We start from the raw sequence: 113,005 nt of genomic DNA on the forward strand, positions 1-113,005 counted from the left end.
AAAAACCGCAGGACTGAGCCCCCCTTGCCGGACTTCCCCCTAGCAGGAGCGCCTGCAATCTCCTAGGTTTCAAGAGGTTGGGGAACGTTTTTGGGGGCGAAAGAGGTGCAAACCGTCGCATATGTCGCGCTGTTGATCCTGATGCTTGGCATCGGGACCGGCTGGATTGTCGGGGTCTGACGCATGGCTCAGCGGTTTGGCGGCAAATACAGCCCCTCTGGTCAAGATGGCGCACGCCCCGACGGACGCCCGACCAGCTCTTCTCGTATGACGGCGACCGCGCGGGTGAACCCTGTGGGGCTCCGGGCCAATCTGATGTTTGTGCCTGCGGCCGTGATGATGCTCTTCTCGCTGGCCTCGGGCGCCGCCGGTCTGGTGCTGGGCTTGGTCAGTGCAGGGCTCTGGGCGGCAAGCGCCGTGATGCTGCGCGAGGGGCTGAAGGCCGAAGCCGCCTATGACGACCGCAAAGTGGCGCGCCGCCCTGCCCTGCCGCGCAAGATCCTTGCCGCCAGTCTCTGCGGTTTGGGCGGCGCGGTCGGCGCGTGGTCCAGCGAGCCGGGCGTGGTCACTGCCGCACTTTATGGGGTCGCCTGCGTTGGGCTGCATCTTGCGGCCTTTGGCCTTGATCCCCTCAGCGACAAAGGCGTCGAAGGCATTGATGACTTCCAAAGCGCCCGCGTCGCGCGCGTGGTCGATGAGGCCGAAACCCATCTGGCCGCCATGAAAGACGCCGTACTGCGCGCCAAAGACCGCTCGGTCGAGCTGCGCGTGGACCAGTTTCAGGCGGTCGCACGCGATCTGTGCCGCACTGTCGAAGAAGACCCCCGCGACCTGACCGCTGCGCGCAAGTACCTCACCGTCTACTTGCTCGGAGCGCGGGATGCGACGATCAAATTTGCCGATATCTTTGCCCGCAGCGGCAGCACCGAGGCGCGCGCCGACTACCTCGCGCTGCTCGACGATCTGGAACAGAATTTCGCCGCCCGGAATGAAAAACTCCTGCTGGAGGACCGGGGCGATCTGAATATTGAAATTGATGTGTTGCGCGCCCGGCTGGAGCGCGAAGGCGTCCAGTTGGACCGCCCCTCTTAACCTGACAGGAAAGGCCTGGCCGATGTCTGAAACGATTCAACAAAAAGCAGTAGAAGCCGAAACGCTGGTGAAGGAAGTAACCGAAGTGTCCCTGCCCGCCCCCAAGGGCGAGCTGGCCACGCTCGAGGCCGCCGACCCGGAAACCACCACAGCGATCCGCCGCCGCATCGACGAGATCGACATGGGCGATACCAATTCGATCATCTCCTTTGGCTCTGCCGCGCAGGGTGAATTGCAACAGATCTCGCAGGCGATGCTGACGGATGTGCGCAACAAGGACGTGGGGCCTGCAGGTGACTCCCTGCGCGAGATCGTCACCACCATCCGCGGCTTTTCCGTCTCTGAACTCGACGTGCGCCGCAAACCAACCTTCTGGGAACGTCTTCTTGGGCGCGCAGCCCCCTTTGCCAAGTTCACCGCCCGTTATGAAAGCGTGCAGGGGCAAATCGACAAGATCACCGATAGCCTTCTGGCGCATGAGCATACGCTCCTGAAGGACATCAAGTCCCTCGACGTTCTCTATGAAAAGACACTGAATTTCTACGACGAACTGGCGCTCTATATTGCAGCGGGCGAGGCAAAGCTGGCCGAGCTGGACACGACAGAGATCCCCGCGCTTGAGGCGGCCGTGGAGGCTGCACCAGAGAACGATCAGGTCATCAAGGCGCAGGAGCTGCGCGACCTGCGCGCGGCCCGCGACGATCTGGAACGCCGCGTGCACGACCTGAAACTCACCCGTCAGGTAACCATGCAGTCGCTGCCCTCGATCCGACTGGTGCAGGAAAACGACAAGTCTCTGGTCACCAAGATCAACTCCACACTCGTCAATACCGTGCCTCTCTGGGAGACCCAGTTGGCGCAGGCTGTCACGATCCAGCGGTCTGCCGAGGCCGCAAATGCGGTGCGCGATGCCAACAACCTCACCAATGAACTGCTGACCGCCAATGCCGCGAACCTGCGCGAGAGCAACAAGGTCATCCGCGAGGAAATGGAGCGTGGCGTCTTTGACATCGAAGCGGTCAAACAGGCCAATGCCGACCTGATCGGCACCATCGAGGAAAGCCTGCAGATCGCCGATGAAGGCAAGCGCAAGCGGGCCGAGGCCGAGGCCGATCTGAAGAAAATGGAAGCAGAGCTGCGCGACACGCTGGCCGCTGCCAAAGCGCGCAAGGATGGGGTAGGCGACACGGCGGCCACCTCGGTTCCAAAGTGAGCCTGCCCGCGTGAAGCCCGACACCAATACCGTATTGATGCCGCGCCCCCTGGGCGCGGTTCTCGCCATGGGGGCTGCGCTCTTGCTTGGCGGGTGTCTGGCGCTGGCGCCCGGCCCCAAGGACACGCCGCGCCCCACCCCACGCCCTGTTGCGCCGGTTTATACGCCGTCGGTGGAATCGCAGACCTTGGCGAAATACTATGCCGATCTCGAGCAGGATCTTTTGACACGTGGGCTCTTGCGCACGGATGGCGGCGGGCCAGAGACGCCCTATGACGCCGAAGATCTCGCAGAACGCTTTGAAACCCTTGCGTTTTATGACGAATACGCGAGCGCCTCTGATGGCGGTGCTGGGGGTATGGGACGCTGGGAACGGCCCGTGCAGCTGGTCCCTGTCTTTGGCCCGTCGGTGACGCCGGCGCAGGAAGCGCGTGACCGAGCCTCCCTGACCGCCTATGCCGCCCGGCTGGCACGGATCACCGGGCATCCGATCACCGTCGGCACGAGCGGCAACTTTACCGTGCTCTTTGCCGGTATTGATGACGCGGATTTTGTCGAAACCAAAGTGCGCCGCCTGCTGCCAAACCTGTCGGATCGGGATGTGGCACTCTTTGCGACACCGCCGCGTAAATTCTATTGTCTGGTGTTTGCAGGCGGCCCCCAGAGCGATCCGCTGAACTACACCCGCGGTGTTGCCCTGATCCGCGCGGAGCAGCCCAATTTGATGCGGGAGAGCTGTATCCACGAGGAAATCGCCCAAGGGCTTGGGCTGCGCAATGACAGTCCCAAGGCACGGCCATCGATTTTCAACGACGACGACGAGTTTGCCCGCCTTACCAGCCATGATGAGAAACTCTTGCAGATGCTTTACGACCGGCGTCTTCGGGTCGGAATGAGCGCAGAAGAGGCCCGCCCGGCCATCGAACGCATGGCCCGGGAGGTCATGGGAGAGCTCTCAAACTAGAGAACGTCAGACCAACGGGGCCTCAACCCTCCGGGATCTCATTGACATGATCGGGCACATGATATCCGCACTGCACGGCCGGACGGGCCGCAATGGCCTGGTACCATCTGCGCACATTGGGGAAATCGCGTAGATCGATGTCCTGCCATTCATAGCGCGACACCCATGGCCAACAGGCCATATCGGCAATCGAATAGTCGTTGACGATATAGTCACGCCCCTCAAGACGGCGATCCAGAACGCCGTAGAGACGCCGCGCCTCGGCACCATAGCGCTCCTCTGCATAGTCGGAGGCGCCACGGTTGTACTTTAGGAAATGGTGCGCCTGCCCCAGCATCGGCCCAAAACCAGCCATCTGCCACATCAGCCATTCATAGATCTCGATCCGCTGCTCAGGCGGCAAGAATTGACCATGTTTTTCAGCAAGATAAATCAGGATCGCGCCTGACTCCATCAAGGTGACACCGGTCTCTTGATCGCGGATGGCCGGGATCTTGTTATTCGGGCTGATCGCAAGAAACGCGGGCGCCATTTGCGCGCCCGTCGCAATGTCGATCGCATGTGCGGTATAAGGTACGTTCAACTCTTCGAGCAGGATGGAGACCTTGCGCCCGTTGGGGGTGTTCCAGGTGTATAGGTCGATCATGAGGGTCTCCGCGAGTCGTTTCTGCAGCGCAGAGTGACGCGACCCGAGGGGCCGCGTCAATCAAGTCACCGTCACGAATGGTTTGGCGCGCCCCGAAGCGGTGCGTGCCTCAGGCGTTAGCCTTGCCCTGTCCTTCGGCGCGTACAGCCGAAAGCGACTGGTTTGGCGTCAAGGCTTCGGGGTCAACCACAATCTCGATCATGTAGCCGCCCTTGGTTGTGCGGGCGCGCTCCAACGCCGCCGGGAAATCCTCGGTGCGGAGCACCCGTTCCCCCGCGATCCCAAAGGACGCGGCATAGGCGACAAAATCAGGGTTCACCAGCTTTGTGGCCATGACCTTGCCGGGATGATGACGTTCCTGATGCATGCGGATGGTGCCGTACATGCCATTGTTTACAACAACATAGATGACATCAGCACCATGCTGCGCCGCGGTGGCCAGCTCTTGTGAGGTCATCATGAAACACCCATCCCCTGCCATCGCAACCACGGTGCGATCGGGATGCGCAAGCTTGGCCGCAACCGCCGCCGGTACACCGTAGCCCATGGAGCCGCTGGTGGGCGCGAGTTGCGTGCGATATGCGCGGTGCTGATGGAACCGGTGCAGCCAAACCGTATAGTTCCCGGCCCCGTTGGTGTAGATCGTGTCCTCGGGCAGCGTTTCACTCATGTGGCGCACCACATGGCCCATGTTCACATCCCCCGGCACCTCGGTCGGGGTCTGAAAGGCGAGATAATCCGCTCGCTGCTGCTGCACCCATTCCGCCCAGCCTTCGGGCTGGCTCGGCAGAGTAATCGCCTCGGCAGCGTCAAAGAACAGCTCAGGGTCGGACTGGATCGCAAGATCGGGCTGATAGACTTGTCCCAACTCCTCAGCACCCGGATGCACATGCACAAAGGTCATCTGCGGATGCGGAATATCGATGAGCTCGTAGCCTTGGGTCGTCATCTCGCCAAGGCGCGGGCCAACCGTTATCAGAAGATCAACCTCTTCACGCAACCGTTTACGAAGATTGGGAATTGGGGCGATGCCAACCGGGCCGACATAATTGTCGTGACCGTTGTTTACATAGTCCTGACTGCGAAAGGATGTCGTGACCGGCAGGCCCAAACGCTCTGCAAAGGCCAGCGCTTTATCTGCACAGGCCTCGCTCCAGCTTGGCCCGCCTACCATCAGCATAGGCTTTTTGGCGCGGGCGATCATGGCCGAGAGCGTCTCGATATCATGCGCGGCAGGGGCCGGACGCGCGGGCGGCGTCACCCGCAGATCTGCAACCGTTACCTCATCGGTCAGCATGTCCTCTGGCAGCGCCAAAACCACCGGCCCGGGACGACCAGAAAGCGCGGTTTTCCAAGCGCGCGCCATATATTCGGGGATGCGGGCTGCATCATCGATCTGCGCTACCCATTTGGCCATTTGGCCAAACATGCGCCGGTAATCAATCTCTTGGAACGCTTCACGATCCACCATCTCGCGCCCCACCTGCCCGATCAGCAGGATCATAGGCGTTGAGTCCTGAAACGCGGTGTGGACCCCATTAGAGGCATTGGTCGCCCCCGGCCCGCGTGTCACAGCACAGACGCCGGGCTTTCCGGTCAGCTTACCATAGGCATCGGCCATGTTTGAGGCACCGGATTCGTGGCGACAAGTCACCACGTTGATGCTCTTCTGGTGGGCGTGAAGCCCGTCCAGCAACTCCAGATAACTCTCACCGGGGACGCAATAAATCGTGTCTGCCCCTAGAATCTGCAACTGATCTGCAAGAACTCTGCCACCGCTACGACGCGGGGTGGATGCGGGCTGTGCTGTGTCGCTGGACATCTGTTCGTCTTCCTCTCCTGAACGGCGCGATCATATCCATTGGCGGGCTCAATCCTAGCCCCGCCGAAGGTGGTTTCGCCAAATTTACGGAAAGTTCGTCAAAGTGACGAATACACACCCCATGTGTCGTCATGGCCTTGGGAATGACTGTGGATAAGGTCCGCAACTCTGTGGATACCTTAAGGATTTTAACTAAATTACAACCACTTGAGGGGCGTTCTCAAAGTGGAAAAATCCATACTGTCCTTCGAGACAAAAACCGAAGCTGATTTTGCCCTCATTTGACCGTCTCAGAAGCGCGCGAACTGTCCGATCTTGACCCAAATAACCGCAATTTTCCGCGTTCCGCAACTGAAACCCCAAATCCTCGAAATTGTATAAATTTGTAAACTTATTTCGACTTTGAGCGGAATTACTCCAAAAATTGTATGATTAGGAGAACACCTAGTCGTGCCAAAAGGCATCGTTTGGCCGCGAAATACCCGCCTCTTCGAGGCAAAGGTACAACCACATTTTCCTTAAGAAGACATAACCGCCGTCCACAGGCCGGGGCAGGATGGCGGCCAATGGATCAAAGTTCGCGGAGGTACTGCATGACCGCCGGTCGCACCGTTTGATCACCACGATGACGCGCATCAGAGATGATCTTGCGCAGTTCCCCAAGATCCACGCGCATCAGCAGAGATTTGACCGGGCCGATCGAGGCCGGACGCATCGAAAGGGTGCGGATCCCCATGGCTGCAAGACACACGGCTTCGATCGGGCGGCCGGCATCCTCACCACAAAAGCTCAGCGGCGTGCCGGAAATGTCGCAGCGTTCCACGATCCGCTCGATAAAGCTCAGGAAGCTCACGTTGAGCGTGTCATAGCGCCGTCGCACCCGTTCGTTTTCACGATCCGCCGCAAAGAAGAACTGCTTGAGATCATTGCCGCCAATCGACAGAAAATCGACTTCCTCAAAGAACTTGAGCGGTGCAAACCCAAGCGATGGGGTCTCCAGCATGGCGCCGATCTCGAGCGTGGAGGGCAGGACATGCCCCAACCGGCGCTCGCGTTCGATGGTCTTGTTCACCTCTTCGCGCGCGAGGCGGTATTCCTCGAATTGTGCCACAAATGGGAACATCACCGTAAGAGGCCCGCCGTTGGCCGCGCGGATCAGCGCCTGTAGCTGCATCCGCATCACACCGGGTTTGTCCAATCCAACCCGAATTGCGCGCCATCCCAAGGCTGGGTTCGGCTCGTCGGTGGGCTTCATATAGGGCAGAACCTTGTCGGACCCGATGTCGAGGGTGCGAAACACCACGCGTTTGCCACCTGCAGCCTCCAGCACACGCTGGTAGAGCCCCTTGAGCTCGGAGCGTTTGGGCATCTGATTGCGCACCAGGAACTGCAGCTCAGTGCGAAACAGACCAACCCCCTCTGCGCCAGAATTCTCGAGCGAAGGCAGATCAGCCATCAACCCTGCGTTCATCATCAGGTTAATTCTTTTTCCATCGACCGTTATCGCAGGTTTCTCACGTATCGACGAATACCGTTCCTGGGCCTTCGCTTGCATCGCAATCTTATCGCGAAAGGCGCTGACGACAGGATCATCGGGGCGCAGGTGCACAACAGCGTTGTCCCCGTCCACCAAAACATGATCCCCGTTAAGCCCTTCGGTGGTGATCCGGGCCACACGCACCACCAATGGGATCGCCAATGCCCGCGCTACAATTGCCGCATGCGAACCTACAGAGCCCTCTTCAAGGATAATTCCCTTCAAAGACCTACCATATTCCAACAATTCGGCCGGACCGATATTGCGCGCGACCAGGATGGGATTTTCCGGCAGTTCTGCGCCGGTATCCTTGCCCTGACCGGTCAAAATACGCAGCAGGCGGTTCGACAGATCGTCCAGATCGCTCAGGCGCTCACGCAAATACGCGTCCTGAACCTGCGCCATGCGGCCTCTTGCAAGGGATTGTTCTTTTTCAACTGCAGCTTCGGCGCTCAGGCCACGGGCAATGTCCTCTTCCATGCGCCGCATCCAGCCTTTGGAGTTGGCAAACATGCGATAAGTTTCAAGGACCTGTGCCTGTTCCTTGTCACCGCTCGAGGAGACCTGCAGCATCTTGTCGACACCCACCCGCAGCTCCTCAACGGCCTCCTGCAGGCGCTCCAGCTCCCGATGCGGATCGTCCGCAATCGGGTTCGTCACCACAACGCGGGGCTCATGCAGCCAGATATTGCCCTCGGCGGCCCCCTCCTGCGCGGCGATACCCTTCAAGAGCACAGATTGCTGGTGCAGGGGCGACATGGCAGAGCCCTCGCCCACAAAGGCCCCAAGTTCGGTCATCTCGGCGATAACCATTGCAACAACTTCAAGGGCATAGACCGCGTCCGCGGAATATTCGCGGCTTTCCTTGGATTGCACCACAAGAACGCCCATCATCTCGCCAAGGCGCTGGATGGGGATACCCAGGAATGAGGAGAAGCGCTCCTCGCCGGTTTCCGGCATATAGCGAAAGCCCCGCGCGCTTGGCGCATCGGGGGTGTTGATCACCTTGCCCGTGCGCGCCACACGCCCCACAAGCCCCTCGCCCACGCGCATGCGAGTCTGGTGCACGGACTCGCGGTTGAGCCCTTCGGTGGCGCAGAGTTCGAGCGTATCTTCGTCGCGAAACAGATAGATAGAGCACACTTCGGTGCCCATACTGTCGGCTATCAGCTGCGTAATCTTGTCGAGGCGCGCTTGTCCGGCGTCATCCCCTGCCATGGCCTCGCGCAGACGACCCAGAAGCTTGCGGCTTTCGGATTCCGTGTTCTCAACCATGTGGGCCCTTTCCCGGGTTTCTTCTTCGACACTGCGGATGCCCTGTTTCTCACCCGCTCGCGGTCCGGCGTTCTGAATAGCAGATGACGCTTATGCGCATCAACTGCGAACACTGCACCGCAAGGTCAAAGGCAATGTGTCGGCAGACCGGGGCGCTTGCAAGAGGTTTTCCTGCTTCCGCGGCGTTGCCAAAGAAGTTTGCCCAAGAGTTCGGCGCGGTCGTTTCAACCTCACATCCTTAGCTGCACCGCAGCAAAGAGAGTGAGTAAACTCAATGAATTAGCCAAAAACAAAAACGCCGAAGGTCTCCCTCCGGCGTTTCTGTCTTGGCATAAAAGTCACGATCAGCTGGCTTTGTCGAGCTCAAAGGCGTCATGCAGGGCCTGCACGGCGAGCTCCATGTATTTGCGGTCCACCAGCACCGAAATCTTGATCTCGGAGGTGGTGATCACCTTGATGTTGATGCCCTCATCCGAGAGGACCTTGAACATCTTGGCGGCCACACCGGACTGCGATCGCATGCCGATGCCCACCACCGAAATCTTCGCAACACCGGTGTCCGCCACAAGTTCAGCAAAGTTAAGCTCGCCCTTTTCTTTGTAGGCGTTCAGGGCCAATTCCGCGCGCTGTACCTGATCCGTGGGGCAAGAGAACGTCATATCCGTGCGCCCATCTTCAGAGATGTTCTGCACGATCATATCGACGTTGACGCCGGCATCCGAGAGGCAGCCAAAAATTGTCGCCGCGATGCCCGGACGGTCCGCGACCGAAAGACAGGTCAGTTTGGCCTCATCCCGCGAGTAGGCAACGCCGTTAACAACATTGGATTCCATGATTTCCTCCTCGTCGCAGACCAGGGTTCCGGCCTCGTCGGACTGTTCTTCAAAGCTCGAGAGCACGCGCAGCTTCACCTTGTAGCGCATCGCCAGCTCGACAGAGCGGGTTTGCAGCACCTTGGCGCCCAAGGATGCCAGCTCCAGCATTTCCTCAAAGGCGATCTTGTCGAGCTTGCGTGCCTTTTCGCAGATGCGCGGGTCGGTGGTATAGACGCCGTCCACATCGGTGTAGATATCGCAGCGCTCCGCCCCGAAGGCCGCCGCAAAAGCCACCGCTGTGGTGTCAGAGCCGCCGCGCCCGAGGGTGGTGATGCGACCTTCGGGAGAAATCCCCTGAAAACCCGCAACAACGGCCACTTTCATGCCTTCGCCGAACTTCTGGTTGATGTTCTCTGTGCCGATCTCTTCGATCCGGGCCTGGCTGTGGGCCGAGTTGGTCTTGAGCGGCACTTGCCAGCCCTGCCAGCTGCGCGCGGGCACGTCCATCTCTTGCAGCGTCAACGCCATGAGGCCCGCGGTCACATTCTCACCAGAGGATACAACCGCATCATATTCACGCGCATCATAAAGCGGCGAGGTCTCCCCCACCCAGCCGACCAGCTCGTTGGTCTTGCCGGACATGGCGGAGACAATGACGATCACGTCATAGCCCTTGGCCACTTCGACACCAACGCGTTTGGCAGCGCGGCGAATGCGGTCCAGATTGGCGACGGATGTGCCGCCGAATTTCATCACAAGTAGGGGCATGAGGTGTGATTTCCCTCCGCTTGCGGGGTTAAGGTTCGCGCGTTCTTAGGCGAGCACCCGCGCAAGAGCAAGATGGCCCAGCCCTTTATTTCAAGGCGCAGGGCGTTTTGAGCAACCTTCAGCCCCGGATTGGCCTAGCTGCGCCAGAAACGAACCGTCAGGATCGCATAAACCGCCATCAGCTCCAGTCGCCCGATCAGCATGGCAATGGCCAAAATCCACTTGGCGGTGTCATTGAGCGGGGCAAAGTTCCCCGCAGGCCCGATGATATCACCGAGGCCGGGACCGATATTGGCAACCGCTGTTGCGGCCCCCGAGATGGCGGTGATGAAGTCGAGCCCCGTCAGCGCCAGCGCCCAGGCCACGATGCCCAGCGTGATGACGAAGAACATGAAAAACGAGATCACCGAGCTCAGAACATCGGGTGTGACCGGTCGCCCCTCATAGCGCGGCACAAAGACGCCGTTGGGCGAGCGGATGCGCTGCACCTGCACCCGGATCGAGGCAAAGAGAAGCTGGTAGCGGAAGATCTTCACCGAACAGGCGGTCGAGCCCGCGCAGCCCCCAATGAGCCCGATAAAAAAGAAGATCATGATCAGGAACGGCCCCCAGGCCATGTAGTCGACACTGGCATAGCCGGTTCCGGACATGATGGAGATGATGTTGAACAGGGCTTCGCGCACGGCCTGCTCGGGATGATGCGGGAAGATGGTCACAAGCACCCCGGCGGTGATGCCCACAAGCACAAGGATCGTCGCCATGAAGGCCCGCACCTGCGAGTCCTGAAACAGCGGCAGGGTCTTGCCGTTGACCATCTGCACATAGCGCACAAACGGGAGAGCCGCGACCACCATAAAGATGGCGGCGGCATACTCCGCCGGACCGGAAAACGTGCCAAAAGACGCGTCGTAATTGGAGAACCCGCCCGTCGACATGGTGGTCATCGCATGCACCACCGCATCAAAAAGCCCCATGCCCAGGACCGTGTAAACCAGCGCACAGACCAATGTGAGCACGAGGTAGATCACCGAGATCTGCTTGGCGATTTCCTGTGCACGCGGGAGGATTTTCCCCATCGTGTCAAAGGCTTCGGATTTAAAGATCTGCATGCCCCCGACCCGGAGCTCCGGCAGGAACACCATGGCGACCACAATGATGCCGATGCCCCCCAGCCATTGCAGGATGCCCCGCCACAGTAACAGACCGCGCGGCAGATCATCAAGCCCCGAGATCACCGTTGACCCGGTGGTCGTCAGCCCCGACATCGCCTCAAAAAAGGCATCAGTGAAACTCAGTTCGGTTGCTCCCAGCATCAAGGGCAACGCGCCAAAAATCGGCAGCACCACCCAGACCAATGTGGTGAGCAAAAAGGTCTGGCGGATCGACAATCCCCGCCCTACCCCATTGGCGCAGGTCAAGGCCAAAACCCCTCCGACCAGAAAACAGAAGAGGGCGCTTTCGAGAAACACAGGCCACTCCCCCTTGCCATCGTAAAGATCAAGGAGGAGTGGGAAAACCATGGTGCCGCCCAAAATGACGACGAGCAGGCCAATGACATATCCGACGGGGCGCAGATCCAACATGACGGGCAGCGTTGGCAACCCCCGCTCGAACTGTCAAGCCAAAGCGATCACGACTCGCTCTTTGTGTCCTCTGTGTTGTGCGCCGCTGTCGCAGGCATCGCTGGCGGTGCCGACGGGGCGCGCGGACGTTTGCGCGCGGGCGCCTGCGTTGTGCCGGAGGCTGCAGCCGCGCCCTCGGGCCGGGACACGTCTTTCACCTCTGGCGCGGTTTTTTGTTCGGCTGCAGCGGGCGTATCCGCCTTGGCCTTTGTCGCGGGCGGGGTCTTGCGCGCAGAGCCTTCAGCAGGTGACGCTGGCGCGGCCACTGCGGTGGGTTGCCCCGACGCTGAGGCGGGCTGAGCTTTCGCTGCCGCAGCCTTTCGCGCCGTTGTCTTTCGAGCAGGTGCCTTTTGGGCGGGTGTTTTGGGGCCGGGTGTTTTGGGGGCGGGCGTTTGCGGCGCCGCAGTCTTTGCAGAGCTGGCCTTGGTCGACGTGGCCTTACTCGCAGTCGTATTTCTCGACGTGGTCTTTGTGGACGCCGTACGTGTGTTCACTTTACGGGCTGCGGGCTTGCGGGCCGCAGGTTTACGCGGCTCAGGCGGTTTCCGGGCGGGCGCAACTGCGTCCTCTCCAGCTGCCGCCGTCGCATTTGGCAAGCCGCTGATCCATTCCTGTTGCGCTTTCAATAGCGCCTGCGTCATCTCAAGCTGACGCTGCGGCGCGTCTGCCGCCAGTGTTGCCAGCGCTCGCATCATTCTCAACTGCCGCCCCAGCGCATAGCCAGCCCATGCCTGCGGGGTGGTCGGGATGTCCTTAAAACCTTCAAACCGGATCATGAGATCTCCTCAGGGTCGATCATTGTCGCACATAAACAGGCCAGGCGCCCGCTCATCCGACGCAAGCGCCCCCTTGCGACTCACGTTAACACGAGATCCCTTCGCAGCGGCAGAAAAATGCCGCACCGCGGCAAAAACAAGCCCATCCTCCCGGGAGGGCCTATGCTTTCATCTTTTTGAAAATACCTCGGGGAGCGCGAGGGGCAGCGCCCCTCGCATCCGACCCTAACCGCGATGGATCAAAGTCGAGAATAGCTGCGGGTCGAGGCTCGGCGCCGCAAACATCGTGCCCTGCGTCAGCACAGAGACCGCGTCATGGCTGTGCAGGCTTTCCTGATGGCTCGCCACAACCCGAAAATCCCCCACCCGCGCATCGCTCTGAAGCGCTTCACAAAAGAGGCGCGCCGCATCTTCGACAAAGATCGGGTTGGCCGCGTTCAACTCCGCAAATGCCTGTTCGTCTTCGCGTTTCACCATCACCTGCGTCTCGGTCGGCACCGCGCGACGGCAATGATCGATCAGATCCTCGAACCACAAACAGCCGCCATCCTGTTCCATCTGCACGGAAATCCGCGCAACAGAGCGCTGCGAGTGCGGGGTCGCCAGCTGTCCACGCGCCTGACGGGCATGTTCTGAAAGCTCAAGCGAGCACGGGCAGGTCGAAGAATAGACATAGTCCAGATGCACGATGCGATGGCGTTGCCCAGCCATCTGCACCAGTTCCAGCGCCACGTCGTAATACTGATAGCCCGAAAGACCCGAGCGCAGGCTCTCCACCTTCACAGGGAAGGAAAACCGCATCTGCAGCCGCGCGTCGCCACTCTCAAGATCGCTCAGATAATCCTCAAGAGCGGCTTCCATCACGTCGAAAGAAAAGACCTTCTCAGCATGTTTGTAAAAGCTGCGCATGATGCGCGACATGTTGATGCCTTTTTTCTCCGCATCCAAGCTGACGGTGCCGGTTACGCTGGTCTCGAGCGTCAGATCACCGTTGTCCCGCGTATGGAACCGGATCGGCAGGCGGAAATTGGAGATACCGACATGCTGGATCTGCTCCTTGGCGCCGCGGATCAGGCTGGAAGGGCCGTTCTGAAGATCCGGGAGCGTGGCGCGGTAGGACTCGTTTGCATCAAAGTCGTCCGGATACTGGCGCTTGAGGTCGGGGTAATTCTGCAATTCCTGCCCAGGCAGCAGGCGCGCAATCGCAGGGTCGAGCTGCGCCACTTCGGTCTCGCTTGCTTCGCCCGCCCAGCGCCGCAGCACCGCAAGCGCTTGTTCCGCGTCCGAGCGATCTGGCGTTTCGTTTACATCACGAGAATGAATATTCATAACCCGTACTCCTGTCCCAGCAGCAAATGCCTGTTCACAATCATCTAGGGTAGTACGTCAATAAACACAAAGTAGATCACCAAAAAACGCCCCAAAAGGTCACTGATCTGACCTTTTGCACCAAAGTGGGTCCGGACATTTTATGTCAAACTCCAAATGTGGCGGCGCCCCGCGGGGCGCGAGCCACACGAAGCTCCAGGGTCACGCCAGCGTTTGCAGCGCCTGTGACAGATCCGCGATCAGATCATCCGCATCCTCAAGCCCGACCGAAAACCGCACCAGACCATCGGTGATCCCGAGTTCTGCGCGCTGCGCCTCGGAAAGACGTTGGTGCGTGGTGGTAGCCGGATGGGTGGCAATGGATTTGGCATCGCCCAGATTATTGGAGATCACCGGAATGGAGAGCGCATTGAGAAAGGCGAAGGCCGCCTCCTTGCCGCCCTTGAGGTCGAGCGACAGCACCGTCCCACCCTTGCCTCCAAGCTGGCGCTGCACCAGCGCATTCTGCGCGTGGGTTTTCAGGCCCGGATAGATGGTGCGTGCCAAGGCCGGATGGCTCTCAAAGGCCTCGGCGATCTTGAGCGCGCTGGCAGCCTGAGCATTGACGCGCAGATCAATGGTCTCAAGCCCCTTGACGAACATCCAGGCATGAAACGGGCTCAGCGAGCCGCCGGTATGTTTCATGTAGGGTTCGAGCGTGCCGCGAATGTAATCCTTGGTGCCAAGCACCACGCCGCCAAGCGCACGCCCCTGCCCGTCGATATGTTTGGTGGCCGAATAGACCACCACATCCGCGCCTTGCGCGATGGCATTGGAAAACACCGGAGTAGAGAACACATTATCCACCACAACGGTTGCGCCGACCGCATGGGCGATCTCGGCAACGCCTTCAATGTCAATGACTTCCAGCGTTGGGTTTGACATGCTCTCAAAGAACACGGCCTTGGTGTCCGGGCGCACGGCAGCGCGCCACTGGTCCAGATCGGTGCCGTCGACGAATGTCACCTCGACCCCATACCGGGTCAGGATGTTTTCGAGAATATAGAGACAGGACCCAAAGAGCGCCTTGGCAGAGACCACATGGTCGCCAGCCTTCAGGATCGACGTGAGCGCGCCATTCACCGCCGCCATGCCGGATGCGGTTGCAAAGGCATCCTCGGCCCCTTCTAAAAGGGCGATGCGCTCTTCAAACATTGCCACGGTCGGATTGCCATAGCGGGCGTAGATGAATTCATCCGCACCGGTCTCGATGAACCGGGCCTCCGCCTGCTCTGCACTGTCGTACACAAACCCCTGGGTCAGAAAGATCGCTTCGCTGACCTCGTTGTACTGGCTGCGTCGGGTACCGCCATGGACCAGTTTGGTGCGTTTATTCCAGCTCTCTGTCATCGTCTTGCCTCCGCCGGTCAGCGCCCCTCGGGGCCGTGCCGCGCATAAAAAAACTCCCGTTCGGCCAAGCGAAAGGGAGTCCCGTCGTCCTGACCTCTTTAGCGGCTTGTTTTACGTGGCCCGCAATCCGGTAAACAAATCGCCACGGGGTCTTGATGGGCCAATGGAGGCCCCTTTGTGCCGCGCTCATACTCCCCCCTGCGCCAAGCGTCAAGAGGGCGGAGGTCGCCCGCCTCATGCGCTGCGCGGCATCGCTGGAGCCTGCAGCGCAAAAGAACCTGCAATCTCGCTGCGTGACACTGAAGCGCTCGACGCCTCTCTCTCGCGCCTTCGCCGGGCGCCGTAGGAAAGATCCGGTATCTGTCGCAGCATCTGCGAAGACGTCACCGCACCGTTACCAAGCCGTCACCCTGTCGTCACCACGCCCAGCTAGAGCAAAGCCAAAGTCATGTTCTGGGGGCAGTTATGGCAGTGATCCGTATCAACGCAGTCGGCGACACGCCGGTGGTGCACGCGCGCCCCGGCCCCCTCGAGGAGGAGATCGCACGCCTTGGACCGCTCGAGGGTCCGGTGATCGTCATGATCCACGGCTACAGCTACAAGCCGGGCCTGCCCGCGCATTGCCCACATCGCCACATCTTGTCTCTAGATCCCCACCACATGCCCTGGCTTGCGCCCTCCTGGCCGCGCCAGCTTGGTTTTGGCATGGGGCGCGGTGACGAAGGGCTTGCGGTGGCCTTTGGCTGGAACTCACGTGGGAGCCTCGCCGCCGCGCAAGCCCGCGCCATCGACGCAGGGCGCGCATTGGCAAGGCTTGTCGAGGTGCTGCATCGCCAAGCGCCGGCATGCCCAATCCACCTGATCGGGCATTCCCTCGGCTCAGAGGTGGTGCTCAGGGCGCTCAAGGATCTGCCGGTTGGTGCCGTACAGAGGGTGATCTCTCTGAGCGGGGCCAGTTATCAGAGCTTGGCCACGTCAGCGTTGACGACGCCCGCTGGACGCGCTGTCGAGTTTTTCAACATCACCAGCCGCGAAAACGATACTTTTGATTTCTTGTTCGAAACCCTGACACGCAGGCCCAATCGCAATGATCGCGCCATCAGCAAAGGCATCTCTGCCCCCAATGCGGTTACGCTGCAGATCGACTGCCTCGAGACGCTGGAACAGCTCTCGCGGATGGGCCACCCCCTCGGCCTGCCAGAGCGACGGGTGTGCCATCGGTCCACATATCTGCGCCCGGGGGCCTTGCGCCTCTATCGCCAGTTGATGCGGCATCCGGAACAGATGCCTCTCGCCCGCATCCAAAGCTCTGTACCCACAGCGCCCGAACCGCGCTGGTCCCGTCTCTTGCGCTTGCGCCCGCAGCCCGGTGCGGTGCCGATTTGGCAGCGGATCGAGCTGGGCTGAGCCTACTGCGCCCTTGATGCGAGCTTTGGGCGCGTCGGGAGCGCGCCCGCCCCGTTTTGTCAGGGGAGAGCCAGGCTGGCAAAGGATCATGAGGCCGGGGAACCAGCGGCCCGGTCAAGATGCGCATCGGTCCCCCCCAGAGGGGATCAATTCTCTGGCAGAGTCTTAGGCGACGCGCGCTCAGATGATGTGGCCTACTCGGCCTCGCCCTGTTCCTCAAGCCCGTAGGTCTGGAACAGCCGAGCCTGTGTCATGAAGAACAGGAACATCGCAGCCGTCAGACCGAAGGTCTTGAAATAGACCCAGGTTTCCGTGCTCATCATGCGCCAGATCACCTCATTGGCGACCGCCAGCCCAAAGAAGAACGCACAGAGGCGACGTGTGAGGATCATCCACCCCTCGTCCTGAAGCGGCATCATCTCTTCCATCACCACACGCAGGTAACTCTGACCGCGCAAAAGCCCCACGCCCAACATGCCGCCAAAGAGCAGGTAGATCATCGTCGGCTTCATCTTGAAAAAGCGCTCGTCGTTGAACCAGACCGAGAGCCCGCCAAAGACCACAATCAGCACCAGCGTCATCACCTGCATGCGCGAGAGTTTGCCCGTAAGCCGCCACAGGATCAGCGTCGAGAGGATCATCAGCGGCACAAAGCCTGCGGTCACAATGATGAACCCCTCATAAGAGGTGCCGCCGATCTCAAACACCTGATCCTTGAGCCTCAGATACGCCACGAAGAACAGAACAACCGGGCCGAACTCCAATAGGTTCTTGACCAGGGGGCTGATCTTGCGCGCCGCCGGGGTTGGATCACTTGTCTGTTCGCTCATTGCTGGCCTCTCCTGTCCCAAATCTTCCCTCTCAGATGGCACCCTCAGCCCCCCATTTCAACAATCACCGCACCTGCAGCGATCAACGCCATCAACGCAATGCGGCGCGGACCTACGGTTTCTTTGAGAACCAGCCAGCCGATGAGGGCGGCAAAGACCGTCGATGTTTCGCGCAGCACCGCCGCCTCGCCCACCTTGTCGAGCCGGGTGGCCAGCATGATCGACCCAAAAGAGGCAAAGGCCACCAGCCCGCCGAAGAACCCGCGCAGCATCAACGGCCCAACAGTCGGACGATCTGTGCCCATGCGCCGCCAGCGCCAGTAGGCGTAGATCGGCATGGTCATGCCGTCGATCATGAAAAACCACGCCAAAAAGGTGAAGGGATCCGCCGTCGCGCGAATACCATAGGCGTCATAGGTCGTGTAAAGCGCCACAAACAGGCCAGTTGCCAGCGCCAGCAGAAGCGCAATCCCCAAGGTCTCGCGCGCGGTGACGAGAAAAATATAGTTGTAAACTGCAAGACCAAAGATCCCGGCCAGAAGCACCCCGACCCCAAGCCATTGCACCAGCGTGAAGGTCTCCCCAAAGAGGAGATAAGCGCCAATGACCGCAAACAGCGGCCCCGTGCCGCGCACCACCGGATAGACGACCGTATAGGCCCCCTTGGTATAGGCCATGGCCTGCAGGATCTTGTAGACCACATGGATCGCCCAGACCCCGAGGAAAATCAGCCACATATGCGGCTCGGGCCAGGGCACCACAAAAAGCGCAAAGGGTGCGGCCATCAGCCCGTAAGACGCGTCGATTGCGCCCCGCGACAGCCAGGGATCATGGCGCCCTTTCTGAAGCGCGCCAAAGACTGCGTGCAAAAACGCGGCAGACACGGCAAGGATCAGCGCAACCTGATGCCCGGCTTCGGTTCCCTCAAGAGAGATCAACCACTCGCTCAGCATGCAGCGCCCCTAGCCATCAGGCGCGGCGCCCTTGCGCAGGCGCGGGATCGCGGTTCCCTCACGCGCCCTCTTCCAGACCGGTAAGCGCGGCCGCGAATTCTTCGGGGTCAAACGGCGAGAGGTCATCGATCTGCTCACCCACGCCGATCGCATGAATCGGCAGACCGAATTTGTCGGCGAGCGCCACAAGAACGCCCCCTTTGGCGGTGCCGTCGAGCTTGGTCATCACAAGCCCGGAAACATCCGCAAGCTGGCGGAAGGTTTCGACTTGCGACAGCGCATTCTGCCCGGTGGTCGCATCCAGAACCAACAGCGTGTTATGCGGCGCATTGGGATCTTTCTTGCGAATGACCCGCACGATTTTTGCCAGCTCTTCCATGAGGTCCGCGCGGTTCTGCAACCGCCCGGCGGTGTCGATCATCAAGAGATCCGCCCCGTCGGCCTCGGCTTTGGTCATGGCATCAAAGGCAAGGCTGGCGGGATCCGATCCTTCGGGCGCGGTCAATACCGGCACCCCGGCGCGGTCGCCCCAGACCTGCAGCTGTTCCACCGCGGCGGCGCGGAACGTGTCACCCGCGGCAATCACCACGGATTTTCCAGCCGCACGGAACTGGCTTGCCAGCTTGCCGATGGTGGTGGTCTTGCCAGAGCCGTTGACGCCCACGACCAGCACCACCTGCGGCTTGGAGGGATAGAGCGGCATCGGACGGGCCACTGGCTCCATCACGCGGGCAATTTCGGCCGCCAGAAGCTCTCGGATTTCGCGGCCCGAGACCCGACGCCCCATACGCCCTTCTGCGATATTTGCCGTAACGCGCAACGCGGTGTCGACGCCCATATCAGAGGCGATGAGCATCTCCTCAAGGCTCTCCAGCATATCGTCATCCAGCACCCGGCGCGGCTCGGAGGGCTTGGTGCGCCCCATGAGCCGCCCCAACAGGCCGGGTCTGGATGCCTCCGGCGTCTGTGCAGGGGCGGATGGAACAATCGGAGCTGGCGCGGACGTGGACGCCCCTGCCACCGGAGCCTCAATAGGCTCAGGACCCGGCGCGCGCTCTGCGGGCTGCGCTGCAGGCGCCGCCGGAGACGCCGTTTCCGGGGCAGGATCTGGCGCCTGTTCAGGGGCGACCGCCCCCTCTTCAACAATCGCATCCACCTCTTTTCCGAGGCGGGACGAGGATTTCAGCAGCCGCTCCTTGAGCTTTGAGAAAAGCGCCATCTGGGTCTCCGCAGGGTCGTTTGACCTTCACCTAATGTGCTTTGACACAGGATGCAAAGCGCAATGAGGTCTTTCACAAGATAAGCACTGCAAAAAACAAAGCCTGCGCGCCCCAGTAAAGGAGCCAGATCACGGGGGCTGTCAGACGGCGCGCAGGATGCGCCGAAGGCAGAACAAAGGTCTCAACCGCGAGCACCATATCCGAGATCATGAACATGACCGCCGCGCACCAGATGAGCGGCGTCGGCAGGGTCAATGCTGCCAGCCCCATGGCGACAATCACGGGCACGTAGGCCATGACCTGAACGCGCATCTCGCCCGCGAAACGCGCCAAGAGAGACATCATGGCCAAGGCAACACCCGCGAGCGCAATCACCGCCCAGCCCGCTGGCGCAGTCAAGAGCCGCGTCACATCCGCATCAGGCAGCGAGAGGAACAGCCACACATAGGCCAGATGACCCCCTGCAAAACTGCCAACCCCCGCGAGGAAGGCACGTTCCCCCGGTCGCGACAAGGCCAGATCGCCCAAGGCACAAAGCCCCAGTGCCACCGCAAGCAGAGGCGTCGAAAGGCCCGCCACAAGAGCAAGGCTCAGTACCGATGCCGTCTTGAGCCCCGAGCGCAGCCAGCTTTCGTCGGCGCGAACCTGCCACAGATAGCCAAGCGCAAAACCGCCAGCCAGCAGCAGCGTGACGGTTTCAAGCATCATGGCGGGTTCGTGTATCATCGCGGGGTCCCCAAAAGCATGTCGCGAGGGTGCGCCGACGGGGACACAAAGGTCAAAGCTGACCTTGCGCCACCCCCGGGCTGCCGAAGCTGAAAAGCGGTCTTGGCTGGGCGCGATACATGCGCCATGGTGGGCCCATGTTCAGCTATTCCCTTTCTCGCACCGCCCTAGTCTTGGGCCTCGCTCTTCTGAGTGCCGTGCCGCTCAGCGCCAATGATGCCGAAGAGTTCAACTCTTACACGCAGGGCCGCACCATCCATTTCAGTTGGGAAGGTCAGGCCTATGGCGCAGAGCGCTACCTGCCCGGCCAGCGCGTGATCTGGTCGTTTCTGGATGGCCGCTGCGTCACTGGCAAATGGTATATGCAGTCTGGTGACATCTGCTTTGTCTATGAGGATCGCCCAGAGCCGCAATGCTGGCGCTTTGACATCGGCGACAGCGGGCTGAGCGTCTCCATCGCGCGCGACGACGGCTCGGTGCTGACGTTGAGAGAGCGCCTCTCCGTGCGTGACGAGATGGTTTGTCTCGGCCCCGAAGTCGGCGTCTGAGGCCCGCGCAGATGCGAGGCGCTGCCTCGCGCTCCGGGATATTTTTTGTTAGAAGAAAGCCCTGCCTGTCAGAATAGAGAGCCCTGCTCTCCGGGCGTTTTGGGCGCCTTGGGGGCCGCCGGTTTGGGCGCGGATTTCTTTGTGGTGCTGGGGGCGCTGGCGACATCAAACGTGCCGTCAGCAAATTCGATAGAGAGTTCAGCGGCCTTCCGGGCGCCTTCGGTGGATGTGACCAGGGCCGCACCATCGCGCACCACCGCATACCCGCGACGCAACGTGGCCTTGTAGCTCAGAATATCAAGCTGTCGCGCCGTGGCTGACAGACGATCAATCTGGCGGTCGATGCGGCTGCTTTGGGCAGTGTTCAGGCGCTTGGTGATGCGGTCCAGCGCGTCTCGTTTGCGCCCCAGATCCTGAGTGATCGGGCGTAGGGTGAGACGCGAAGAAAGGTTTTTGAGCTTGTCCTGACGGCTGGAAACAAGACCGCGCAGGGTGGCGGGTCTGAGGGAGGCTGCGCGCTCGCTGAGCGTGAGTTTGCGCCGTTGCACGCCCGAAATCAGCGCGTTGGGCAATCGGTCCGAGACCCTGTCGAGCCGCTGGCGCGGGGTTTCCAAGAGCGTATCCGGGCGCGGCAGAGCGCGCGCCATATCGCCGAGCCGCTGGCGGCGCAGCTGCACCGCGCGGCTGGCGGCATTGGCCATGCGCGCGCCCTGATTTTCGACCCAGCCCAACAACTCGAGCCGCACGGGCACCGCGTGTTCTGCCGCCGCCGTGGGCGTGGGGGCACGCAGATCCGAAACGTAGTCGATCAGCGTGGTATCCGTCTCATGGCCCACCGCCGAAATCAGCGGGATGTCACTTGCAGCGGTGGCGCGGGCGACGATCTCCTCGTTAAAACCCCAGAGGTCCTCGATGGACCCGCCGCCGCGGGCGACAATGATCAGGTCCGGCCGGGGCAAGGCGCCGCCGGGCGTCAGGGCGTTGAACCCATCGATGGCGCGCGCCACCTCGGGGGCTGAGTTGCTGCCCTGCACGGCCACGGGCCAGACCAGCACCTTGCGCGGGAAGCGATCCCGAAGCCGATGCAGGATGTCACGGATCACAGCGCCTGAAGGCGACGTAATGACGCCGATGATCCCCGGCAGATAGGGCAGCGGTTTCTTGCGCTCGGGTGCAAACAGGCCCTCAGCGGCCAGTTGCGCCTTGCGCTTTTCCAAGAGCGCCATCAGCGCGCCCTGGCCTGCAACCGCGACCTCATCGACATTCATATTGTATTTGGACTGTCCGCCAAAGGCCGTGAGGCGCCCGGTCACCACCACCTCAAGCCCCTCTTCGGGCACCACGGACAGTCCCGAAATCTGGCCCTTCCAGGTCGTGCAGGCCAGAACCGAGCGATCATCCTTGATGTCGTAATAAAGATGACCGGAGCGCGCCTTGAACACACGCCCGACCTCGCCCCGCACGCGGATGCGGCCGAAGGTGCCCTCAAGCGTGCGTTTGACCTCGCCGGAAATCTCGGAGACGGAAAACTCCGGTGCGTTCTGGCCCGGGGTTGGATCATCAAGGAGGTCGGACATCGAAAAGAAGGCTCCGGTTTGATCAAAGGAGTGGGGTGTCGGCTCCGACACCTGCCACCAGAGGGCGCCCCCGGCAAGGGTGTTCTTGTTTATGGGACGCACTCAGCATAGAACGCCCATCAACCAAGGCCAAGCAGATCGGAGAATGGCTCATGAATATCCTCATCCTCGGCAGCGGCGGGCGGGAACATGCACTTGCCTGGGCGGTGATGCAGAACCCCAAATGCGACCGGCTCATTGTGGCGCCGGGCAATGCGGGTATCGCCCAGATCGCCGACTGCGCCAGCCTCAACGCCGAGGATGGCGGCGCGGTTGTGACATTCGCCGAGGAAAACGCCATTGATTTTGTGATCGTCGGCCCCGAGGCGCCTTTGGCCGCCGGTGTGGCAGACCGGTTGCGCGATGCGGGCATTCTGGTCTTTGGCCCCTCTGAGGCCGCCGCCCGGCTGGAGGCTTCCAAGAGCTTCACCAAAGAGATCTGCGACGCGGCCAATGCGCCCACTGCGGGCTATGGCCATTTCACTGATGCCGAGGCGGCCAAGGCCCATGTCCGTGCAAATGGCGCGCCGATTGTGGTCAAGGCCGATGGTCTGGCCGCAGGCAAGGGCGTGATCGTGGCGATGGACGAGCAGACCGCGCTGGATGCCATCGACGATATGTTCGGCGGCGCCTTTGGCGGGGCGGGCGCAGAAGTCGTCATCGAGGAATTCATGGAAGGCGAGGAAGCGTCGCTCTTTGTACTCTGTGATGGTGAGGAAATCCTGTCCATCGGTACCGCACAGGACCACAAGCGCGTCGGCGAAGGCGACACTGGCCTCAATACCGGCGGCATGGGGGCTTATTCTCCTGCACCGGTTCTGAGCGCCGAGGTTGAAGCCAAGGCCATGGAAGAGATCGTGAAACCCACCATGCGGGTGATGGCCGAGCGTGGCATGCCCTACCAAGGCGTGCTCTATGCAGGCCTGATGATCAAGGACGGCCAGCCGCGTCTGGTGGAGTACAACGTCCGCTTTGGCGATCCCGAATGTCAGGTGCTGATGATGCGCCTTGGCGCGCAGGCCCTGGACCTGATGCAAGCCGCCGCCGAAGGTCGCCTTGCGGACGCCCGCGTCAACTGGGCTGATGACCATGCGATCACGGTGGTGATGGCTGCGACTGGCTATCCGGGAAGCTATGAAAAAGGCAGCGAGATCAAGGGCCTTGATGCTCTGCCCGAAGACAGCATGAATATGGTCTTTCACGCAGGGACCAAGGCCGATGGCGACAAGATCCTCGCCAATGGTGGCCGGGTGCTGAATGTGACTGCACGGGGCGAGAGCCTCTCTGAGGCGCGCGATCGCGCCTACGCCATGGTCGATCAGATCGACTGGCCCGACGGCTTCGTGCGCCGCGACATCGGCTGGCGCGCGCTTTGACCCCGCGATGAATCGCACACCGGTTCAGATTTCCCCGGACAGCCCGCAGTTGCGGGAGGTTCTGGACCTGATCCGGCAGTGCTTTGCCTATATGGACGGGCGGGTTGATCCGCCCTCCTCCATGCACCACCTCACGCTCGAGGCGCTCTCCAAACAGGCGGTGGCGGGCGAAGTCTGGGCCATTGGCGCGCCTGTTGTGGCCTCGGTAGTGCTGACACCGCGCCTCGAAGTGCTCTATCTGGGCAAACTTGCGGTCGTGGAAGATCTGCGCGGTCGTGGGCTGGCCCGCACCCTTGTGGAACTCGCCCTCGCGCGGGCGCGCTCCATGGGGCTGAATGCGGTAGAATTGCAGACGCGGATCGAGCTGGTGCAGAACCATGAATCCTTCGCGCGTCTTGGTTTTGAGCGGTGCGGCACCACCACGCACAGCGGCTATGACCGACCGACCTCAATCACGATGCGCCGCAGCATCCATTAATTGGCCGCGCAGGCGAGCGTGGCGCGAAGCCCTTTTTCCGCATCAAACGGCCCCAGATCGCGCGAGATCACGGCCCCGCCTTCAAGGCGCGAAGTGATGATGCGCGACCAATCCGCACTGACGGTGATGAGCTCCGGCCCCGCACCACAGTCGCGCAGGCCGGAGGTGATGAAATCCTGCCCGATCTTGTGATTGGTCAGCCCCGGGGCTGAGGCGACCTCCACCAGTTTATTGCCCTCATAGCGCCAGATCCGCAAGGTCTTGGCCAGATGTGGGCGGTCGATATAGGCAATCTCGATGTGGCCGTCCCCATTCAGATCCGCCGCCCCGATCGGGGCCAGCCAGCGATTGCGCTGGCCAATATGAGGGGTGGCGGCGCGCTTCTTGCCCTCGGCATCGTAGACTGCCAACTGCGCACCCCGGCTCATATCTGTCTCGATGACGACAACTTCGGGCAGACCATCTCCGGTGACATCCCAAAGGCGCGGCTCCAGATCCTCAAAGACATGGGTCAGCGGCAGCTTGATCTCCAGTGTCTGAGTGGCGGTGCTGCCGGTTTCGACGCGGCGGATCAGCAGGCTGCCGTATTCCACGTCATCGCCAAGAACAGCATGCCCATAGCGGGTGGTCGGCTCGGAAAACTCGGCGCCCAGAACGCGCCAGTGTTCACGCGCGGCGCCGGGTGCCGCCTGCGCCAGCACCGCCAGCGACACACACAGCACCTGCGCCGCGCGGCGTCGAATTGGGGGCAACACGCGCGCCCGAAGCCGCCGCGCTTTGCCCCCAGATCCCATCAGATCTGCTTTTCAGGCATTTGAACCACCAGACCATCCAGCGCATCGGTCACCTTGATCTGGCAGGTCAGGCGCGACCGCGCAGCATCGGGCTCAAAGGCAAAGTCCAGCATGTCCTCTTCCATGTCGTCCTTTGCGGGCAGTTTTTCCACCCAGTCCGGAGCGATATAGACGTGACAGGTAGAACAGGCACAAGCGCCGCCGCAATCGGCTTCGATCCCCGGAATGTTATTGTCACGCGCACCTTCCATCACGGTCAGCCCGTTGGCGACGTCGACCACATGTTCGGTCCCGTTGTGCTCGATGTAGGTGATTTTTGCCATGATCCGTCTTCCCTTTTTCGGTACTCGATAACGTGTGTAGCGTTGACGCCTGCACCGTGCCAGCCCCATTTCACAGATCCCGCGCGTCGCTGGCGATTTCGATCTGCTTTTTCTGGATCACCTTCGAGCCAGAGCTCTGGTCAAAGCCGCGTTGACACGCTTTGCCTGCGCTGCGAATTGGTCTAGCGTGGGCGCAAACCGGGACAAGGCCTGCGCTGCGCCAAATCTCGCCCCCAAAGACCAAGGACTCGCCAGAGCACATGCCTGCATCGCCGTCTCAGCACCCTGCTGCCTCCGGGCTGCGGTCTGCGTCCCGCTCGGCCTTCTCCCCCATCGGCTCGCCGCTGCCTTCTGCGCTGCGACGACAGGCATTGCTGTGGGTTGCTGCGGCACTGCTTGCGGGTTGCATGACCCCAGCCCCGTTTGAACGGGTGGGCCGACCCGCGCCCCCCGGCGCGCCGCCCGGCACCTGCTGGGAGCCGGTGATCATTCCCGCCCGCATCGAGACGATCACCGAACAGGTGATGGTTTCCCCGGCAGAAGCGGGCACCGATGGCAGCGCCGGCAAACCGGCGGTCTTTGCCACCGAAACCCGCCAGGTCATCACCCGCCCGCGCGAAGAAACCTATTTTCAAACCCCCTGCCCCGAGGAATTGACGCCGGAATATATCTCCTCGCTGCAGCGGGCGCTGGCGGCGCGCGGGCTCTATGTGGGAGACATCACCGGCAGGCTCGACGTCGATACCCGCGCGGCCGTGCGCGCGTATCAGCAGTCACTGGACATCCAGAGCGACACGCTTTCGCTGCAGGCCGCGCGCAGCCTGGGGCTGAGCGCCGTCGCATTGGATGATTAAAACGCACGCAGGCCCACCGCCACAGTCAGCGCAAACATTCAAGATCCCACCTGCCAGCTTGCGCGGGCGCGATTAGCCCCTTACAACCCCGGGGCCAGTATCACTCATCTGCCCCTCGGAGATTTCTCATGGCTGCCGCTCCTCTCCCTGCCTCCAGCTTTCTGTCCGGGGCCTCGGAGCGCCTGCGGGCCATGCTCGACAGCCAAGCCACAGATGTTCATCTCGAAACGGGCGATGTGCTCTTTGAGCGCGGCGACGAGGGCGACGCGCTTTATGCGATCATCTCTGGCGCTCTTGAGATCTCCACCCTTTCCGCAGCGGGGCGCAAGCTCTCGCTTGATATGATGCGCCCGGGGGCGATCTTTGGTGAGATCGCAATGTTCGATCCCGGCGAGCGCACCGCCACCGCCACCGCAGCTGAGCCAAGCCACCTGCGCCGCCTGCGTCACAGGGACGTGCTGGCGCAGTTGACCAAGCATCCCGAACTTGCGGGTGATATGCTGAAGCTCGCGGGGCAGCGCATGCGCTGGATGAATACACAACTTAATGAGCAAGTGTTCCTCCCCATGCCGGTGCGTCTGGCGCGCAAGCTCCTCTATCTCACGCCCGCGGATGGCAACGGCCAGCTGAGCCTCTCGCAATCGGAACTGGCCGAATTCGTCGGCGCCACCCGCGAAGCGGTCTCAAAGACCCTGTCGAACTGGCGCAAGGCGGGCCTCATCGAGATCAGCCGCGGAGGACTGCACCTCAAAGATCGCGGCGGGCTGGCGGTTCTGGCCGACCCCGAAGGCATCTAAGCCCCAACCGCACACCCTGAGCGGCATCACGCGCCCTTTTGGGGCAGTTTTGCGGTCGGTCTTTAGAAGTCTCCAGGCGCCCAAAAGGCTCTCTTCAAGCGCGGCAAGCGCGCAGACGGCACATTGGTCTCATCAACACGGAGACCAGACATGACCGACACATCCCACATCCGCCTGCGCAAAGATGGTTCCATCGACACCGCCTATTAGCGCAGCCAGGCCGCCCATAACGCCGCTCGCAACGTGACCAAAGGCTCGTGCCGTGCGGTGTCACGCCTAGCGATCTTCGTGGCGATGCTGCCCCTTCTGGGCCGCTGGATCTGACGCGCGATCTGCAAATGCCCCCTGCCGCCAGCGGCGCGGCGGCGCGGCGGCGAAACACACAACACAAACGAAACATATCTTTGAAACGCAAGGTCTTCTGCCACACTGGAGGATTGAGGATTGCGTTCGAGGACTATGAAATCGACACTGCGCGCTTTGAAGCCGGAGTGCTGAAACCGACGCCTCCGATGCACAGCCCCAAAACCCGCCGACGCCCACGCCCGAACGCGCCTTCACGCAGCCGGTGGTTGCGGTTTTGCCCTTTCGCGTCCTTCACTTTGCCGAGCCCGAAGAGGCGGTCTTTGCCGAGGGCATCTCGGAGGACATCACAACCGAGCTATCGCGGTTTCATGCCATTCGGGTCACATCCCGGATGTCGTCCTTTCAGTTTAATGCCTCAGAGCGACCAGCTCAGGAGATCGCAACAACGCTCGGGGCGGACTTCATTCTGTCAGGAACGGTGCGCCGCGCATTGAACCGTATCCGAGTCGTGGTCGAACTCTATGAGGCGCTGGAAGATCGGCAAATCTGGTCCGAGCGCTTCGACCGTGCCGACGCCGACATATTCGCGGTCCTCGACGAGATTTCCGGCCTTGTCGCTGCCTGCATGACAGGCGAGGTTCAACTGGCCGAGACCCGGCGGACAAAGGCCAAAGCCGGCCAAGACCTAACCGCCTATGAGGCGCTTCTTGTCGGGCTGGACCTGCACAAAAGCGGTGATATCAGCCCACGCGTGGCCACACGTGCGGTCGCAGCCTTTTCAGAGGCGATCGACGCGGCGCCCGACTTTGCACGCGCCTACGCCTGGCGGGCCTGTTCCTTCTCACGCACGTGGGATTTCCCGGTGCGGCAAGATCAGTTCGATCAGGTTTCACAGGATGTCTTCAAGGCGCTGGAGCTCGACCCGGCAGAGGCGGAGGCTCATCGTATCGCAGGCGCCGTCTGTCGTGCGCTGCATGAGTTTGACCGCGCTACATTGCATATCGAAAAGGCGCTCGAGCTTAATCCCAGTGATGCCCATATCGCCGCGAAATCGGCCGAGCATTTTGCGTTTAGCGGACAGCCCCAGCGCGCGCATGACCTCATCAACAAGGCGATGGCGCTCAACACCATGTTCCCGGGCTGGTACTAGGAAATTATTGCCCTCGCCGACTATGTGGCGAGCCAATCTGAGGAGGCGCTTGCCGCAATCGCGCGCGCTGCGAGCCCGACATTCGCCGGGTTTGCCTATCAGGGTAGGCTCCCTCTTGGCGTTGGGCCGTACCGAGGAGGCCAAAGAAGCGGTTGCGCTTTTGAAAGCGCAATATCCAGACGTGACGCTTGCCGTTTATCAGCGCGACGGGCGCCGCTTTGCCTTTGCAGACGGCCAACCACAAAAGCTTTGAACAGGCCCTCATGCGCTCCGGCCTGACCTGAGGCTTTTGTTCTTTGCTTGGTCTGAGCCTTCCGTGTCGCGTCCCGCTTTCAAGGCCCAATTACTGAGCCCCCGAATTGGATCACAAAAAAACACGGACTGCTCAAAAAAATGCAATGAATGTAACCTGTTTCACAGTCCTCGCCCACGACCTCTGACATAACGCGGGCAAGGCGGTCATTCTCCTATCCATCCCAATGATCGTCCGTCCCATCGAGAGCCATGTGTCCGCCCGACGCATGGCTCTTTTGGTATTGCGAGCAGTCTCGTCTGTGCTGTCTTTCAAGAAAACGGCCGACCCCTTGGGGCCGGCCGGTCTTGTTTCTTAGATGCCCCGACTTGAGGCAAATGCCGTTGGCACGCGGGATCAGTCCTCAAGATTGAGCGCGACAAAGCGCGGCTCACCAGCACGGCGCACCATCAGGAAGATCGATTTGCGGCCGCCTTCTTCGGCAGCGGCGATCTGCGCTTCGAGATCGGCAATCGAAGAGAGCTTGTTCTGGCCTGCCTCAGTGATCACGTCGCCTGCACGCAGACCTTTTTCCCACGCGCCAGAGGTCTCATCCACGGAGAGGATCACCAGACCAGTGGTGCCCGCATCGAGGTTAAGATCCTCGCGCATGTCGTCGCGCACAACGCCCACGGTCAGCCCGAGGAGCTCTTTTTCTCCTTCATCCGGAACGGCTTCAGCGCCGCCACCTTCGGTGCCGTTGCCCACCGCATCTTCGCGACGTCCCAGCGTGACGCGGATCGTCTCGGTCTTGCCATCGCGGAACACCACGACACGCACGGTCTTGCCGACTTCGGTGTCGCCCACGCGACGCACGAGATCGCGGGTGTCTTTCACCTCAAACCCGTCAAAGCTGGTGATGACGTCGCGCGCCAGGAGACCAGCCTCTTTGGCGGGACCTTCGGGGACATCGGTGATCAGCACACCTTCGTCGCTCGCCAGCCCGATCGCTTCGGCCAGATCATCGGTGACGTCCTGAATGCGCACGCCAAGCCAACCCCGGCGGGTTTCCCCGAACTCCTTGAGCTGGCTCACCACTTTGGTCACTACATTTGACGCCATGGAGAAGCCGATCCCGATGGAGCCGCCATTTGGCGACAGGATTGCGGTGTTCACGCCAACGACTTCGCCATCCATGTTAAAGAGTGGACCGCCCGAGTTGCCACGGTTGATGGCCGCATCGGTCTGAATGTAGTCGTCATAAGAGCCCGAAAGCGCCCGGTTGCGTGCAGATACGATCCCTGCCGAGAGCGAAAATCCCTGCCCCAGCGGGTTACCCATGGCGACAACCCAGTCGCCCACGCGCGCCTTGTCGCTGTCGCCGAACTTCACAAAGCTCAGCGGCATCGGCGCGTCCACTTTCAACAGCGCAATATCGGTGTTGGGATCGGTGCCAACAACAGTGGCCGGCAGCAGGTCAGCAGGCTGGCCTTCACCGGGGAAGAACTCGATTTCGATCTCGTCAGCCCCCTCGATCACATGGTTGTTGGTGACGATGTAGCCGTCTTCCGAGATCACGAACCCCGAGCCAAGCGCCGAGGAACGACGTGGCCGCGTGCCGCCGCCGTTGCGGTCCTGGAACTCGCGAAAGAAATCCTCAAACGGGGAGCCCTCGGGCACGATCCCCTGCGGGCCAGTGCGGCCCTCGACCACGGTCGACGTGGTGATATTGACCACCGCCGGGCTGACTTTTTCGGCCAGTGGCGCGAGGCTTTCGGGACGGGCCGCCGCCGAAAGCGACTGCATGACCAACAGCGCGGTCCCGAGGACGCTGATCCAGAACAAGCGCCAGCCGCTGTGCGCCCCCTCATGGACGCGCGCACGGCCTATTGCCTTGGATGATGAGATTGGATGCACGGACATACTCCTTGAATTGGCCTGTCAACTCTGTCTCCGCCCGCCCCATCGCGAAAGGGGAAAGGGGGCACCCATGCCTCAGGCGCGACGCCGACGCGGGCGCAACGCATTGGGGGTGCGACTAGATGCGACTAATGTAGCCTCTCTGCGCGCATCCGCAATGGGGCTCACTGTCATCTCAATTTGACGTGAAGGCCGGTGAAGGCCGCGCGACTGCGCCGATGGGGCAACAGACCGGCGCGCGCTGAAGTTGAGATGCGGTTTGCATCGGGTCGAGGTGCAGCGCGCCCATCACATCGCCCGATCAGACTGCCCGGTCACACCGCCCTCAGGCGCTCCCCGATTGAAGGGGCCGCCTCCGAGGGAGACCTGCCGCCCTCGCGCGTTGTCTCGCGACGACGTCTCGCGTAGCGTCGGCGCAAATCATTTCAAAAGGCGGACCATGCCAAGCGTCACTCTTTCTTATAAAACCCAAGATTTCATCGAAGCGCAGAAGCTCTCCACGCGCCAGAGTTGGCGCGACAAGAAACGGTGGGCGCTTTTGGCCCTCGGGAGCGTGGCGGCGGTTGCTCTCCTGACCTTTGCGACTGAACCTGCGCAACGGGGCGAGATGCTCAAGATCGCATCTCTCCTGATGCCATCGGCGCTTATCGGCGGGCTCTGGTTGTCTCAGAGGGTATCCATTGCGCTTCACGGCAGGCGGGCGCTGACGGCGTCCCCCGCTCTGAGATCGGAATTTACCTATGAGGTTCAGCCAGAGGGCCTGATTCAACGCAGCCAACACGGCGAGGCGATCGTGAAATGGACCGAGGTTCAGGCCGTCTCTGAGGATCGCAAGAGCTGGCTGATCTACCCGGCTTTCTTGCCTGCTCAGAGCTACCTGCTGCCCAAAAGATGTCTCACAGCCGACTTCCAAGAGGCGCTCAAGGCGCAGCTTATGGCGGCGGGGGCACCAAGAAAATAGCGCCTTCGGTCGGCAACGGTCCTTCGTCCAAGGCCCGAACGATGTGCGCCAGAGACACAAAAAAGGCCGCCCAACTGGGCGGCCTTTTCAATGCTTTATGCCAAGCAGCTTATTGCTGCACGCGGCCTGCACCATCGGAGGACTTCAGGTAGTTGAAGAACTCATTGTCCGGCGACAGCACCAGCGAGGAGTTCCCCCCCTGAAGCGCGCGCGCATAGGCGGTGAGGCTGCGGTAGAATTCAAAGAACTCCGGGTCCGCGCCATAGGCCTCTGCAAAGATGTTGTTGCGCTCGGCATCCGCTTCACCGCGGATAACCTCGGCTTCTCGCTCCGCCTCAGACACAAGCTCCACCTCGGTACGATCCGCCTGCGCACGTACACGCTGCGCGGCTTCTTCACCGCGGGCGATCTCGTCTGCGGCCTCGCGTTCACGCTCGGCGCGCATCCGGGCAAAGGTCGCCTCTAGGTTTGCTTGCGGCAGATCGGTGCGTTTCAGGCGCACGTCGATGACCTCGAGCCCCAGATCCCGCGCCTGCGCAATCGCGCCATTGCGGATCCGCAGCATCAGCGCCGCACGGTCCGACGACAGGATGTCGTTAGAGCTCACGGTACCCAGAACCTCGCGGGTCTGGTCGCGCATGATGTTGTCAAGACGGCTCTCGGCAGCGGCTTCGCTGCCAACGCCGACCGCTTCGCGGAAGCGACGTACATCGGTGATGCGGTAGCGTGCAAAAGCGTCCACGACAAGGCGGCGGTCATCCAGCGGCGTCACTTCGAGCGGCCCGACTTCGAGGCTGAGGATACGGTCGTCATATTTCACGACTTCGTCCACAAACGGAAGCTTGAAGGCCAGACCGGGGTCTTCCTGCACGTTCACGACACGACCAAAGCGCAGAACCAGCGCCTTCTCACGCTCGTCCACGATAAAGAGCGAGGACAGTGCGCCCACGACAATAGCGCCCAGAAGGACGAGAAGAATAACAGAGCGATTCATCAGTTGCTCCCTCCCGAACGACGGATTTCATTGAGCGGCAGATACGGCACGATGCCCTGTCCGCCTTCGCTCCCGGCGTTGTCATCAAGGATGATCTTGTCCACGCGGCTCAGCACGTCCTCCATGGTTTCCAGATAGAGACGCTTGCGCGTCACTTCCGGTGCCTTCTCGTATTCCGACAGAACGGCCGTAAAGCGCGAGGCCTCACCCTGCGCCTGGTTCACGACCTGCGCGCGGTAGGCTTCTGCTTCTTCGAGTGTCTGTGCGGCCTGACCACGCGCCGCCGCAAGTTTGCGGTTGGCATAAGCGTCAGCCTGCTTTTCCAGACGGTCGCGTTCCTGACCGGCAGACTGAACTTCGCGGAAAGCGTCTTTTACCGGTTCAGGCGGATCGGCCCCGTCAAAGTTGACCCGGACGATGTTCACGCCTGCGTCATAGCTGTCGAGGGTGGACTGGATCAGCTCTTCGAGGCGCTGCGAAATGAGACCGCGGTCACGGTTCAAGATCGGCGCCAGCTGCGATTGTGCAATGATCTCGCGCATCGCGGATTCAGACACGGCCTGAATGGTCGCCTTTGGATCGCGCAGGTTAAAGAGGAATTTGTCGGGCTCGTTGATGTTCCAAACCACCTGGAAGTCGACGTCGATGATGTTCTCATCGCCCGTCAGCATCAGACCCGCATCAGAGCCGCGCGCGCCTGCGCCAATGCTCTCGGTCTGTTCCACGCTGACCGGGACCACCTCATAGGTGACCACAGGCCAGGGTGCGAAGTTCAGACCCGGATTGCCCACCGCGGAGAACTCGCCAAGGAACAACTCGACGGATTTCTCTTCGGTCTTTACGGTGTAGAAGCTGTTGTAACCCCAGAGGAAAACCGCAGCGACCGCGCCGAGCATGAGCCCGCCTTTGGTGAACAAAGGGCTGCCGCCAGAGCCACCGCCCTGCGGTCCCTGCCCGTTGCCGCCATTGCCGCCACGGCCGCCCATCAGGACGCGCAGCTGCTCTTGGCCTTTCTTCACCAGCTCGTCGATCTCGGGGATCTGGCCATCATCAGGACGCCGGCCACCGCCGCCGCCTCCGTTGTTGCCGCCGTTGTTTCCCCGGTTGCCTCCGCCGCCGGAGGAACCGCCGCCCCCCCAGGGGCCACCACTGTTCCCAGCCATAAGTCTCCTATCCATCTCTCCCCGCTGATACAGCGGATATTGCCCTGTAACCTGTGGTCACGGCGCTGAAATTCAAGATCAGCGTCGCGACCAAACTCTGAAATTGGTTCAGATCGTCCGCACAGGGGTTTTTAGCGTCACCAATTCTTCCGACATGGTCGGGTGAACCGCAACAGTGCGGTCGAAATCTTCCTTGGTTGCCCCCATTTTTACGGCAATCCCCGCCAATTGGATCATCTCACCGGCGCCCGGTGCGACAATGTGACAGCCCAGCACCTTGCGGGTCGCCTGACTCACGATCAGCTTCATGAGCACTCTCTGCGCCCGCCCGGCAAAGCTCTGCTGCATCGGTTTGAAAGAGGTCGCGTAGACCTCGATGGTTTCCTGTTTGGCCGCTTCTTCTTCGCTGAGGCCAACGGTGCCCATCTCTGGCTGCGTGAAAATAGCGGTCGGGATCAGATCGTGATCGGGGCTGGTGGGGTTGCCGTTGAACACGGTTTCCACAAAGGCCATGCCCTCGCGGATCGCCACCGGTGTGAGGTTCACCCGGTCGGTCACATCGCCAATGGCATAGACCGACGGCACAGCTGTCTGGCTGTATTGATCCACCTCGATCTCGCCACCCCTGCCGCGCGCGATGCCCAGCTCCTCCAGCCCGAGATTATCGGCATTGGGTTTGCGTCCGGTGGCAAACATCACCTGATCGAACAGCCCCTCGTCGCCATTGGTGGCCTTGACCCAGATCTTGTCGCCCTCGCGGCGCATCTCCAGCACGTTGGTGCCGAGCTTGAGATCGATGCCGGACTGGATCATCTCCTGCGCCACAAGGCCGCGTGCCTCGTCATCAAACCCACGCAGGATCTGGGCGCCGCGGTAGTACTGCGTGGTCTTGACGCCAAGACCATTCATGATGCCCGCAAATTCCGAGGCAATATAGCCGCCCCCCACGATGAGAATGCTCTCGGGGAGCTTCTCGAGATGGAACATCTCGTTCGAGGTGATCGCCAGCTCCGACCCCGGAAACTCCGGCACCCAAGGACGGCCGCCGGTGGCAATCAGGATGTGTTTGGCGGTCTTGCGCGTCCCGTCCGACAATTCAACCGTATGGGCATCGGCAAGTTTGGCGCGCGCATCAAAGCTCTCCACGCCGGAGTTCTTCAGAAGGTTGCGATAGATCCCCTCAAGGCGGTCCAGCTCGGTGTTGAGCTTCTGCTTGAAGTGATCCCAATCAAAGCCCTTGTTCTCCAGATCCCAGCCATAGGCGCGGCCGTCTTCGACCATACCGGAGTATTCCGACGCAAAGACCATCAGCTTTTTGGGGACACAGCCCCGGATGACGCAGGTGCCGCCATAGCGGTCCTCTTCGGCCAGCGCCACCGATGCGCCGCCTGCCGCGGCAACCCGCGCCGCGCGCACCCCACCGGAGCCACCTCCAATGACAAATAGATCGTAATCAAAGCTCATATGCGTCGCCCTTCTTATATCTTGCGCGAGGTATCCCACAGCGCGCGGTGAATTGCCAGACTCGCAAGTGGGGCTCAGGTCGGCGTTTTCAAACAGATGCAGGCGGTTGTCTCGCGAAACCGTGAAAGAGGCGTGAACGCCCCGCGCGCTAGTTTCCCTCGCGCCACTCAGGCCAGTACCGATCCAGAGCCAGCTGTACCCGTGCGACCTCAGGATCGGCTGGGTTTGCACATTTCGGATCAAGGGACACAGTTTTAAAGGTCAGATCGTAGCGCGCCCCCAGCGGCACCTGTGCCCGCACACGCAGCCGCGCATATCCGGTGAGCATACTCTTTGGAAAGTAGGTGACAGACACGACATCCGCCCAGCGCAGCGCGTTGACCGTCCCTTCCTTCCTCGCCCAAAATGTACCCCAGCCGCTCCCCCGCGAGTACGTTCTCCCGTAATGTATGCCCCAGGCGTTCACGCGCAAAAAGCGATCGTTCCACGAGCCTTCAGAGCTCAGCGCCATGATCGTCACAAAGCTCGCGATGCTCCAGATTTCACGCAGGTATTGAGGTCCAGAGAACCGCGCGAGGATACTCTCTGGCAGAAGGAAGGTCATAACCTGCGGAGTTGTGAGCAATAGAAGAAGAATGCCCCAATTGGGAACTTTGTCCCTCATCGGGACATCTGCGGTGGGTGACCCATCGTGCCCATCCGGCGTCTCGGAATACATCGGCGTCAAATCCAAAGTGCAAAATGCTAAAACTATTCCCGCTTTGGGTGCGCCACACATCGGCATCCTGTCAAGGCACATAGCCGCCCTGCAAAGCAAAACAGGGCCTTGAAACGGGCGTCCCCCTCCCCCAGATTGCGCCTCGCAGGGGACGACCCCGCCAATGGCTGCGCCGTGCAGGCGTGACCGTTGCCTCGTTATCGGGACGACCCGACCACAGACATGAGGTCGCCTATGCGCTCCCCCCTTGACCGTCTTCGTCACGCCCTGAGTTTCGAGATCATCGCCCTGTTGTTGATCGTCCCCCTTGGGGCCGCAGTGTTTCACTTTCCCCTGCACGCAATCGGGGCTGTCGGCATCGTCAGCGCCACGCTCGCGACCCTGTGGAACCTGATCTACAACTGGGGCTTTGATGCGATTTTGCAGCACTGGCGGGGTAGCACGCTCAAGACACCGATGCTCCGGGTGCTGCATGCGGTGCTCTTTGAGGGCGGGCTGCTCATCGTACTGATGCCCTTCATCGCCTGGTATTTGCAGGTTTCGCTCTGGCAGGCCTTTGTGATGGATGTGGCGTTTGCGCTGTTTTACATGGTCTATGCGTTTGGGTTTAACTGGGCCTACGACCGCCTGTTTCCCCTGAAAGAATGGCAAGAGGACCGCGCCGCGCAACACTAGGCTGCGGCGCCCCCACCAGAGCACACAGAGCGCCGCCCTAAACCTGGGGGCGGCGTATCTGCCTTCAGTCGTTCAAATCCGCAAAGAGATTGTCGGTCTCGACAAAATCGATCCGGTCCGTCTCGATTGTGCCCTCGTTGATGTCGCGCACCTCGACCTTGCCATCGCCATAGCCGATCACCACCGTGTCGCAGATGTCGATGAACAGCCCGTTCTCAACCACGCCGGGGATCTGGTTCAGCACCAACGCCAGCTGGCGCGGATTGCCGATCCGGTTGAGATGCAGATCAAGGATGTGATTGCCCTCGTCCGTCACATAGGGGCTGGCACCATTCATCCGCAACGTCGAGCTGCGCCCCATTACATCCATCGAGATCAGCGTCTCTTCGACCAGCGCCTGCGAGGTCTGCCAGCCAAAGGGGATTACCTCGATAGGCAGCGGGAAGGCCCCCAGCGTCTCCACTTCCTTGGCCTTGTCGGCGATCACCACCATCTGATCGGAGGCCGTCGCGACGATCTTTTCCTGCAAGAGCGCGCCTCCTCCGCCCTTGATGAGATTGAGTTCGCTGTCGAATTCATCCGCACCGTCAATCGTGAGGTCGAGCCAACGTGCCTCATCCAGGGTGATCAGCTCAATCCCGACCTCGCGCGCCAGCTCGGCGGTACGGGCAGAGGTCGGCACGCCGGTGATCTTGAGCCCGTCCTCGCGCACCATTTCGCCAAGACACCGCACCAGCCACGCGGCGGTGGACCCGGTGCCCAGTCCGACACGCATGCCGTCCTCCACCAGCTCTGCCGCGCGTTTGGCAGCCACGAATTTCGCCTTGTCGATGGGGGATAGATCGCCGCTCATGGGAATGGACCTCCGCATTTTTGGATATGGCATGGCGTCTGGACAAACCGCCCGCGGCCAGCCCGCCCGTTATAGGCGCTTTCCAAGTCTCGCGCGAGGGGCGATCTGCGCGCGCCGCGCTTGCCGTTCGGCAAGCGCGGCGCCGGTCGTTTCGGGGAACCCGAAGCGAAACACTCTCGGCGTCGGAGCGTCTTTGAAAATCCGTGATCGCCCCCATCACAACTGATTGGTTGCAACGGCGCGCCAAAATCATAGGGTGCGCAAGCGCGTTTCCTATCGGAAACGTCGGTTTCAATCACTCACCATCCGCGCCTCAGACCTAAGATCACATCATGACCAAAGTGCTTCGCCTACACTACGCGCCTGACAATGCCTCGCTCATCGTGCGACTGGCACTCGAAGAGCTTGGCCTACCCTATGAATGCCAGCTGGTCGATCGCCGCAAAGCCGCCCAGAAAAGCGCGGCCTATCTGCAACTCAATCCCAATGGCACCATCCCGGTGCTCGAGACCCCGGATGGTCCCCTGTTTGAAACAGCGGCGATCCTGCTGTGGCTGGCGGACCAGAACGCCGCGCTGGCCCCGCAGCCCGGCTCCGCCCAGCGCGGCGTGTTCCTGACCTGGCTCTTTTGGTGCTCCAACACGCTGCACGCCGATCTGCGCCAGTATTTCTACCCTGAAAAAATCATTGGCCCCGAAGAGACCCATCAGGACCAGCTGCGCCGCGTGCTGCAGTCCCGCCTGCATCAGCATCTGGGTATGATCGACACAGCCCTTGTCAGAACGCCCGGCCTCACAGATGAGGCAGACCCGACGCTTCTTGATCTTTATCTGCCGTGCCTCCTGCGCTGGACCAAGCTCTACGCCAATCGCGGCCCGAAGCCTTGGTTCGACCTGACGTCCTACCCGGCGCTGCACGCTCTGTGCCACCGGGCCGAGGGCCGCGCCAGCACCAAGGCGGCACAGACCGCCGAGGGGCTTGGCCCCACGCCCTTCACCGCCCCCACATTTGCCACCCCTCCAGAAGGATCAGCCACCTAAATGTTCCTCTCCGTTTTTGACATGTTCAAAGTGGGCATCGGCCCGTCCTCTTCGCACACCATGGGCCCGATGGTGGCCGCAGCACGCTTTCTCGATATGATGCGGGCCTCGCCCTTTGACTTTCACGGGCTGCGCGCATCGCTGCACGGCTCGCTGGCCTTTACCGGCGTCGGCCATGCCACCGACCGCGCCACCATTCTCGGGCTTGCGGGCTTTTTGCCCGACACCTATGACGACGACAAAACCGAGGCCGCGCTTGCGGCGATCACCGAGACCAAGACCATCGTGCTCGAGGATCTCGGCACGCTGCGCTTTGACCCCAAGGCGGATATGATATTTGACTATGATCACGCGCTTCCGGGCCACGCCAACGGCATGGTTCTGATGGCGCTGGATGCGCAGGGCGACGTGACCTTGCGGCAGGTGTTCTATTCCGTTGGCGGTGGCTTTGTGCTGACCGAGGAAGAGCTGGCACAGGGCAAGGCCACGGATGAAGGCGACCCCGTCCCCTACCCGTTCAAATCCGCCGCCGAGATGCTCGAGATGGCAAAGACATCCGGGCTCTCGATCGCCCAGATGAAACGCGCCAATGAAGTCTCGCGCGGCTGCGAGCAGAGCTTTGCCAAGGGTACACAGCGCCTGTGGCAGGTGATGAACGACTGTATCAACCGCGGGCTGGAGCGTGACGGCATCCTGCCCGGCGGTCTGAGCGTGCGCCGCCGCGCCAAGGGTATCTATGATGCGCTGATGGCCGAGCGCGGCATGAACCTGACCGCGCCGCACACCATCAACGACTGGATGAGCGTCTATGCTATGGCCGTGAACGAGGAAAACGCCGCAGGCGGACAGGTCGTGACGGCCCCCACCAATGGCGCGGCGGGCGTCTTGCCTGCGGTGCTGCGCTACTACCTTGATCACGTGCCGGGCGCGTCGGAAAAACACATCGAGGATTTCCTGCTGACCGCAGCCGCCATTGGCGGGCTGGTCAAATACAACGCCTCGATCTCTGGCGCCGAAGCGGGTTGTCAGGCCGAAGTCGGCTCAGCCTCTGCCATGGCGGCGGCGGGGCTCTGTGCGGTGATGGGTGGCACGCCGGAACAGGTGGAGAACGCGGCCGAGATTGCGCTCGAACACCACCTCGGCATGACCTGCGACCCGGTCAAAGGGTTGGTTCAGGTGCCCTGCATCGAGCGCAACGGTCTCGGCGCGATCAAGGCGGTTTCGGCAGCGTCCCTGGCGCTGCGCGGCGACGGGCAGCATTTTGTGCCGCTGGATGCCGTCATCGAAACCATGCGCCAGACCGGGGCCGACATGCACGAGAAATACAAGGAAACCTCGCTTGGGGGCCTCGCCGTCAACGTCCCCAACTGCTGAGGCAGGCTCTCCCGCGCCATTCGCCGAGCGGGTGGCGCGGGCTGCCCCCGCATCATCGCTCGGCTTGGTTGCGTGCCGCCTCTGCCGCGATTTCATCTGCCAAATGCAGAAACGGCGCCTGTGACTGTTGGGCATAGGCCATGACCCAGGCGCCTTGCAGGCGGATATGCAGCGATTGGGCAACCGCGTCGGGCTGCGCCCGTCCGAGCCTGCGCGCTTCGCGCGCCAGCTCTGCGGTCCAGCGCGCATAAACCTCCTGCACCGCCCCTTGCAAGACTGGCGTGTCAGACGCCGCTTGCAACACGCTCAGCACCGGGCAGGCCTCAATGTGATCGACCTGCACCAGCGTCGCCGCCAGATCTCGGCAAGCTGCCTGTGCGCCCTCTTCAAAGGTCTCCGCCTCCTCAAAGGAGCGCTGCACCAGCGACTCGATCCACGCTCCCGCCCAACGTGTCGCCGCCGCCGCGAGCTCCGGCTTGCCGCCCGGAAAATGGTGATACAAAGAGCCTTTAGGCAGGCCCGCGGCGGTCAAGATCTCGGAGAGGCCCACCCCGGAATAGCCCTTGCGCCGAAAGAGTTTCGAGGCGGTCTTGATCAAGGTCAGGCGGGTGTCTGGCGTCTTCATGAAAAAGTAATAGCCACAGTAGACCGATTGGTCTACACCCATGATTAGACCGACCGGTCTAGTCATTTTCAGAGGCCTGCCATGTCCCAAGCGCCCGAAGTCGTCTCCTTTGGTTCCAGCCAGGCGCCCCTCGTGGGCAAATGGCACCCCGCCCACGGGCCGCAAAGGGCCGCGATGGTTGTGCATGGCGCGACCGGCGTGCCGCAGCGCTTTTATCGCCATTTTGCCCATTGGGCCGCGCAACAGGGCATTGCCACTCTCACCTATGACTATCGTGACTTTGGCGAGTCCCTGACGGGGGCCACCCGCAGCAGCTCGGCCCGTATGGCCGATTGGGCGGTGGCAGATCAGGATGCAGCGCAACACAAATTGGCCGAACTGGCCCCGACCGGGCCGCTCTGGGTGCTCGGGCATTCGCTTGGCGGGCTCGGCATCGCCTTTCACCGCTACCCCGAGCGTGTCTCGCGGGTGATCACAATGGGCGCCGGGATGACCCATTACCGGGATCATCCCTGGCACTACCTGCCAAAGGCGCTGGCGTTCTGGTTCCTGATCGGCCCTGCTGCAACCGGGGCGCTGGGCTACCTGCCGGGGCGGCGGCTCGGATTTGGCGAAGATCTTCCGTCGGGCGTCTACTGGCAATGGCGACGCTGGTGTACACGGCGGGATTTCTTTGCCCGTGACATCGGCAAGAGCCTGCCCCAGCCCAACTTCAACGCGACGGAGCCGCCGTTGGAACTCTGCGTGGCGCGTGATGACGACATGGTGCCGCCCGCAGCCGTCAGGCGCTATGCTGCGCATTTTGCACCCGACCGCACTCAACTGCGCCTGTTTGATCCCGCAAACTATGGCCTCGGGACACTCGGCCATGTGGGCTGCCTTGGCGCAGGGTGCGAAGCCGCGTGGCAGGATCTGATGTTTCCTGACGCTGCCGAGGCGCGCACCGGCGCAGCCTGATCTCCCGGGGGGGACCGGCAGATGAAGTCCTGAACATATTCACCACTTGCCAAGCTCCAAGGACGCCCCTAGCGTCGCCGCATGACGCAGACCTCAGCCACACCCGACACCACCGACCGCCCGCTTTTGGGGATTGCCCTGATGCTTGGGTTTTGCGCCCTCATTCCGCTCGGAGATGCGGTGGCAAAGCTGTTGTCGACACGAATCCCGGTGGGGCAGATCGTGTTTGTCCGCTTCGCCGCTCAGGGTGTAATCTTGGCGCCGGTGGCGCTGATGCTGGGGATCTCGCTGCGCTTGCCGCGCCGCATTCTGCCCATCGTGTTGCTGCGCACCCTGCTGCAAATGGGTGGTATCACTGCAATGTTCATGGCGCTGCGCTTCCTGCCGCTGGCGGATGCGGTGGCGATTGCCTTTGTGATGCCTTTCATCATGCTGCTTTTGGGCAAATACGTCCTCAAGGAAGAGGTCGGCCTGCGCCGTCTTCTGGCCTGCGTCGTGGGCTTTGCAGGCACGCTTCTGGTGATCCAGCCCAGCTTTGCGGCCGTCGGGCTCAACGCGCTCTGGCCCTTGGCAGTGGCGGTCATCTTTGCGGTGTTCATGATGGTCACCCGCACCATCGCGCGCGACACCGACCCGATTGCCATTCAGGCGGTCTCGGGCGGCATTGCCTCCGTGCTGATGGCCATTCTCTTTGTGCTTGGGGCGCAATTCGAAATCGCCGAGCTGGCGACCACCCTACCCGCGCGTCCCGAGATTAACCTGCTGCTCCTGGCAGGGCTTTTTGGCACCATCGCGCATCTCCTGATGACGTGGTCGCTGCGCTATGCGCCCACCAGCACCCTCGCCTCGATGCAATATCTGGAGATCCCCGTGGCGGTCTTTGTCGGCTGGCTGTTCTTTGCGGAACTGCCCAACACGATCGCCGCCTGCGGCATCGCGCTCACCATGGCGGCGGGGCTTTATGCCGTGATGCGCGAACGCCAGGTGAGCCGAGCTGCGCGCAAAGTCGATCCGACACCGATCAGCAAGACGGGCCTGCCTGCATCACCTGAATAAGCGCGCCGAGACAGTGGCGCGGCAGGATTGCCAACAGCCCTGGTCCGTCGACCTCGATACGGATCGACCCGGTGGCGCGGTTGGAGGTTCCGATGCGCGAGAGCGGCGAGAGCTCAAGCCCATCAATCGGCCACTCCAACCCGTCTGAGCGCCCGGACACCGGCAACAGCGGAAACAGCGACACCACATCGCCCGCCTGCAACTCCAGTTCGAGCGATGCGGTAAGATGCACGACCACCTCATGCGCGCCGATCAGGATGCAGGTCTTGGCATGGGGCTGCATCAGTACATGCAGCGCCGCCAGCTGGTGATCAAGCCGCGCCCCAAGCACTCCGACAGCCAGCACGAGAGGCGCTTCGACAGAGCGCAGCGCCTTGTCAAAATCAGTGGTTTCCTGTTCAGCGACAAGATGCAGTATACTCTGTGAGAGCGCCGTGCGGGCGTGGTCTGACACCGAGTCGAAGTCGCCGATCACCGCCTGTGGCTGCGCCCCAAGCGCCAGCGCCTGATCCGCGCCCCCGTCGATGGCCACAAGAACCGGCGCATGCGCCAGCGCTTCGGCCAGATCAGATCTGGTGACATCGCCTCCGCCAATCAGCGTTATCGGGGCGGTTTCACGAACAATTGCCTCGGTCATGGAGGATACTTCGCAGAAATGGAAACAAGCCACAATCTAAACACAAAATTATACGAACAATTGCTAGGAGTCGGGCCGAATTTGACCCGAAGATGAATAGTGTGGACCTTGCGACTTTGCTGAGGACGAGCCGACGAATGGTACAGAATAACAAAGTTTTAACCGTTTCTTATGGAACGTTTTCATGCACCCTTGAGGGGTTTGAAGACTCCTTTGACACGATGAAAGCGATTGCCGAGTACTTTCGTGATCTGGCTGCGGATGACCGCTATTTCGGGGCCGAACCGCCTCAGCCCGACGCCGAGATGATGGCCCGGATCGCCCAGCGCGAAATCGCCCGCCAGGTTGAGGCCCGAAGTGGCGAAGGTGGCATCCACCTGCGCGCCGCCGCACCTGCAACTGCACCCACTGCCGCGCCTGCGCCCGCTCCAGCCTCCGTCGCGCCCCCGGCACCCGCTGCGCCCGAAGAAGATCAAAGCACCGCCCCAGCCGTCGCCCGCACTGATGATCTGACGTCTGATTCGCCTCGGACCACACCCGAGGCCGCGCCTCAGATGCAACCTGCGGTTCTAAATGAGGCCCCCGACGCGCCCGTAGCAACAGTTCCTGTTGATGTCTCAGAAGATGTCGCCGAGCCCGAGGCCGAGGACACGGTTCCTGCCGCCGACAGCATTGCCGCCAAACTGCAACGCATCCGCGCCGTGGTGGCCAAGGCACCGCATCAGGATGAAGAGTTCATCGAGGACGAACATGCCGATGCGGTTGAAACCGACGCGAGCGATCTCGCAGCAGAGACCACCGCCGAGCTCTACGAGGACCACTACGACGGGGAAGAGGACGCTGAGGACGCCGATGTGGCCTCCGATGAGGAAACCGTCAGCGATATTCTCGACCGTCTGGATCTGACCGGGACGCGCCGCAAGGCTGAAACGGATGATCGCGCGGACACCGCGCATGGCGACACGGCAGAAGAGCCCGCTCCGTCACAGGAAGACACCGAAGCGCAAGCAGAGGCGCAACCTGCCGCCGCCGAGCGCCCTCAGCGTCCGCGCACCATTCGCGTGATGCCCAAACGCGCAACCTCCGAGACCGAAGGCCCCGCCGAGGCGCCCTCCGACACTCCCGAGACCGCCAGCACCGCTAAAGCAACGCCGAAACCCGCTCCCCCCCTCCGGTTGGGGGATGACACGGCTGTCTCGGTACCGTCTGGCGAGCAGCCCTCGAACGAACAAGCGGCGTCTGAGGCTGCACCCAGCGAGCCTGTCCGCCCGCGCCGTCCGGTGCGTGGCCGGGTCATCCGCGTCAAGCGGGCACAGGCCGATGAGAGCTTGATTGATGCCACCGCTGAGGACGTGACCCCGCGACAGCGCCCTGAGGCAACGCCTCCGGTCTCCACCAGCCTCTCCGAGGATGACGAGGCAGAACTGATGGCGGAACTGGCGGCTGTCGAGGCGGAACTCATGGCCTCTACCACAGATACGGATGAGGTTCCCCAGCAGGACGAGTCCTACGGTGAAGATGCCTTTGACGATGGGGGCCCCGCTGTCGCGCCAGCCGCACCGGCCGCACCGCGCGCCACCGAGCGCCCGGCGCGTGAGATACTCACCTCCCGAGGCGGCTCGCCCGATGGCGATGTGTCGCGCCTGATGGCGGCTGCGGATGATCGCCTGAGCGATGAAGATGCGGCCTCCTCCCGGGAGACCTATAACCAACTGCGCGCAGCGGTCGCCGCGGCCCAGGCGGACCCCGGCGACTCCGACGAGCAGCGCCGCGAAGCCCGCACACGGGCCTTCCGCGATGATCTTGCAAGCGTAGTGCGCCCGTCCCGTACGGCCCCGGCAGAACCCGGCTCTGGCCGTGGCGCCGCGACCAGCCGTCCAGCGCCGCTCAAGCTGGTGGCCGAGCAACGTATTGATCCCTCACCGCAAGAGAATACGCCGACCATGGCGCCCGCCGCCGCAAGTGCACCGGTGCGCCCACGCCGGGTCTCCAGCGTGCTGGCCGCCTCCGAAGAAGAAGACGCAGCGCCCGCGACCCGTCAGCAAGACGGTGCCTTTGCGAGCTATGCCAGCGAGAAAGGCGCAGTCGAGCTGCATGAACTTCTTGAAGCCGCCGCCTCCTACATGAGCTTTGTCGAAGGCCGCGAGAGCTTCTCGCGCCCTCAGTTGATCAACAAGGTGCGCACGCTTGACGGGCAGAGCGATTTCAACCGCGAAGACAGCTTGCGCTTTTTTGGTCAGTTGCTGCGCGAAGGGAAACTGAAGAAAGCCTCCAACGGACGCTTTTCGGTCTCCTCGCAAATCGGCTTTCGCCCGGGCAATCGCGCCGCGGGCTGACCCGCAATCACAAGACTGCGTGAGATCCCTCAGACACCGCCCCCAGGGGCGGTGTTTTTACATGTGTCCCTGAAGCTTGGAGATAAAAACGCGACGCCCACTCCCCTGGGATGGGGAGTGGGCAAGCCAATCCAGAGAGCCGTGCTTTTCCAGTGATAACACATGAGGTTTTTCGCTTTGGGCTAGGGCCAAAGCGACCGGCGCCGCGCTCCCTGCGAGTAGCGCGGCGCCGAGCCCAAGCAATGGATGGGTCCCTATTCAAAGGGCACGGCGTTGGGCGGAAGCGCTTGCGCGCAAACACTGCCCAAAGGACCGCCCTGCCCTTTCAGCTCAGGTCAGTGCAGCCGGGGTTAGTCAGGATGTTCGTCGTACAGGGCGTTGGGATCTTTCTGCCCAACGCCTTTGAAAACAAACTTGAAGGGCAACACCCAAGCCACCCCTAGGCCCACATAGACGAGCAACTCGAGCCAGATCGGCGGGCGATCAAGCAGGTTGAGGATGGTCACAGCCAGCACGATATAGAGCGGCATCCCGACCAGGAGGATGACCAGGGCCCAGATGCGGCGGGCGCGGTAGCTCAGACCTTCCTTGGCCATCAGTCGGCAAACGGGTCCGTCACCAGAATGGTGTCGTCCCGCTCCGGGCTGGTGGACAGAAGGGCAACCGGGCATTGGATCAGCTCCTCGACGCGGCGCACATATTTGATCGCGTTGGCAGGCAGCTCTGCCCAGCTGCGCGCGCCCTCGGTGGACTCGCTCCAGCCTTCCATCTCTTCATAGATGGGCTTGCACCGCGCTTGCTGGTCTGCGGCTGTGGGCAGGTAATCGAGACGTTCGCCGTCGAGCTCATAGCCGACGCAGATTTTCAGCGTCTCAAAACCGTCCAGAACGTCGAGCTTGGTCAGCGAAATACCGTTGATGCCGGAGGTCGCGCAGGTCTGGCGTACGAGGCAGGCGTCAAACCAGCCGCAGCGGCGCTGACGGCCGGTGGTGGTGCCAAACTCATGGCCGCGCGTACCCAAACGTTCGCCATCGGCATCGGGTTTGCCGTCGGCGCCCAGCAGTTCCGTCGGGAACGGGCCTTCACCCACGCGGGTGGTATAGGCTTTGACGATGCCGAGCACATAGTCGATCGAGTTGGGGCCAATGCCAACACCGGTGGCGGCTTGGCCTGCGATCACATTGGACGAGGTCACAAAGGGATAGGTGCCAAAATCAATGTCCAGAAGCGCGCCCTGTGCGCCCTCAAAGAGGATGCGTTTGCCGGCTTTGCGCTTCTCGTTCATCACCTTCCAGACGGGTGCTGCGAAGGGCAGGATCTCGGAGGCGATCTCTTTCAGCTGTGCCACCAGCGCGTCGCGGTCGATCGGCTCCACGCCGAGACCTTTGCGCAGCGGATCGTGATGCTGCAGCGCGCGGTCGACACGCGCCTCGAGCGTGGCGTCATCAGCGAGATCCGCAACACGGATGGCGCGACGGCCCACTTTGTCCTCATAGGCCGGGCCAATGCCGCGACCGGTGGTGCCGATCTTGGTGCCCTTGGAGGCGGCCTCTTCACGGGCACGGTCCAGTTCACCGTGGAACGGCATGATCAGCGGCGTGTTTTCAGCGATCATCAGCGTCTCGGGCGTGATCTCCACACCCTGTGAGCGCACGGTCTCGATCTCTTTCATCAGGTGCCAGGGGTCCAGCACCACACCGTTGCCAATCACGGAGAGCTTGCCCCCGCGCACAACGCCGGAGGGCAGCGCATGCAGCTTGTAGACCTTCTTGTCGATGACAAGCGTATGGCCGGCGTTGTGACCGCCTTGGAAGCGCGCGATGACATCGGCGCGCTCGCTGAGCCAATCCACGATCTTGCCTTTACCTTCATCGCCCCACTGGGCGCCGACTACCACGACATTGGCCATCTCAGGTCCTTTGCATGCTGGGTTGAAACCGACGCCCCGTATAGCGAGGCGGCGCGGGCGAGGAAACCGGAATCTCGTCGCAAGACGGTTACAATCTGCCTGAGCGGCGCAGGGACAGGTCAAAACCCACCTAGAGGGCAGGCTCCCACCCGCCCCCAAAGGGCCAATCGCAGGCCACGCCCTTTGCTGTCAGCGCTAGACGAAAACGCATCACGGGAGGGCCGCCCCCGTTACGGTCAGCGCCGTCGGGGCCACGTCCTCTCTGTGCGTCAGCCGCGACCTTCGGGCAGATGCACCGGAGCACCATGTGGCGTGGACAGATAGGCCTCTGCCCAGTCCTCGCGCACGCGTGCAACCTCCGCAGGGTCGGCGTGACCCTGATCGGACATCAGACGCTCAAGCGTGGCGAGCCAAACGGTAAAGTAATCGTCGCCGCCATTGAGTTCGCGACTCAGACCGGCCTCTTTGAGTGCGGCAGAAAAACGCTCCACCCACTCGGGCCAGGTAAAGCGCCCGCTTTCATTGAGATGGACCGCCAGCGCAAAGGCCTGCGCGTGCCAGGGGGCCTCGAACGCGGGCTCGGGGCGCTGCATCTGATCAGCTGTATTCAGCTTGGTCTCGGGCACAGTCATGATGAAACCGGCTCCAGATAGCTTTGCCAGAGATCCAACACCACCTCATCATTGGGGTGCTCTGCCTGCGGCCAGAGGTCGCGCGCGGCAAAGGCCACCGCATAGAGGGGCTCGGGCGCCTCCCCCTGACCGTGAGCATTGGAATCAGGGAAAACATGCGTGCCATGCAGGCGCAGGATCTGCCCCTGAGCGTGGCTTGCGTAGGTGGGCAAACGGGTATGACCGCCCGCGACCAATCGGTTGCCACTCAGCCGCGTGCGCACAAGATCCCCGGGCTGATACTGCGCGGCGACCGGACTTTTGCGATCCGCAGGCCCACCCGCCGCAAGAACCGCGGCCACGCGATCGGCGGACAAACAGCGCTCCGCCAGCGGATGAGCGGGCTCCGCCGCGTCAGAGTCATTTGCGGCCTCATCCACATCGCTGAGGTCTTCGCGGCGCAATACACCCTGCGCCACCAAGAGATCCGCCAAGGCGGCCAGCCATTTCTCGTAGTAGCTGAAATTCATATAGTCCGAGGGGCTGAGGCATTCGCGCGCATGGCGCGAGATGTCGATATTCCACTGCCCAAGCGCCCCACAGGCCAAGGTCACCGCAAGCGCGCGGCCGTGCCAGTCCTCGGGAAAGACCGGTGCGTCCTGGGGCTCGGGCGTGATCGGACCATCGCCATAGCGCCCCCCCATATCGTGAATACGGCTCATGCAGGGGTCTCGCTCGCTGGGGTGGCAAGGGCGGTTCCGATCATCGAATCGCGGTTGACCAGGGTCATCAACGCCTCTTCGCTCCAGCCGTCAGTACCTTCGGGACGCATGGGCAGCACCAGATAGCGCACCTCGGCTGTGGAATCCCACACTCTGACCGATGTGTCCGCCGGCAGGGTGACGCCAAATTCCGCCAGCACCTTGCGGGGCTCGCGCACGGCGCGGGCGCGATAGGCATCGGATTTGTACCACCCCGGCGGAATGCCCAAGAGTGGCCATGGATAGCAGCTGCACAAGGTGCATACGACCATGTTGTGCCGCTCGGGTGTGTTCTCCACCACCACAACATGTTCCCCCTGCCGCCCGTTCAGCGCCATCTCATCGAGGATCTTGTCCGCATCCTCGAGCAAGGCGGCGCGAAACGCGGGATCCGACCAGGCCCGCGCCACAACACGCGCGCCATTTTGGGGGCCAACCTTGTTTTCGTAGGTGTCGATGATCGCGTCCAGCGCGGCCGGGTCAATGAGCCCTTTGCGGGTCAGAATCGTCTCCAGCGCTTTGACGCGCAGGGCAGGTTCAGAAGGAAGAAGACTGTGCGGGTGGTCGTGATGATCATGGGGCATGCGCAGATGCTGGCCGCAGGGGCGTGCCCCTGTCCAGTTGCAAATCGTGATGCATACAATCAAATCCTGTTGGCGCGAGGTTTTCCGCTCCTCAGGGCAAGACAGAAAAACTCCGCCCTTGCCCCGACCGGCAATCTTGCCTATGAACCGCCCGATACTCAGCCAACAGCCGCAGGGTCCTATGGAAAACGTCGTTCTCATCATCCATCTTCTTCTTGCGCTCGGCCTCATTGCCGTTGTTCTTCTGCAACGCTCCGAGGGCGGTGGCCTTGGCATGGGTGGCGGTGGTGGCGGTGGCGCCATGACCGGTCGTGCAGCCGCAACCGCGCTGAGCAAAGTCACATGGCTTCTGGCAATTGCCTTCATCGCGACGTCGATCACGCTGACCGTGCTGGCAGCACAGAAATCCGGGGGCTCTTCGATCACCGACAGCCTCGCGCCCGCTTCGCAGGATGGCACGGCGGATGTACCGACGTCGCCGCTGGGCAGCGATCTGCTGCCGCCGAGCTCGGGCGAGAACGCTCCGCTGGTACCCAGCGCCGACTGACATACAAAACCTTGATAGACTTGAGGGAACCGTAACAGCATCTTGCGGTTCCCTTGCGCATGCTTTGCGAATCTGATAACTGTTAAGTCCCGTGATGCTGCGGTTTTTGAGGTGTGAAATTTCACGCTGATCTTACCGCCGGGCAGCAAGAGATGCGGGGTCTTCCCCGGATCACGACTGAACCGATTTGGACCTGACACGATCTCACGGGGGCAGCCGAAAACATGGCGCGTTTCATCTTTATTACTGGCGGTGTCGTCTCTTCTCTGGGCAAGGGACTGGCCTCTGCTGCGCTGGGTGCGCTGCTGCAGGCACGGGGCTACTCCGTGCGCCTGCGCAAACTCGACCCCTATCTGAACGTCGATCCGGGCACCATGAGCCCGTTTGAACACGGCGAGGTCTTTGTGACCGACGACGGGGCAGAAACCGACCTCGATCTGGGCCACTACGAGCGCTTCACCGGCGTGCCAGCGCGTAAGACCGACTCGATCTCCTCCGGGCGGATCTACACCAACGTGCTCGAGAAAGAGCGCCGCGGCGACTACCTCGGCAAAACGATCCAGGTGATTCCGCATGTCACCAACGAGATCAAGGACTTCATCTCCATCGGAGAGGATGAGGTCGATTTCATGCTCTGCGAGATCGGCGGCACCGTAGGCGACATCGAAGGGCTGCCCTTCTTTGAGGCCATCCGCCAGTTCAGCCAGGATAAGCCGCGCGGTCAGTGTATCTTCATGCACCTGACGCTGCTGCCCTACATCAAGGCCTCTGGCGAGCTGAAAACCAAACCGACCCAGCACTCCGTGAAGGAGCTGCGTTCCATCGGTCTGGCCCCCGATATTCTGGTCTGCCGTTCCGAGGGTCCCATCCCGGTCAAAGAACGCGAAAAGCTGGCGCTCTTCTGCAACGTGCGCGCCGACAGCGTGATTGCGGCGCAGGATCTGAAATCCATCTACGAGGCACCGCTGGCCTATCACCGCGAAGGTCTGGATCAGGCGGTTCTGGACGCCTTTGGCATCGCCCCTGCCCCGCGCCCGACGCTGGACACATGGGAAGACGTGGCCGACCGCATCTACAACCCCGAGGGCGAAGTCAAAGTCGCCATCGTCGGCAAATACACCCAACTGGAAGACGCCTATAAATCCATTGCCGAGGCGCTCACCCATGGTGGCATGGCGAACCGGGTAAAGGTGCGTATCGAATGGGTCGATGCAGAGCTCTTCGACAAGGAAGACGCAACGCCATACCTTCAGGGCTTCCATGCGATCCTCGTGCCCGGCGGCTTTGGCGAGCGCGGCACCGAAGGCAAGATCAAGGCGGCGCAATATGCCCGCGAGCACAAGGTGCCCTACCTCGGCATCTGCCTCGGTATGCAGATGGCCGTGATCGAAGCTGCCCGCAACGTGGCCGGTATCGAGGAAGCAGGCTCCGAGGAGTTCGACCATGAAGCGGGCAAAAAGCGTTTTGAGCCCGTGGTTTACCACCTCAAGGAATGGGTGCAGGGCAACCACAAGGTGAGCCGCAGCGCCGATGACGACAAAGGCGGCACCATGCGTCTTGGCGCCTATGATGCGGCGCTTACCGAAGGTTCCAAAGTGGCCGAGGTCTATGGCTCCAACGCGATTGAGGAGCGTCACCGCCACCGCTATGAGGTGGACATCAAGTACCGCGAGCAGCTCGAAGCCTGTGGTCTGAAGTTCACTGGCATGAGCCCGGATGGCCGCCTGCCCGAGATCGTGGAATGGACCGATCATCCGTGGTTTATCGGCGTGCAGTTCCACCCGGAACTCAAGTCCAAGCCCTTTGATCCGCACCCGCTGTTCAAGGATTTTGTACGCGCGGCCAAGGACACATCCCGCTTGGTCTAAGCCCTGCGCATATCACCCAAAAAATCAGGCGCGTCCCTCGGGGCGCGCCTGTTTCGTTAGCAATTTATCAGCCGGTTTCTCTTATGCTCCTGAGTCGAAGTGACGACCAAACGCGGCACAGAATGGCCGCTGGAGACGACGATGCCAGAACCGGGCACCATAACGAGCAAAGAGCCCCGCGAAGAATTTCCGGTGATCGGAACCGAAGAGGTCCCCGCGGTGTTTTTTGACGGGGACAAGCTGCTCTTGTGTTACGAGGTCGCCGCCATCGAGGGCGGGGGCCTTGCGATTCTCGAATTCGACGAGGTGCTCGACTTCCGGGTGGATCCAATGAATGTGGACGAACTCTCTGACTCGCCCTACCCCGTCTCGGCCTGGAATATGACCGAAATCTGCGGCAGCGAGAAAGCCGCACGCTGGGCGGCAATGGATGCGCGTTACTGGAGCATCTCTTTCACCGATATGACCCTCACCGTCCTGTTTGACACCGTTCGACTGGCCGGGCGCAGCCGTGAAAAACGCCTGCCGCACGAGGCGTTGAAACATTTTATCGGCTCTTCTCTGGCCGCCTGAGGCCACGCCATGCCCCTCAGCCCGCGGGCGGAATGGGCTTGGCGCGACCCCATAGTTGCGCTAGCGTCGCGTCATGATCCGCGCATTTCGATCCCTCATCGAACGTCAGATGGCCAAGGCGGCCCAATCCGGTCAGCTCTCCGGGCTGGAAGGCGAAGGCAAGCCACTACCCGACCGAAGTGGCGAAGCTCTGGTCGACCCGGGCCTGGCTGCCGGTGTGCGCATCATGGCCGAGGCCGGCGCCGTCCCGGAAGAATTCCCTTTGAAGAAGCAGCTCGACGCCGCCCGCGCGGCCTACCCCAAGATCACCGATCCCGACGCCCGCAAAGCGGCGATGGCGGAACTTGCTGATCTGGAAATGCGCTACAATATGGCACGCGATGCCCGCAAAGCGTTTTTTCGCTGAAACCGCAGGGCGTTAGCGCAACCATTGCAAAGCATTTGTTGTCTCTGTCTTGGGCCACGGTATAGAAGTGGCAACAACATTATCCGTGCATTTCCCAAGGAGGCCGCGCGTCATGGCGACAGACCCCGCAATCCAACAGCAACAGTTTGACCGCATTGCAACCGGCAAGGGCTTTATTGCCGCTCTGGACCAGTCCGGTGGCTCCACTCCCAAAGCGCTCGCGCTTTATGGCGTGATGGAAGACGCCTATTCCAACGACGACGAAATGTTTGCCGAGATCCAGAAGATGCGCGCCCGCATCATCACCGCACCGGATTTTAACAGCGACAAGATCCTCGGCGCGATCCTGTTTGAAAAGACCATGGACAATGCCATCGACGGCACAGCTGTTCCTGTCTACCTGTGGGAAAAATGCGGCGTTGTGCCCTTCCTCAAGGTCGACAAGGGCCTGGCGGATGAAGCGAACGGCGTACAGCTGATGAAACCCATGCCAGAGCTCGACGCCCTGCTGTCGCGCGCGGTCGCTGCCGGTATCTTCGGCACCAAGATGCGCTCGGTCATCAAGGAAGCCAACGCGGACGGCATCAAAGCCGTGGTCGCACAGCAGTTCGAGGTCGGCCTGCAGATCGCGCGCGCGGGTCTGGTTCCGATCATCGAACCCGAAGTGGACATCAATTCTGCCACCAAGGCCGAGGCTGAAGCCTTGCTGAAGGCCGAGATCGCCGCACAGCTCGACGCGCTCCCGGAAGGCACCAAAGTCGCCCTCAAGCTGACCATCCCGAGCGAGGCCGGCCTCTATGACAGCCTTGCCGATCACCCTGCCGTGGTGCGTGTGGTGGCACTGTCGGGCGGTTACAGCACGGATGACGCCTGCGCGCGCCTGTCCCAGAACAGCAAGATGATCGCGTCCTTCTCGCGTGCGCTCACCGAGGGGCTCAACGTCGCGATGTCGGACGACGAGTATAACGCCGCTCTCGGCTCTAACATCGACAAGATCTATAACGCCTCGCTCTAAGCGCCGAGCCTGAAAGAAGCGCAAAGGCCGCAGTTTTTGCTGCGGCCTTTTCCGTTTCATTTCAACCGGGGACTAGCTTGCGACGCGCAGCGCGATCTCCTGTCCGCCGCCCCCTTGCTCCCCTGCCCGCAGCCGAAACACCTCAACCAGAGCGTTGAGCGCAGAGGCGTCGTTGCGCATCTCCACAAGCGCTGCCGTACTCTGTTCGACCATCGCGGCATTCTGCTGGGTGACTGTGTCGAGCTGGGACATCCCGATATTGATCTCTCCAAAAGCGGTCGATTGCTGCTCGGCGGCGCTTGCGACCTGCTCTGTCAGTTCGGAGGCTTCCTTGATGTGGCGCACGATGCTCTCCAGCATCCGACCCGCATTGCCGACCAGTTCGACGCCGCTTTCGACGTGATCGTTGCTGATGTCGATCAGCCCTTTGATCTCGGCGGCGGAATCAGCCGTGCGCTGCGCAAGATTGCGCACCTCAGAGGCCACCACCGCAAAGCCCCGCCCGCTTTCGCCGGCGCGCGCAGCCTCCACCCCGGCATTCAGCGCCAACAGGTTGGTCTGGAACGAAATGTCATCGATGATGGAGATGATCTTGGAAATCTGGACTGAGGAGTCCGCGATCTCGTTCATCTTTTCAACCGCATTGCGCACCACGGCGCTGCCTTCCTCGGCCCGCCTGCGGGTGGTATCGACCGCGTTTCGGGTCTGCTGCGTGGCCTCGGCAGAGGCGCGCATGCTGACGGTGATCTCCTCCACCGCCGCGGTGGTTTCCTCAAGCGTCGCGGCCTGGGATTCCGTGCGTTGGGACAAATCCTGCGAGGCATGTGACACCTCGGCGGCTCCGGTGTCCAATTGCTGCGCAGTGCTGCGGATTCCCTGGATCACCTGACGCAGCGCGCCAAAGGCCGCATTGAGACTCTCGCGCACGCCGTTGAATTCCGATGGGAAATTGCCAGTCTGCGCCGATGGCATTTCATGGCTCAGATCCTGCGCTGCCAGCGCTTCGATCGCCTCGGTGATATAGCGCACGCCGCGCGTATGCTCCTCCTGCATCGCCTCGGCATGGGCGTCGAAGATCAACTGTATATCGAGCGCCATGGCCCGCGACAGAACCCCAAGCAGCGCATGTGTTTCGGTCGCGCGCCGCATCAAACCGCCCGAATGGCGCTTGAGTATCAGCGCTTGGATATGCGCATTGGCATGGGCATAGCCCGCATTGAAAAAGGAGAACGGCAGCCCGATGCGGGTATGAACCCGACCGATGTTGCGCGCGGACTGGATATAGTCCTCGTCAAAGTCGCCCGAAAACAGGCGCGACCAGTGTTTGAGTTGCTCGCCCTTGGCGCGCTCCATCATGGCATCGGTCTTAAAAAACGCGGCCATCTCCGGCTCACGTCCGACGCGGTCATAAAAGTGGTCGAGAACTTCCGGCAAAAGCCCAAGGATCATCTTGGCCCGTTTTTGAAGCCGCGCCTGATTGGCGCCGTCCAGATCGTAGGTCGCGAGTAATGCGTTCATATCAAATGTCATAAGCTACTCCTCCGCAGCAACTCCCACCCAGCGTTCGTAAGATTACCGATAAAGTCTGGGATGTGGGGCATGAGCGTTATGGAGAAGATCCAAACGAAATCTGAACATTTCGCCCGCGCCTGTTTACTCGCGAAAAAAACCAAGCGTTAAACGTACAAAAAACCTGTTTCATGACAGTCGGTGTCGCCAAATAAACACGCGCCAGCTCTTTGACCACACCCGATAGCGAAATTTGGTCTCAGGTGATTCGGACCCTCAGAAACGGCCCGAAACACGTATTTCAGATGTGCGTTTGGGTCAGAATCGCGCCATTTTCGCCAATTTTGATCAGGGCAGGGCATGAGGCCTGCGCATGTTCACCCCTCGCGGTTTTCCTCAAAAGGCTCAGCGCAGACGTGAATAAGGGATGGGATAAATTTCACGCGCGACAAGCACGCGCGCGTTCCTCCGCGCTTAGTCCGTAGCGGTGGGCAAACCGGTCTCTGGCAGCCACGAGCCGGGGATCATCTGGGGTCATTCCAAGGGTGCGGATGAACTCGATCCGTTGCTGGGACTTGAGTGTTTCGCGATCAATGGCGGTGCCCATGGCGCGGTCGATCACCTCGCCGCCAGGGGAAACATGAAACCATTTGGAAAAGTCGCGGAAATGATGCTGATTGTGCAACTGGGTGACATGGCGCTCCACGCGGGTCTTGGTCACCGTCAGATGCGCCGTCATATGAAACCACTCATAGCCAAGAAAGGTCGCCACGCCCCCCACCAGCACAATCGCGGCGGCAAGCGACAGCGCATAGGCGGGTAGCACCAGCCACAACAGACCAAAGATCACCGCAAAGTTGACCACCAGCATAGGCACCGCCACCCAGATCGGGGCAAAGAACAGCTTGTGGTTGGTGGGGAAATCATGATGCCCATAGTGGGCTTGATATAGCAGGTCAAAGGCCCACTGCTGACGCGGTGGCTTCAGGTGGAAGATATAGCGATGCAGCCCATATTCATTGAGCATCTGCAGCCCGACCCCCAGCACCACAAAGCCCCATTGCCAGGTCGCGCCCTCAGCCCACAGGATCGCGATGCCCAGCGCCACCGCTGCGAGCATCACTGGCACCGAAGGGTGCGACAGCAAGAGTTTCAAACGCATCAGATCTCCTCCTCCCCATGATCTGCTTTGCCCGGGGGCCGCGCGCTGGTCTTATTTGAAGACGGGCGCGCGCTTTTGCATATTGGCCATGACGACTTCCATCTGCTCTGGCTTGCCGATCAGGGCGGCCTGCTCTTCGCTTTCGCGCAACAGCACATCCGCCGTGCTGGCCCCGCTCTCGGCATAGGCGATCAGGCGTTTGGCGGCGCGAATGGCGCGCGGGCCCTTGCCTGCGATCTCTGCCGCAAGCGCCTCGGCGCGCGCCAGAGGGTCCTCGGCCACTTCCGTCACCAGTCCCCAGGTCTCGGCTTGGGTGGCCTCGATGGGGGTCGCGCTGTAGGTCAGCAGACGCAGCACATCCGAGCGCACCAACTGCGGCAAGAGCGCCATGCCGCCCATATCGGGGACCAGCCCCCATTTCATCTCCATCACCGCAAGCTTGGCATCGGGCGCGGCAATACGGATGTCTGCGCCGAGCGCAATCTGCAGCCCCGCCCCAAAGGTCGCCCCCTGCAAGGCCGCAATCACCGGGATCTCAAGCGCGCGCCACATCATCGCCACCGCCTGAAAGTCATTGGCCTCCCCCTCGGTGCGATCCATGATCCAGCCGGTGTCCTGCATCTGCCCCATCGCGGCAAAGCTCATCACATCCAGGCCCGCGCAAAAGCTCTTACCCGCGCCAGAGAGCACCACCGCACGGGCATCAGAGGCGGCAACCTCTTTGGCGGCGGCGATCACGGCCGCCAGCATGTGTTTGTCCACCGCGTTCATCTTGTCGGCGCGGGTCAGGGTGACATGGGCCACATGGTCGCGGACCTCGACAGATACACGCGCGCTTTCCTCTGCCATCACGGCTCCTCCCTCTGGGTGTCGTCTTAATGTTGCGTGCAGCTTGCCGCGCTTCGGGCGTGCTTTCCAGCCTGACGCGAGGGCACGCCGGACCGGATCCTTCCCGGACCGCGACCTGATCTCGCCCGATCTGCCCTTGCCCGCCTGCGCGCGCGCCGCTAGGTCTTGGGCCATGACAGACAGCCGCCAAACCCCGCTCGCCCAATCCCTGCCCGCTTCGGTGCCCTTTGTTGGCCCCGAGACCCACGAACGCCAGCGCGGCGCGCCTTTTGTGGCGCGGCTCGGTGCAAATGAGAACCTCTTTGGCGTCTCCCCCAAGGCGATTGCCGCCATGCAGGCCTCAGCGGCAGAGATCTGGAAATACGGCGATGCAGAGAGCTACGAGCTGCGCGCGGCCCTCTCGGCGTTGCATGACATTGCCCCCGAACATATCATGGTTGGCGAGGGCATCGACGGCCTCCTGGGCAATCTGGTGCGGCTTTATGTCGGCACCGGCGATGCCGTGGTGACATCGCTGGGGGCCTATCCGACCTTCAACTATCATGTGGCCGGTTTTGGCGGCGACCTTCACACTGTGCCCTACAAGGACGACCACGAAGACATCAAAGCCCTGATGGCCAAGGCACATGAGGTGGGCGCAAAGCTGGTCTATCTCGCCAATCCTGATAATCCGATGGGCAGTTGGCATCGCGGTGCAGATATTGTCGCCGCACTCGACGACCTGCCCAAAGGCAGCCTCTTGGTGCTGGATGAGGCCTATGTGGAATGCGCGCCCGAAGGCACCGCCGCCCCGGTCGATGTGACCGACCCGCGCGTGGTCCGCATGCGCACCCTCTCCAAGGCCTATGGCATGGCGGGGGCACGCGTCGGCTATGCCATGGGGGCGGTTGAAGTCATCTCCGCCTTTCACAAGGTCCGCAATCACTTTGGCATGAACCGCTGCGCACAGATCGGCGCAACAGAGGCCATCAAGGATCAGGCATGGCTGGCTCATGTGCAGGCCGAGATCGCCACCGCACGCGAAGAGATCTCGCGCATCGCTCGCGAAAACGGCCTCACACCGCTGCCTTCCGCGACCAACTTCGTCGCCATAGACTGCGGTCGCGATGGCGCCTTTGCCAAGGCGGTCTTGGAGGCGCTGGTGGCGCGGGACATCTTTGTCCGCATGCCATTTGCAGCCCCGCAAAACCGCTGCATCCGCGTCAGCTGTGGCCCCGAAGAAGAGCGCCGCGCCTTTGCCGAGGCCCTGCCGCTGGCCCTCAAAGACGCGCAGAACGGCGCCTAAAGCGCAAGGCAAACGGTAAATCCTGCCAAAAGAGACCCTGTTTTACCGCCGGTTTACCCCTTTCAGGCTAGGCTGTTTCAACATTGCCTGCCTGGAGGGGTAAGAATGAAGCGCCACAACCTGAACCATGACAACACCGAGTTCCTGTCTGCCACACTCAGTTTTCTGGCCGTGAACCTATTGTGGATCTTCTTTGCACTCTGGCTGTTGTTTGGCATGGTCCCGGTCTTGCTGCTGGCAGTGACAATGAATCATATGATCAACCGCCTTGAGGTGCGCATGATCCGCGCCGAGCAACGCGCAGGCGAAGGTCAGGGCCGCACATTGGACAGGCGCGTCTGAGGCCCTTCCTCGCGCTCCTCCCTCTGCGCCCACATCAGCCGCTCCTGGGCTTTTGTGTCCGGCTGAAACACCAGCCCAGAGTGCTTTGGCAACCTTTTGGTGGCAGGCGGGCCTGAACCCGTCCACTCCGCATTTTCTACCCCGCATTTTCCAACCGGCTCTCCAACCCGGATCAAAACCGGGATCAAAACCCACGCTTTCCCGAATGCGGTCCGGAATGCGCCTGTCGCGATCTCAGGACGGCGCGCCTGCCAGCACCTTTGCCGCCGACTCCAGCGCGCCTGCGCCATGCGGAATGTCGAGCGCCCGAAGCCCGGTCTCGATCCCTCCCAAAAGCCCCATGATCATGTGGCCATTGACGTGCCCCATATGGCCCAGCCGGAAGAACCCGTGCCACTCTGCGCTGTCCGGCGGCGCCATGCCAAGACCGATGCCGAGCGTGAGGCCAAGGTTTTCCTCCAGCCAGACCCGCAGATCCGTGGCGCGGGGCGACGGCAAGCGCAGCGCGGTCACCGCGTGGGAGCGCAACGCTGGATCGGCAACGTTCATCGCCAGCGCCCCGCCTTCGCTCCAGCGGTCACAGGCGGCCCAGATCGCGCGGGCCAGAGTCTCATGGCGGGTCCAGATCTGCTCGATGCCTTCGGCATGGATCAGATCCAGCGCCGCCCGCAAACCATAGAGATGATGCGTCGGGGCGGTGCCGCCAAAGAACTGGTAGAAATACTCCGGGTTGGCCCGCGGCACCCAGTCCCAGTAGCGGCTGATCCGCGGCAGGCGCGCGCGCGCCTCTGCCGCCTTGTCGTTGAAGAACACAAACGACATCCCCGCCGGCACCATCAGCCCTTTCTGACAGCCCGTCACCATCACATCGACGCCCCAGGCATCCATCTCGAACCGGTCACAGCCCAGGGACGCAATGCAATCCGCCATCAACAGCGCCGGATGGCCCACCTCATCCATGGCGGCGCGCAACCCATTGATATCATTCCGGATCGACGTCGAGGTATCCGTGTGAACGCCCAAAACCGCCTTGATCTCATACGCCTTGTCCGCCGCCAGACGCTCGGCCACCCGCGCAAGATCAAAGGGCGCTTGCAGGCCAAAATCCATCACCTCGACGTTGATCCCGAGGGCTTCGGCCATTTCGCTCCAGCCATAGGCGAACCGTCCGGATGCGGGCACCAGGACCTTGTCGCCCTCTTGCAAAGTGTTGGACAACGCCGCCTCCCAGGCGCCGTGACCGTTGGCGATGTAGATCGCAACATGATGCTGCGTGCGTGCAACGCGGCGCAGATCCGCGGGCAGCGTATCGGTCATCTCCACCAGTTCGCCCGCGTAGATATTGGGCGAGGCGCGGTGCATGGCCTGCAACACCTGATCAGGCATCACCGAAGGCCCGGGAATCGCCAGATAAGACCGACCAGAGGAGAGTTTCACGGAATCGCGCATGTGGAATTGTCCTGCTGAGTGCCCCGGCCGTCCCTAATGGGTCCATCTCGGCCCGACACAGTTTTCAATTGCGCGCAGCCTAGCGTAGCATCCGACAAGGTCAATTGCCGATGCGTCCGTCATTTACATGCCGCCCGCACCGCTTGCGTGCTGTCGCTAAGCTGCTTAAATGTCGAAACTTGTCGCACAGCGTGCCGACAAAGACCGCAGATCGACAGACAGGGACGGCCCAATGAGTACGCAATACATGTCATCGCGCAAATTGTTGCGCTGGCTCTGGCGCGGCTACCTGCGGCACCACGTCGGACTATTGGCGATTGCTGTCTTCTTCATGCTGCTCGAGGGCGCCTCCGTGGGCGGGCTCAGCTACATGATGCAGCCGATGTTTGACCTCGTGTTTGTGGACGGCAGCGAAAACGCCCTCATCTGGGTGAGCGTTGCGTTTTTTGCCATCTTCGTGCTGCGCGGCTTCAGTTCGGTGACGCAGCGGGTGATCCTCGCCACGATCAACCAGCGGTCCGAGGCGCATATGCGCACGGATATGCTCGAACGGCTGATCCATCAGGACGCGAGCTTTCACCAGCATCACCCGCCCGGCTTCTTGATCCAGCGCGTGCAGACTGACGTCGCGGCGATCAACCAGGTCTGGCAGGCGATCATCACCGGCTCGGGACGCGATGTGGCGCAGCTTGTTGCAGTGCTGACTGTCGCTATAAGCGTCGACTGGCGCTGGACCCTGATCATGCTGATCGGCGTGCCGCTTCTGGTGTTGCCGCTCTCGATCGTGCAGCGCTATGTGCGCAAGAAAGCCAGCCTTGCTCGCGACCTTGGCGCAGTGCAGGCGACCCGTCTCGACGAGGTCTTCCACGGTATCGTCCCGATCAAGCTCAACCGGCTTGAGGACTACCAGAGCGGGCGTTACCGCTCGGCAACTGCGGCCTTTGTCCGGGCGCAGATCAAGGCGGCCCTCGGCGCCTCCTCGACCACGGGGATGGTGGATCTGATGGCTGGTTTCGGGGTCATGTGCGTGATCCTCTTTGGCGGGCGCGAAATCATCGACGGCGACAAGACCGTCGGCGAATTCATGAGCTTCTTCACCGCCATCGGCCTCGCCTTTGACCCGATGCGCCGCCTCGCCGCCATCATGGGCATCTGGCAGGGCGCCGCCGCCGCGATGGAGCGGATCAAGGAGCTGATGGATGAACCCATCACGCTCGTGTCCCCGGAACACCCCAAGCCCGCCCCCAAGGGGCTGCCCGAAATCCGTCTTGATAACGTGAACCTCTATTATGGCGAGGCGCATATCCTGCGCGATCTGTCACTGGTGGCCGAAGCCGGCAAGACCACCGCGCTGGTGGGCGCCTCCGGTGCCGGGAAATCCACCATTTTCAACATCCTGACCCGGCTTGTTGATCCCCAGACCGGCTCTGTGACCCTGGATGGCACTGAGGTGCGTGATCTTGATCTGGGCGATCTCAGGGATCTCTTTTCCGTGGTCACCCAGGACGCGCTGCTGTTTGACGAGACGCTGCGCGAGAACATCCTTCTGGGGCGCACGGATGTGAGCGAAGAGCGCCTCGCAGAGGTTCTGGATGCCGCCCATGTGTCGGACTTTCTGCACAAGTTGCCCGAAGGGCTCGAGACCCGCGTTGGGCCGCGCGGCTCAGCGCTGTCGGGGGGGCAGCGCCAACGCGTGGTGATCGCCCGCGCGCTCTTGCGGGACACGCCGCTCCTGCTGTTGGACGAGGCCACCTCGGCGCTGGATGCGCAATCTGAAAAAGTGGTGCAAAAGGCGCTCGAGAAACTCTCTGGTGGGCGCACAACAATCGTGATCGCGCACCGTCTTTCGACCATCCGCTCGGCGGACAAGATCGTGGTGATGGAGCGCGGCCGCGTGATGGATCAGGGCCGCCATGAGGAGCTGTTGGAGCGCGGCGGGATCTATGCAGATCTCTATCGTTTGCAGTTCCAGGACGGCAAAACCGTGATCGACACCGATGGGATGAACGCCCAGATCGCGCAGAACGACAATCGCAACGCACGCGAGGAAACCGGCCTTCTACGCCGCTTTGCCCGCCGCCTCTTTGGCTGAGCCGGGCAGGATCGGGGGCGACCGGGTCTGCATCTCCCCGGCTTGAATTCCGCTGCGCAGAGGGGCATCTTCTGGCCTCACACATCCAGTCTTGAAGGGAGACATCCATGGCCGACCGCCGCATCCTGCGCCTTGAGGGCCCAGACACCCGCAGTTTCTTGCAGGGCTTGGTCAGCAATGATGTCAACAAGGTACAGGACGGTCTTGTCTATGCGGCCATCCTGACGCCCCAGGGCAAATATCTTGCGGATTTCTTCCTTGCACCGGATGGGGACGCAGTTCTCCTTGATGTGGCAGAGGCGCTGGCGGATGATCTCGTGAAGCGGCTCAAGATGTATAAGCTGCGCGCCAATGTGACCCTTGAGGAGACCAACCTCAAGCTGCGCCGCGGCACCGGGGACGCCCCCGAGGGGGCCCTGCCCGACCCCCGCCATCCTGCGCTTGGATGGCGCCAGTATGACCAAGAGGCGTTTGACGATGGCAGCGACTGGGACGCGATCCGGGTGACGCATGTGATCCCCGAAACCGGCATCGAACTCAAGCCCGACAGCTATCTCCTCGAGGTGGGGTTTGAGCGGCTGAACGGCGTCGATTTTCGCAAGGGATGCTATGTCGGCCAAGAGGTCACCGCCCGCATGAAGCACAAGACCGAGTTGCGCAAAGGCCTGACACAGGTGGAGATCGACGGCACCGTCCCGGTGGGCGCACAGATCACCGCTGGCGGCAAAGCCGTGGGTCAGGTTTTTACGCAATCGGGCGGAAAGGCGATCGCCTACCTGCGCTTTGATCGCGCAAAGGGCGCGCTCGAGGCCGAAGGCACCGCGCTGCGCTGGCCCGAGGCGCCCGCCGACTGAGGCAATTGCTTAACCCTTGCGCTCTACCTTCGCGGGATCGACTATAAAATAGAACCCGCAAGACCGTCGCGCCCAGAAGCGCACGCCTGCGCGGATCACAGAGAGGGACAGAATGCGGCGCTTATTCTCCAAGGCGATATTGACCACCATACTGGTTGGGGCGGGGCTGGTTGGGGCGACTTCTGTCGCCTCGGCACAAGAGTATTGGGAATACGGCGACTGGCGCGTGTTCATTACCGACGTCGATACAGGCGAGGATCTGCGCCGCACCTGCCTTGCGATGACGGGCGGCGATGGAATGCCGAGCATCCGGCTCGAAATCACCGATGGGGACGCCGGCCCGCCGCATCACTTTCCCACCCCGACCTATTTTTCCAGCGTTCCACGCGGCCATCGCCCCCTCATTGGCAATGCGCAGGGTGTTGCCTTTGTCTTTGACCGGCAAGGTGTGTTCTTTGGCGTCGCCGAGGGCGGATATGACGAAGATGGCATCGCCTGGAGTGCGGCCTCACCGCGTTGGCAGGATGCAAAGAACATGCTCCTGTGGATGAAGGCGGGTTCTCTTATGGAGGTGCGCGCACTCGACGCCTATCGCGCCAGCACAGAGGCTTATGTTGCCTCGATGCGAGGCTTTACTGCGGCCTATGGCAAGATGATGGACAGCTGCGGCCATTCTCTCGAGATCCCGCAATAGTGCGATAAGGGGAACGCTCCCGCCCGTCGGGACGGCATGAACATGCCATCCCTCCCGTTGGGCCGGGCGCCGCTGCGCGGCGCGATCCCCCGAAGCCTGCGCATGAAAAAAGCCCCGCGCCATCTATGGAGCGGGGCTTTGTCAGGTCTGAACCGGCGCGGATCAGGCGCGCTCGGAGTATTCCATGGTCTCGGTGTTGACGATGATCATCTCGTCCTGCCCCACGAAGGGCGGCACCATGACCTTGACGCCATTGTCGAGGATCGCAGGCTTGAAGGAGTTCGCAGCCGTCTGGCCTTTGACCACCGGCTCGGTCTCGACGATCTTGCAGGTCACTTTCTGCGGCACGGTCGCGTTCAGCGCCTCGGACTCGTAGAATTCGACCACGATGGTCATGCCATCCTGCAGGAACGGGCGGCGGTCGCCCAGAAGGTCCGCGGGCAGTTCGATCTGCTCGTAGGTTTCGGTGTCCATGAACACCAGCATCCCGTCTGTTTCATAGAGGAACTGCTGATCCTTTTGCTCGAGGCGCACGCGCTCGACCTTATCGGCAGAGCGGAAGCGTTCGTTGAGCTTGGAGCCGTTGCGCAGGTTTTTCATTTCAACCTGAGCAAAGGCGCCGCCCTTGCCCGGCTTCACGTGATCGACCTTGACCGCAGCCCAGAGGCCGCCGTTGTGCTCCAGAACATTGCCGGGGCGGATTTCATTGCCGTTGATCTTGGGCATGGAAAACTCTTTCAGGTGGTTGATGACAGCTTAATCACCCCTATATCCGGCGGGTGGAAGGCTGACAAGACGACGATATATCGTGTCCCGAGGAGAAGTGACCGCGAAATAGGCATGCACAAGATGCATAAAAGATATGCATCTTTGGGCTACCCGAATCGTCACAATTCCGCCATAAGGAGCGTCACGCCGAAAATGCAATAGCAAGAACAACAAAGGAAACGAGATGCGAGATTTCGTTGACGGCACCGCATACAACAACGAACAGGGCAACCGAGCACGCAAACTGTTTGCGGCGGTTGTACTGGCTGCACTGGATGATGCCATTGCCGACGACAAGAAATACGGCAACGGCCCCGAGCAGATCGCCCGCTGGGCACGTTCGCGCGATGGGCGCGAAGTTTTGACCTGCGCAGGCATCGACCCCAATGAACGTGTGGTCGAAGGCCTGATGGAATTCGTTGGTCGTGGTGTACGGACCTCTGTCGCGCTGTCGCGCGAAGAAAGTGAACGTCGTAATGCGGCGCAGGCCGAAGCGGCCTGAACGCAAAATCAGCTGCCAAGCTTTAGAGAAAAGCGCGTCCTGGGGGGCGCGTTTTTCTTTTTGAGCCCTTCCTTTTTTATACGCCCCGGCCCGACCCTGCTGATGGCCGCTTTGGTCTCCTTGGGCGACGCTTGCGCGATTGACCTTTGGCCAGCGGCGTTGCAACCCTGCGCGAGACACCTCAGCAAACGAGACCAGCAATGACCCCAAAGGCCCTCATGATCCAAGGCACCGGCAGCAATGTCGGAAAATCCATGCTGGTGGCAGGGCTCGCACGGGCCTTGCGCAAACGCGGCCTCTCGGTGGCGCCCTTCAAACCGCAGAACATGTCCAACAACGCCGCCGTCACCTCGGATGGGGGGGAGATCGGCCGCGCCCAGGCCCTGCAGGCACGCGCGGCGGGGCTTGCGCCGCATACGGATATGAACCCGGTGCTCCTGAAGCCCGAAACCGATACCGGCGCGCAGGTCATCGTGCAGGGCAAGCGGCGCGGCACCCGCGCGGCGGGGTCGTTTATGCGCGACAAGGCGGGCCTTCTGGAGGCCACACTGGAGAGCTTTCACCGCCTCGCCGCCCAGCATGACATTATCCTCATTGAGGGCGCAGGCTCTCCGGCAGAAACCAATCTGCGCAAGGGCGACATCGCCAATATGGGCTTTGCCGAAGCCGCAGGCGTACCGGTGGTACTGGTGGGTGACATCCATCGGGGCGGGGTGATCGCGCAGATCGTTGGCACCCATACGGTGCTGGAGCCAAGCGACCGCGCGCGGATCAAAGCCTTCGCCGTCAACCGCTTCCGGGGCGACCTTAGCCTTTTTGATGGCGGGCGGGATGACATTGCGCGCTGGACGGGCTGGCCTTCGCTGGGGGTGGTGCCATGGTTCTGGGATGCGTGGAAACTACCGGCCGAGGATATGATGGACATCGCCTCCCACAAGGGCGGCGCTTGCAAGGTGGTGGTGCCGCAGCTTGAACGCATGGCGAATTTCGACGACCTCGACCCGCTTGCAGCAGAACCTGCGGTGACGGTCGAGATCGTGCCCCCCGGGCGCGCCCTACCCGGTGATGCGGATCTGGTGCTGATCCCCGGCTCCAAATCCACTATCGGCGATCTGGCCTATCTGCGCGCGCAGGGCTGGGACATTGACATCCTCGCCCATCACCGGCGCGGCGGACATGTGCTCGGGCTTTGTGGCGGCTATCAGATGCTCGGCCAGAGTATCGACGATCCCGAAGGTGTCGATGGCCATCCCGGCAAAGTCGCGGGGCTAGGCCTCTTGGATGTCCACACCGTCATGGCCGGAGACAAGCGCGTCACCCTGAGCGCGGCGCGCACACTCGAGGGCGATCTGCCTGTCTCTGGCTATGAGATCCACATGGGCCGTACCACGGGGCCGGATTGCGCGCGGGCCTGGCTCACGCTCGAAGGCCGCGCGGAGGGGGCAACCTCTGCCGATGGGCGAGTGCGCGGCTCCTACCTGCACGGGCTTTTTACATCGGATGCGTTTCGGGCTCAGTTCCTCGCCGACCTCGGACACCAGTCCGATCTGGACTATGACGCCGGGGTCGAGGCGACGCTTGATGAGCTTGCAGCCCATCTTGAACAATATATGGATGTGGATGGCCTGCTGGATCTGGCCGAACCCATTCCTGTGCCTGAATCCTGAGATGCCCAGAGCGACTGACGCCCGTACGGTCTAACCAAACGACGGGTTGTGAAAAACAAGCCGGACGGGTGAAGGATGAGGTGTGAAGGATACTGGCGAAGGGCGCGACAGTCACAAGCCAAGGCAAAAAGACCGAGACCCCACTCAGCCGCAGCACAGGTCGTGTCAGCAATACATACGATCGGCCCAAGTGACCCGCGCTAAGTCACACGGTGTAAACCACACGGCCCAGATCACCCGTTCCAGATCATAAGGTGCAGATCGACGCTCGGGGTGTGAGACTTCGCTTACAACAGCTCTTGTGTCGACAGGGCGCGCTGGATTTCGCGGCGCACCAATTTGCGCACATTGCGAGTGATCCGCTCGCCGAGCGCCCCCTGCAATTCCTCACGCACGATAGAGGTCACCAGCTCGCGCAGGCCTTCTTCGTCCATGAATTCCTCGCTGGCAGCAAGACGGTTCATGGTCGCCTCGGTGAGCGCATCCTGCGTCATGTCCTGTGCGGACTCGGCAAAGGATGCAGGCTCAGGCGCAGTGTCCTGATGGTCTTCCCACTGGATCGTCTCGACGGTAGGGCCACTGTGGGGCACCGCCTCGATGTCATCTTCATTGATCTCAGGCGCGCGGCTGCGGCCCTCATCCGTGCCGGCGGCCTCAACGCGCCCAGCGGTTTCCAGCTCTGCAATCCGACGCACCACAGCCGCCACCCGAGAGCTCTGCCCCGGGGAAGTCACGGCCTCATCGCCTGCAACCGTAGGTGTGGCGGTGGTCTCTGCAGCGTCCTGCTGCGCGGGCGCGGGTGCGGGTGCGGCATCCGCATTCTCCGCCACAGTGGGCTTCGAGGGCGTACCGGTCTCTAGACTGTCAAACAGTCGCGCGCCGGGGTCCCGCCACGGCGCATCCGCAGGGGCCTCAACAGGTGTTTCGATCGGCGCATCAGCTGCGGTATCGGCAGGGCTCGCAGGGCTCACCTGCGGCGCGACCTCCCCCATGTGCTCCGGTTGAGCCTCATCAAGTGTCTCTTGAGGCGCAGCGTACTGCGGCTCTGCGCGACGCACCGCATCAAGCGGGATCGGCGCGTTTGGTGCCTCGTCAAGCACGTCCTTCAACCCGGCCTCATCAACCTCCACAAAGGGCGCTTCGGCAATCGGCTCCTCGGGTGCGGCCACGGGTGTCGGCTCAGGCGTTGCGACATGGCTCTGGCGCGCCTCATTCGGGGCCGCTGCTCTATCGTGCTGCGAACCTTCGGAGGCGGTGTCTTGGGCGGGGGCTGTGTCGTAGGCGGGGGCTGTGTCGTAGGCGGGGGCACGGTGCAACACCCGGCTTTTTTCAGCAGAGGCGCTCTTTTCGCGTAAAACTGAAACAGCGTCGCTTGCAGCGGCCCGCGTCGCCGCGCTGTCCTGAGCACCATTCGATCCCGTATCAGAGCGCCCCTCTTGCGAGGCTTGGGGCGCGCGGCTCGCCTCAGGCTCGTGCACCCGCAACGCTGGCGTCAGCACCAGCCGGGACGCAGGTTTGGGTTGCGCAGACGGCGTTTCCTCGCGCCCGGTCTCGCGGACCAGTCGGCGGATGGAGGACAGAACGTCCTCGATTTCTGAATGGGTAACGGGATCAGACATATTTATGGGCCAAGCTCACCTCTTGCGGGCAAGTGTAGCCAGCTTGCCCGCATCACACAACAGCAACGTCAGAAACTCAGTTTTTTCTCAGAGCCTTGAGCACGCGGTCCAGATCCTGCCCACGCTTGGTGACAAAGGCCGGCGCCGAACGCACCTGATTGTGATAGAGTTCGGGGTCATACCGCTCGACCGCGAGATTGAGGTTCTCAGCCGTCAACAAACCCTGCGCCTGCAACAGCTGATAAGCCGCCAGCGCCTGATTGGCACGCGCCGACAAACGGGCCGTTTGTGCATCCAGAAGCTCCTGCTCGGCCTGAAGCACATCAAGCGTGGTGCGCGATCCCAGCGTGGCTTCCTCGCGGATGCCGTCAAAAGCGACCTGAGCTGCGCGGACGCGCTGGTTCGAGGACACAAGGCTCGCGGCGGCGGTTTCAAACGCGGTATAGGCACTTGCTGCGCTGCTGGAGATGCTGCGCTGGATCGAAATCAAAGCGCCGCGCTCTGCATCGAGGCGTGCCAGATCCGCCCGGCGCGCGGCAGCCAGAGCGCCACCCGCATAAAGGGTCTGGTTGAGCGAAAGGCCGAGATCAAAGTTATCAGCATTGGAGTCGCTGCTGTGCACCTCGCTATGAGTCGCACTGGCGGTGAATTTCACATTGGGGCCCATGTCGCGCAAAGAGCTGTCGGCGGTAAGCTGCGCCGCCCGCACCGAATGCTGCTGCGCACGCAGGCTCGGATGGCTGCGCAACGCCAGCGCCTGTGCATCCGCAAGTGATGCCGCGCGGCGCGGCAACGGCGGATAGGACGCCACCGCCCCCGGCGCGCGCCCGACCACCTCTTCATAGGTGGCGCGTGCGGTCAGCAAGGCACCGCGTGCATCGGTCAGGTTGGCACGTGCCTCTGCCACCCGGCTTTCGGCCAGAGCGACATCGGTGCGGGTCACTTCGCCCACTTCGAAACGGTCGTTGGCAGCGCGCAGCTCTTCCTGCAGCAAGCGCAGGTTGTTCTGACGCAGCGCAACGATATCCTGCTGAGTCAGGACGTTGACATAGGCCTGCACAGCCGCGAACAGCACCTGCTGCTCCACGTCCAGAAGGGTCTGCCGGGTTGCAAGGACGGTTTCCTGCGCCGCTGCCTGATCGAGCTGCGTGGCACCATTGTCAAACAGCAGCCACTCCATGCCGAGGCGCAAGGAAGCACCCGTGCTGTGGCTGGAGCGCGCGCCCCCAGTCCCAAAGCCCGTGCGGTTGTAATCGCGTGCAATCGCGAGGGTCGCGGTAATCACCGGACGCAGCCGCGCAACCGTCGCCGCAACCCCTTCGTCTGCGGCACGCAGCAGGGCTCGGTTCTGTTCCAGAAGGCCGCTGCTTGTATAGGCGCCGATCATCGCGTCGGTGACATTATCCGCACGCGCCTGCGGGGCGCTCAAGACGGCCGTGGCGAGGACGCCGATTGTCGCAAAAGCCTTAATACGCTTTGATTTCAATAGTTTTTGCATCCTGTCGCCTCGATGTCCGGAAGAGCTTTGCGCCCTGTTATCAATCTCGTTTGCGTCACACATATGTGAACGTCACACCAATTTGAAAAGAGCCTGCCTTGCAGATGTGGCCAGAAAGACTCGAGCGCGACAGGATCGCCGCCCTCAGAGCGAAAAGACCTTCGGCTTGGCAAAGCCCGGCAGCACCGGCGCGCCGGCATTGAATTCAAAACGCCAGGACACGCGCCCATTGCTCTTGTAGCCGATTTTCACCTCGCCCAGAGCGCCGTCCATGAACAGGGCCGCGATGCGACCACCATCCTTGAGCTGCGCCAGAAGCGCCTCAGGCACCTCTTCGACGCCGCCCTCGATCATGATCACGTCATAAGGGCCATGTTCGGCAGCGCCCTCGGCCAGATCACCCTGATGCACGATCGCATTGTCGGCGTTGCTGGCGCTCAGGATCTCTTGCGCCTCGGAGGCCAGGCTTTCATCTTCTTCCACCCCGATCACCATCTGCGCAAGACGCGCAACCACGGCGGTGGAATAGCCAAAGCCGCAGGCTACATCGAGCACCAGTTCATCCTGCCGCACATCAAGCGCGTCCAGCATCTTGGCAAGCGTGCGCGGCTCAGGCACCACGCGGCCCGTGCTCAGCGGTACGGATTGATCGGCATAGGCCACCTCGGCCTGGGAATCCGGGACGAATTTTTCGCGCGGAATGGCCAGCAAGGCTTCGATGATCGGGTATTTGGTCACATCCGCCGGACGGATCTGGGTGTCTACCATCATGCGGCGGCGGTCGGAGAAATCAGTCATCTGCTAAACTCATATGTTCAGGCATTCGAGTGGGTTTTGCCACATCGCCAACCGCGCGGCAACGGCCCCTTTTGACAATAGCAAAGGTTTGGCAAACCTGTTGCCTGCACTCTTCTGTTTGCATGGCCTGATCGCGCGCGAAGTGCCCTGCGCAACGGCAGGCGCGTTCCGTTCTGGCGGCAAGTTAGCCGCTCACATCACAACAGCCCTCCACGGCAGGCCGTACTCGTAACGCCCTTGCTGCGCCGCCCGCGCCTTGCGCTGAATTGGGTCGCACCGCGAAAGCGCACCCTGGCGCCCGACCTGCCGCCAACTGCAAACTTTAGGATCTGGATCGCAAAACGGGACCACAGCGCGTGAACGCGCCAGCCAATGCATCCAAACGCCGGTCACACCGGCCCGACCCAGACCAAACCAGATAACCGCCGCATGAACCAGCGCATAGACAAATGCCCGTGACGCGGTCGACGCCGGTGTTTCGACAACGATGCTCTAGGGGTCAGGCGGACACTCTGGCCACAAATCTCAGGCCGAGCAGAACTCACAGAAAGGAGATTCCGGGTGAGCACTCAAATGCTCGGAGGAAATATCCGAACCACAAATGCGGCAATAGCCGTATTCACCTGCCTCCATCCGGTCGAGCGCCGTCAAGATCGCTTTGACCTCGCGGCCCATCAAGGAGGTCATTTTGCTCTGTCGCGTCAGGAGGTTCACCTCATCGTCGATCGTCACGCCGTCGCGCGCAAAGGCAGACAAACCCTGCCCCGCCAGCATCCCCGACGAGAGCGCATTCAGCCGGGTCTCGAGACATTTTCTTTGAACGTTGAAATCCATGGTCTCTCCTCGCAAAACAAAAAACCGATACAACTCAGAGCGCACAGACACAGGGATCACCGGCCAAAAGCGGGACGCGCTCCAAGCGGGCGGCGCCCTCGCGGACGCGCGGCGAAACAAGGGGTCTGGTCGGGCTGCGAATCCCGAAGCTCACCCAAGCCACATTACAGAAAACACGCAACCGCAGGGCGATAAAGAAGCGACAATTCTATGCTGCATGTGCACCCTGGTCGCGCGAGGTCGCGCCGCTTTGGGCCTTGCGCTTTTTGCCAACTTCGGAAACGGTAATGTTATCAACACGGTCCCTGCTGGGGCCATCCGAAATTCTGCCCCGCGATGGAGAACCGAGCATGATCCGCCCCCTGATGATGGCGCTTATGATCTTTGGCCTTGCCGCCTGTGAAACCACCAAAGGCGCAGGTCGTGACTTGCAAAAAGCAGGTCAGGCCATATCCAACACGGCACAGAACGTCCAAAACGCGATCTGATCGGGCGCGCCTCTCCCGGGGCAGCCTTGGCCATCCGACCCGGCACGTCCGAGCCCTTGCGACGTTTTCTATCTCAGCTTTGCGGCCGAGAGCGCCGCATCGATGCTCAACTGCTGCGACACCCAGGCCGCAAACAGCTTGATTAGCTCCAGGTCCATCGGCTCAAAGGGCGCGCGCGCCTCCGGTGACGTGAAGTTGAGCGTGCCAAAGACATGGCCATCCACGATCAGCGGCACCCCGATATAGGTTTCAAGTAGGAACATGTTATAGCAGGGGTGCGAGGCGATCCCGGACTGCGAAGCGCGATGATAGGCAACCGGCCCCTCGCCCGTGAGCGTCTGCGCGCAATAGGTCTCGCCCAGCTCAAATCGGGTCCCCGGTTCGACCGGCGCCTCATGCGAATAGCAATACGACACCGTATAAGTCTGCCCTTGCACACAGCTGATAATCGCGGACATGGTCTGAAACCGCTCGCATCCCAGCTTGAGGATTTCATGAACCTTTTCATCGCGCGACAGCGCCTGGTTGGTGGTGATGTCAAACAACACCCTGAGCAAGGTCTCAAACAGGCGCGTTTGGGAAATGTCTTTGATCACAGCAAGATAGCCAACAGGCGCCCCATCTGCGCCCCGGATCGGGCCACCGGTGGTCTGGCTCAGGAAGGTCTCGGTATTGCGCCTGCGATAGGTCACTTCATAGCTGTGGTCCGATGCCGAAGGCACAGCGCTGAAATGCGCCCTGCCTTTTTCAAGATAGCTCTCATGTGAGGCATAAAGGAACTCGGTGGTTCGCCCGCGTACATCGCTGAGCGCATAGCCGAACAGTCGCTCAAAGGCCGGGTTGACCCATGAGATCCTGCGCGCATGATCCGCCACGATCACGGCCTCTGGCAGGTCGCTAAACAACTGCGGCACCCGAAGTCCGCCCGCCGCCTCGAGCTCTGCCCCGCGGCTTTGCTCTGTGGATGCAATGTCCCCTGCGTTCATTTCACCCCCTAACTTTCACAAATTCACATTCAATAGTGTCACCCCTTATCGAGAACACAACCATCTGGCACCCGTCAACTGCGCTCAACCAAGGCGTGAAAATTTCAATAATGGCTTTATATACATGACCATAAAGGACCGACTCAGTAGGATTCCCATGCAAAACGAACCAAAACGTGACGCAACGGAAACCAATGCCACACCCACAGGGGAACAGTACAAATTTCACTTTGCAGAATATTCATACCAAATCCGCGGATCATCGCCTGCTCCGCTCTTAGGGGACACTGCCCTTCACGCAGTCGCCGGGCGGGCCCTACCTGCTGCCCGCGCCGCCAATTGTCGCTAAACCAGCGCAAAACACGCTCTGCTCCGCAGCAAAGCAATGACGCCGTTTTATGGGCCTTGGTCACCAAAAGTTAAGGAGTGTGTCCGCAAACTATAACAGCGTGTACAATCACAGATCTCGAGAGTTCTGGCGGATCTGCGGGTAAGAGGTAGCGATCATGGCACATACAGCCCCTCACCATAAGAAGATCTCCACCCTGCACATGCTCGTCATTGGCCTGTCTCTCGCCATGACAATCGGCGCCTGGCTCTATTCGAAACACCAAGTGGACAAGCAGATCGAGGCCCGTTTCATCGCCTCGCGCGATCGCACCGTCGACCTCATCGTGGATCGCATGTCACGCTACGAGGATGCCTTGTGGTCCGGCGTCGCGCACGCCCGTTCCCTGAGCGGTGAGCTGAACGCGCGCGACTGGCATACGTTTTCCGAAACGCTTCATATCGAAGAGAAATACCCCGGTGTGAACGGTATTGGCTTCATTCACTATGTAGAGCGCGCTGACCTGCCCGCCTACCACGAGGCAAGGAGCAGCGAAGGGCGGCCGATCCAAATCTATCCGGAGCATGATCTCGAGTACCTGCTGCCAATCACCTACATCGAGCCCGAAGCCGCCAACGCGGCTGCAATCGGTCTGGATGTGGCGCATGAGACCAACCGGCGCACGGGTCTGCTTGCAAGTCGCGACAGCGGCAGCGCGCGCATCACCGGGCCGATTGTGCTTGTGCAGGACAGCGGCAATACACCCGGTTTTCTGTTCTACACCCCGCTCTACGCAGGCGAAATGCCCACCACCGTCGCCGAGCGCCGGGAGCGGTTCCTCGGCGTTGTCTATGCGCCCTTTGTGGTGCGCAAGCTTGTGGAGGGGTTGCTTTCGAAAGATCTGCGGGATGTACGCTTCAGCCTCAGCGATGGCGAGGCGGTGATCTATGACGAACACGGCCCCGACGAGCCGCTGTATGACGTGGACCCGATGTTCACCGACACGGTCGTGGTCGACATGTACGGGCGAAAGTGGACGGTCAATCTGCGTACAAACCTGGCCTTTCGCGCACAGAACAGCTCTGCCCAGCCCAGCCTGATCCTTGCCGGCGGACTGGTCATCGAAATCCTGGTGATCTCGCTGCTGGTGATGCTCTCGCGCTCGACCAAGCAGGCGCATAGTCTCGCGCGCGACCTCACCGCAGAACTGCGTGCCAAAACCAAACACCTCGAGAAGGCCAATGCCGAAATCGAACAATTTGTCTATGTGGCCTCGCATGACCTGAAGACCCCCGCGCGCGGCATCGGGTTCCTTGTGGATGTGATCGAAGAAGAGCTCGAGGACGTGCTCAAATCCGCCCAAAATCGCGGCGAACTGCAGATGCAGCTCAATATGATCCGCGACCGCGTGGCGCGTATGAATGATCTCACCAAGGGCATCATGGAATTTTCGCGCGTCGGCCACTATGGCTCCGAGGGAGAGCCGCGCTTGCCTGTAAGCAACCTGATCGAGGACTGCGTGGCTGATTTTGAGGTTGATCCCAAGCAAGTCCATCTGGCCTCGGATGTGAGTGAAATCGCCTGCGACAGCCATAACTTCCGGCGGGTTCTGGAGAACCTGATCGGCAACGCTTTCAAATACCACCCTCACCCGCGCGCCGCCAAAGTCGAGGTGGCAATCAAGGATCGCGGGGATCGCCTGACGGTGAGCGTCAAGGACGACGGCAACGGCATTGCGCCGGAGTTTCACGACAAGATCTTTGACGTCTTTCAAACCCTACGCAAGGGAACCGAACCCGAAAGCACCGGCATCGGTCTGGCGATTGTGAAAAAGGCGATCCAGCGGCACGGGTTTGATATCACAGTAACCTCATCCGAGGGCCATGGCGCAGAATTCTCATTCTGTTGGCCCAAAGACCGCAGCCAGAGCAGCATGGACTTGGAGAACGTAGCCTGACATGACTCGTCAAATGAATATCCTGTTGGTCGAAGACGACGACCTCGACGCGATGATGATCAAGCGCGCCATGGCCCAGGTGGCCCCGGACGCCCATCTCATCAGAGCGACAGATGGCGTCGAGGCGCTTGAAATCGTGCAATCAAACCGCGTGGAAGATCCCTATTTCATTCTCCTTGATGTGAACATGCCCCGGATGAACGGCCATGAATTCCTGAAAGAGCTGCGTGCCAGCTCAGAGCATTCCGACACGATGGTGTTCATGTTCACGACCTCCGAAAGTGCGCGCGATATTGCCCGCGCCTATCAGGAGCGCGCCAATGGCTACATCGTCAAACCTCACGGCAAGGCAGCGATGAACAGCATCTTGGACACGCTCCAGCGCTACTGGAGTACATGTGAGCCGCCGCGCACGCTCGCTTGATCTGTTTTCGAAGACAGTCTGGTCCCAGCAGAGGGGCTGAATTGACGCAGGCTCCCCAAGCCTCCAATGCCTTAGACGGCGTTTAACCTCTGTGCTGTGCGCACCGCAATCAGAACATCTTCGCGCCACCCAAGTCCGTGGCGCAGCACCACAGACGCGTTTCAAAGACGGCGCATTTCAAACAGGGCACATTTCAAACAGGACGCGCCAGAAAGAGGTCTCTACCCATTTTGCCGCGCAGATCGGGGCGCGCCCCGTCGCCAGGGCCCACCCCAAAGGATGCTCTCGAACACTGGTCCGCGGCAGTCTGCGAAACGATTCCTTGTGTTGGAATCCCCCCTGCGGACGCCTCGTTGAACGCGCGCGCCGAGGCACCGCCAGTGTTCGCTTTCCGCTTTGCCGCAGATGCGCCCAAAAAATTGCAAGGCCTGAAAGAGAACACCGCACGCGCCGTATCAGAGATGATGCGCGTGCGTGACCTTCAGGGCATGCTCAAGGGCAGCTTTGTCAAAGGCTGGCGCTCCATTTGGTGAAACCGCCTCACGCGGGCCAGCCGAGGCGTCCTGCTGCGTTGCTGCGGCTCGATCACTCGAACGGACCGGCAGCACCCGCCCCTCCATCACCGTGCCCCAGACCTCGATCTCGCGGATCGCCATGGGATCCACCTCGAGCGGGTTCTCGGCAAGGATCGTCATATTCGCCCGCTTGCCACGCACGAGGCTGCCGATTTCTTCTTCCATCTGCAGCGAATAGGCCGCTTCGATGGTGACGCCGCGCAGCGCGTCCTCGGCGGACACCGCCTGCTCCGGCGCCGCCACCCGGCCCGACGTGGTCACCCGGTTCACCGCGCACCACATCAGGAACAGCGGGTCAGCTGGCGCCATCGGCATATCCGAATGGAGCGACCAACGCACCCCGGCCCGCGAGAGATCCCCGAGACGCACCATGCTGTCTGCCCGCTCGGCGCCAAGACCCACTTCGGAATACTGATCCGCAAGCGCCGTGACATAATAGGGATTGCCGCTCACGATGGCCCCGAGCGCCTTGATCCGCTCCACCTGGTCAAAGGCGCTGACGGCAAAATGCACGATGACCGTACGGTGATCAAAACGCGGATTGCGACGCATGTTGGTCTCGAGCGTCTCCAGCACACGATCCAACCCGGCATCACCGTTGACATGGATGTGCAGCTGATACCCCGCATCCCAGTAGACCCGGAACGCGCGCTCAAACAGCTCTTTCTCCATCATCCACTCGCCGTGGTGATCGTCGAGATAGGGCGCGCGCACCTGCATGAGCTGCGAATAGATCGCCCCATCCGAAAACAGTTTGGCCTGGCGCGGCGCGAGGCTTGTCATCCCGTAGTACCAGGATTGAAGCGCCTCTGACCGGGCAATGACCTCGCCGTCATCGGCGTAACTGGCGACCATGCTCTTGGCATCGACCATGAACGACCAGCGAAACGGCATATCCGCGCTGGAAAACACCGCATTGACTCCGTCCTGCACGGGTTTTGCAAGAATGCCGCCGGGCTCGTTGCCAAAGGTGATGCCCTTGCTGTGCATGAAGTCACGGCTGAGTTCGAGCCCAGCGCGCAGCTGTTCGGGCGTGGCCACCAAAGACGCAATATGAGGCAGAACCGCAAAGAGCCCCTGCTCCCAGAAATGGCCCTCCGCAAGGTTGGCCTGTTTCTGCGAGGCCGCGTCGAAGGCCTCCACCGCGGCCTGTGTCACCCCACCGGCCGTCAGGGCGGCGCTATTGAGGATCATCTCGTGACAGGAGCGACCCCACACAAGAATGGGGCGCTCGGTGCTGATCCCGTCGAGATCCGCGCGTGTCAAAGGACCGTAAAAGGCGGGATGATACCCCCAGGTCACCACCGGCTCTCCGGGGGTGGTACGCGCCTCCACGGCTGCCGTGAGGCGTTTCATGAAGTCCGCCTTGTCCGTGACCGCAGGCACGGTGCCCGTCGGCAAGGCCCACTCCTCGATCGACAGGATCTCGGACGACATCGACAGCGCCGCCAGAACCGGATGGTCATGCTGGCTGATAAACCCGGGCACGATGACCTTGTCGGCAAATCTCTCATCCACATCAAAGGGTTGATCCCCGAGCATCTCCTGCACCTCGCTGAGCGCGCCCACCGCGAGGATTCGCGTGCCGACAACCGCGATGGCCTCGGCCGAGGGTTGAGAAGGGTCAAGCGTGACAATATCGCGCGCGGTAAAGATCCTTGCCCGAGGCACCGGCGCCAACAGCTTGCCGATCTCCGAGAGCGAGTTCGTCTGCCCAACTGCGCGCACGGCGGGCACCGTCAAACAGGCCGCCGCAACGCTGCCCTTCAACAGATTTCTGCGGTTCAAGGTCCTCATGTCATATCTCCCAAGAAGATGTCGCTCGAAAATATCTTTGGTCTTTCAAAATCGGGCGCAGCGTCACAGCGTGTCGCCCAATGCCGGAGCGCGGCAAAGTTCTGCGCGGCCCTTAACGATTTACGCTGAAATTATAGGCAAATCTGAGAACAAAACAACCATAAAGAGTGCGCGGCGCAGCGCAACTCACCCAAAAGAATTCCTTCCAATCCAAGCGCTTAATAAGGAAATCCTGCGTCACCTACCATGGCGACAGCCCCCCACGACCAAGAGCAGGCCCACGGGAGAAGTCCGCGACACACACAGATCATCGAGGCGGCGGGTGGAGAATAATTTCTAAAGGAATTCCGATTAACGTCCTTCGGAAGGGGAAGTTCATGCAGAACGCAATACTGATTCTTGCCGCCGCAACCGTCGTGATCTGCTCACCGGTTCTCGCATTGGTTGCTCAGGGCCGGCCCACTGCCGGTGATGTCGCCTTGGTGATTGCGCCCCCCTGGGGCAAATCCGCGGGCGACATCGTGACAGGCGCGGGGCTGCAAGATGTCACGCCAGAACGCGCTCCCATTGGTGCTCTTGTTTTGCTCGAGACGCCAGACAGCATTGACCGGCTTTATCGTGAAGGGGCCTGGTTGATTACAGACGGAAAGAAAGTTTTGGAACTATGCAAAAGCTAAGAGAGCCGCACGCGGACACCTCAGCCATTGATAGCCCTGCTCGCCCCATTGCAAAGGCGGCGAACACGCGACGAATTCAGCGGGTCACCAGTTGGCTGCTAGTCCCCCTGCCTGCCGCGGCCGCGTATTTTGTCAACGGGCTCCCCCTCTGGTGGGCCTTTGCCGCGCTGAGCCTTGTGCTCGGTGCCATGGCCTGGATCTCCCGCAAACTGCCGGAGTCGACGCGCGATTACCTGCTGAGTTTCTGCTTCATCGCCCACTGTATCTTGCTCACCGCCTCGCTCAGCGGTCACGCGTGGCAGCTTGATACGCATATGATGTTCTTTGCCGCCCTGGCCATCGTATCGACCCTTTCAAGTCCGCGCGCGCTGATCTTTGCAACGGTTCTGATCGCGCTGCACCACATTTCATTCAGCGTCCTGATGCCCTCTTTGGTCTATCCGGGTGGCGGCATTGCCGAGAACCTGCAACGCACTGTGATGCATGCGGTGATCGTGCTTCTGGAAGCCGGTGTTCTGCTGCTCAGCATGCTCAGGAGCCTTGCCGCCGACACGGAGCTGAAAACCCAGCAGAGCGCGGCCGAACATCAGGCGCAAGCGGCGGAACGCGCCGAAGCCCTTGCGATGCAAAGCCACAAGAACGCCGAGCGCGTCGTCAGCATCGTTGGCGATCATCTGCGTGAACTCGCCGCCGGGCGGCTGGATTGCAAGATCGACACCTCTTTCCCACAGGAATATGCGCAGCTTCAGGAGAGCTTCAATTCCACCGTCGATACGCTGAAAGGCACCATCGAACAGGTCAAAGACGCCACCTATCGCCTCAGCAAAGGCGCGACGGACATCGATCAGGCCTCTGAAAATCTCTCCAACCGCACCGAAAGCCAGGCCGCGACGCTGGAGCAATCCGTGGCCGCCCTCGAAGAACTGACCACTTCCGTCAAATCTTCGGCCGAAGGCGCGCTCAGCGTTCAGCGCACGATGGATGATGCCCGCTCCGAAGCCGTAAGCAGCGGTGGCGTCGTGAAGGATGCGGTCTCCGCCATGAGCGCGATCGAGGACTCCTCCTCCCAGATTGCGCGCAACATCAGCGTGATCGACGACATCGCCTTCCAGACCAACCTGCTGGCGCTCAATGCCGGGGTCGAGGCCGCCCGTGCGGGCGAGGCCGGCAAGGGCTTTGCCGTGGTCGCCGCCGAGGTGCAGGCGCTTGCGCAGCGGTCGGCTGATGCCGCAACCGAGATCAAGAGCCTGATCTCGCAGAGTTCCCAGCACGTTGATCACGGGGTTGATCTGGTGGGGCAGGCTGGCGAGGCGATCGAGAAGATCGTTGAACGCGTCGAACAGATCTCTGAACTTGTGTCGGGCATCGCCACCAGCGCGGCAGAGCAGTCTTCCGGGCTGGGCGAGATCAACACCGGGATGAGCCAGCTGGATCAGGTGACCCAGCAGAATGCGGCCATGGTGGAACAGGTCAGCGCAGCCAGTCATCTGCTGCATTCGGACTCAAAGCGGCTTGCACAGTTGATGGCGCATTTCGAGACGGGCGCCGCCGACCAGGCCCAAAGCGCCGCTGCGGCCTGAGGTCTCTCGTCCTTGTGCAAGGGGGCGCGCCGTGCGCCTGCCGGCACCTGTCCATCAAGCGAATTCATCTGAAGGGGCCAACAGGCCCCTTCTTTTGATCTGCCCGTCCACTGCCGGATGGAACAGGCCTGCGAGATCCCGGCGCGCGCAAGGCCCCCACCCCAATATGGTCAAGTCTGCAGATGCCGCACGCTATTTTCCGTCTCCACCGCCCCGATGCGCCAGCTGCAACGCCAGCCCCCCCTTAGGCCCAACAGCCGTTGTTTCACCCCAGCGCGTGCCCCGGGCAATGTGAGGCAAAGAGCCCTCAAAAGGACACGCGATATGAAAATCGGCTTTATCGGCCTCGGCAATGTGGGGGGCAAGCTTGCTGGCAGCCTGCTGCGCAACGGCTTTGATCTCACAGTCTATGATCTGAACCCTGATCTGGTGGCGGAATACGTCGAAAAAGGCGCGCAGCCCGGCACCGGGCCCTTGGCGATCATGCGGGCCTGCGACGCCGTCATCACCTGCCTGCCCTCGCCCGCCGCTTGCGCCACCGTGGTCGAGGAGATGCTGCCCGCAGTGGACAGTTCCAAGATCTGGATGGAGATGTCGACCACCGACGCCGCCGAAGTCAAACGGCTGGCCGCGCTTGTCTCTGAACGGGGCGGCAGTGCGATGGAATGCCCCGTGTCTGGTGGCTGTCATCGCGCCGACACCGGCAATATCTCGATTTTTGCAGGCTGCGACCGCGCGACATTCGAACGCATGCTGCCGACCCTGACGACCCTCGGGCGACGCGTGCTGCACACCGGCGACATCGGCAGCGCCTCCATTCTCAAGGTGATGACCAACTATCTTGCGACGGCGAACCTGCTGACCTGTTGCGAGGCGCTGGTGACGATGAAGGCCGCGGGCATTGATCTCAATACCACCTATGAAGCGATGAAGATCTCCTCCGGGACCTCCTTCGTGCATGAAACCGAAAGCCAGGTGATCCTGAACGGGTCGCGCGACATCTCATTCACGATGGATCTGGTGAAAAAGGACATCAGCCTGTTCCAGACCATCGCCGACGCCCATGGGGTGCCACTGGAAATCAGCCCGCTGCTAGTGGAGATCTTCACCGATGGGATCGCCAGGTTTGGCGAGCGCGAGCTCTCTCCTAATATCATCCGCCGCCTCGAAGAGGCCACGGGGCTGTCGATCACCGCACCGGGCTTTCCTGCGGAAATGGTCGATGATGAGCCCGAAGAACCGGGGTATGAGGTTGTGCCAACCGGACTCTCCGCCCCGCTCGCCAAGGCGCCAGCCGAGTAGCGCACCTCTCTGTTGGGGCTCAACCCATCCATCGTGGCGCGCATCTGAAGACGGGCGGAGCCCTCCCGGTACGCCCTTCTAAAGTCCCCGCGCGTGATCCTGTGGGTGCGGGGTGGGCGCGGCCTTGTGCCAGTCGACCGAGTTGATTTCTGTTGTCTGATTTGGGCTTGTCGCGTGCCAGGCGCGCGCCCATGATGGGCGCAAACAACAACCGGAGCCCCCATGCGCAGGCTGCCCCATGTCACCTGGCTTCGCTCCTTCGAGGCCGCCGCCCGTCACAGTTCCTTCAGCGCAGCAGCCGAAGAGCTGCACCTGACCCCCGCCGCAGTGAGCCAGCAAATCCGGCAGCTCGAACACCACCTCGGGTTTCAGCTCTTCAAACGCCTGCCCAAAGGGGTAGAGCTGACCGACATTGGCCAGGCCTATGCGATCCCGGTGCGCAAGTCGTTTGTGCAGATGCAAGAAGCCACGGATGGGCTGTTTCGGGTCCAGAGCAAATCCGTGCTGCGCGTGCGCTGCTCGATCAGCTTTGCGGCGCTGATCCTGGCACCGCTCCTGCGCGACTTCGCCGAAATCCATCCCGACATCGACGTCGAACTCTCGACCGCAGTTTGGTCGGATCGGATGGAGGGCGCCGGGGTGGATCTTGATATTCGCTACGGCGCCGCCTGCTGGCCGGAGCAAAACGTCCACCCGCTTCCGGTCGAAGAGGCCACGTTGGTCTGCCACCCGGACTATGCCGCGCAGCTTGGCAGCGCGCTTGATCCGGCATGGCTCGGGGCAGCGGACATTGTGCAGATCGTGGGCTCCGAGACCGATTGGGACCGCTATCTGCGGCTCTGCGGGATCGATACGCCGCGCCCGCGACACTGGATGAAGGCCGATTCCTCGCTGATCGCCCTGCAGATCCTGTCGGCGGGGCGCGGCTGCGCCCTGATTTCGCGCAGTTTCGCCCGTCAGGCGCTCAGCGAGGGACGCCTGGTTGCGCCTTTTGATCTGAGCCTGCCGATGCAGGAGAGCTTTGTTCTGGTCGAGCGCGACGACCTGAGGGAAAACCCGGGTCTGCGCAAACTTGTGGACTGGCTGCTGACGCAGAGGCTCTAGACGGTCGCGGCCGCTTTGCGGACCCAATCGACAAACAGAAGCGTGTCCTGCGAGGGCGTCGTGGGCGTGGTGACAAAATAGCTCGTCCCGAGATCCAGCGCGCCATCGGGCCAGGCCCGGAGGGCGCCGTCGCGTTCCGCCTGACCGGTGATCGAGCGCCAGCCCAGCATAAGCCCGCGCCCATCATAGATCGCCTGCGCCGCCTGGACGTAATTGTTAAAGATCTGTCCGCCCCCGCGCGGACGCTGAATACCGCGAGCCTGAAGATAATCTTCCCAACCCGCCCAGTGGTCATTGTGCGGATTGCGCACATGGATCAACGGCGCCTCAGCCAATGTGGCACCCTCCGCAAGAAGGCGCTCCACCAGTGCCGGCGCGCCCACCGGGCAGATCACCTCAGCAAAGAGCTTCTCCGTGCGCCCTTCGCGCCAGCCGCCCCGGCCATAGCGCAGCGCCACATCTATCCCGGGGCTCAGCACCGGAAGATCGGTTGCCGGGGCTTGCACGTTGACCGTAAGCTCCGGGTAGTCCGCGTAAAACATTGGCAATTTCGGCATCAACCAATAGGTCGCCATGCCCAATGTGCATGAAACCGTTACCTGCCGTTCGCCAATGGCATGCAGGGCACGGATGTCTTCGAGCGTGGCCGCAATCCGGCCAAGCCCCTCGCGTACCGCCCGCGAGAGCATCTCTCCGGCGTCGGTCAGACGCGCCGGGCGCACACTGCGATCAAAGAGCGCCACGCCCACGTGATCCTCCAGCGCCTTGAGCGCCTGACTGACCGCCGGCTGGGTCACATTGAGCCGCTGCGCAGCATCGCGCATCGACCCGTGACGCGAGATCGCCTCAAAGGTCACAAGCAAGCGCAAAGGAGGCAAGTGATCCATCTCTAACTTAATCCTCAGATTAAGTTATCTTCACCCGAAACAGGCTGTCGTCAAGCCCTCCCGTGGTGAAATACTGCGGCAAAGACACTCCTCAGGAAAAGGCAATCCAGCCATGAATGATCTCAGCTCTTCCCCCACGGTTGCGACCATTGCGGGCCTTGGTGACAAAGGTCTCGATATTACCCTGGCCGATGGCGCGACCCATTATTTCAATTACTACTGGCTGCGCGACAACTGCCCCAGCTCCTTTAGCGCCATGACCCGCGAGCGCAGCTTTGACATCTTTCACCTGGAGACCGCCCCACGCGCAAGAACGGCCGAGATTGACGGGGACGCGCTGGTGATCGACTGGCAGGACGAAGACCACATCACCCGCATGCCGCTCTCCTGGCTCAATGCCTATGCGGGCGGGCAGCGCCGCCCCGACCCAGCCGATCTGTCGCGCGTGGCCTGGTTTGGCGATCACTACCCAGCGGTGCCGCGGTTCTCGCAGCCCGATCTGGTCTCGGATGACGCGACCCGCGCCAAATGGATCGAGGCGATGCTGGTGCATGGTTTCACGATCGTGACCGACATGCCCGACAGCGATGCGGCGCTCACCCAGACGGCAGAGCTCATGGGCTTTGTGCGGCCCACCTTCTTTGGCACCTATTTTGATGTCAAAACCCACATCAACCCCACCAATACCGCCTATACCGCGGGCGCACTGGAGCTGCACACCGACACCCCGGCCGAGGAATTTGCGCCGGGCATCCAGTTCCTCCATTGCCGCATCAACACGGTTGACGGTGGCGAGAGCCTCTATGCCGATGGGGTGGCGGTGGCCAATGACTTTCGCAAGCGCGACCCAGAGGGCTTCAGGCTTCTCAGCGAAGTGCCGATCCCGTTCTACTGCGAACACGACACCTATGATGCGCGCTCACGCCAATATGTGATCGAGCTGGATCAACACGGCGAAGTCGAGGGGCTCACGATCAGTCAGCATATGGCCGATATTTTCGACCTCGATCAGAAACTGCTCGATGACTACTACCCCGCGTTCTGCCGCTTTGGTCGGATGCTGCAGGAAGAGAAATACATGATGCGCTTTTTGATGAAGGGCGGTGAATGCATGGTCTTTGACAACCATCGCATCGTGCATGGCCGCGCCGCCTATACCGCCTCCAGTGGTGACCGGTATCTGCGCGGCTGCTACGTGGATCGCTCCGAGATGCGCTCCACCTATCGTGCATTGGTCAGCGAAGGACGGTTCAAGGCATGACCCTCACACGCGCCCTCCCCGATGCCGAGGCCCAGTTGCGGGCCGATCTCGCAGATGCCTTTCGGATCTGTCACATGCTGGGCTGGTCCGAAAGTGTCGGCAACCACTTCAGCGCGGCCGTCTCCGCTGACGGGCAGTCATTCCTGCTCAACGCCAAGTGGCAGCACTTCGACACCATCGCGCCCGAGGATCTGCTGCTTTTGGACAGCCGCACCGCAGAGACGCCCCCCGATGTCGATGCCTCGGCCTGGTGCGTGCATGGCACTCTGCACCGCCGCCTGCCCGATGCGCGCGTGCTGCTGCATGCCCATTCGCCCTATGCAACGGCGCTGGCCTGCCTCGAGGATCCCACCATGGTTCCAATCGACAACAATACCGCCCGCTTTTACGGGCGCACCGCCTATGACATGTCCTTTGGCGGCATTGCCGATGCCACCGAGGAAGGCGAACGCCTGGCAGAGGCGCTTGGCGACAAATCCGTGCTGGTGATGGGAAATCACGGGGTCAGCATCGTGGGCGACACCGTGGCAGAGGCGTTCGAGGATCTCTACTTCTTTGAAAAGGCTGCGCAAACACTGATCCTCGCCCGCTCTACCGGGGCACGCCTCGCGGTCCTGTCGGATGCGGTGGCCCAGAACACCGCCGATGGCTGGCGCGCCTATCAGGGGATGGCGGCCAAGCATTTTGCCTATCTGCGCAGCAGGTTGCCGCCCCTGCCCAGCTGACCTGACCCAAAGGGCCTGGCCTCGCCTCGGCAAAACTGAACGAAGCGTGCCTGCCCCTGCGGCAATTTCTGCCGGGGCAGGCATTTTACCGAGTCTCGGGCGCAGCGCACACTGGGCCCCCGACCGAGCGCGCCCTGTCCAAACTGCCGAATATTCGCTCAGTGCTATCAGCCCATCACCACCCGCAGGGTTTCGGGATCTACCTCCTGACCGTCCTCATCAAGCAGCGCGACGCGCACTGCACCGGTCTTGCCCTTTGGCGCAAAATGCACCGACGGCGTGGTGCTTTGCTCTGTATCCCACCATTGTTTCATCGCCAGGAACGTGAGCGCGAGATCGCGACCGCGCTCCGTCAGCCGGTAGCCATGCCGCGCCCGCGCCCCGTTTTCGCGATACTCGAACCGGCAAAGCAAACCGGCCTCGACCAGCTTGGCAAGACGGTTTGACAGGATCGAGCGCGGCACTCCGATGTCTTCCTGCATATCGGCAAAGCGCACCACGCCATAAAACGCCTCGCGCAGGATCAACAGCGTCCAGCGATCGCCCAGGATGTCCGCGGCCTGCGCGAGACCACAGCGGTCCATCCGAACGGGTGCGCGCGCACGCACAGAAGGATCGACCACGGGTGTCTGGCTGGCGGGAGGAGGCACATCTGAGTTTGACATATGGACTTAGGCTCTCTACGCGACAATCTGAGTACATAATTTAGACCGAGGAGCCCCATATGACCACCCGCTTCATCCCCGCCACGCCCGCCGCGCGCCCCATCGACCAGGATGACCCGCTTGAGGATTTCGAGCGCCGCGAGGTCGCGCTTCTCGGCCTCACCAAGACGGTCTATGTGGCGGGCGCGGGTCCCGCGGTGATCGTGATGCACGAGCTGCCGGGGATCTCGCCGCAAGTGGCCCGCTTTGCGCGATGGGTCCGGGAGGCCGGCTTCACCGTCTACATGCCCTCGCTTTTTGGGCGCGATGGCGCCGTCGCACAGGCCGACGAAGGCGCTGAGGTCTTTAAACGAGTCTGCATCTCGCGCGAGTTTCGGGTCATGGCGGGGATGGGCACCAGCCCGGTTGTGGCGTGGCTGCGCGCGCTCGCCAGCGAGGCTCATGAGGCCTGTGGCGGCATCGGCGTCGGCGCCGTTGGCATGTGCCTCACTGGAAACTTCGCGCTCTCGATGATGATCGAACCCGCCATGCAGGCCCCCGTGCTCTGCCAGCCATCGCTCCCGCTTGACGATCCGGGCGCCATTGCCATGAGTGACGAAGAAGCCGCCGCCGTCCGCGCACGCATGGATCAGGACGATCTGACCGCACAGCTCTATCGGTTCGAAGGGGACAGCTTCTGCCGCGCGGAGCGGCTCGCGGCCTATTTCGACCGGTTTGGGGACCGCCTCACGGAGAAAACCCTGCCCGACAGCGCCGCCAATCCGTCTCCCGCGCCCTTCTTCAACGCCCATGTGCCAACACCGCATTCGGTTGTGACACAGCACCTGATCGATGCAGCCGGAACAGAAACCGTCAAAGCCGTCGAGGAGATTATCGCGTTTCTGCGCAGCCGGTTGCACCCCTGATGCCCCGCTGACCCACAGCCCCGCTGACACCGGGCGTGCAAAACACCGTGCCGGTATGACACGCCCAATTCGCCCGGCGCAACCTTTGGGGCCAGCGATCTGGAACGAGACCTCGACCTCAAGCAGCAGCGGACGGCAGATGCCCCGGCAGGGTAAAGCGGATCACCGCACCGGGCTGGCCTTCATTGTTGCGCGCGTCAATCGTTCCGCCGCGCGCCCTCACCAGTCGGTGAACCCCCAGCAGACCAAAGCCACCATCGGTGCGCAGGGTCCCGGTATTCAGGAGCAGCGCGGCAGGATCGCGCAGGCCGGGGCCATTGTCCTTCACTTCGACGGCATAGAAATCATCCGGTTCGGCCGAGAGGCTGATGTCCACATGCAAGGGGCTGTCGTCTGCCCTACGACCGTATTTCAACGCGTTGTCGATCAGATTGCGCAGAACAATAAGCGTGGCCGCCCGATCGCCTACCACCTGATCGCCGCTGATGTTGCACACACAGCGCCCCATCGGGTCGAGCAGGGCAAGCACCTCGTTCACCAGATCACGAAAGGAGAACGCCCGCACGTCCGATTGCGTGGTGGTCGCCTGCGCATGGGCCAGAATGTCAGAGATAAGTTGCGTTGCCCGCGTGCCGATCTGTTCCAGCATGTCGATCAGTTCGAGCTTGCCATCGCCCATGTCTTCAAAATCTTCGCGCAGCATCTCGGCAATCGTTCTGACATGGCGCATCGGCGTGCGAAGATCGTGGGCTGCGAGGCTGACGAAATCCTCGATCTCGGCGTGAAACATTTCGGCCCCGAGCTGCAGGTTTTGCAGGTGACCAAGGCCTGAAATATCCTTGGTGGTGCCAACGATATGTGTCACACGACCGGAATCGTCGAGACAGGGACGCAATGTGACCTCGATCCGATGCTCTGCGCCGTGGAGCGGCAGATGCGCCTGATAGGTAAACGGCCTGCCCTCGCGCAGCACCCGAAGATGGTGGCCATAGATGGTCTCGCCATAGCGCCCCGGAAAGAGATCCCGTATCGTCAGCCCCAGGACCTCCGCTTCGCGTCGCTGGATATGACCAAGCGCATATCTGTTGAATGCGGTATAGCGCGGAATCCCCTCGGCATCCGGCTCTAGGACAAAGACAGCCTGCTCCACCTGATCGAGCAGGCGTTTCTGTTCGAGAGACATGGGCAGATGTCCTCCTTCAAAACCAACGCCAGCGAGGAGGCCGTGCCCCAGGGTGTGAGGCGCGTCTTTGGGTAACCAACAACACAGACGCACAACGTCTCGCACCGATAACGATAGGCGATCATACCTAAGAAAAGGTGACTCTCTGCCATGTGACGCGCACCGGCGGGGTTGCGGTTGACCACTAGCAGAAGAACCGCTGGCGAGACCATCGCCCGCGATCCGGCGACACTGACCTCCAGGACGTCACCCGAGATCTTCAGGCAATGGGCTACCGGGTTGCAGCGCGCGTCGTATCAGCGGCGGAAGTCGGCGGGACGCATACCCGTGAAAGGCTGTTCATTCTGGCCCACGCCGACGTTCAAGAACTCCGGCAATCGTGCCTGCATCGCCGGGGGCCCGGAGGGGATCCAGTTCAAATCCGATCAGAACCAGACCGGCTCACAGATCGGGATCAAGACCGCCGCGACCGCCTGGACGCTCATGTGGGAGTTGATGATGGCGGCGGGTTGGACCCCTCAGCGGTTCCGGTCTTCCCACCGCTTCCGGGTGATTTTGCTGAATGGGGCGAAATACTCGGATCATCCCCTCACCTTAAACCCTGCCTTCACGGACTGGATGATGGGGTGGCCTTCGGGCTGGACCGATCCGCTGCAGCCGGTAACGGGGTGGTGCCAATGGCTGCGGCACGCGCGTACCTTGATCTGAAAAAGGCCCTCGCTTGAAGCGACCCTTTGAGGGGGCTTAAACGCCCCTTCAATCCCACTTCAGCCCAAAATCTGGTTGCTGTAAAAAAGTCTGTAAATCACTGCAAAAAAGTCCGTCACGCTACAAACAGCCATCCACGTTCGCAAATACAACCGCCCCCACCGTGGGAATTCATGGGACATATGGGAAAGCATGGCACCTAGGCGGGATTTTGGGAAAACGAATCACTTTCATGTGGATCGCTTGAGGGAATGCCCCCCAAAAACCCAGTAAAAATAGAACAAAGCAAAAACAAACGCCGCGCCATCAAAGCGCGCCCCAAGAATCGCGGGAAAATAGGGGAAGTTTTCTGACGCCACAAGAAGCCATATATATAGACGCGCGCCACCACATGAACACTACATCGGGCGCAACATACGCCCAGAACGCGCAGAAAGCCTGTCATCCGCAAGCGCTCAGAGACCCAGCACCTCCGCATCATCCTTAAAAATCCCTTGCGGTACCATACTTTCCCATAGTATCCATATTTCACCAGATGAACACGAAGAGCACGGGGCACAAAACGACCCCAACGTCACAATACGGCAGGTTTCATACAGGCCTTCGCTTTCATCAAAAAGAGAGATCCGGCGCGCGAGCGAGCAGACATCCCCCCAGGTGGCGCGCGCAGTCGGACACCCCGCAAGGCGGGTCAAGGCGGCGGGTTGATCAGTGGCAGCGGATCAACTCGCCCCTTTTGGTTTCAGGCCCCGCGTTCAGGAGGAACCGGGGAAAACGCGGGACGCGAGAAAGGGCGGCACATTGGGTCGCAGGTTCAGAGGCGAGAGCCACCACAAGGTGGACAGCAAGGGGCGGGTGTCTATCCCAGCCTCCTTTCGCCGTGTGCTGGAGGCCTCCGACCCGAACTGGCAGCCCGGTGACGCGCCCGAACTGGTGATCGTTTATGGCGATCACCGCCGTCAGTACCTTGAGTGCTATACCATGGAAGCCATCGAGGAAGTGGACGCCAAGATCGCCGCCCTGCCCCGTGGCTCCAAGGGCCGAAAGATCCTCGAACGCATCTTTAACGGCCAGTCCCTGCCGACCACGGTGGATGAGACGGGCCGCCTTGTGCTTCCGGCCAAACTGCGCCAGAAGATCGACCTCGACAAAGAGGCCTTCTTTATTGCGTCCGGGGACACCTTCCAGATCTGGAAGCCCGAGACCTATGAAGAGGTCGAGATGGCCGAGGCCGAGAAGCTGATGGACGAGCTGCCGGATGACTTCGATCCCCTTGAATTCCTAGACGGCGCCGGAGGCGCATAAGATATGACGGACCGCACCGCTGCCCCCTCCGGTCCCCACATTCCTGTCCTGCTGAAGCCGCTCCTTGCAGCGGTGGCGCCGGTCACTGGCCGCTGGCTCGATGGCACCTTTGGCGCGGGCGGCTATACCAAGGGCCTTCTGGCTGCGGGGGCCGATCAGGTCATCGGCGTCGACCGTGATCCGCTGGCGTTTGAGATGGCGCAGCCGTGGGCGGCAGAGTATGGCGACCGGCTGGTGCTGCAGCAGGGCGTGTTCTCGCGCATGGATGAATACGCGCAGGATCTCGATGGCGTGGTCTTGGACCTTGGGGTGTCGTCGATGCAGCTGGATTTGGCGGAGCGCGGCTTTTCCTTCATGAAGGAGGGTCCGCTCGATATGCGCATGTCGCAAGATGGGCCCTCAGCCGCGGATCTGGTGGCCGAGCTCAGCGAAGTACAACTCGCTGATGTTCTTTACAGTTTTGGTGAAGAGCGCGCCTCGCGCCGGATCGCCAAGGCCATCGTGAAGGAACGCGCGCAGGCGCCGATCACCACCACATTGCGCCTGGCCGAAATCATCGAGGGCTGCCTGCCCCGCCCCAAACCCGGCCAGTCTCACCCGGCGACCCGCAGCTTTCAGGCGCTGCGCATCGCGGTGAATGGCGAGTATGAAGAGCTGATGGGCGGGCTTCTGGCCGCTGAGCGCGCGCTCAAACCCGGTGGACTCCTGGCCGTGGTGACCTTCCATTCGGTCGAAGACCGTATGGTCAAACGCTTCTTTCAGCACCGCGCAAACAAGACCGGAAATGCCAACCGATATGCGCCCGCGATGGAAGAGCAGCCCAGCCAATTTGAGCTAGTGACCCGCAAGGCCGTTGGCCCCGACAAGGACGAGCTGGCGCAAAACCCGCGTTCGCGCTCGGCGCTCTTGCGGGTGGGGCGGCGCACCGATGCCGCTCCGGTGGAGATCACCGCCAAGGAACTGAGCATGCCGCAGTTGAAAGAGACGCGCTAATGAGAACCCTCGCCTATATGATGACGATCCTCGCGGTCTTTGGTCTGGCGTTCTGGGCCTACCGCGAGAATTACGCCACCCAGCAGGTGCTCAAGGAAACCCGCGTCCTGCGCAGTGACATTGCCGATGCGCAGGTGCGCCTGAGCGTGCTGCGCGCCGAATGGGCCTATCTCAACCGTCCCGACCGTTTGCGGGACCTGGCAGAGCTCAACTTTGAGCGCCTTGGCCTGCTGCCACTGCGCCCGGAACAATTTGGACGCGTGGACGAGGTGTCCTTTCCGCCCTCGGGTCTGGTGATCGAAGAAGGCGTCGAGGTCTCCTCTTATGGACAGGAGGCCGATCAATGATCCGCACGCCCCTGCGCCCCCTCGCCCGCATCCTGCCCGCCCGCGCGCGCGGCGAGAACCCCGACCTCATCGAGCGTGAAAACCTCGCCCAGCGCCACAGCGAGATGGAAGCCCGTGCCCGCACCCGCGCCGAGGGGCGTCTTCTGGTGCTCGCGGCCTTTTTTGTCTGCGCCTATGTGGCGATCGGCGGACGGATGGCGATGATGGCCACCTCGGAGCCGGCAGAGCCCGTCTCGGTGAGCGGCAGCGCCATCGCCAACCAGCGCGCCGACATCGTTGACCGCGAAGGCCGCATCCTCGCCACCAATTTTGAGACCTTCTCGCTCTATGCCCAGCCGCCGCAGATGGTGGAGCCGCTGCTGGCCGCGGAAAAACTGGTCTCGATCTTTCCCGATCTCGATCACGAGCGTCTGGTCAAGGATTTCACAGGAAGCCGCAAGTTCCTCTGGATCAAGAAGAAAATCAGCCCCGAGCAAATGCAGGCGGTGCATGACATCGGCGATCCCGGCCTGATGTTTGGCCCGCGCGAGATGCGCCTTTACCCCAACGGCAAGCTCGCCGCACATGTGCTGGGTGGGGCCTCCTTTGGCAAGGAAGGCGTGAACGCCGCCGAGGTGATCGGTGTGGCAGGCGTGGAAAAACAGTTCGACGACTACCTGCGCGACCCGGCCAATGGCGGCAAGCCGCTGGAATTGAGCCTCGATCTCTCGGTGCAGCACGCCACCGAAGAAGTGCTCTATGGCGGCATGAAGCTGATGAACGCCAAGGGCGCAACCTCGATCCTAATGGATGTGCACACTGGAGAGGTGATCTCGGTGGCCTCGCTGCCCGATTTTGATCCCAACGAGCGCCCACGCCCGCCCACCTCGGGCTTTGACCCGTCCGAAAGCCCGCTCTTCAACCGTGCCGTTCAGGGCGTCTATGAGCTTGGCTCGACCTTCAAGATCTTTGCCGCGGCCCAGGCCATCGAGCTTGGCCTTGTGAACCCGGAAACCGTGATCGACACTCGCGGCCCATTGCGCTGGGGCAAATTCTCCATCCGGGATTTTCGTAACTATGGCAACGAGATGACCGTCTCGCGCATCATCGAAAAGTCCTCCAACATCGGGACCGCGCGGCTCGCGCAGCAGATCGGAGCCGAACGCCAGCGCGCCTTCCTCGGTGAGCTTGGCATGTTGGAGCCGACCCCGTTTGAGATCGTCGAAGCGTCGGGCGGCCAGCCGCTCTTGCCGAGAAACTGGTCGGAGCTGTCGACCATGACCATTTCCTATGGTCACGGGATTTCAACCACGCCGATGCATCTGGCGGCGGGCTATGCGGCCATTGCCAATGGCGGACGGCTCGTGAAACCCACGATCCTCAAGCAGACCGGCCCCCGCCTCGGGGAGCGCGTGCTCAGCAAAGAGGTTGCCGAGGCTTCACTCGAGATGCTGCGCAGGGTGGTGAGCAGCGGCTCTGCCTCCATGGCCGAGGTCGAAGGCTACAGCGTGGGCGGCAAGACCGGCACCGCTGACAAGCCCAAGCCCCGTGGCGGCTATTACGAAGACAAGGTGATCGCGACCTTTGCCGCCGTTTTCCCCACGGATGCGCCGAAATATGTGCTGATCGTGACCCTGGATGAACCCGAGATCATCGCCTATGGCGAGGACCGCCGCACCGCCGGCTGGACCGCCGCGCCCGTCGCCGCCGAGATGATCGCGCGCCTTGCGCCGCTCCTTGGGCTCAGACCACAGATTGAACCTGCCCGTATCTCTGGTGTAACCCTCACCTCAAACTAACAGGTGGGGACGCCATGACACAGAGACCAGCGCTCAAGCTCAGCCAGTTGGGACTGACCGCAAGAGCGGGCCTGGACCCGCAGATCACGGGGCTTGCGGTGGACAGCCGCGAGGTTGGCGAGGGTTTTGTTTTTGCCGCCCTGCCCGGCACGCGCGTGCATGGTGCAACCTTTGTCGAACAGGTGCTCGATCAGGGCGCGGTGGCCATTCTGACCGACGCCAAGGGCGCCGAGATCGCAGGCGAGGCCATTGCCGCAGCGGGCGCAGCCCTTGTGGTGGCCGAAGACCCGCGGCAGGCGCTCTCGGGTGCAGCGGCGCTCTGGTTTGGCGCCCAGCCCCCGGTGATGGCAGCCGTGACAGGCACCAATGGCAAGACCTCCGTGTCGACCTTCCTGCGCATGATCTGGACCGAGCTTGGCCACAAGGCCGTGAACCTTGGCACCACCGGCATCGAGGGCGCATGGTCACATCCGCTGGCGCATACCACGCCCGAGCCGATCACCCTGCACCGCGCGCTTGCGGCAGCAGCCGAGGCGGGCGTCACCCATGCGGCGATGGAGGCCTCCTCGCATGGGCTGGATCAGCGGCGGCTGGACGGTGTACAGCTCTCGGCGGCGGGTTTCACGAATTTCACCCAGGATCACCTCGACTATCACGAGACCTTTGAGGCCTATTTTGCGGCCAAGGCAGGGCTTTTCCGTCGTGTGCTCTCGGAAGATGGCGTCGCCGTCATCAATATGACCGACCCCAAAGGGGCTGAGATGCGCGCCATTGCTGCCGCCCGCGGGCAGGAGATCATTACGGTTGGGCGCGGTCTGGGTGACATTGCCCTGATGGGTATGCGAGTCGATGCCACCGGGCAGGACATCCGGTTCACATGGCACGACCGCCCCTTTGCCAAGCGGTTGAACCTCATCGGCGGCTTTCAGGCGGAAAACGTGCTGGTGGCGGCGGGTCTGGCGATTGCCAGCGGCGAGGACCCCGAGCAGGTGTTTGACACCCTGCCCCACCTCAGCACGGTGCGCGGGCGGATGCAGCTCGCGGCAACCCGCGACAATGGCGCGACGGTGTTTGTGGATTACGCCCACACCCCCGACGCGGTTGCCACCGCGATCAAGGCGCTGCGCCCGCATGTTCTGGGCCGCCTTGTGGCGATCGTCGGCGCGGGCGGGGATCGCGATGCAACCAAACGCCCCTTGATGGGCGCCGCAGCGCAGGACAATGCCGATGCGGTGATCGTCACCGATGACAACCCCCGCTCTGAAGATCCCGCCGCCATTCGCGCGGCCGTCATGGGCGGCGCGCCGGACGCGCTCAATGTGGGCGACCGCGCCGAAGCGATCCTGCGCGGCGTCGATATGCTCGAGGCTGGCGATGCGCTCCTCATCTGCGGCAAGGGCCATGAGAGCGGCCAGACCATCGGCACCGATGTATTGCCCTTTGACGACGTGGAGCAGGCCAGCATGGCCGTCGCCGCCCTTGACGGGAGAATGGTATGAGCCTTTGGACCGCACAGGAGGCCGCCGCCGCCACCGGAGGACGTGCAACCTCGGACTGGCAGGTGAACGGTATCTCCATCGACACCCGCACTATTGAACCCGGGGATCTCTTTGTGGCGCTCAAGGCGGCCCGCGATGGGCACGACTTTGTGGCGCAGGCCCTGGAAAAAGGCGCCGGAGCGGCGCTGGTGTCGCATATCCCCGAAGGCGTGGCCGAGGATGCCCCGCTCCTGCTGGTGGAGGATGTGCAAACCGCGCTGGAAGCGCTGGGGCGCGCGGGTCGCGCCCGCACAAAGGCGCGCGTGGTGGCGGTGACAGGATCGGTGGGCAAGACCTCAACGAAGGAAATGCTCGCCGCGATGCTCACGCCGCAGGGACGCACCCATGCGGCGGTCGCAAGCTACAACAACCACTGGGGCGTGCCGCTGACACTGGCGCGGATGCCTGCCGACACCGAATACGCCGTGATCGAAATCGGCATGAACCACCCCGGCGAGATCGCGCCGCTCTCGCGTCAGGCCCGCCCGCATGTGGCGCTGGTGACAACCGTGGCTGCCGTACATCTTGAGGCCTTTGAGGATGTGGCGGGGATCGCCCGCGAGAAGGCCGCCATCATCGAAGGGCTGGAACCCGGCGGCATCGCGGTGCTGAACGCCGATCTTGAGGAAACCCCGGTGCTGCGCGACGTGGCACAAGATGCGGGCGTCGCAACGCGCTGGTTTGGCCAGACGAGTGATGACTACTGCCTGCAGGAGGCGCAGCTGTCGGGCGACGTCACGCGCGCGCGGATCGTACAGGCGGAGCGTGAATTTTCGGCCGAGATCCAATCGCTTGGCGTACATTTTGCCATGAACGCCACGGGCGCGCTGGCCGCCATTGAGGCGCTCGGCGCGGATCTGGAACTGGCGCTTGCCGGGCTTCAGGGCTGGTCGCCGGTCAAAGGGCGCGGCGCGCGCTTTACCGTGGGGCTGCCCTCCGGTCCCGTCACGGTGCTGGACGACGCCTATAACGCCAACCCCACATCCATCGGGGCGGCGCTCACGGTTCTTGCCGCGACCCCCACCGAGGGGCGCCGCATCGCCTATCTCGCTGATATGAAAGAACTCGGCCCCGAAGAGGCGCGACTGCACGCGGGCCTGGCCGATCATCCGGCGCTGGCAAAGATTGACGCGGTACATTGCATCGGTCCCCTGATGAAACATCTCTACGCGGCCTTGCCGGAGAACAAGCGCGGCACCTGGGTCGAAACCTCGGCCGAGGCCGCCTCTGCCCTGCCCGCGCAGATCCAAGGGGGCGATGTGGTACTGGCGAAGGGGTCGCTGTCAATGGCGGTGGCCCGCGTGGTTGACGCGATCCGCGAAATCGGTCAAGGCAACCCACCTTCGTGACTCGTAATGATAGACCTACTTAAGACAGGACCCGCACTGGCATGCTTTATTGGTTGACCGCACTGTCGGACGGGGGAGATTTCTTCAACCTCTTCCGCTATATCACCTTCCGCGCAGGCGGGGCCTTTCTGACGGCTCTGATCTTTGGCTTTGTCTTTGGCAAACCGCTGATCAACGTGCTGCGCAAACGCCAGGGCAAGGGCCAGCCGATCCGCGACGATGGCCCCGAGGCGCATCTCGCGAAGGTCGGCACCCCGACCATGGGGGGCCTGTTGATCGTGGGGGCGCTGCTGTTTTCCACCCTCATGTGGGCGCGCTGGGACAATCCGTTTGTCTGGCTCGTGCTGTTTGTGACCATGTCCTTTGGGCTCATCGGGTTTGCCGATGACTATGCCAAGGTCTCCAAACAGAACACCAGTGGGGTGTCGGGCAAGGTGCGGCTGCTTCTGGGGTTTGTGATCGCCATCGTGGCCGCGCTCTGGGCGAGCTGGAACCACCCGGCTGAGCTGCAGAACCAGCTGGCGATGCCGGTCTTTAAGGACGTTCTGCTGAACCTCGGCTATCTGTATGTGCCCTTCTGCATCTGCGTGATCGTGGGGGCTGCCAATGCGGTGAACCTCACAGATGGGCTCGATGGGCTTGCGATCATGCCGGTGATGATCGCAGCCGGAACGCTTGGGATCATCGCCTATGCGGTGGGGCGTGTGGATTTCTCGGAATATCTCGATGTGCATTACGTGCCGGGGACAGGCGAGATCCTGATCTTCACCTCGGCGCTCTTTGGCGGAGGGCTTGGGTTCCTGTGGTACAACGCCCCGCCCGCTGCGGTGTTCATGGGCGACACCGGCTCGCTGGCGCTTGGTGGTGCCTTGGGGGCCATTGCGATCTCGACCAAACACGAACTGGTGCTGGCCATCGTCGGCGGGCTCTTTGTGGTCGAAGCGCTCTCGGTCATTATTCAGGTGCTCTACTTCAAGCGCACCGGCCGGCGGGTGTTTCTGATGGCCCCGATCCATCACCACTACGAGAAAAAAGGCTGGGCAGAGCCGACCATCGTGATCCGCTTCTGGATCATCTCGCTGATCCTCGCGATGATCGGCCTGGCAACACTGAAGGTGCGCTAAGCCACGCCAATTCAGCGCTTGCGGCCTCTGCCGCAGCGTCTGTTTATCTCTGAGCTATGTAAGCCGCGCGGGGGACACCTTGGCGCGGCTTCGCTTTTAAAGGATGACGGCGCCGCCATAGGGGCGGAGCATCGGCTGACCCCGAAAGGTCAGATCCTGTGAGCCTCATTCGGACCCACCCTGCACCCAATGAGGGGGTGGTCTCTGGGGGCCGGTCTCCTGTGATATGTCGCGACACCCGCCAGCATAGGGCGGTGCGGTGAAAACACCCTGAGCAGAGCGCGCGGTGGGGGCGCAACGGGAAAGGACCTGTTACGGGTTCTCTTCTCGCCGCTTGCACTGAAAAAACGCAACGCGGGACCGGACGCCGATGTTGGGATCGTCTTCAAGCCCCGCGACCAGCGTGTCCAATGTGTGCGCCATCTCGCGGTCATGGCGCAGAGCGATCATCCCATCGAGCGCATGTTTGCGCACGATACTGGCGTGATCTGTCACAGCCCTTTGCAACAGCCCGAGGACGTCGGCGTCGACCGTGATGTCCCGGCTCTGGAATTGCAGTTCCATACGAGAGCGCCCCGAAGGTTTGTCGATCCAGACCTTTCGGCGTTGAGGCAAAGGCCATCTGGCCTTGCCCGACAATAAGATCTGAAGAGCCATCCCCCGGATATGCGGTTGGTGGGCTTTGCGAAAGATCCGCTCAAGCTGGGGGTCAATCTTGGGGGTCTTGCACAGTTCCCGAAACACGACCGTGAGGGCCGCGCCCTCGGATTGAATCACATCGTCAACCAACGCGCTGGCCACGTCGTCTCTTTGGGCGAGTGTCGTGATCCTCCCTGGCCCTGCCTGCGACCAGCGCCCCCAACTGGCAATCCGTGGAAGAGCCGCCCGTATGGCCGGGACAATGACCTCTGCAGATGTCTGAGGCAGTACCCGCGCCAAAGCCTCGTGGGCCGCCTCACGCACCTCAGGCACCCAATCATTTGTGCGCCGGAACAGGGCGTAGATGCATCCCGGAGCGCCGACTGAACCGTCAAGCTGTTTGAGTGCCGCTTCGCGCACATATCCATCGTGATGCAAGATGAAGACCTGCGCCAAATCTGGAATCTGTTGCAGCGCCTCAATGTCCCTGTCGCGCAGACGCGCCACTCGCGCGTCATTCATTTCGCCTCGATCTATAGATGAATGAAAGTCAAAAACGGACATCTGCAAAAGCTGCACAGTGAGTGAACTCTCCATCTGCGAGATTTGGTCATACGATGACCAATTCAGGAGAGCTTGCATCCCTCTTTCTTTGATACCTTTATACCTGCGGGCGTTCACAGAACCTATTGTGGGCGTACCTTTGGCTTGCTGCCTCCACCATGCCCAGACCATTGAAAACACCATCCGCGTCTCTCCTGACCATTCACGCCATGCCGCCTTCGACCAGCCCCTTGGCGATACGCGCGTAAGCCTCGGCCATGACGCCCTCTCCGGCAGCGATGGGCGTGCCGCTGTCGCCCGCCAGCCGGGTCTCCAGATCAATCGGCAAGGCCCCGAGGAGCGGCAGGCCCAGGTCCTTGGCTTCTGCAGCGACACCGCCGTTGCCAAAGATGTGATGGGTGCCGCCGCAATCGGGGCAGGTAAAGAAGGACATGTTCTCGATGAGGCCCAGCACCGGGGTTTTGAGCGTGTCGAACAGATCAAGCGCCTTGCGCGCATCCAGAAGGGCCACATCCTGCGGGGTGGAGACCACGATGGCCCCCGACAGCTCGGCCTTGGTGCAGAGCGTGAGTTGCACATCGCCTGTGCCCGGCGGCAGGTCGACGATCAACACGTCAAGCTCGCCCCAGTTCACCTGCCCCAGCATCTGCTGGAGTGCGCCCATCAGCATCGGGCCGCGCCAGACCACTGCCTTGCGCTCCTCGACCATGAGGCCGATCGACATCACCGTGACCCCATGGGCATGGAGCGGCTCGATGGTGGTGCCATCGGGGCTGGCGGGGCGACCGGAGACCCCCATCATGCGTGGCTGTGAGGGGCCGTAGATGTCGGCGTCCAAGAGCCCGACCTTGCGCCCCTGCCGGGCCAGCGCCACCGCGAGGTTGGCGCTCACGGTGGATTTGCCAACGCCGCCCTTGCCCGATCCCACCGCGAGGATGCGTTTTACGCCCGAGGGTTTCATCGGCGCGGACTGCGGTTTGGGATGGCCACCCAGCTTGAGGCTGGGCGCAGGTTTTTGCGCCGATTTGGTCGGCGCTGCGGGACCATGCGCCGTAAGCACCACCGAGACCGTCTCGACACCGGGCAGCGCCTTGACCGAAGCCTCTGCCGCCCGGCGCAGCATCTCCATCTTTGAGGCCTCTTCCGGTGAGGCCGCCTCGATCACGAATCTCACTGTGCTGCCCTCGATGGAGAGGGCGCGCAGCATGTCGCGCGACACCAATGTGCCCCCACCCGGAAGCTCCAGACGGTCCAAAGCGGCGCGAATCTCTTCCTGTGTGACGGGCATGCGGGCAACTCCTGTTTCTGCCGTATTCGGGGGCCAGAGCTGATATAGACACGCGACGCTCCCGGCCCAAGCATCAAATTGCCCAGAGCGGCACCCCGGCGGATCAATTGTTGCCCACGCATACATCAATCTGAAAGATTGTCGCCCAGCCTTTAAGCAGTCGAGAAAAAATATCCTATCTACCCATGCACTTGCTGCATAGCAGAAATGACCAATCCCCGGATTGTGCGTCCGCAGCATTTCATTATCTTAAGGATCAACAGAGACAGACAGTCATTTGGACACACGGTCCAGACGACAGAGAAGCGAGACGAAACGATGGCAATTCTGAACACGATCCACGCACCCAAGTCCCTCACCTCCGGTGGTGTTGCCGCGATGATCGAAGGCCTGCGTGCCCGTTTTGCGCAGTATCGCGTCTACCGCGCGACCCTGAACGAACTGCGCGAGCTGAGCAACCGCGAGCTTGCAGATCTGGGGCTGAGCCGCTCCATGCTGAAGGGCATTGCTCTTGAAGCTGCCTACGGAGAGCTTAAGTAAGGATCAAACGAGATCAGGCCCTTTCTCCTCCTCCCTTAAGGGCCTGTCCTAAGCGGTGGCATCCTCCTCCTCCCTGATGCCACCGCACCCTATACCGGCCAGAAGCCGGGACCAGATGCATCAGGTTTCCTCCTCCCTTTAACCTGATGTGCAACAGAACGGCGGTGCCCCCTCCTCCTCCCTGGGCGCCGCCGTTTCCTGTTTTAGGGACAGGATCTTCCCCCTCTTTGTTAAAGTTGTGCCCGCATCATGGTCTGCGCGGACGCCTGCGCTGTTCCACGCGCGCAAAAGCCCCGGTTTCAGGAGTCTTTGATCGCAGATTTCAGATCACAGATTTCAGGTCACAAATTCTAGGTCACAGGATTTTGCTCATGGGGCTTGGTGCACCGCAAGAGATCGCTCGCGGCCATAGCGCCAGCTGCGCTCCGTTGCAGATCCCCGGCAGTTGATACTGGGGTATGGCGGCGGGGCCGCAGGGGCGCCTGCCGCTGCGGCCCCGCCGCCCGGATCGGATCGCAAAGCGATCCGACCGTCTCAATCTCTAAGCCTGCGCTTTAGAACGGGATGTCATCGCTGGCGGAAACAAAGCGCGCCACCACCTTCTTGGGGCCGGCTTTTTCAAAATCCACCTCGAGCTTGTCGCCCTCGATCCCGACCACGGCACCATAGCCGAATTTCTGGTGAAACACCCGCTCCCCAACCGTAAAGCTGGAGGTCGCCGCCAGGTCGATGGTCTGCGCCTCGCTCTTGCGCGGTTTGCTGTAGCCACGTTCCGCCGTGCGGGCCTGCATCCGTTTCCAGCCGGGCGAGTTATAGCCATCGGCGTTGCTCATCCGCTCCTCGATGGTGGAACGCACCGCTGGCTCGGCAACCGCAGAGGCCGAAGGCGCAGCGGCCCCAAACCCGCCACCATAGAGGCCGGGTGGGGTCAGCACATCCACATGCTCTTCGGGCAGCTCGTCAATAAAGCGCGAAGGCAGTTGCGACTGCCACTGGCCAAAGACCCGCCGGTTGCCCGCAAAGGAAATCGTGCAGACCTCCTCGGCGCGGGTGATGCCCACATAGGCCAGACGGCGTTCCTCTTCGAGGCCCTTGAGGCCGCTTTCATCCATCGAGCGCTGCGAGGGAAAGAGCCCATCCTCCCACCCCGGCAGGAACACCGCCGGGAACTCCAGCCCTTTGGCGGCATGCAGCGTCATGATCGACACTTTTTGCTCGGCGTCCTGCTTGTCATTGTCCATCACAAGGCTGACGTGTTCGAGAAACCCCTGGAGATTATCGAAGTTTTCCAGCGCCTTCACCAGTTCCTTGAGGTTCTCGAGCCGGCCGGGGCTGTCGGGGTTCTTGTCCGCCTGCCACATGGAGGTATAGCCGCTCTCATCCAGGATGATCTCCGCAAGCTCCACATGCGAGACCTCTGTACGGGCCTGAAACGCCTCAAAGCTCTGCACGCCCTCGACCACCGCGTCCGGATCGTCCGGGTCGGCCAGCACGGTGCGGGTCATCTGGCCCCAACGGGCGATGTTTTCAACGAGACGGCGCAGGGCGGCCCCGCCCTTGCCCTTGATGAGGCCGTCCTCGACCGCAAGCCGCGCGCCCTCAAGGAGAGAGACGCCATTGGCGCGCGCCACCGTTTGAATGGTCTGCTGGGCCTTGTCGCCAAGGCCGCGTTTGGGCGTGTTGACGATGCGCTCAAACGCGAGATCATCTTCGGGCGAGATCACCACGCGGAAATAGGCCATGGCATCGCGGATCTCCAAACGCTCGTAAAAGCGCGGACCGCCGATGACACGATACGGCAGACCGATGGTCAGGAACCGGTCCTCAAAGGCGCGCATCTGGTGCGAGGCACGCACGAGAATCGCCATTTCATTGAGGCCATACTGGCGCATCCCTCGGGTGCCACGCTGCATCGCCTCGATTTCCTCGCCGATCCAGCGGGCCTCTTCCTCACCGTCCCAATGGCCAATGAGGCGAACTTTTTCGCCACCCTCGGCCTCGGTCCAGAGCTCCTTGCCAAGGCGGCCCTCATTGCCCCGGATGACACCGGAAGCTGCCGAAAGAATGTGTTTGGTGGAGCGGTAATTCTGCTCCAGCCGGATCACCTTGGCGCCGGAAAAATCCTTTTCAAACCGCAGGATGTTGCCCACCTCGGCGCCGCGCCAGCCATAGATCGACTGGTCATCATCGCCCACGCAGCAGATGTTCTTGTGCCCCGACGCCAAGAGCCGCAACCAGAGATATTGGGCGACGTTGGTATCCTGATACTCATCCACGAGGATGTAGCGGAACCAGCGGTGATATTGCGCCAGGAGGTCCGGGTTGTTCTGAAAAATCTCGACGCAGTGCAGCAGCAGATCGCCAAAATCGACCGCGTTCAGCTCCTTGAGACGGGTCTGATACTGGTCGTAGAACTCGGTGCCGCGATGGTTATAGGCCACCGCATCCCCCGCAGGCACCTTGGCGGGCGTCAGCGCGCGGTTTTTCCAGTCGTCGATGATGTTTGCCAGCATCCGCGCGGGCCAGCGCTTGTCGTCGATGCCCGCCGCCTGGATGAGCTGTTTCAGCAGGCGGATCTGATCGTCGGTGTCCAGAATGGTGAAGTTGGATTTCAACCCCACCAGTTCCGCATGTCGGCGCAGCAGCTTGACGCAGATCGAGTGAAAGGTGCCGAGCCACGGCATGCCCTCGGCAGGCTGACCGAGCATCCGGCCCACGCGGTCTTTCATTTCGCGCGCGGCCTTGTTGGTAAAGGTCACGGCGAGGATCTCGTTGGTGCGCGCCTTGTTCGTGTTCAACAGATGCACGATCCGGGTGGTCAGCGCCTTTGTCTTGCCGGTGCCCGCGCCCGCCAGCATCAACACCGGCCCATCCAGCGTCTCCACCGCGTCGCGTTGGGCCGGATTGAGACCATCCAGATAGGGCATGGGACGCGCGGCCATGGCGCGGGCGGACAATGATGCGCCCTCAAAGGCGTCCATTTCGTCAAATGTGCTCATGCGGCGATCCTAACCTGTTTCACAAAGAACGGGAAGAGGTCTGTTCACGCTCCGTTCCCACCCTTGCTGCGCGGATGTTGTGACACCGCCATAGCAGTGCCTTCTGCGACAATAAAGCGGGTCTGCGTGCCTGCCTCCTACACCAAAGGCTAGGTCGGACACACGAAATGAACAGGCCGCTCGCCTTCAACAGGATCGCGCGCAGGCGCCGTTTGTGCTACGCCGGGCAGAGGCGCAAATGGCGCGGAAAGGCCATGAAGATGAGACGCATCATATACACCAGCGACGCAAGCCCCCTGATGACGGACGAGAAAGTCGCCGCCATCGCGGAGAAATCCCGGCGCAAGAACGGGAGCATGGGGCTCACCGGGGCGTTGTCTTTTGACAAGGGGCGTTTCTTGCAACTGCTGGAGGGCCCGTCCGAGGCGGTGACCGCCCGGTTCGAGGCGATCCGGCGTGACGCGCGCCATCAGAACATCCAGATCATCTGCGACGTGCCAACAAACATGCGCAATTTCCCCAACAAACCGATGGCATTGATGCTGCCGGGTGAGGTGAGTGAAGACATGCATGAAGCCCTGTCGGCGCTTTTTGATCTGGCGGATGAACCTGCGGCCCCTTCGCGCCAGACCCTTGGCGATCTGTTGCCGCGGTTTTCGGAACTGGACGCCGCCTGAGCCCGCTTGCGTTTTGCCCGCCAGCAGCGGCCCCTCAGAAAGATCGCCCCGAGACCAGAGGCGCCCCAGACCCAATCCCCATAGAGAGCCAAACCGCCGAGACTCATCCGGCGCAGATGTCTTTGTGCGGTATTCCCCGCGCAAAGGGGATAGACAGCGCCGGTGAATTGCAAATGATGGCGGGCATGACTTTGGATCAACGCTACCCCGCATTGGATGATTTGCGCGCCAAGGCCCGCACGCGTCTGCCCCGATTTGTCTGGGAATACCTCGACAGCGCCACCGGGCGCGAAGCCACGCAGGCGCGCAACCGGCTCTGCCTTGACCGGATCGGGCTGATGCCCGCAATCCTTGGTGGCCCGCAGGAGGTGGACCTTGGCACCACCTTGTTTGGTACCCCGTTGCCGCGTCCCTTTGGCATTGCGCCGGTGGGGATGTCGGGGCTGATCTGGCCCGATGCCGAGGGTCATCTGGCCCGCCATGCCGCGCAGACCAATATCCCCTTTGGGCTCTCGACGGTGGCAAGCCAAAGCCCCGAGGATCTGGCCCCGCATCTGGGCGCGCAGGGCTGGTTCCAGATGTATCCGCCCAAAGATGAAGGCATCCGCAAGGACATGCTGGAGCGTGCGCGGGCGGCGGGTTTCAAGGTGCTGGTGCTGACAGTCGATGTGCCGGTGGCGTCGCGCCGGGAGCGGCAGACCCGCTCCGGGCTGACGCAGCCGCCGCGTCTGACACCGCGCCTGCTGGCGCAGGTGGCGATCCGCCCGGCGTGGGCGCTGGGGATGGCGCGGCAGCATCGCGGCGAAGGGGGCATGCCGCATATGCGCACCCTTGATAAATACATCGAGGGCGCGGCCTCGGCTTTGTCCTCCACCGCCCATATTGGCTATTTGCTGCGGACTGCACCCGATTGGGCGTACCTTGAATGGCTGCGCGATCATTGGGATGGCCCACTGGTGGTCAAAGGTGTGCTGGACGCGCGCGATGCGCCTCGGCTGGAGGCGGCAGGCGTCGATGGCATCTGGATCTCCAATCACGCGGGTCGCCAGTTTGACGCCGCCCCTGCCCCGATCGAGGTGCTCGAGGACATCCGTGCGGCCACCACCCTGCCGCTGATCCTCGACAGTGGAATCGAGGGCGGGCTTGATATTTTGCGCGCGCTGGCGCTCGGGGCGGATTTTGTGATGCTGGGTCGGGCCTGGCATTATGCGCTTGCAGCATTGGGCGCGGCCGGCCCTGCGCATCTGCACGACATCCTGAGCAAAGATCTGACCGCCAACATGGGCCAGCTTGGCATCCGTACCCTGGCAGAGGTGCGCGACCTGAAGCGGCTCAGCCTCGACTAAAGGCGGCTCGATCAAAGGCAGCGTGCCGCAAAGGACCGCGCGATGCGCGCCAAAAAGCGAGGGCGCAGCCCTCTGGACCGCGCCCTGCGTCTGTCCCCCCGGATCAGACTGGTCTTATGATCTGCCCTCTGCGGGCGCCCGATCAGGCTGCCAGCAACTGCTTGAAGCTCGCAAGGAAGTCGCGCACCAGGTGGCGCACGGTCAGATCACGGCCGCGCAGCGGGCTGTTGATCGGCAGCAGAGCGCGCAGGGGCTGCACTTTGACGCCACCAAAGAGAGGCAGCGCAGCGGGTGTTTCATGCACAAAAACCCAGTCCAGGAAGGCGCGCATCTGAATTTCACGCGCTTGCAGAACCTTGAAATCACCGTGGCGCGGGTCGTGCTGGATCTTCTCGGCGCGACGACGGATTGCGGCCTCGTCGCCCTCAAGAATGTGCAGGAACCGACCCTGATGCGCCACCAGCATGCCGGTCAGACCCGCGCGACGGTTGTTGCGATGACAAGCGCCGGCGATATCCGCGATCTGCTGCGCGGTGAGATCCTGTTTGGCGGTGCTGACATAAACAAAGCGGTGCATCGTGCATGTTCCTTGGTTTGAAATATCCCGGACCCTGACTGACGTTGCTGCCCCCCGGTCCAAATGGATCACCGTTTTGCTGATCCGCTGCGATTGAATAAAATTTATCCGAAATTCTCTCGAACAGAAGAACTATCCTAAAGAGTGGTTAACAGCCCAAAAGGGCAGTCGCGAAATGCTGCAGTGCAAAAAAAGCGTGCGCTGAGGCCTGCCTGTGGCTAAAAGGTCGTCAGCCCGCTGACCAAAATGGCTTTGAGTGGCGGCTAAAACCGGGAGGCCCCGGCCAAAGTTTCGCATTTCGGCAGCCTCCGGCGCCGAAATTCAAGATAAGGGACGCAAGTGAGCGCAATCATGCCGCAGATACCCAGAACCACGGATGGTCTGCGTGTCATACAGCCGTTACCACTTGCCCAACCTAGCAAGACCTCGGGGGAAAGATGACTGAGTTCAACAAAATCTTGATCGCCAACCGTGGTGAGATCGCCATCCGCGTGATGCGCGCCGCCAACGAGATGGGCAAACGCACCGTTGCTGTCTACGCGGAGGAGGACAAACTGGGCCTGCACCGCTTCAAGGCGGACGAAGCCTATCGTATTGGCGAGGGTCTTGGCCCGGTCGCCGCTTATCTCTCGATTGACGAGATCATCCGCGTGGCCAAGGAATGCGGCGCGGATGCGATCCATCCGGGCTATGGCCTTTTGTCGGAGAACCCCGACTTTGTGGATGCCTGCGCCCGCAACGGTATCACCTTTATCGGCCCCAAGGCCGAGACCATGCGCGCCCTTGGCGACAAGGCCAGCGCGCGCCGCGTCGCCATTGAGGCGGGCGTGCCAGTGATCCCCGCCACCGAGGTGCTAGGCGATGACATGGACGCGATCCGCAAAGAAGCGGCAGAGGTCGGCTATCCCCTGATGCTCAAGGCGAGCTGGGGCGGCGGCGGACGCGGGATGCGCCCGATCCACTCAGAGGACGAGCTCGAGGAAAAGGTTCTGGAAGGTCGCCGCGAGGCCGAAGCCGCATTCGGCAATGGCGAAGGCTATCTTGAGAAGATGATTACCCGCGCCCGCCACGTCGAGGTACAGATCCTTGGCGACAAGCACGGCGAGATCTATCACCTCTATGAGCGCGACTGTTCGGTGCAGCGCCGCAACCAGAAGGTCGTGGAACGCGCGCCCGCGCCCTATCTCACGGATGCGCAACGGGAAGAGATCTGCGATCTGGGCCGCAAGATCTGCCAGCATGTGAACTATGAATGTGCGGGCACCGTCGAATTCCTAATGGATATGGAGACGGGCAACTTCTACTTCATCGAGGTGAACCCGCGGGTGCAGGTGGAACACACCGTCACCGAAGAAGTCACCGGCATCGACATCGTGCAGGCGCAGATCCTGATTGCGGAGGGCAAGACCCTCGCAGAGGCCACCGGCAAGGCCAGCCAGGAAGAGATTTCGCTCAACGGGCATGCGCTGCAGACCCGTGTGACCACCGAAGATCCTCTCAACAACTTCATCCCGGACTATGGCCGCATTACCGCCTATCGCTCGGCCACCGGCATGGGCATCCGTCTGGATGGCGGCACCGCCTATGCGGGTGGGGTGATCACGCGCTACTATGACAGCCTGCTGACCAAGGTAACGGCCAAAGCGCCAACGCCGGAGAAGGCCATCGCCCGTATGGACCGCGCGCTGCGCGAGTTCCGGGTGCGCGGTGTCAGCACAAACATCGCCTTTGTCGAGAACCTGCTGAAGCACCCCACGTTCCTCAACAATGAATACACCACCAAATTCATCGACGAGACGCCGGAGCTGTTCCAATTCGCCAAGCGGCGCGACCGCGGCACCAAGGTCCTGACCTATATCGCGGACATCTCCGTCAACGGCCATCCCGAGACCGAAGGCCGCGCCGCGCCAGCTGCGGACCTCAAAGAGCCGCGCGCGCCGCGCGCCGACACGGGCAACCTGCCCTATGGCACGCGGAACCTGCTGGAGCAAAAGGGCGCAAAGGCCGTCGCCGACTGGATGAAAGCGCAGCGTCAGCTGCTCTTGACCGACACCACCATGCGCGACGGGCACCAGTCGCTGCTCGCCACCCGCATGCGGTCCATCGACATGATCAAGGTCGCGCCTGCCTATGCACAGAACCTCAGCCAGCTGTTCTCGGTCGAGTGCTGGGGCGGGGCGACGTTCGATGTGGCCTATCGCTTTTTGCAGGAATGCCCCTGGCAGCGTCTGCGCGACCTGCGCGAGGCGATGCCGAACCTGATGACGCAGATGCTGCTGCGCGCTTCCAACGGGGTGGGGTACACCAACTATCCCGACAACGTGGTGCAGTTCTTCGTCAAGGAAGCGGCCAAGGGTATCGACGTCTTCCGCGTGTTTGACAGCCTCAACTGGGTCGAGAACATGCGCGTCGCCATGGATGCCGTGGTCGAGAGCGGCAAGATCTGCGAAGGCACCATCTGCTACACCGGCGACATCCTTGACCCGGCCCGCGCCAAGTATGACGTGAAATACTACGTCGGCATGGCCAAGGAACTGGAAGCCGCAGGCGCGCATGTGCTGGGCCTCAAGGACATGGCGGGTCTGTTGAAACCAGCCTCGGCCAAGCTGCTGATCAAGGCGCTGAAGGAAGAGGTCGGCCTGCCGATCCACTTCCACACCCATGACACCTCTGGCATTGCGGGCGCGACCATTCTGGCGGCGGCGGATGCGGGCGTTGATGCGGTGGATGCGGCAATGGACGCGTTTTCCGGCGGCACCTCGCAGCCCTGTCTGGGGTCGATCGTGGAGGCGCTCAAGAACACCGACCGCGACACCGGTTTGGACATCGGCAACATCCGCGAGATCTCGGAATACTGGGAGCAGGTACGCGCGCAATACGCCGCCTTTGAATCCGGGCTGCAAGCGCCCGCGTCTGAGGTCTATCTCCATGAGATGCCCGGCGGTCAGTTCACCAACCTCAAGGCACAGGCCCGCAGCCTTGGACTTGAGGAGCGCTGGCACGAGGTCGCGCAGACCTATGCGGATGTGAACCAGATGTTTGGTGACATCGTCAAAGTGACCCCCTCCTCCAAGGTGGTGGGTGACATGGCGCTGATGATGGTCTCTCAGGGGCTTACCCGCGCGCAGGTCGAAGATCCCAAATCCGAAGTCTCCTTCCCCGACTCGGTGGTGGACATGATGCGCGGCAACCTGGGCCAGCCTCCGGGCGGCTTCCCCGAGAGCATCGTCAAGAAGGTGCTGAAAGGCGAAGCCCCCAATGTTGAGCGCCCCGGTGCACATCTGGAGCCGGTCGACATTGAGAGCACCCGCGCCGAACTCTCCAAGGAGCTCGAAGGCTTCAAGGTCGATGACGAGGATCTCAACGGCTATCTGATGTATCCGAAGGTGTTCCTCGATTACATGGGCCGCCACCGCCAATACGGCCCGGTGCGCGCGCTGCCGACCAAGACGTTCTTTTACGGGATGGAGCCCGGTGACGAGATCACCGCTGAGATCGACCCCGGCAAGACGCTGGAAATCCGCCTGCAAGCCATTGGCGAGACGGATGAAAAAGGCGAAGTGAAGGTGTTCTTCGAGCTGAACGGCCAGCCGCGCGTCATCCGCGTGCCCAACCGTATGGTGAAATCCTCCACCACCCAGCGCCCAAAGGCCGAAGTGGGGAACATCAACCACATCGGTGCGCCGATGCCGGGTGTTGTCGCCTCCATAGGGGTTCAGGTGGGCCAGCAGGTGCACGAGGGCGATCTCTTGCTGACCATCGAGGCGATGAAGATGGAAACCGGCCTGCACGCCGAACGCGACGCGGTGGTCAAGGCCGTCCACGTCCAGCCCGGTGGTCAGATCGACGCCAAGGATCTGCTGGTCGAACTGGAATGACCCAGGTCCCATGCTAAAATTCAGCCGCAGCTCCCCATCGGGGCTGCGGCTTTTTCATTTGGGGAATTCACATGAGCGAAGAGACGACCGGACAGCTCCCGGATGTTCTGTGGCATTACACGACATTCGATACGCTTACGGCGATTCTTACTTCTCAATGCCTTCTGGCCAGCGACTTTCGAGACACCAACGACCGCGAGGAAATCCTGTTTGGTTTCAAAGCCCTGCGAGGCGCGTTTGGGACTCAAAACACTTGGTCCACCACTGAAGGCTTTGCAGATCCCGTGTCTGCAGCAATCCGAGAGAACGAGGAGCGTATCATAGAGGACCTGGAATCTAGCTTCTTGCACGGTCAGATGATCTGTCTGTCCAGCGCAAGGGATTCCCTGTCCATGTGGCGCGGATACGGTCAGCTCACCAATGGCGGCGGCAATGGCGCGGTGGCGATTGGCTTCTGCGTCACGGATTTGCGAACCCTTTGTGGTCCGCGCGACATCACGCTTCAGTCTTCGCCTCCTCAGATCCAGCAGAATGCTTTCGGCTGTTTTGAAGGACCAAGCAAAGTCGAGTATGACTTAGACAAGCGCCCAAATCTGACGAATGCAGTGTCAAACGAAAGCTACTCTGCTGATTTTCACATCAAGTGGACGCACCACTTGGCCCATTGGATGAAGCACCGCAAACATCCCGCATTTGCCGAAGAACGAGAGTATCGAATTTGGGGCAGCGCGCGCATCGGCAGTCTTGAACGCCAGCGACAGGACTTCACCATTCTCGGGAACGCCTATCGCCACAAATTCCAGTTGGCGCCGTCACCGGACGACATCCTCGGGCCGCTCAGACATCCACTTGCCATCCAGAAGATCATGGTCGGGCCAAAAACCGACTTCGCAAAAGTCGAACGTTTCACCAGAAACGTCTTCCAATCTTACACCCAAGATCGGCCCGATATATGCGCCTCAAAAATTCCTTTCAAATAGTCACAACACCAGCCTGAACTTCATAAACGGCCTGCCTGCGTGCTCCACATCCGGCAGACGTTCTGCCCCCAGACGCCGCAGCGCTCCGAGATGACGACGCGATGGCGGCAAAAGAAAAGTCACAAAGGGAATGCGCGTGTCCTGCGCCGCCACCGCAAGGGCGGCCTTGGCGACTTGTATGCCCCGACCAAAGGCGCTGTGCCGCAGCACCAACCCGAAATCCCACTCCTCGCCCTCCTTCTGAAAACCGCCCCACCCGATATAGGCACCATCCGAGAGAATGCCCCAATGCCCCAGGCCGTCGCGCGCCCAGCAGGCTTCTTTGGCTGCGACAAACTGCTCGGTCTGCGCGGCATCCCACTGAACCCCTTCCAAGAGCGGCATGTGCTCGGCCATCAGAGGATCGGACATGTGGGCTGTGATCTCTTGCGGGTCGATTTCGGACAGGCGAACAAAACGGATCACGGGGCGGTGCGGCTGTCTCATGGCGAAGATCTTCCTGACTGTGCATAGCGCGAGTGCTTTGCCCGCCCTTAGCGGCCCCCGCACGGGCGCTGCCAATCACATTTGCGCAATCGGGCCGTTTTATCCCACGCGCGTTCAAAAACGTCACAACCTGGGTTAGGCCGGTTGCGCCTTTCAATAATCCCCTCGGGAGGGAGGCTCGCGTGTCCCGAGGGGGCAACCCGACCGGCGTTTTGAAATTTCCCGGATCCGCCCATATTTCCTCTTGCAGCCCCGCGCGACGCGGCATAAACACCATACACCGAATGGCAGCGCGGGCGTAGCTCAGGGGTAGAGCATAACCTTGCCAAGGTTAGGGTCGGGCGTTCGAATCGCCTCGCCCGCTCCATTCGAAATCGAAAAGGCCGCGCCTCCGGGTGCGGCCTTTCGCTTTGTGGCCCGCCGCGCTCTCCTCCCGCCGATGTCGACAAGGTAATCCTCTGCAGCTTCAGAGCGTCTGCAATTTTTGCCGGGATGCCGTAATTTTCCTCTTGCAGCCACAGACGGGATTGCCTAAACCCCGCCTCATCGAATGGCAGCGCGGGCGTAGCTCAGGGGTAGAGCATAACCTTGCCAAGGTTAGGGTCGGGCGTTCGAATCGCCTCGCCCGCTCCATTCGAAATCGAAAAGGCCGCGCCTCCGGGTGCGGCCTTTCGCTTTTCCACTCCCCACCGCATCGCTTCGGTAGTCACCCCCACCGACCACTCGGAGTGGACATTTTTTAGAGCAACGAGGCGATTTTCCTCTTGCAGCCACAGACGGGATTTCATAAACCCCGCGTCACCGAATGGCAGCGCGGGCGTAGCTCAGGGGTAGAGCATAACCTTGCCAAGGTTAGGGTCGGGCGTTCGAATCGCCTCGCCCGCTCCATTCGAAATCGAAAAGGCCGTGCCTCCGGGCGCGGCTTTTCGCATTTCAGAGCCTTTTGTGTTTACAGAACAAAGACTTACGACTTTTGATCAAAACCCTTTGACTGCCCCGCAAATGCACGCCAATCCTAACGCCAACCTGTGACAGCAAAGGATTGGCCAGATGGCGAGCGTGATCTACCCGACGACGAATTTCACCGCGACGGAGCAGCTCTGCATCACCCACGGTGAAGGGATCTACGTCTATGACGACACCGGCAAACAATATATCGAAGGCCTCGCGGGCCTGTGGTGTACCTCGCTGGGCTATTCCAACACCGAGGTGGTCGAG

General features: G+C 61.7%; 102 protein-coding genes, 3 tRNA genes and 1 riboswitch (2 of these 106 running past the window's edge). Of the genes, 58 read left to right on the plus strand and 47 right to left on the minus strand.

The window, feature by feature from the left end:
* From ACZ1HH_RS08860 to ACZ1HH_RS08875, 4 genes are all read left to right on the plus strand, one after another.
* A protein-coding gene (locus tag ACZ1HH_RS08860; protein WP_472636424.1) for a pseudouridine synthase crosses the window boundary here: on the plus strand, positions 1-17 show its final stretch. It extends 1,252 nt beyond the left edge of the window; only the last 17 of its 1,269 coding nucleotides appear in the window; its start codon lies beyond the left edge, outside the window; it ends in the stop codon at positions 15-17.
* Between the two features lie 166 nt (positions 18-183).
* The gene (locus tag ACZ1HH_RS08865; RefSeq protein ID WP_472636425.1) at positions 184-1,092 is read left to right on the plus strand and encodes a 5-bromo-4-chloroindolyl phosphate hydrolysis family protein; all 909 of its coding nucleotides are present in this window, start codon (positions 184-186) and stop codon (positions 1,090-1,092) included.
* 22 nt (positions 1,093-1,114) lie between these two features.
* Positions 1,115-2,305, plus strand: a complete 1,191-nt coding sequence (locus tag ACZ1HH_RS08870; RefSeq protein ID WP_487320246.1) for a toxic anion resistance protein — start codon at positions 1,115-1,117, stop codon at positions 2,303-2,305.
* A 37-nt stretch (positions 2,306-2,342) separates the two neighbouring features.
* Entirely contained in the window at positions 2,343-3,269 is a 927-nt protein-coding gene (locus ACZ1HH_RS08875; protein ID WP_472637317.1) for a DUF2927 domain-containing protein, read from the plus strand.
* A 22-nt stretch (positions 3,270-3,291) separates the two neighbouring features.
* Here ACZ1HH_RS08875 and ACZ1HH_RS08880 read toward each other — a convergent pair whose 3' ends face one another.
* From ACZ1HH_RS08880 to metZ, 8 genes are all read right to left on the minus strand, one after another.
* Complete coding sequence (locus ACZ1HH_RS08880) at positions 3,292-3,915, minus strand: glutathione S-transferase family protein (RefSeq protein WP_472636426.1); 624 nt, start codon at positions 3,913-3,915, stop codon at positions 3,292-3,294.
* A 109-nt stretch (positions 3,916-4,024) separates the two neighbouring features.
* Positions 4,025-5,737 (minus strand): thiamine pyrophosphate-binding protein, encoded by a 1,713-nt coding sequence (locus ACZ1HH_RS08885; protein WP_472636427.1) that lies wholly within the window; start codon positions 5,735-5,737, stop codon positions 4,025-4,027.
* Between the two features lie 571 nt (positions 5,738-6,308).
* On the minus strand, positions 6,309-8,549 hold the full coding sequence (ptsP, locus tag ACZ1HH_RS08890; protein ID WP_416368741.1) for a phosphoenolpyruvate--protein phosphotransferase: 2,241 nt from the start codon (positions 8,547-8,549) through the stop codon (positions 6,309-6,311).
* Positions 8,550-8,893: 344 nt separating this feature from the next.
* A complete protein-coding gene (locus tag ACZ1HH_RS08895; protein ID WP_472636428.1) occupies positions 8,894-10,132 on the minus strand; it encodes an aspartate kinase in 1,239 nt (412 codons plus the stop codon).
* A 134-nt stretch (positions 10,133-10,266) separates the two neighbouring features.
* Entirely contained in the window at positions 10,267-11,715 is a 1,449-nt protein-coding gene (locus ACZ1HH_RS08900; protein ID WP_472636429.1) for a TrkH family potassium uptake protein, read from the minus strand.
* A gap of 47 nt (positions 11,716-11,762) precedes the next feature.
* Entirely contained in the window at positions 11,763-12,530 is a 768-nt protein-coding gene (locus ACZ1HH_RS08905) for a hypothetical protein (RefSeq protein ID WP_472636430.1), read from the minus strand.
* A gap of 225 nt (positions 12,531-12,755) precedes the next feature.
* Positions 12,756-13,859 carry a GTP cyclohydrolase FolE2 gene (gene folE2 / locus ACZ1HH_RS08910; RefSeq protein WP_472636431.1) on the minus strand — a complete coding sequence of 368 codons (1,104 nt, stop codon included), beginning with the start codon at positions 13,857-13,859 and terminating at the stop codon, positions 12,756-12,758.
* 201 nt (positions 13,860-14,060) lie between these two features.
* On the minus strand, positions 14,061-15,248 hold the full coding sequence (gene metZ, locus ACZ1HH_RS08915) for an O-succinylhomoserine sulfhydrylase (protein WP_416368745.1): 1,188 nt from the start codon (positions 15,246-15,248) through the stop codon (positions 14,061-14,063).
* A 77-nt stretch (positions 15,249-15,325) separates the two neighbouring features.
* A riboswitch (SAM riboswitch) is annotated at positions 15,326-15,404 on the minus strand.
* 309 nt (positions 15,405-15,713) lie between these two features.
* On the opposite strand from metZ, the gene ACZ1HH_RS08920 reads away from it, so the two are divergent.
* On the plus strand, positions 15,714-16,655 hold the full coding sequence (locus ACZ1HH_RS08920; RefSeq protein WP_472636432.1) for an alpha/beta hydrolase: 942 nt from the start codon (positions 15,714-15,716) through the stop codon (positions 16,653-16,655).
* Positions 16,656-16,849: 194 nt separating this feature from the next.
* Here ACZ1HH_RS08920 and ACZ1HH_RS08925 read toward each other — a convergent pair whose 3' ends face one another.
* From ACZ1HH_RS08925 to ACZ1HH_RS08940, 4 genes are all read right to left on the minus strand, one after another.
* Complete coding sequence (locus ACZ1HH_RS08925) at positions 16,850-17,485, minus strand: inner membrane-spanning protein YciB (RefSeq protein WP_472636433.1); 636 nt, start codon at positions 17,483-17,485, stop codon at positions 16,850-16,852.
* A 44-nt stretch (positions 17,486-17,529) separates the two neighbouring features.
* Positions 17,530-18,435 carry a DMT family transporter gene (locus tag ACZ1HH_RS08930; RefSeq protein WP_044027212.1) on the minus strand — a complete coding sequence of 302 codons (906 nt, stop codon included), beginning with the start codon at positions 18,433-18,435 and terminating at the stop codon, positions 17,530-17,532.
* Positions 18,436-18,496: 61 nt separating this feature from the next.
* Complete coding sequence (ftsY, locus tag ACZ1HH_RS08935; RefSeq protein ID WP_472636434.1) at positions 18,497-19,657, minus strand: signal recognition particle-docking protein FtsY; 1,161 nt, start codon at positions 19,655-19,657, stop codon at positions 18,497-18,499.
* A gap of 73 nt (positions 19,658-19,730) precedes the next feature.
* Entirely contained in the window at positions 19,731-20,384 is a 654-nt protein-coding gene (locus ACZ1HH_RS08940) for a lysoplasmalogenase (RefSeq protein ID WP_472636435.1), read from the minus strand.
* 137 nt (positions 20,385-20,521) lie between these two features.
* Here ACZ1HH_RS08940 and ACZ1HH_RS08945 point away from each other — a divergent pair, with 137 nt between their 5' ends.
* On the plus strand, positions 20,522-20,932 hold the full coding sequence (locus ACZ1HH_RS08945) for a hypothetical protein (protein ID WP_472636436.1): 411 nt from the start codon (positions 20,522-20,524) through the stop codon (positions 20,930-20,932).
* A 68-nt stretch (positions 20,933-21,000) separates the two neighbouring features.
* Here ACZ1HH_RS08945 and xseA read toward each other — a convergent pair whose 3' ends face one another.
* Entirely contained in the window at positions 21,001-22,509 is a 1,509-nt protein-coding gene (gene xseA / locus ACZ1HH_RS08950) for an exodeoxyribonuclease VII large subunit (RefSeq protein ID WP_472636437.1), read from the minus strand.
* A gap of 152 nt (positions 22,510-22,661) precedes the next feature.
* Here xseA and purD point away from each other — a divergent pair, with 152 nt between their 5' ends.
* Positions 22,662-23,924 (plus strand): phosphoribosylamine--glycine ligase, encoded by a 1,263-nt coding sequence (gene purD, locus ACZ1HH_RS08955; protein WP_472636438.1) that lies wholly within the window; start codon positions 22,662-22,664, stop codon positions 23,922-23,924.
* A gap of 7 nt (positions 23,925-23,931) precedes the next feature.
* Entirely contained in the window at positions 23,932-24,402 is a 471-nt protein-coding gene (locus ACZ1HH_RS08960; protein WP_472636439.1) for a GNAT family N-acetyltransferase, read from the plus strand.
* Here the strand turns inward: ACZ1HH_RS08960 and ACZ1HH_RS08965 are convergent.
* Together ACZ1HH_RS08965 and ACZ1HH_RS08970 are read right to left on the minus strand one after the other, a co-directional pair.
* Positions 24,399-25,196 (minus strand): FG-GAP repeat domain-containing protein, encoded by a 798-nt coding sequence (locus tag ACZ1HH_RS08965; RefSeq protein WP_472636440.1) that lies wholly within the window; start codon positions 25,194-25,196, stop codon positions 24,399-24,401. The two genes, ACZ1HH_RS08960 and ACZ1HH_RS08965, sit on opposite strands and share 4 nt — an antisense overlap.
* Positions 25,196-25,519 (minus strand): 2Fe-2S iron-sulfur cluster-binding protein, encoded by a 324-nt coding sequence (locus tag ACZ1HH_RS08970; protein ID WP_472636441.1) that lies wholly within the window; start codon positions 25,517-25,519, stop codon positions 25,196-25,198. The genes ACZ1HH_RS08965 and ACZ1HH_RS08970 overlap by 1 nt, the downstream gene beginning before the upstream one ends.
* A 407-nt stretch (positions 25,520-25,926) precedes the next feature.
* Here ACZ1HH_RS08970 and ACZ1HH_RS08975 point away from each other — a divergent pair, with 407 nt between their 5' ends.
* From ACZ1HH_RS08975 to ACZ1HH_RS08990, 4 genes are all read left to right on the plus strand, one after another.
* The gene (locus ACZ1HH_RS08975; RefSeq protein WP_472637318.1) at positions 25,927-26,373 is read left to right on the plus strand and encodes a peptidoglycan-binding domain-containing protein; all 447 of its coding nucleotides are present in this window, start codon (positions 25,927-25,929) and stop codon (positions 26,371-26,373) included.
* A 128-nt stretch (positions 26,374-26,501) separates the two neighbouring features.
* Entirely contained in the window at positions 26,502-27,170 is a 669-nt protein-coding gene (locus ACZ1HH_RS08980) for a Crp/Fnr family transcriptional regulator (RefSeq protein ID WP_011539276.1), read from the plus strand.
* A gap of 580 nt (positions 27,171-27,750) precedes the next feature.
* The gene (locus tag ACZ1HH_RS08985) at positions 27,751-28,626 is read left to right on the plus strand and encodes a hypothetical protein (RefSeq protein ID WP_472636442.1); all 876 of its coding nucleotides are present in this window, start codon (positions 27,751-27,753) and stop codon (positions 28,624-28,626) included.
* A 115-nt stretch (positions 28,627-28,741) separates the two neighbouring features.
* Positions 28,742-28,879 (plus strand): hypothetical protein, encoded by a 138-nt coding sequence (locus ACZ1HH_RS08990; RefSeq protein ID WP_472636443.1) that lies wholly within the window; start codon positions 28,742-28,744, stop codon positions 28,877-28,879.
* Between the two features lie 396 nt (positions 28,880-29,275).
* On the opposite strand, the gene ACZ1HH_RS08995 is transcribed toward ACZ1HH_RS08990, so the two are convergent.
* Positions 29,276-30,781 carry a Do family serine endopeptidase gene (locus ACZ1HH_RS08995; RefSeq protein ID WP_044026832.1) on the minus strand — a complete coding sequence of 502 codons (1,506 nt, stop codon included), beginning with the start codon at positions 30,779-30,781 and terminating at the stop codon, positions 29,276-29,278.
* Between the two features lie 436 nt (positions 30,782-31,217).
* Between ACZ1HH_RS08995 and ACZ1HH_RS09000 the strand changes: the two genes are divergently transcribed.
* Positions 31,218-31,739, plus strand: coding sequence for a YcxB family protein (locus ACZ1HH_RS09000; protein ID WP_472636444.1), 522 nt, complete (start codon positions 31,218-31,220; stop codon positions 31,737-31,739).
* A gap of 109 nt (positions 31,740-31,848) precedes the next feature.
* On the opposite strand, the gene hflC is transcribed toward ACZ1HH_RS09000, so the two are convergent.
* From hflC to ACZ1HH_RS09020, 4 genes are all read right to left on the minus strand, one after another.
* Positions 31,849-32,733 (minus strand): protease modulator HflC, encoded by an 885-nt coding sequence (gene hflC / locus ACZ1HH_RS09005; RefSeq protein ID WP_011539280.1) that lies wholly within the window; start codon positions 32,731-32,733, stop codon positions 31,849-31,851.
* A complete protein-coding gene (gene hflK / locus ACZ1HH_RS09010) occupies positions 32,733-33,896 on the minus strand; it encodes an FtsH protease activity modulator HflK (RefSeq protein WP_011539281.1) in 1,164 nt (387 codons plus the stop codon). Before hflK ends, hflC begins: the two co-directional genes overlap by 1 nt.
* A gap of 108 nt (positions 33,897-34,004) precedes the next feature.
* Positions 34,005-35,360, minus strand: coding sequence for a glutathione-disulfide reductase (gene gor / locus ACZ1HH_RS09015; RefSeq protein WP_011539282.1), 1,356 nt, complete (start codon positions 35,358-35,360; stop codon positions 34,005-34,007).
* Positions 35,361-35,508: 148 nt separating this feature from the next.
* Positions 35,509-36,024 (minus strand): hypothetical protein, encoded by a 516-nt coding sequence (locus tag ACZ1HH_RS09020; RefSeq protein WP_254658829.1) that lies wholly within the window; start codon positions 36,022-36,024, stop codon positions 35,509-35,511.
* A gap of 288 nt (positions 36,025-36,312) precedes the next feature.
* On the opposite strand from ACZ1HH_RS09020, the gene ACZ1HH_RS09025 reads away from it, so the two are divergent.
* Entirely contained in the window at positions 36,313-36,753 is a 441-nt protein-coding gene (locus ACZ1HH_RS09025) for a PACE efflux transporter (RefSeq protein ID WP_487320247.1), read from the plus strand.
* 64 nt (positions 36,754-36,817) lie between these two features.
* Here ACZ1HH_RS09025 and rpiA read toward each other — a convergent pair whose 3' ends face one another.
* Entirely contained in the window at positions 36,818-37,606 is a 789-nt protein-coding gene (gene rpiA, locus ACZ1HH_RS09030; protein ID WP_011539285.1) for a ribose-5-phosphate isomerase RpiA, read from the minus strand.
* 332 nt (positions 37,607-37,938) lie between these two features.
* Between rpiA and ACZ1HH_RS09035 the strand changes: the two genes are divergently transcribed.
* Positions 37,939-38,646 carry a glutathione S-transferase family protein gene (locus ACZ1HH_RS09035; protein ID WP_472636446.1) on the plus strand — a complete coding sequence of 236 codons (708 nt, stop codon included), beginning with the start codon at positions 37,939-37,941 and terminating at the stop codon, positions 38,644-38,646.
* Entirely contained in the window at positions 38,647-40,020 is a 1,374-nt protein-coding gene (locus ACZ1HH_RS09040; RefSeq protein WP_472636447.1) for an L-serine ammonia-lyase, read from the plus strand.
* A gap of 52 nt (positions 40,021-40,072) precedes the next feature.
* Here ACZ1HH_RS09040 and ACZ1HH_RS09045 read toward each other — a convergent pair whose 3' ends face one another.
* The gene (locus tag ACZ1HH_RS09045; protein ID WP_472636448.1) at positions 40,073-40,711 is read right to left on the minus strand and encodes a TetR/AcrR family transcriptional regulator; all 639 of its coding nucleotides are present in this window, start codon (positions 40,709-40,711) and stop codon (positions 40,073-40,075) included.
* A 15-nt stretch (positions 40,712-40,726) separates the two neighbouring features.
* On the opposite strand from ACZ1HH_RS09045, the gene ACZ1HH_RS09050 reads away from it, so the two are divergent.
* Positions 40,727-41,602, plus strand: a complete 876-nt coding sequence (locus ACZ1HH_RS09050) for an alpha/beta hydrolase family protein (RefSeq protein WP_472636449.1) — start codon at positions 40,727-40,729, stop codon at positions 41,600-41,602.
* An 81-nt stretch (positions 41,603-41,683) separates the two neighbouring features.
* A complete protein-coding gene (locus ACZ1HH_RS09055; RefSeq protein ID WP_472636450.1) occupies positions 41,684-42,658 on the plus strand; it encodes a DMT family transporter in 975 nt (324 codons plus the stop codon).
* Here ACZ1HH_RS09055 and ACZ1HH_RS09060 read toward each other — a convergent pair.
* On the minus strand, positions 42,624-43,295 hold the full coding sequence (locus tag ACZ1HH_RS09060; RefSeq protein ID WP_011539291.1) for a thiamine diphosphokinase: 672 nt from the start codon (positions 43,293-43,295) through the stop codon (positions 42,624-42,626). The two genes, ACZ1HH_RS09055 and ACZ1HH_RS09060, sit on opposite strands and share 35 nt — an antisense overlap.
* Before the next feature lie 137 nt (positions 43,296-43,432).
* On the opposite strand from ACZ1HH_RS09060, the gene ACZ1HH_RS09065 reads away from it, so the two are divergent.
* Entirely contained in the window at positions 43,433-45,631 is a 2,199-nt protein-coding gene (locus ACZ1HH_RS09065) for a chemotaxis protein CheA (protein ID WP_487320248.1), read from the plus strand.
* Between the two features lie 350 nt (positions 45,632-45,981).
* On the opposite strand, the gene ACZ1HH_RS09070 is transcribed toward ACZ1HH_RS09065, so the two are convergent.
* The 5 genes from ACZ1HH_RS09070 to nthA all read right to left on the minus strand — a co-directional run bounded on the left by ACZ1HH_RS09070 (position 45,982) and on the right by nthA (position 49,496).
* The gene (locus ACZ1HH_RS09070) at positions 45,982-46,227 is read right to left on the minus strand and encodes a DUF2842 domain-containing protein (RefSeq protein ID WP_011539293.1); all 246 of its coding nucleotides are present in this window, start codon (positions 46,225-46,227) and stop codon (positions 45,982-45,984) included.
* Positions 46,227-47,540 (minus strand): adenylosuccinate synthase, encoded by a 1,314-nt coding sequence (locus ACZ1HH_RS09075; RefSeq protein ID WP_472636453.1) that lies wholly within the window; start codon positions 47,538-47,540, stop codon positions 46,227-46,229. Before ACZ1HH_RS09075 ends, ACZ1HH_RS09070 begins: the two co-directional genes overlap by 1 nt.
* A 269-nt stretch (positions 47,541-47,809) precedes the next feature.
* Entirely contained in the window at positions 47,810-48,172 is a 363-nt protein-coding gene (locus ACZ1HH_RS09080; RefSeq protein WP_472636454.1) for a nitrile hydratase accessory protein, read from the minus strand.
* Positions 48,169-48,873, minus strand: a complete 705-nt coding sequence (nthB, locus tag ACZ1HH_RS09085; RefSeq protein WP_472636455.1) for a nitrile hydratase subunit beta — start codon at positions 48,871-48,873, stop codon at positions 48,169-48,171. Before nthB ends, ACZ1HH_RS09080 begins: the two co-directional genes overlap by 4 nt.
* Positions 48,870-49,496 carry a nitrile hydratase subunit alpha gene (gene nthA, locus ACZ1HH_RS09090; protein WP_487320249.1) on the minus strand — a complete coding sequence of 209 codons (627 nt, stop codon included), beginning with the start codon at positions 49,494-49,496 and terminating at the stop codon, positions 48,870-48,872. Before nthA ends, nthB begins: the two co-directional genes overlap by 4 nt.
* Positions 49,497-49,677: 181 nt before the next feature.
* Here nthA and secG point away from each other — a divergent pair, with 181 nt between their 5' ends.
* From secG to ACZ1HH_RS09115, 5 genes are all read left to right on the plus strand, one after another.
* The gene (secG, locus tag ACZ1HH_RS09095; protein ID WP_044026833.1) at positions 49,678-50,043 is read left to right on the plus strand and encodes a preprotein translocase subunit SecG; all 366 of its coding nucleotides are present in this window, start codon (positions 49,678-49,680) and stop codon (positions 50,041-50,043) included.
* A 224-nt stretch (positions 50,044-50,267) separates the two neighbouring features.
* Positions 50,268-51,911 (plus strand): CTP synthase, encoded by a 1,644-nt coding sequence (gene pyrG / locus ACZ1HH_RS09100; protein WP_011539298.1) that lies wholly within the window; start codon positions 50,268-50,270, stop codon positions 51,909-51,911.
* A gap of 99 nt (positions 51,912-52,010) precedes the next feature.
* Positions 52,011-52,484 (plus strand): hypothetical protein, encoded by a 474-nt coding sequence (locus ACZ1HH_RS09105; RefSeq protein ID WP_472636457.1) that lies wholly within the window; start codon positions 52,011-52,013, stop codon positions 52,482-52,484.
* 73 nt (positions 52,485-52,557) lie between these two features.
* Positions 52,558-52,890 (plus strand): DnaJ family domain-containing protein, encoded by a 333-nt coding sequence (locus ACZ1HH_RS09110; RefSeq protein WP_011539300.1) that lies wholly within the window; start codon positions 52,558-52,560, stop codon positions 52,888-52,890.
* Between the two features lie 112 nt (positions 52,891-53,002).
* Positions 53,003-53,905 (plus strand): fructose bisphosphate aldolase, encoded by a 903-nt coding sequence (locus ACZ1HH_RS09115; protein ID WP_472636458.1) that lies wholly within the window; start codon positions 53,003-53,005, stop codon positions 53,903-53,905.
* 72 nt (positions 53,906-53,977) lie between these two features.
* On the opposite strand, the gene ACZ1HH_RS09120 is transcribed toward ACZ1HH_RS09115, so the two are convergent.
* The 3 genes from ACZ1HH_RS09120 to ACZ1HH_RS09130 all read right to left on the minus strand — a co-directional run bounded on the left by ACZ1HH_RS09120 (position 53,978) and on the right by ACZ1HH_RS09130 (position 57,425).
* Positions 53,978-55,435 carry a methyl-accepting chemotaxis protein gene (locus ACZ1HH_RS09120; protein WP_472636459.1) on the minus strand — a complete coding sequence of 486 codons (1,458 nt, stop codon included), beginning with the start codon at positions 55,433-55,435 and terminating at the stop codon, positions 53,978-53,980.
* A 418-nt stretch (positions 55,436-55,853) separates the two neighbouring features.
* Entirely contained in the window at positions 55,854-56,576 is a 723-nt protein-coding gene (locus tag ACZ1HH_RS09125) for a sterol desaturase family protein (RefSeq protein ID WP_011539304.1), read from the minus strand.
* A 51-nt stretch (positions 56,577-56,627) separates the two neighbouring features.
* Positions 56,628-57,425: a crotonase/enoyl-CoA hydratase family protein gene (locus ACZ1HH_RS09130; protein WP_472636460.1), complete on the minus strand. Its 798-nt coding sequence runs from the start codon at positions 57,423-57,425 to the stop codon at positions 56,628-56,630.
* 172 nt (positions 57,426-57,597) lie between these two features.
* On the opposite strand from ACZ1HH_RS09130, the gene ACZ1HH_RS09135 reads away from it, so the two are divergent.
* Both ACZ1HH_RS09135 and ACZ1HH_RS09140 read left to right on the plus strand, forming a co-directional pair.
* A complete protein-coding gene (locus ACZ1HH_RS09135) occupies positions 57,598-58,710 on the plus strand; it encodes a pyridoxal phosphate-dependent aminotransferase (RefSeq protein ID WP_472636461.1) in 1,113 nt (370 codons plus the stop codon).
* A gap of 105 nt (positions 58,711-58,815) precedes the next feature.
* Positions 58,816-59,052, plus strand: a complete 237-nt coding sequence (locus tag ACZ1HH_RS09140; RefSeq protein ID WP_168610152.1) for a hypothetical protein — start codon at positions 58,816-58,818, stop codon at positions 59,050-59,052.
* A gap of 234 nt (positions 59,053-59,286) precedes the next feature.
* Here the strand turns inward: ACZ1HH_RS09140 and ACZ1HH_RS09145 are convergent, their stop codons facing one another.
* The gene (locus ACZ1HH_RS09145; protein ID WP_472636462.1) at positions 59,287-60,501 is read right to left on the minus strand and encodes a pyridoxal-phosphate-dependent aminotransferase family protein; all 1,215 of its coding nucleotides are present in this window, start codon (positions 60,499-60,501) and stop codon (positions 59,287-59,289) included.
* A gap of 247 nt (positions 60,502-60,748) precedes the next feature.
* On the opposite strand from ACZ1HH_RS09145, the gene ACZ1HH_RS09150 reads away from it, so the two are divergent.
* The 3 genes from ACZ1HH_RS09150 to ACZ1HH_RS09160 all read left to right on the plus strand — a co-directional run bounded on the left by ACZ1HH_RS09150 (position 60,749) and on the right by ACZ1HH_RS09160 (position 64,141).
* Positions 60,749-62,593: an ABC transporter ATP-binding protein gene (locus ACZ1HH_RS09150; RefSeq protein WP_044026835.1), complete on the plus strand. Its 1,845-nt coding sequence runs from the start codon at positions 60,749-60,751 to the stop codon at positions 62,591-62,593.
* Positions 62,594-62,700: 107 nt separating this feature from the next.
* Positions 62,701-63,447, plus strand: a complete 747-nt coding sequence (ygfZ, locus tag ACZ1HH_RS09155) for a CAF17-like 4Fe-4S cluster assembly/insertion protein YgfZ (protein WP_472636463.1) — start codon at positions 62,701-62,703, stop codon at positions 63,445-63,447.
* A gap of 112 nt (positions 63,448-63,559) precedes the next feature.
* Entirely contained in the window at positions 63,560-64,141 is a 582-nt protein-coding gene (locus tag ACZ1HH_RS09160) for a hypothetical protein (RefSeq protein WP_472636464.1), read from the plus strand.
* Positions 64,142-64,303: 162 nt separating this feature from the next.
* On the opposite strand, the gene efp is transcribed toward ACZ1HH_RS09160, so the two are convergent.
* Positions 64,304-64,867 carry an elongation factor P gene (gene efp, locus ACZ1HH_RS09165; protein WP_011539312.1) on the minus strand — a complete coding sequence of 188 codons (564 nt, stop codon included), beginning with the start codon at positions 64,865-64,867 and terminating at the stop codon, positions 64,304-64,306.
* A 226-nt stretch (positions 64,868-65,093) separates the two neighbouring features.
* On the opposite strand from efp, the gene ACZ1HH_RS09170 reads away from it, so the two are divergent.
* Together ACZ1HH_RS09170 and ACZ1HH_RS09175 are read left to right on the plus strand one after the other, a co-directional pair.
* Positions 65,094-65,411: a DUF6280 family protein gene (locus tag ACZ1HH_RS09170; protein ID WP_011539313.1), complete on the plus strand. Its 318-nt coding sequence runs from the start codon at positions 65,094-65,096 to the stop codon at positions 65,409-65,411.
* 200 nt (positions 65,412-65,611) lie between these two features.
* The gene (locus ACZ1HH_RS09175) at positions 65,612-67,078 is read left to right on the plus strand and encodes a cobyric acid synthase (protein ID WP_487320250.1); all 1,467 of its coding nucleotides are present in this window, start codon (positions 65,612-65,614) and stop codon (positions 67,076-67,078) included.
* Positions 67,079-67,365: 287 nt separating this feature from the next.
* On the opposite strand, the gene ACZ1HH_RS09180 is transcribed toward ACZ1HH_RS09175, so the two are convergent.
* The 4 genes from ACZ1HH_RS09180 to ACZ1HH_RS09195 all read right to left on the minus strand — a co-directional run bounded on the left by ACZ1HH_RS09180 (position 67,366) and on the right by ACZ1HH_RS09195 (position 71,827).
* Positions 67,366-68,697 (minus strand): hypothetical protein, encoded by a 1,332-nt coding sequence (locus tag ACZ1HH_RS09180; protein WP_472636465.1) that lies wholly within the window; start codon positions 68,695-68,697, stop codon positions 67,366-67,368.
* 76 nt (positions 68,698-68,773) lie between these two features.
* Entirely contained in the window at positions 68,774-70,195 is a 1,422-nt protein-coding gene (locus ACZ1HH_RS09185) for a TolC family outer membrane protein (protein WP_168610146.1), read from the minus strand.
* A 144-nt stretch (positions 70,196-70,339) separates the two neighbouring features.
* Positions 70,340-70,993: a protein-L-isoaspartate O-methyltransferase family protein gene (locus tag ACZ1HH_RS09190; protein WP_168610145.1), complete on the minus strand. Its 654-nt coding sequence runs from the start codon at positions 70,991-70,993 to the stop codon at positions 70,340-70,342.
* Positions 70,994-71,518: 525 nt separating this feature from the next.
* Entirely contained in the window at positions 71,519-71,827 is a 309-nt protein-coding gene (locus ACZ1HH_RS09195) for a TraR/DksA family transcriptional regulator (RefSeq protein ID WP_472636466.1), read from the minus strand.
* Between the two features lie 350 nt (positions 71,828-72,177).
* On the opposite strand from ACZ1HH_RS09195, the gene ACZ1HH_RS09200 reads away from it, so the two are divergent.
* Positions 72,178-72,315 (plus strand): entericidin A/B family lipoprotein, encoded by a 138-nt coding sequence (locus tag ACZ1HH_RS09200; protein WP_084789026.1) that lies wholly within the window; start codon positions 72,178-72,180, stop codon positions 72,313-72,315.
* 68 nt (positions 72,316-72,383) lie between these two features.
* Here ACZ1HH_RS09200 and ACZ1HH_RS09205 read toward each other — a convergent pair whose 3' ends face one another.
* On the minus strand, positions 72,384-73,301 hold the full coding sequence (locus ACZ1HH_RS09205; protein ID WP_168610143.1) for a PAS domain S-box protein: 918 nt from the start codon (positions 73,299-73,301) through the stop codon (positions 72,384-72,386).
* 506 nt (positions 73,302-73,807) lie between these two features.
* On the opposite strand from ACZ1HH_RS09205, the gene ACZ1HH_RS09210 reads away from it, so the two are divergent.
* Both ACZ1HH_RS09210 and ACZ1HH_RS09215 read left to right on the plus strand, forming a co-directional pair.
* Positions 73,808-75,586 (plus strand): CHASE domain-containing sensor histidine kinase, encoded by a 1,779-nt coding sequence (locus tag ACZ1HH_RS09210; RefSeq protein ID WP_472636467.1) that lies wholly within the window; start codon positions 73,808-73,810, stop codon positions 75,584-75,586.
* 1 nt (position 75,587) lies between these two features.
* On the plus strand, positions 75,588-76,010 hold the full coding sequence (locus ACZ1HH_RS09215; protein WP_416368783.1) for a response regulator: 423 nt from the start codon (positions 75,588-75,590) through the stop codon (positions 76,008-76,010).
* A gap of 455 nt (positions 76,011-76,465) precedes the next feature.
* Here the strand turns inward: ACZ1HH_RS09215 and ACZ1HH_RS09220 are convergent, their stop codons facing one another.
* Positions 76,466-78,382, minus strand: a complete 1,917-nt coding sequence (locus tag ACZ1HH_RS09220; protein WP_487320251.1) for an amidohydrolase — start codon at positions 78,380-78,382, stop codon at positions 76,466-76,468.
* A 377-nt stretch (positions 78,383-78,759) separates the two neighbouring features.
* On the opposite strand from ACZ1HH_RS09220, the gene ACZ1HH_RS09225 reads away from it, so the two are divergent.
* The 4 genes from ACZ1HH_RS09225 (at position 78,760) to ACZ1HH_RS09240 (ending at position 83,045) form a co-directional block, all read left to right on the plus strand.
* Complete coding sequence (locus ACZ1HH_RS09225) at positions 78,760-79,059, plus strand: hypothetical protein (protein ID WP_011539326.1); 300 nt, start codon at positions 78,760-78,762, stop codon at positions 79,057-79,059.
* A complete protein-coding gene (locus ACZ1HH_RS09230) occupies positions 79,047-80,639 on the plus strand; it encodes a methyl-accepting chemotaxis protein (protein ID WP_472636470.1) in 1,593 nt (530 codons plus the stop codon). Before ACZ1HH_RS09225 ends, ACZ1HH_RS09230 begins: the two co-directional genes overlap by 13 nt.
* Before the next feature lie 324 nt (positions 80,640-80,963).
* Complete coding sequence (locus tag ACZ1HH_RS09235) at positions 80,964-81,941, plus strand: NAD(P)-dependent oxidoreductase (protein ID WP_168610585.1); 978 nt, start codon at positions 80,964-80,966, stop codon at positions 81,939-81,941.
* Positions 81,942-82,163: 222 nt separating this feature from the next.
* A complete protein-coding gene (locus ACZ1HH_RS09240; protein WP_011539329.1) occupies positions 82,164-83,045 on the plus strand; it encodes a LysR substrate-binding domain-containing protein in 882 nt (293 codons plus the stop codon).
* On the opposite strand, the gene ACZ1HH_RS09245 is transcribed toward ACZ1HH_RS09240, so the two are convergent.
* On the minus strand, positions 83,042-83,932 hold the full coding sequence (locus ACZ1HH_RS09245; RefSeq protein WP_168610587.1) for a LysR family transcriptional regulator: 891 nt from the start codon (positions 83,930-83,932) through the stop codon (positions 83,042-83,044). The genes ACZ1HH_RS09240 and ACZ1HH_RS09245 overlap by 4 nt on opposite strands.
* 112 nt (positions 83,933-84,044) lie before the next feature.
* On the opposite strand from ACZ1HH_RS09245, the gene ACZ1HH_RS09250 reads away from it, so the two are divergent.
* Complete coding sequence (locus ACZ1HH_RS09250; RefSeq protein ID WP_472636471.1) at positions 84,045-85,193, plus strand: TauD/TfdA family dioxygenase; 1,149 nt, start codon at positions 84,045-84,047, stop codon at positions 85,191-85,193.
* Positions 85,190-85,918, plus strand: a complete 729-nt coding sequence (locus ACZ1HH_RS09255) for a class II aldolase/adducin family protein (protein WP_472636472.1) — start codon at positions 85,190-85,192, stop codon at positions 85,916-85,918. The genes ACZ1HH_RS09250 and ACZ1HH_RS09255 overlap by 4 nt, the downstream gene beginning before the upstream one ends.
* Before the next feature lie 167 nt (positions 85,919-86,085).
* On the opposite strand, the gene ACZ1HH_RS09260 is transcribed toward ACZ1HH_RS09255, so the two are convergent.
* Positions 86,086-86,583: a winged helix-turn-helix transcriptional regulator gene (locus ACZ1HH_RS09260; protein WP_011539333.1), complete on the minus strand. Its 498-nt coding sequence runs from the start codon at positions 86,581-86,583 to the stop codon at positions 86,086-86,088.
* A gap of 59 nt (positions 86,584-86,642) precedes the next feature.
* Here ACZ1HH_RS09260 and ACZ1HH_RS09265 point away from each other — a divergent pair, with 59 nt between their 5' ends.
* Positions 86,643-87,488, plus strand: coding sequence for a dienelactone hydrolase family protein (locus ACZ1HH_RS09265; RefSeq protein WP_011539334.1), 846 nt, complete (start codon positions 86,643-86,645; stop codon positions 87,486-87,488).
* A gap of 118 nt (positions 87,489-87,606) precedes the next feature.
* On the opposite strand, the gene ACZ1HH_RS09270 is transcribed toward ACZ1HH_RS09265, so the two are convergent.
* The gene (locus ACZ1HH_RS09270; protein WP_472636475.1) at positions 87,607-88,671 is read right to left on the minus strand and encodes a sensor histidine kinase; all 1,065 of its coding nucleotides are present in this window, start codon (positions 88,669-88,671) and stop codon (positions 87,607-87,609) included.
* A 327-nt stretch (positions 88,672-88,998) separates the two neighbouring features.
* Here ACZ1HH_RS09270 and ACZ1HH_RS09275 point away from each other — a divergent pair, with 327 nt between their 5' ends.
* The 8 genes from ACZ1HH_RS09275 to mraY all read left to right on the plus strand — a co-directional run bounded on the left by ACZ1HH_RS09275 (position 88,999) and on the right by mraY (position 97,813).
* The gene (locus ACZ1HH_RS09275; RefSeq protein WP_472637347.1) at positions 88,999-89,379 is read left to right on the plus strand and encodes a hypothetical protein; all 381 of its coding nucleotides are present in this window, start codon (positions 88,999-89,001) and stop codon (positions 89,377-89,379) included.
* Positions 89,380-90,180: 801 nt separating this feature from the next.
* Positions 90,181-90,684 carry a division/cell wall cluster transcriptional repressor MraZ gene (gene mraZ / locus ACZ1HH_RS09280; protein ID WP_011539339.1) on the plus strand — a complete coding sequence of 168 codons (504 nt, stop codon included), beginning with the start codon at positions 90,181-90,183 and terminating at the stop codon, positions 90,682-90,684.
* 3 nt (positions 90,685-90,687) lie between these two features.
* A complete protein-coding gene (gene rsmH / locus ACZ1HH_RS09285) occupies positions 90,688-91,677 on the plus strand; it encodes a 16S rRNA (cytosine(1402)-N(4))-methyltransferase RsmH (RefSeq protein WP_472636476.1) in 990 nt (329 codons plus the stop codon).
* Entirely contained in the window at positions 91,677-92,024 is a 348-nt protein-coding gene (gene ftsL / locus ACZ1HH_RS09290) for a cell division protein FtsL (protein WP_011539341.1), read from the plus strand. The genes rsmH and ftsL overlap by 1 nt, the downstream gene beginning before the upstream one ends.
* Entirely contained in the window at positions 92,021-93,802 is a 1,782-nt protein-coding gene (locus ACZ1HH_RS09295; protein WP_472636477.1) for a peptidoglycan D,D-transpeptidase FtsI family protein, read from the plus strand. The genes ftsL and ACZ1HH_RS09295 overlap by 4 nt, the downstream gene beginning before the upstream one ends.
* A 14-nt stretch (positions 93,803-93,816) precedes the next feature.
* Entirely contained in the window at positions 93,817-95,301 is a 1,485-nt protein-coding gene (locus ACZ1HH_RS09300) for a UDP-N-acetylmuramoyl-L-alanyl-D-glutamate--2,6-diaminopimelate ligase (protein WP_011539343.1), read from the plus strand.
* Positions 95,298-96,689 carry a UDP-N-acetylmuramoyl-tripeptide--D-alanyl-D-alanine ligase gene (locus tag ACZ1HH_RS09305; protein ID WP_472636478.1) on the plus strand — a complete coding sequence of 464 codons (1,392 nt, stop codon included), beginning with the start codon at positions 95,298-95,300 and terminating at the stop codon, positions 96,687-96,689. The genes ACZ1HH_RS09300 and ACZ1HH_RS09305 overlap by 4 nt, the downstream gene beginning before the upstream one ends.
* 41 nt (positions 96,690-96,730) lie before the next feature.
* Positions 96,731-97,813 (plus strand): phospho-N-acetylmuramoyl-pentapeptide-transferase, encoded by a 1,083-nt coding sequence (mraY, locus tag ACZ1HH_RS09310; RefSeq protein WP_011539345.1) that lies wholly within the window; start codon positions 96,731-96,733, stop codon positions 97,811-97,813.
* Positions 97,814-98,125: 312 nt separating this feature from the next.
* Here the strand turns inward: mraY and ACZ1HH_RS09315 are convergent, their stop codons facing one another.
* Positions 98,126-98,974: a hypothetical protein gene (locus tag ACZ1HH_RS09315; RefSeq protein ID WP_472636479.1), complete on the minus strand. Its 849-nt coding sequence runs from the start codon at positions 98,972-98,974 to the stop codon at positions 98,126-98,128.
* Positions 98,975-99,218: 244 nt separating this feature from the next.
* Positions 99,219-100,304, minus strand: coding sequence for an Mrp/NBP35 family ATP-binding protein (locus tag ACZ1HH_RS09320; RefSeq protein WP_472636480.1), 1,086 nt, complete (start codon positions 100,302-100,304; stop codon positions 99,219-99,221).
* 318 nt (positions 100,305-100,622) lie between these two features.
* Here ACZ1HH_RS09320 and ACZ1HH_RS09325 point away from each other — a divergent pair, with 318 nt between their 5' ends.
* Positions 100,623-100,844 (plus strand): DUF1127 domain-containing protein, encoded by a 222-nt coding sequence (locus ACZ1HH_RS09325; RefSeq protein WP_011539348.1) that lies wholly within the window; start codon positions 100,623-100,625, stop codon positions 100,842-100,844.
* Positions 100,845-101,398: 554 nt separating this feature from the next.
* On the opposite strand, the gene ACZ1HH_RS09330 is transcribed toward ACZ1HH_RS09325, so the two are convergent.
* Positions 101,399-103,843 carry an ATP-dependent helicase gene (locus ACZ1HH_RS09330; RefSeq protein ID WP_472636481.1) on the minus strand — a complete coding sequence of 815 codons (2,445 nt, stop codon included), beginning with the start codon at positions 103,841-103,843 and terminating at the stop codon, positions 101,399-101,401.
* 260 nt (positions 103,844-104,103) lie between these two features.
* Here ACZ1HH_RS09330 and ACZ1HH_RS09335 point away from each other — a divergent pair, with 260 nt between their 5' ends.
* Both ACZ1HH_RS09335 and ACZ1HH_RS09340 read left to right on the plus strand, forming a co-directional pair.
* The gene (locus tag ACZ1HH_RS09335) at positions 104,104-104,520 is read left to right on the plus strand and encodes a BLUF domain-containing protein (protein WP_472636482.1); all 417 of its coding nucleotides are present in this window, start codon (positions 104,104-104,106) and stop codon (positions 104,518-104,520) included.
* Between the two features lie 176 nt (positions 104,521-104,696).
* On the plus strand, positions 104,697-105,866 hold the full coding sequence (locus tag ACZ1HH_RS09340) for an alpha-hydroxy acid oxidase (protein ID WP_472637319.1): 1,170 nt from the start codon (positions 104,697-104,699) through the stop codon (positions 105,864-105,866).
* A gap of 142 nt (positions 105,867-106,008) precedes the next feature.
* Here ACZ1HH_RS09340 and ACZ1HH_RS09345 read toward each other — a convergent pair whose 3' ends face one another.
* On the minus strand, positions 106,009-106,443 hold the full coding sequence (locus tag ACZ1HH_RS09345; protein ID WP_011539352.1) for a BLUF domain-containing protein: 435 nt from the start codon (positions 106,441-106,443) through the stop codon (positions 106,009-106,011).
* A gap of 437 nt (positions 106,444-106,880) precedes the next feature.
* On the opposite strand from ACZ1HH_RS09345, the gene ACZ1HH_RS09350 reads away from it, so the two are divergent.
* Positions 106,881-110,321, plus strand: a complete 3,441-nt coding sequence (locus tag ACZ1HH_RS09350; RefSeq protein WP_472636483.1) for a pyruvate carboxylase — start codon at positions 106,881-106,883, stop codon at positions 110,319-110,321.
* 71 nt (positions 110,322-110,392) lie between these two features.
* Positions 110,393-111,301 (plus strand): DUF2971 domain-containing protein, encoded by a 909-nt coding sequence (locus ACZ1HH_RS09355; protein WP_487320252.1) that lies wholly within the window; start codon positions 110,393-110,395, stop codon positions 111,299-111,301.
* Here ACZ1HH_RS09355 and ACZ1HH_RS09360 read toward each other — a convergent pair whose 3' ends face one another.
* Positions 111,302-111,787, minus strand: a complete 486-nt coding sequence (locus ACZ1HH_RS09360) for a GNAT family N-acetyltransferase (RefSeq protein WP_472636485.1) — start codon at positions 111,785-111,787, stop codon at positions 111,302-111,304.
* Between the two features lie 292 nt (positions 111,788-112,079).
* Between ACZ1HH_RS09360 and ACZ1HH_RS09365 the strand changes: the two genes are divergently transcribed.
* From ACZ1HH_RS09365 to ACZ1HH_RS09380, 4 genes are all read left to right on the plus strand, one after another.
* Positions 112,080-112,154 (plus strand) — tRNA-Gly (locus ACZ1HH_RS09365).
* A 191-nt stretch (positions 112,155-112,345) separates the two neighbouring features.
* Positions 112,346-112,420, plus strand: a tRNA-Gly gene (locus tag ACZ1HH_RS09370).
* Positions 112,421-112,600: 180 nt separating this feature from the next.
* Positions 112,601-112,675: transfer RNA gene (locus ACZ1HH_RS09375), tRNA-Gly, on the plus strand.
* A 162-nt stretch (positions 112,676-112,837) separates the two neighbouring features.
* Positions 112,838-113,005, plus strand: partial view of an aminotransferase gene (locus ACZ1HH_RS09380; RefSeq protein ID WP_472636486.1) — the 5' portion only. Its footprint extends 1,185 nt past the window's final position; the window shows 168 of its 1,353 coding nt (coding positions 1-168); it begins with the start codon at positions 112,838-112,840; its stop codon lies off the right edge, out of view.

Source organism: Epibacterium sp. HA2-3 (assembly GCF_055693725.2).

Excerpts from the sequence above, each read along its gene's own strand:
- ACZ1HH_RS08865 (WP_472636425.1), top strand. The coding sequence starts at position 184 with ATGGCTCAGCGGTTTGGCGGCAAATACAGCCCCTCTGGTCAAGATGGC.
- ACZ1HH_RS08870 (WP_487320246.1), top strand. The coding sequence starts at position 1,115 with ATGTCTGAAACGATTCAACAAAAAGCAGTAGAAGCCGAAACGCTGGTG.
- ACZ1HH_RS08875 (WP_472637317.1), top strand. The coding sequence starts at position 2,343 with ATGCCGCGCCCCCTGGGCGCGGTTCTCGCCATGGGGGCTGCGCTCTTG.
- ACZ1HH_RS08880 (WP_472636426.1), bottom strand. The coding sequence starts at position 3,915 with ATGATCGACCTATACACCTGGAACACCCCCAACGGGCGCAAGGTCTCC.
- ACZ1HH_RS08885 (WP_472636427.1), bottom strand. The coding sequence starts at position 5,737 with ATGTCCAGCGACACAGCACAGCCCGCATCCACCCCGCGTCGTAGCGGT.
- ptsP (WP_416368741.1), bottom strand. The coding sequence starts at position 8,549 with ATGGTTGAGAACACGGAATCCGAAAGCCGCAAGCTTCTGGGTCGTCTG.
- ACZ1HH_RS08895 (WP_472636428.1), bottom strand. The coding sequence starts at position 10,132 with ATGCCCCTACTTGTGATGAAATTCGGCGGCACATCCGTCGCCAATCTG.
- ACZ1HH_RS08900 (WP_472636429.1), bottom strand. The coding sequence starts at position 11,715 with ATGTTGGATCTGCGCCCCGTCGGATATGTCATTGGCCTGCTCGTCGTC.
- ACZ1HH_RS08905 (WP_472636430.1), bottom strand. The coding sequence starts at position 12,530 with ATGATCCGGTTTGAAGGTTTTAAGGACATCCCGACCACCCCGCAGGCA.
- folE2 (WP_472636431.1), bottom strand. The coding sequence starts at position 13,859 with ATGAATATTCATTCTCGTGATGTAAACGAAACGCCAGATCGCTCGGAC.
- metZ (WP_416368745.1), bottom strand. The coding sequence starts at position 15,248 with ATGACAGAGAGCTGGAATAAACGCACCAAACTGGTCCATGGCGGTACC.
- ACZ1HH_RS08920 (WP_472636432.1), top strand. The coding sequence starts at position 15,714 with ATGGCAGTGATCCGTATCAACGCAGTCGGCGACACGCCGGTGGTGCAC.
- ACZ1HH_RS08925 (WP_472636433.1), bottom strand. The coding sequence starts at position 17,485 with ATGAGCGAACAGACAAGTGATCCAACCCCGGCGGCGCGCAAGATCAGC.
- ftsY (WP_472636434.1), bottom strand. The coding sequence starts at position 19,657 with ATGGCGCTTTTCTCAAAGCTCAAGGAGCGGCTGCTGAAATCCTCGTCC.
- ACZ1HH_RS08940 (WP_472636435.1), bottom strand. The coding sequence starts at position 20,384 with ATGATACACGAACCCGCCATGATGCTTGAAACCGTCACGCTGCTGCTG.
- ACZ1HH_RS08945 (WP_472636436.1), top strand. The coding sequence starts at position 20,522 with ATGTTCAGCTATTCCCTTTCTCGCACCGCCCTAGTCTTGGGCCTCGCT.
- xseA (WP_472636437.1), bottom strand. The coding sequence starts at position 22,509 with ATGTCCGACCTCCTTGATGATCCAACCCCGGGCCAGAACGCACCGGAG.
- purD (WP_472636438.1), top strand. The coding sequence starts at position 22,662 with ATGAATATCCTCATCCTCGGCAGCGGCGGGCGGGAACATGCACTTGCC.
- ACZ1HH_RS08960 (WP_472636439.1), top strand. The coding sequence starts at position 23,932 with ATGAATCGCACACCGGTTCAGATTTCCCCGGACAGCCCGCAGTTGCGG.
- ACZ1HH_RS08965 (WP_472636440.1), bottom strand. The coding sequence starts at position 25,196 with ATGGGATCTGGGGGCAAAGCGCGGCGGCTTCGGGCGCGCGTGTTGCCC.
- ACZ1HH_RS08970 (WP_472636441.1), bottom strand. The coding sequence starts at position 25,519 with ATGGCAAAAATCACCTACATCGAGCACAACGGGACCGAACATGTGGTC.
- ACZ1HH_RS08975 (WP_472637318.1), top strand. The coding sequence starts at position 25,927 with ATGACCCCAGCCCCGTTTGAACGGGTGGGCCGACCCGCGCCCCCCGGC.
- ACZ1HH_RS08980 (WP_011539276.1), top strand. The coding sequence starts at position 26,502 with ATGGCTGCCGCTCCTCTCCCTGCCTCCAGCTTTCTGTCCGGGGCCTCG.
- ACZ1HH_RS08995 (WP_044026832.1), bottom strand. The coding sequence starts at position 30,781 with ATGTCCGTGCATCCAATCTCATCATCCAAGGCAATAGGCCGTGCGCGC.
- ACZ1HH_RS09000 (WP_472636444.1), top strand. The coding sequence starts at position 31,218 with ATGCCAAGCGTCACTCTTTCTTATAAAACCCAAGATTTCATCGAAGCG.
- hflC (WP_011539280.1), bottom strand. The coding sequence starts at position 32,733 with ATGAATCGCTCTGTTATTCTTCTCGTCCTTCTGGGCGCTATTGTCGTG.
- hflK (WP_011539281.1), bottom strand. The coding sequence starts at position 33,896 with ATGGCTGGGAACAGTGGTGGCCCCTGGGGGGGCGGCGGTTCCTCCGGC.
- gor (WP_011539282.1), bottom strand. The coding sequence starts at position 35,360 with ATGAGCTTTGATTACGATCTATTTGTCATTGGAGGTGGCTCCGGTGGG.
- ACZ1HH_RS09020 (WP_254658829.1), bottom strand. The coding sequence starts at position 36,024 with ATGAGGGACAAAGTTCCCAATTGGGGCATTCTTCTTCTATTGCTCACA.
- ACZ1HH_RS09025 (WP_487320247.1), top strand. The coding sequence starts at position 36,313 with ATGCGCTCCCCCCTTGACCGTCTTCGTCACGCCCTGAGTTTCGAGATC.
- rpiA (WP_011539285.1), bottom strand. The coding sequence starts at position 37,606 with ATGAGCGGCGATCTATCCCCCATCGACAAGGCGAAATTCGTGGCTGCC.
- ACZ1HH_RS09035 (WP_472636446.1), top strand. The coding sequence starts at position 37,939 with ATGACCAAAGTGCTTCGCCTACACTACGCGCCTGACAATGCCTCGCTC.
- ACZ1HH_RS09040 (WP_472636447.1), top strand. The coding sequence starts at position 38,647 with ATGTTCCTCTCCGTTTTTGACATGTTCAAAGTGGGCATCGGCCCGTCC.
- ACZ1HH_RS09045 (WP_472636448.1), bottom strand. The coding sequence starts at position 40,711 with ATGACTAGACCGGTCGGTCTAATCATGGGTGTAGACCAATCGGTCTAC.
- ACZ1HH_RS09050 (WP_472636449.1), top strand. The coding sequence starts at position 40,727 with ATGTCCCAAGCGCCCGAAGTCGTCTCCTTTGGTTCCAGCCAGGCGCCC.
- ACZ1HH_RS09055 (WP_472636450.1), top strand. The coding sequence starts at position 41,684 with ATGACGCAGACCTCAGCCACACCCGACACCACCGACCGCCCGCTTTTG.
- ACZ1HH_RS09060 (WP_011539291.1), bottom strand. The coding sequence starts at position 43,295 with ATGACCGAGGCAATTGTTCGTGAAACCGCCCCGATAACGCTGATTGGC.
- ACZ1HH_RS09065 (WP_487320248.1), top strand. The coding sequence starts at position 43,433 with ATGGTACAGAATAACAAAGTTTTAACCGTTTCTTATGGAACGTTTTCA.
- ACZ1HH_RS09070 (WP_011539293.1), bottom strand. The coding sequence starts at position 46,227 with ATGGCCAAGGAAGGTCTGAGCTACCGCGCCCGCCGCATCTGGGCCCTG.
- ACZ1HH_RS09075 (WP_472636453.1), bottom strand. The coding sequence starts at position 47,540 with ATGGCCAATGTCGTGGTAGTCGGCGCCCAGTGGGGCGATGAAGGTAAA.
- ACZ1HH_RS09080 (WP_472636454.1), bottom strand. The coding sequence starts at position 48,172 with ATGACTGTGCCCGAGACCAAGCTGAATACAGCTGATCAGATGCAGCGC.
- nthB (WP_472636455.1), bottom strand. The coding sequence starts at position 48,873 with ATGAGCCGTATTCACGATATGGGGGGGCGCTATGGCGATGGTCCGATC.
- nthA (WP_487320249.1), bottom strand. The coding sequence starts at position 49,496 with ATGCCCCATGATCATCACGACCACCCGCACAGTCTTCTTCCTTCTGAA.
- secG (WP_044026833.1), top strand. The coding sequence starts at position 49,678 with ATGGAAAACGTCGTTCTCATCATCCATCTTCTTCTTGCGCTCGGCCTC.
- pyrG (WP_011539298.1), top strand. The coding sequence starts at position 50,268 with ATGGCGCGTTTCATCTTTATTACTGGCGGTGTCGTCTCTTCTCTGGGC.
- ACZ1HH_RS09110 (WP_011539300.1), top strand. The coding sequence starts at position 52,558 with ATGATCCGCGCATTTCGATCCCTCATCGAACGTCAGATGGCCAAGGCG.
- ACZ1HH_RS09115 (WP_472636458.1), top strand. The coding sequence starts at position 53,003 with ATGGCGACAGACCCCGCAATCCAACAGCAACAGTTTGACCGCATTGCA.
- ACZ1HH_RS09120 (WP_472636459.1), bottom strand. The coding sequence starts at position 55,435 with ATGACATTTGATATGAACGCATTACTCGCGACCTACGATCTGGACGGC.
- ACZ1HH_RS09125 (WP_011539304.1), bottom strand. The coding sequence starts at position 56,576 with ATGCGTTTGAAACTCTTGCTGTCGCACCCTTCGGTGCCAGTGATGCTC.
- ACZ1HH_RS09130 (WP_472636460.1), bottom strand. The coding sequence starts at position 57,425 with ATGGCAGAGGAAAGCGCGCGTGTATCTGTCGAGGTCCGCGACCATGTG.
- ACZ1HH_RS09135 (WP_472636461.1), top strand. The coding sequence starts at position 57,598 with ATGACAGACAGCCGCCAAACCCCGCTCGCCCAATCCCTGCCCGCTTCG.
- ACZ1HH_RS09140 (WP_168610152.1), top strand. The coding sequence starts at position 58,816 with ATGAAGCGCCACAACCTGAACCATGACAACACCGAGTTCCTGTCTGCC.
- ACZ1HH_RS09145 (WP_472636462.1), bottom strand. The coding sequence starts at position 60,501 with ATGCGCGATTCCGTGAAACTCTCCTCTGGTCGGTCTTATCTGGCGATT.
- ACZ1HH_RS09150 (WP_044026835.1), top strand. The coding sequence starts at position 60,749 with ATGTCATCGCGCAAATTGTTGCGCTGGCTCTGGCGCGGCTACCTGCGG.
- ygfZ (WP_472636463.1), top strand. The coding sequence starts at position 62,701 with ATGGCCGACCGCCGCATCCTGCGCCTTGAGGGCCCAGACACCCGCAGT.
- ACZ1HH_RS09160 (WP_472636464.1), top strand. The coding sequence starts at position 63,560 with ATGCGGCGCTTATTCTCCAAGGCGATATTGACCACCATACTGGTTGGG.
- efp (WP_011539312.1), bottom strand. The coding sequence starts at position 64,867 with ATGCCCAAGATCAACGGCAATGAAATCCGCCCCGGCAATGTTCTGGAG.
- ACZ1HH_RS09170 (WP_011539313.1), top strand. The coding sequence starts at position 65,094 with ATGCGAGATTTCGTTGACGGCACCGCATACAACAACGAACAGGGCAAC.
- ACZ1HH_RS09175 (WP_487320250.1), top strand. The coding sequence starts at position 65,612 with ATGACCCCAAAGGCCCTCATGATCCAAGGCACCGGCAGCAATGTCGGA.
- ACZ1HH_RS09180 (WP_472636465.1), bottom strand. The coding sequence starts at position 68,697 with ATGTCTGATCCCGTTACCCATTCAGAAATCGAGGACGTTCTGTCCTCC.
- ACZ1HH_RS09185 (WP_168610146.1), bottom strand. The coding sequence starts at position 70,195 with ATGCAAAAACTATTGAAATCAAAGCGTATTAAGGCTTTTGCGACAATC.
- ACZ1HH_RS09190 (WP_168610145.1), bottom strand. The coding sequence starts at position 70,993 with ATGACTGATTTCTCCGACCGCCGCCGCATGATGGTAGACACCCAGATC.
- ACZ1HH_RS09195 (WP_472636466.1), bottom strand. The coding sequence starts at position 71,827 with ATGGATTTCAACGTTCAAAGAAAATGTCTCGAGACCCGGCTGAATGCG.
- ACZ1HH_RS09200 (WP_084789026.1), top strand. The coding sequence starts at position 72,178 with ATGATCCGCCCCCTGATGATGGCGCTTATGATCTTTGGCCTTGCCGCC.
- ACZ1HH_RS09205 (WP_168610143.1), bottom strand. The coding sequence starts at position 73,301 with ATGAACGCAGGGGACATTGCATCCACAGAGCAAAGCCGCGGGGCAGAG.
- ACZ1HH_RS09210 (WP_472636467.1), top strand. The coding sequence starts at position 73,808 with ATGGCACATACAGCCCCTCACCATAAGAAGATCTCCACCCTGCACATG.
- ACZ1HH_RS09215 (WP_416368783.1), top strand. The coding sequence starts at position 75,588 with ATGACTCGTCAAATGAATATCCTGTTGGTCGAAGACGACGACCTCGAC.
- ACZ1HH_RS09220 (WP_487320251.1), bottom strand. The coding sequence starts at position 78,382 with ATGAGGACCTTGAACCGCAGAAATCTGTTGAAGGGCAGCGTTGCGGCG.
- ACZ1HH_RS09225 (WP_011539326.1), top strand. The coding sequence starts at position 78,760 with ATGCAGAACGCAATACTGATTCTTGCCGCCGCAACCGTCGTGATCTGC.
- ACZ1HH_RS09230 (WP_472636470.1), top strand. The coding sequence starts at position 79,047 with ATGCAAAAGCTAAGAGAGCCGCACGCGGACACCTCAGCCATTGATAGC.
- ACZ1HH_RS09235 (WP_168610585.1), top strand. The coding sequence starts at position 80,964 with ATGAAAATCGGCTTTATCGGCCTCGGCAATGTGGGGGGCAAGCTTGCT.
- ACZ1HH_RS09240 (WP_011539329.1), top strand. The coding sequence starts at position 82,164 with ATGCGCAGGCTGCCCCATGTCACCTGGCTTCGCTCCTTCGAGGCCGCC.
- ACZ1HH_RS09245 (WP_168610587.1), bottom strand. The coding sequence starts at position 83,932 with ATGGATCACTTGCCTCCTTTGCGCTTGCTTGTGACCTTTGAGGCGATC.
- ACZ1HH_RS09250 (WP_472636471.1), top strand. The coding sequence starts at position 84,045 with ATGAATGATCTCAGCTCTTCCCCCACGGTTGCGACCATTGCGGGCCTT.
- ACZ1HH_RS09255 (WP_472636472.1), top strand. The coding sequence starts at position 85,190 with ATGACCCTCACACGCGCCCTCCCCGATGCCGAGGCCCAGTTGCGGGCC.
- ACZ1HH_RS09260 (WP_011539333.1), bottom strand. The coding sequence starts at position 86,583 with ATGTCAAACTCAGATGTGCCTCCTCCCGCCAGCCAGACACCCGTGGTC.
- ACZ1HH_RS09265 (WP_011539334.1), top strand. The coding sequence starts at position 86,643 with ATGACCACCCGCTTCATCCCCGCCACGCCCGCCGCGCGCCCCATCGAC.
- ACZ1HH_RS09270 (WP_472636475.1), bottom strand. The coding sequence starts at position 88,671 with ATGTCTCTCGAACAGAAACGCCTGCTCGATCAGGTGGAGCAGGCTGTC.
- rsmH (WP_472636476.1), top strand. The coding sequence starts at position 90,688 with ATGACGGACCGCACCGCTGCCCCCTCCGGTCCCCACATTCCTGTCCTG.
- ftsL (WP_011539341.1), top strand. The coding sequence starts at position 91,677 with ATGAGAACCCTCGCCTATATGATGACGATCCTCGCGGTCTTTGGTCTG.
- ACZ1HH_RS09295 (WP_472636477.1), top strand. The coding sequence starts at position 92,021 with ATGATCCGCACGCCCCTGCGCCCCCTCGCCCGCATCCTGCCCGCCCGC.
- ACZ1HH_RS09300 (WP_011539343.1), top strand. The coding sequence starts at position 93,817 with ATGACACAGAGACCAGCGCTCAAGCTCAGCCAGTTGGGACTGACCGCA.
- ACZ1HH_RS09305 (WP_472636478.1), top strand. The coding sequence starts at position 95,298 with ATGAGCCTTTGGACCGCACAGGAGGCCGCCGCCGCCACCGGAGGACGT.
- mraY (WP_011539345.1), top strand. The coding sequence starts at position 96,731 with ATGCTTTATTGGTTGACCGCACTGTCGGACGGGGGAGATTTCTTCAAC.
- ACZ1HH_RS09315 (WP_472636479.1), bottom strand. The coding sequence starts at position 98,974 with ATGAATGACGCGCGAGTGGCGCGTCTGCGCGACAGGGACATTGAGGCG.
- ACZ1HH_RS09320 (WP_472636480.1), bottom strand. The coding sequence starts at position 100,304 with ATGCCCGTCACACAGGAAGAGATTCGCGCCGCTTTGGACCGTCTGGAG.
- ACZ1HH_RS09325 (WP_011539348.1), top strand. The coding sequence starts at position 100,623 with ATGGCAATTCTGAACACGATCCACGCACCCAAGTCCCTCACCTCCGGT.
- ACZ1HH_RS09330 (WP_472636481.1), bottom strand. The coding sequence starts at position 103,843 with ATGAGCACATTTGACGAAATGGACGCCTTTGAGGGCGCATCATTGTCC.
- ACZ1HH_RS09335 (WP_472636482.1), top strand. The coding sequence starts at position 104,104 with ATGAGACGCATCATATACACCAGCGACGCAAGCCCCCTGATGACGGAC.
- ACZ1HH_RS09340 (WP_472637319.1), top strand. The coding sequence starts at position 104,697 with ATGGCGGGCATGACTTTGGATCAACGCTACCCCGCATTGGATGATTTG.
- ACZ1HH_RS09345 (WP_011539352.1), bottom strand. The coding sequence starts at position 106,443 with ATGCACCGCTTTGTTTATGTCAGCACCGCCAAACAGGATCTCACCGCG.
- ACZ1HH_RS09350 (WP_472636483.1), top strand. The coding sequence starts at position 106,881 with ATGACTGAGTTCAACAAAATCTTGATCGCCAACCGTGGTGAGATCGCC.
- ACZ1HH_RS09355 (WP_487320252.1), top strand. The coding sequence starts at position 110,393 with ATGAGCGAAGAGACGACCGGACAGCTCCCGGATGTTCTGTGGCATTAC.
- ACZ1HH_RS09360 (WP_472636485.1), bottom strand. The coding sequence starts at position 111,787 with ATGAGACAGCCGCACCGCCCCGTGATCCGTTTTGTTCGCCTGTCCGAA.